Source organism: Luteolibacter sp. Y139, from assembly GCF_038066715.1.
Classification (GTDB): Bacteria; Verrucomicrobiota; Verrucomicrobiia; order Verrucomicrobiales; family Akkermansiaceae; genus Haloferula; species Haloferula soli.
The window spans coordinates 1-115343 of sequence record NZ_JBBUKT010000009.1 but is presented as its reverse complement, the minus strand read 5'-3'; the positions used below and the strand labels follow the sequence as shown (position 1 = coordinate 115343).

At 63.0% G+C, this 115343-nt stretch carries 68 protein-coding genes and 2 tRNA genes (1 of these 70 running past the window's edge); 32 read left to right on the top strand and 38 right to left on the bottom strand.

Annotated elements, in window-relative coordinates:
* Window positions 1-1652 carry the 5' portion of a LamG-like jellyroll fold domain-containing protein gene (locus tag WKV53_RS20495; RefSeq protein WP_341406665.1) on the bottom strand. It extends 1573 nt beyond the left edge of the window, so only the first 1652 of its 3225 coding nucleotides appear in the window; the start codon lies at window positions 1650-1652; the stop codon falls past the left edge of the window.
* Window positions 1653-2131: 479 nt separating this feature from the next.
* Here WKV53_RS20495 and WKV53_RS20490 point away from each other — a divergent pair, with 479 nt between their 5' ends.
* The 4 genes from WKV53_RS20490 (at window position 2132) to WKV53_RS20475 (ending at window position 5194) form a co-directional block, all read left to right on the top strand.
* Window positions 2132-2899, top strand: a complete 768-nt coding sequence (locus tag WKV53_RS20490) for an ABC transporter ATP-binding protein (RefSeq protein ID WP_341406664.1) — start codon at window positions 2132-2134, stop codon at window positions 2897-2899.
* A 27-nt stretch (window positions 2900-2926) separates the two neighbouring features.
* Complete coding sequence (locus tag WKV53_RS20485) at window positions 2927-3931, top strand: MlaD family protein (protein ID WP_341406663.1); 1005 nt, start codon at window positions 2927-2929, stop codon at window positions 3929-3931.
* 299 nt (window positions 3932-4230) lie between these two features.
* Window positions 4231-4623, top strand: a complete 393-nt coding sequence (locus tag WKV53_RS20480) for a hypothetical protein (RefSeq protein ID WP_341406662.1) — start codon at window positions 4231-4233, stop codon at window positions 4621-4623.
* Window positions 4624-4654: 31 nt separating this feature from the next.
* Window positions 4655-5194 carry a hypothetical protein gene (locus WKV53_RS20475; protein ID WP_341406661.1) on the top strand — a complete coding sequence of 180 codons (540 nt, stop codon included), beginning with the start codon at window positions 4655-4657 and terminating at the stop codon, window positions 5192-5194.
* A 59-nt stretch (window positions 5195-5253) separates the two neighbouring features.
* Here WKV53_RS20475 and WKV53_RS20470 read toward each other — a convergent pair whose 3' ends face one another.
* The 6 genes from WKV53_RS20470 to WKV53_RS20445 form a co-directional block, all read right to left on the bottom strand.
* The gene (locus WKV53_RS20470; RefSeq protein WP_341406660.1) at window positions 5254-6522 is read right to left on the bottom strand and encodes a hypothetical protein; all 1269 of its coding nucleotides are present in this window, start codon (window positions 6520-6522) and stop codon (window positions 5254-5256) included.
* Between the two features lie 28 nt (window positions 6523-6550).
* Complete coding sequence (locus tag WKV53_RS20465) at window positions 6551-8356, bottom strand: hypothetical protein (RefSeq protein ID WP_341406659.1); 1806 nt, start codon at window positions 8354-8356, stop codon at window positions 6551-6553.
* A gap of 28 nt (window positions 8357-8384) precedes the next feature.
* Window positions 8385-10076 carry a right-handed parallel beta-helix repeat-containing protein gene (locus WKV53_RS20460; RefSeq protein WP_341406658.1) on the bottom strand — a complete coding sequence of 564 codons (1692 nt, stop codon included), beginning with the start codon at window positions 10074-10076 and terminating at the stop codon, window positions 8385-8387.
* A gap of 21 nt (window positions 10077-10097) precedes the next feature.
* Window positions 10098-11309 (bottom strand): WD40 repeat domain-containing protein, encoded by a 1212-nt coding sequence (locus tag WKV53_RS20455; protein ID WP_341406657.1) that lies wholly within the window; start codon window positions 11307-11309, stop codon window positions 10098-10100.
* Window positions 11306-12874: a LamG-like jellyroll fold domain-containing protein gene (locus WKV53_RS20450; RefSeq protein WP_341406656.1), complete on the bottom strand. Its 1569-nt coding sequence runs from the start codon at window positions 12872-12874 to the stop codon at window positions 11306-11308. Before WKV53_RS20450 ends, WKV53_RS20455 begins: the two co-directional genes overlap by 4 nt.
* A gap of 228 nt (window positions 12875-13102) precedes the next feature.
* Window positions 13103-13792, bottom strand: coding sequence for a 3-keto-alpha-glucoside-1,2-lyase-like domain-containing protein (locus WKV53_RS20445; RefSeq protein ID WP_341406655.1), 690 nt, complete (start codon window positions 13790-13792; stop codon window positions 13103-13105).
* A gap of 89 nt (window positions 13793-13881) precedes the next feature.
* On the opposite strand from WKV53_RS20445, the gene WKV53_RS20440 reads away from it, so the two are divergent.
* From WKV53_RS20440 to pbpC, 6 genes are all read left to right on the top strand, one after another.
* A complete protein-coding gene (locus tag WKV53_RS20440) occupies window positions 13882-15501 on the top strand; it encodes a SpoIIE family protein phosphatase (protein ID WP_341406654.1) in 1620 nt (539 codons plus the stop codon).
* 152 nt (window positions 15502-15653) lie between these two features.
* Complete coding sequence (locus WKV53_RS20435; RefSeq protein WP_341406653.1) at window positions 15654-17021, top strand: MBL fold metallo-hydrolase; 1368 nt, start codon at window positions 15654-15656, stop codon at window positions 17019-17021.
* A gap of 15 nt (window positions 17022-17036) precedes the next feature.
* On the top strand, window positions 17037-17642 hold the full coding sequence (locus tag WKV53_RS20430) for a DUF6940 family protein (RefSeq protein WP_341406652.1): 606 nt from the start codon (window positions 17037-17039) through the stop codon (window positions 17640-17642).
* Between the two features lie 64 nt (window positions 17643-17706).
* Window positions 17707-19638: a right-handed parallel beta-helix repeat-containing protein gene (locus WKV53_RS20425; protein ID WP_341406651.1), complete on the top strand. Its 1932-nt coding sequence runs from the start codon at window positions 17707-17709 to the stop codon at window positions 19636-19638.
* A 216-nt stretch (window positions 19639-19854) separates the two neighbouring features.
* The gene (locus tag WKV53_RS20420) at window positions 19855-25638 is read left to right on the top strand and encodes an alpha-2-macroglobulin family protein (RefSeq protein WP_341406650.1); all 5784 of its coding nucleotides are present in this window, start codon (window positions 19855-19857) and stop codon (window positions 25636-25638) included.
* A 19-nt stretch (window positions 25639-25657) separates the two neighbouring features.
* On the top strand, window positions 25658-27907 hold the full coding sequence (gene pbpC, locus WKV53_RS20415) for a penicillin-binding protein 1C (protein ID WP_341406649.1): 2250 nt from the start codon (window positions 25658-25660) through the stop codon (window positions 27905-27907).
* Between the two features lie 105 nt (window positions 27908-28012).
* On the opposite strand, the gene WKV53_RS20410 is transcribed toward pbpC, so the two are convergent.
* The 4 genes from WKV53_RS20410 to WKV53_RS20395 form a co-directional block, all read right to left on the bottom strand.
* Window positions 28013-30106: a TonB-dependent receptor plug domain-containing protein gene (locus WKV53_RS20410; protein WP_341406648.1), complete on the bottom strand. Its 2094-nt coding sequence runs from the start codon at window positions 30104-30106 to the stop codon at window positions 28013-28015.
* Between the two features lie 83 nt (window positions 30107-30189).
* Window positions 30190-30585, bottom strand: a complete 396-nt coding sequence (locus WKV53_RS20405) for a hypothetical protein (RefSeq protein WP_341406647.1) — start codon at window positions 30583-30585, stop codon at window positions 30190-30192.
* Window positions 30586-30606: 21 nt separating this feature from the next.
* Window positions 30607-31371, bottom strand: coding sequence for a S1 family peptidase (locus tag WKV53_RS20400; protein ID WP_341406646.1), 765 nt, complete (start codon window positions 31369-31371; stop codon window positions 30607-30609).
* A gap of 33 nt (window positions 31372-31404) precedes the next feature.
* The gene (locus WKV53_RS20395; protein ID WP_341406644.1) at window positions 31405-32448 is read right to left on the bottom strand and encodes an A/G-specific adenine glycosylase; all 1044 of its coding nucleotides are present in this window, start codon (window positions 32446-32448) and stop codon (window positions 31405-31407) included.
* Window positions 32449-32672: 224 nt separating this feature from the next.
* Between WKV53_RS20395 and WKV53_RS20390 the strand changes: the two genes are divergently transcribed.
* From WKV53_RS20390 to WKV53_RS20355, 8 genes are all read left to right on the top strand, one after another.
* Window positions 32673-36281: a TonB-dependent receptor domain-containing protein gene (locus tag WKV53_RS20390; RefSeq protein WP_341406643.1), complete on the top strand. Its 3609-nt coding sequence runs from the start codon at window positions 32673-32675 to the stop codon at window positions 36279-36281.
* Window positions 36282-36291: 10 nt separating this feature from the next.
* Window positions 36292-38385, top strand: a complete 2094-nt coding sequence (locus WKV53_RS20385; protein WP_341406642.1) for a CHASE2 domain-containing protein — start codon at window positions 36292-36294, stop codon at window positions 38383-38385.
* A gap of 278 nt (window positions 38386-38663) precedes the next feature.
* Window positions 38664-39791, top strand: coding sequence for a hypothetical protein (locus WKV53_RS20380; RefSeq protein ID WP_341406641.1), 1128 nt, complete (start codon window positions 38664-38666; stop codon window positions 39789-39791).
* 4 nt (window positions 39792-39795) lie between these two features.
* Entirely contained in the window at window positions 39796-47865 is an 8070-nt protein-coding gene (locus WKV53_RS20375) for a cadherin-like beta sandwich domain-containing protein (RefSeq protein ID WP_341406640.1), read from the top strand.
* 85 nt (window positions 47866-47950) lie between these two features.
* Window positions 47951-49765 carry a glutaminase A gene (glsA, locus tag WKV53_RS20370; protein ID WP_341406639.1) on the top strand — a complete coding sequence of 605 codons (1815 nt, stop codon included), beginning with the start codon at window positions 47951-47953 and terminating at the stop codon, window positions 49763-49765.
* A gap of 54 nt (window positions 49766-49819) precedes the next feature.
* Window positions 49820-50308 (top strand): Crp/Fnr family transcriptional regulator, encoded by a 489-nt coding sequence (locus tag WKV53_RS20365; protein ID WP_341406638.1) that lies wholly within the window; start codon window positions 49820-49822, stop codon window positions 50306-50308.
* The gene (locus WKV53_RS20360; RefSeq protein WP_341406637.1) at window positions 50305-50661 is read left to right on the top strand and encodes a DUF3307 domain-containing protein; all 357 of its coding nucleotides are present in this window, start codon (window positions 50305-50307) and stop codon (window positions 50659-50661) included. Before WKV53_RS20365 ends, WKV53_RS20360 begins: the two co-directional genes overlap by 4 nt.
* Window positions 50662-50703: 42 nt before the next feature.
* On the top strand, window positions 50704-51159 hold the full coding sequence (locus WKV53_RS20355) for a Crp/Fnr family transcriptional regulator (RefSeq protein ID WP_341406636.1): 456 nt from the start codon (window positions 50704-50706) through the stop codon (window positions 51157-51159).
* Window positions 51160-51193: 34 nt separating this feature from the next.
* Here the strand turns inward: WKV53_RS20355 and WKV53_RS20350 are convergent, their stop codons facing one another.
* From WKV53_RS20350 to WKV53_RS20335, 4 genes are all read right to left on the bottom strand, one after another.
* The gene (locus WKV53_RS20350) at window positions 51194-51913 is read right to left on the bottom strand and encodes a metallophosphoesterase family protein (RefSeq protein WP_341406635.1); all 720 of its coding nucleotides are present in this window, start codon (window positions 51911-51913) and stop codon (window positions 51194-51196) included.
* A 17-nt stretch (window positions 51914-51930) separates the two neighbouring features.
* Entirely contained in the window at window positions 51931-53643 is a 1713-nt protein-coding gene (locus tag WKV53_RS20345; RefSeq protein ID WP_341406634.1) for a cation:proton antiporter, read from the bottom strand.
* Window positions 53644-53699: 56 nt separating this feature from the next.
* Window positions 53700-55262, bottom strand: a complete 1563-nt coding sequence (locus tag WKV53_RS20340) for a PDZ domain-containing protein (protein ID WP_341406633.1) — start codon at window positions 55260-55262, stop codon at window positions 53700-53702.
* A 147-nt stretch (window positions 55263-55409) separates the two neighbouring features.
* A tRNA-Pro gene (locus WKV53_RS20335) sits at window positions 55410-55483 on the bottom strand.
* Window positions 55484-55569: 86 nt separating this feature from the next.
* Between WKV53_RS20335 and argC the strand changes: the two genes are divergently transcribed.
* Both argC and argJ read left to right on the top strand, forming a co-directional pair.
* Entirely contained in the window at window positions 55570-56613 is a 1044-nt protein-coding gene (gene argC, locus WKV53_RS20330; RefSeq protein ID WP_341406632.1) for an N-acetyl-gamma-glutamyl-phosphate reductase, read from the top strand.
* 43 nt (window positions 56614-56656) lie between these two features.
* Window positions 56657-57910, top strand: a complete 1254-nt coding sequence (argJ, locus tag WKV53_RS20325) for a bifunctional glutamate N-acetyltransferase/amino-acid acetyltransferase ArgJ (RefSeq protein ID WP_341406631.1) — start codon at window positions 56657-56659, stop codon at window positions 57908-57910.
* A gap of 130 nt (window positions 57911-58040) precedes the next feature.
* On the opposite strand, the gene WKV53_RS20320 is transcribed toward argJ, so the two are convergent.
* From WKV53_RS20320 to WKV53_RS20295, 6 genes are read right to left on the bottom strand one after another with little or no spacing between them, the layout of a single operon-like run.
* Window positions 58041-70643 (bottom strand): Ig-like domain-containing protein, encoded by a 12603-nt coding sequence (locus WKV53_RS20320; RefSeq protein ID WP_341406630.1) that lies wholly within the window; start codon window positions 70641-70643, stop codon window positions 58041-58043.
* Between the two features lie 38 nt (window positions 70644-70681).
* Complete coding sequence (locus WKV53_RS20315) at window positions 70682-71665, bottom strand: peptidylprolyl isomerase (protein ID WP_341406629.1); 984 nt, start codon at window positions 71663-71665, stop codon at window positions 70682-70684.
* Window positions 71666-71683: 18 nt separating this feature from the next.
* Window positions 71684-74305, bottom strand: a complete 2622-nt coding sequence (locus WKV53_RS20310) for a Calx-beta domain-containing protein (protein WP_341406628.1) — start codon at window positions 74303-74305, stop codon at window positions 71684-71686.
* Between the two features lie 44 nt (window positions 74306-74349).
* Window positions 74350-83097 (bottom strand): hypothetical protein, encoded by an 8748-nt coding sequence (locus WKV53_RS20305; RefSeq protein WP_341406627.1) that lies wholly within the window; start codon window positions 83095-83097, stop codon window positions 74350-74352.
* A gap of 40 nt (window positions 83098-83137) precedes the next feature.
* Window positions 83138-85708 carry a hypothetical protein gene (locus WKV53_RS20300; protein ID WP_341406626.1) on the bottom strand — a complete coding sequence of 857 codons (2571 nt, stop codon included), beginning with the start codon at window positions 85706-85708 and terminating at the stop codon, window positions 83138-83140.
* Window positions 85709-85731: 23 nt separating this feature from the next.
* Window positions 85732-86775 (bottom strand): hypothetical protein, encoded by a 1044-nt coding sequence (locus WKV53_RS20295; RefSeq protein ID WP_341406625.1) that lies wholly within the window; start codon window positions 86773-86775, stop codon window positions 85732-85734.
* Window positions 86776-87035: 260 nt separating this feature from the next.
* On the opposite strand from WKV53_RS20295, the gene WKV53_RS20290 reads away from it, so the two are divergent.
* The 10 genes from WKV53_RS20290 (at window position 87036) to urtA (ending at window position 93638) form a co-directional block, all read left to right on the top strand.
* Window positions 87036-87392, top strand: coding sequence for a hypothetical protein (locus tag WKV53_RS20290; RefSeq protein WP_341406624.1), 357 nt, complete (start codon window positions 87036-87038; stop codon window positions 87390-87392).
* Between the two features lie 110 nt (window positions 87393-87502).
* A complete protein-coding gene (locus tag WKV53_RS20285) occupies window positions 87503-87658 on the top strand; it encodes a hypothetical protein (RefSeq protein WP_341406623.1) in 156 nt (51 codons plus the stop codon).
* Window positions 87655-88059, top strand: a complete 405-nt coding sequence (locus tag WKV53_RS20280; protein ID WP_341406622.1) for a hypothetical protein — start codon at window positions 87655-87657, stop codon at window positions 88057-88059. The genes WKV53_RS20285 and WKV53_RS20280 overlap by 4 nt, the downstream gene beginning before the upstream one ends.
* Before the next feature lie 33 nt (window positions 88060-88092).
* Entirely contained in the window at window positions 88093-88518 is a 426-nt protein-coding gene (locus WKV53_RS20275; RefSeq protein ID WP_341406621.1) for a VOC family protein, read from the top strand.
* A gap of 57 nt (window positions 88519-88575) precedes the next feature.
* Window positions 88576-88989, top strand: a complete 414-nt coding sequence (locus WKV53_RS20270; protein WP_341406620.1) for an urease accessory protein UreE — start codon at window positions 88576-88578, stop codon at window positions 88987-88989.
* A complete protein-coding gene (locus WKV53_RS20265) occupies window positions 88979-89770 on the top strand; it encodes an urease accessory protein UreF (protein WP_341406619.1) in 792 nt (263 codons plus the stop codon). The genes WKV53_RS20270 and WKV53_RS20265 overlap by 11 nt, the downstream gene beginning before the upstream one ends.
* Window positions 89748-90389, top strand: coding sequence for an urease accessory protein UreG (gene ureG / locus WKV53_RS20260; protein ID WP_341406618.1), 642 nt, complete (start codon window positions 89748-89750; stop codon window positions 90387-90389). The genes WKV53_RS20265 and ureG overlap by 23 nt, the downstream gene beginning before the upstream one ends.
* On the top strand, window positions 90370-91224 hold the full coding sequence (locus tag WKV53_RS20255) for an urease accessory protein UreD (RefSeq protein ID WP_341406617.1): 855 nt from the start codon (window positions 90370-90372) through the stop codon (window positions 91222-91224). Before ureG ends, WKV53_RS20255 begins: the two co-directional genes overlap by 20 nt.
* 193 nt (window positions 91225-91417) lie before the next feature.
* Entirely contained in the window at window positions 91418-92260 is an 843-nt protein-coding gene (locus tag WKV53_RS20250; RefSeq protein WP_341406616.1) for a hypothetical protein, read from the top strand.
* Between the two features lie 118 nt (window positions 92261-92378).
* Window positions 92379-93638 carry an urea ABC transporter substrate-binding protein gene (urtA, locus tag WKV53_RS20245; protein WP_341406615.1) on the top strand — a complete coding sequence of 420 codons (1260 nt, stop codon included), beginning with the start codon at window positions 92379-92381 and terminating at the stop codon, window positions 93636-93638.
* Between the two features lie 386 nt (window positions 93639-94024).
* Here urtA and WKV53_RS20240 read toward each other — a convergent pair whose 3' ends face one another.
* Window positions 94025-95605 (bottom strand): hypothetical protein, encoded by a 1581-nt coding sequence (locus WKV53_RS20240; RefSeq protein WP_341406614.1) that lies wholly within the window; start codon window positions 95603-95605, stop codon window positions 94025-94027.
* Between the two features lie 290 nt (window positions 95606-95895).
* Window positions 95896-97905, bottom strand: a complete 2010-nt coding sequence (locus WKV53_RS20235; protein WP_341406613.1) for a tetratricopeptide repeat protein — start codon at window positions 97903-97905, stop codon at window positions 95896-95898.
* A 253-nt stretch (window positions 97906-98158) separates the two neighbouring features.
* Here WKV53_RS20235 and WKV53_RS20230 point away from each other — a divergent pair.
* Window positions 98159-98233 (top strand) — tRNA-Glu (locus WKV53_RS20230).
* A 277-nt stretch (window positions 98234-98510) separates the two neighbouring features.
* Here WKV53_RS20230 and WKV53_RS20225 read toward each other — a convergent pair.
* The 13 genes from WKV53_RS20225 to WKV53_RS20165 form a co-directional block, all read right to left on the bottom strand.
* Window positions 98511-98660: a hypothetical protein gene (locus WKV53_RS20225; protein ID WP_341406612.1), complete on the bottom strand. Its 150-nt coding sequence runs from the start codon at window positions 98658-98660 to the stop codon at window positions 98511-98513.
* Window positions 98661-98739: 79 nt separating this feature from the next.
* Window positions 98740-99057 (bottom strand): YHS domain-containing protein, encoded by a 318-nt coding sequence (locus WKV53_RS20220; protein WP_341406611.1) that lies wholly within the window; start codon window positions 99055-99057, stop codon window positions 98740-98742.
* On the bottom strand, window positions 99054-99308 hold the full coding sequence (locus WKV53_RS20215) for a hypothetical protein (protein WP_341406610.1): 255 nt from the start codon (window positions 99306-99308) through the stop codon (window positions 99054-99056). The genes WKV53_RS20220 and WKV53_RS20215 overlap by 4 nt, the downstream gene beginning before the upstream one ends.
* 32 nt (window positions 99309-99340) lie before the next feature.
* A complete protein-coding gene (locus WKV53_RS20210; protein ID WP_341406609.1) occupies window positions 99341-101473 on the bottom strand; it encodes a multicopper oxidase domain-containing protein in 2133 nt (710 codons plus the stop codon).
* A 97-nt stretch (window positions 101474-101570) separates the two neighbouring features.
* Window positions 101571-101933 carry a hypothetical protein gene (locus WKV53_RS20205; protein ID WP_341406608.1) on the bottom strand — a complete coding sequence of 121 codons (363 nt, stop codon included), beginning with the start codon at window positions 101931-101933 and terminating at the stop codon, window positions 101571-101573.
* A gap of 40 nt (window positions 101934-101973) precedes the next feature.
* Window positions 101974-105369 carry an efflux RND transporter permease subunit gene (locus WKV53_RS20200; protein WP_341406607.1) on the bottom strand — a complete coding sequence of 1132 codons (3396 nt, stop codon included), beginning with the start codon at window positions 105367-105369 and terminating at the stop codon, window positions 101974-101976.
* 6 nt (window positions 105370-105375) lie between these two features.
* A complete protein-coding gene (locus tag WKV53_RS20195; protein ID WP_341406606.1) occupies window positions 105376-107052 on the bottom strand; it encodes an efflux RND transporter periplasmic adaptor subunit in 1677 nt (558 codons plus the stop codon).
* On the bottom strand, window positions 107049-108296 hold the full coding sequence (locus WKV53_RS20190) for a TolC family protein (protein ID WP_341406605.1): 1248 nt from the start codon (window positions 108294-108296) through the stop codon (window positions 107049-107051). Before WKV53_RS20190 ends, WKV53_RS20195 begins: the two co-directional genes overlap by 4 nt.
* Window positions 108297-108303: 7 nt before the next feature.
* Window positions 108304-108606, bottom strand: coding sequence for a hypothetical protein (locus WKV53_RS20185; RefSeq protein WP_341406604.1), 303 nt, complete (start codon window positions 108604-108606; stop codon window positions 108304-108306).
* Window positions 108607-108745: 139 nt separating this feature from the next.
* Window positions 108746-109120 (bottom strand): hypothetical protein, encoded by a 375-nt coding sequence (locus WKV53_RS20180; RefSeq protein WP_341406603.1) that lies wholly within the window; start codon window positions 109118-109120, stop codon window positions 108746-108748.
* A gap of 77 nt (window positions 109121-109197) precedes the next feature.
* On the bottom strand, window positions 109198-110391 hold the full coding sequence (locus WKV53_RS20175; protein WP_341406602.1) for a permease: 1194 nt from the start codon (window positions 110389-110391) through the stop codon (window positions 109198-109200).
* A gap of 5 nt (window positions 110392-110396) precedes the next feature.
* Entirely contained in the window at window positions 110397-110672 is a 276-nt protein-coding gene (locus tag WKV53_RS20170) for a metal-sensitive transcriptional regulator (protein ID WP_341406601.1), read from the bottom strand.
* 23 nt (window positions 110673-110695) lie between these two features.
* Window positions 110696-112354, bottom strand: a complete 1659-nt coding sequence (locus WKV53_RS20165) for a hypothetical protein (protein ID WP_341406600.1) — start codon at window positions 112352-112354, stop codon at window positions 110696-110698.
* A 129-nt stretch (window positions 112355-112483) separates the two neighbouring features.
* On the opposite strand from WKV53_RS20165, the gene prfB reads away from it, so the two are divergent.
* Window positions 112484-113624, top strand: a protein-coding gene (gene prfB / locus WKV53_RS20160; protein ID WP_341406599.1) for a peptide chain release factor 2 whose coding sequence is annotated in 2 segments (ribosomal slippage) — window positions 112484-112561 and window positions 112563-113624 — 1140 coding nt in all. Because the reading frame shifts where the segments join, the coding sequence is not laid out codon by codon here.
* 46 nt (window positions 113625-113670) lie between these two features.
* Here the strand turns inward: prfB and WKV53_RS20155 are convergent.
* Together WKV53_RS20155 and WKV53_RS20150 are read right to left on the bottom strand one after the other, a co-directional pair.
* Window positions 113671-114336 (bottom strand): GDSL-type esterase/lipase family protein, encoded by a 666-nt coding sequence (locus tag WKV53_RS20155; RefSeq protein WP_341406598.1) that lies wholly within the window; start codon window positions 114334-114336, stop codon window positions 113671-113673.
* A gap of 240 nt (window positions 114337-114576) precedes the next feature.
* Complete coding sequence (locus WKV53_RS20150; protein WP_341406597.1) at window positions 114577-115125, bottom strand: PEP-CTERM sorting domain-containing protein; 549 nt, start codon at window positions 115123-115125, stop codon at window positions 114577-114579.
* Window positions 115126-115343 lie beyond the last annotated feature (218 nt).

The window sequence follows — 115343 nt, the reverse complement described above, 5'->3', positions numbered from 1 at the left end:
AGCGGTCCCGGAGGATTGATCGCCCACCGTTCGCGGAAGGGCGGGATGGATGGGTCCGTGTCGTTTCCGATCAGGCGCCACAGGTTCGTGTCTCGATCGTCGAAATAGGTGCCGGGTGCCCAGGCGACTTCATAGTAGCCGCCGCCGCCCCCGTCCCAACCGAGGTAGGTGATGTCGTAGGTGCCGGCCGCATCGAAGCGGAAGGTGCCCCGCGAGTTCGAGTCGCCGGTGCCACCATCACGGTAGAGTGACTGGAAATCGCCGTCATCGATCTGGGCGTCGCCGCCGACATGGACGAAGCGACCGCCGCCCGGTCCGGTCACGCGCATGATGAAGCCATCATCGCTGTGAATCGAGAAGGTGCGAAGCTCGCCGGGAGTGGTGATGGTGACCTTCGTCTTGCCCACCACGACGAAGTTCTGCTCTCCGGCGGCATTCGTCAGGATGTTGAAGTCGTTGTTGAAGTTGCCTACGCCGCCTTGGTCGTTGGTGTCCGGGTCCGCGTGGTTGAAGACGGGGGCGGATCCTTCCACGGTGGCGGGATTGTTCAGCACGGAAGACACGGCAGCCACGATGTTGCCGACATTCGGGGGCAGCGGGGTGTCTCCGGTGGAGATCTCGCGAATGCCCCAGGTGCCGACGCTGCCGGCGAGGCCGGGAAGCGCCACCGGCAAGCGATGCGAAGTGAAACCGGAAAAGTAATTCGCCGAACCTCCGCCGACCTTCGGCACGGTCAGGTCATAGGCGTAGGAAGTCGCGGCGTCGATGGTGGCGGCGAAAGTGACAGTCGTGCGGGCGCCCGATTTCGATACCGTCACGGGGGTCGGATTTCCGTCCAGCAGGAAGGTGAAGGTGCCCGCTGCATTGATCTGGCCGGCGGTGGTGTCCACCAGCACGAAGCGACCGCCCGCCGGGTTGAGCGCAGCGCTCTCCAGCATCACGTCGGTGGCGTAGGTATTCCTCAGGTCGCTGGCGATGGTCGCGGCATTGGCGGACTCGTCCGAATTGTACATCCGCAGCTCGGCGATCTGGCCGTTGAAGGGATTGCTCCCCCCGCTGGTGCTGGCTCCGAGGGCAAAGGAAGAGGAGATGCGCGGAGCCATGACCCCGGTGTTCTGGCTGCTAACGAGCACGCCATTCACGTAGATCTGCTGCACGCCGGTATTGCTCCAGGTGAACATCGCCACCTTCAGCTCACTGTCGCTCACGGGATCGGAAAAGATCGTCCGCTCCATGACGCCGTTTCCCGGAGCTGCGCCGCTCACGCGGCTGCCGTTCCAAGTGAATCCCCAGTCTTCCGTGACTCCTCCGACCTCGTTTCCGATCAGGCCGCTGCCGTTGTAGAAGCCGCCCCCGCTGGAACCGAGCCCGTTGGGCTTGAAAATCGCCACCAGCGACATCGCGGTCGCCCCGTTGATCGGGTTGTTGGCTTGCGAAACGACGAAGTACGGCGACCCCGGCATGTCGACGGCCTTGGTTCCCGGAGCATATCCGGAAGTCACTGCAACGGGCGTGCCGGAGCCGCTGAGAGTCGCGACTTTGCTTCCCGTGGCGGGGGTGGAGGTCCAATTCTGGCCGTCCACGTAATCCGTTCCCCGCCATTGACCGACGAGAGCGGCTTCGACAACGGGGAGGCTCAAGGCGGTCGACATGAGGGCCAATGCGACGCCGCGATGATACGTAATAGTTATATTGTTCACTGGGTTCTTGGGTTGCGATCCAACGCCTCTTGGGTGGCGTGGCGGAGAGGGGCCTCCGCGAGAATCGACCTCACTAGTCGCATACTTTTGCGGCAGGCTTGCATCTTTTTTCGTTCACCCAAAAAGGCCAAAATCGGGGAAAAGAGCCAAAAATGACTAATTCGGCTCCATTTTTTGGATGAAACATAGCTTATCGCGCCGTCCTGTCCCACAATCAAGGGACAGGGGTGCTGACACAATTTCGGTAGGGACGACGGCTTTGAAAATAATTCTGAGCCCCTTTACTAAACCGTTTTATTAGCGGAGACGTCTATCCTCTATTTTTTCACAGGGTAGTTGTTCCATTAGTAAAACAGAGATGCATTTCGCATCCCCTGACGCGTCCCGCACCCAGGCTTGCCAGCAGCAGCCACGCTGCCGACTCTCCTCCCGTGGCCGAGCCCTTCATCCGCGTCCGCGCGCTCGAACAAAAGTTCGGCTCCCAGCATGTGCTGCGCGGCGTGGATCTCGACATCTTCCGCGGCGAGACGCTGGTGATCCTCGGCGGCTCGGGCGGCGGCAAGTCGGTGCTGCTCAAGCACCTGCCCGGCCTGCTGTGCCCTTGGAAAGGCACCGTGGAGATCGATGGCGAGGATATTTCCAACCTCAATGAGCGCCAACTCGCCCCCTACCGCCGGAAGGTCGGCATCATGTTCCAGGGCGGCGCCCTCTTCGACTCGATGACCGTCGGGGAAAACGTCGCCTTTTCCCTGCAGGAAGCTCACGCGAAGAAGAGCGAGATCCGCGAACGGGTATCGGAGGCGCTGGAAATCGTCCGCCTCCCGGGGCAGGAGAAGAAAATGCCTTCCGAGCTCTCCGGAGGCATGCGCAAGCGGGTCGCCCTCGCCCGCGCCGTGGTCGGCAGGCCCGCCTGCGTGCTCTACGATGAGCCCCACGCCGGACTCGACCCGATCACCGCGGACTCGATCGATCACCTGATCAAGGACCTCCAGACCTGCCACGGAATGACCAATGTGGTCGTCACCCACGAGATGCGCAGCGTCTTCCACATCGCCGACCGGGTCATGTTTCTCCAGGAGGGCCGCGTTCATTGGGTGGGCAGCCCCGAGGAGCTGAAGGCCACCGAGGACCCGATCCTGCGGCCATTCATCGATGGCGATTCCGGCGAGCCGTGGTCAGGATCGCCCTTGCGCGCCTAGGCCCGCCCGTGGAAGCTTCCGCCACGCATGGGAGAATCTTCCAAGAAGACGGAGCTCTGGGTGGGGCTGTTCGTGTTCATCGGTCTCGCCCTGCTCGGGGCATTGATCGTCCAGTTCGGGCGATTCGGCGACAAGCTCCACGGGAAATACCAGATCCTGGTCGTCTTTGACGATGCGTCCGGTCTGATCAAGGGCTCCGAGATCCGCATGGGCGGTGCCCGCATCGGCAAGGTGGACGATCATCCCGAGCTGAATTCGGAAGTGAAGGTGCAGGTGGTCATGAGCATCAACGAGCCGATCCACATCCCGGAGAACTCGATGATCCAGATCGCCTCCGCCACCCTGCTCGGTGACAAGATGATCGTCATCACCCCGCCGCCGAAGTCGGAGTCCACCGGCCGCTTTCTCGAGCCCGGTGCGGTCGTTCGCGGCGGTGGAGCGTCGGGACTGGACGCCATTCAGAACAATGCCGAATCGATCAGCCGCGACGCGCGCAAGCTGATGGAAGATGCCGGCGCGACCTTCAAGAAGGTGGACGCCGCGGTCGATGACATCCGCTCGGTGGCCCACCGGCTGACCACGACCATGGACAAGGTCAATGGCTCCCTCTTGTCCGAAGAGAATCTCAAGAGTCTCAGCAGCACCCTGACGAACTTCGAGAAAGCCTCTGCCGAGCTGACGCCGACCGTCGCTGAAGCTCGCGACGCAATCGCCGCCTTCGAAAAGGCGTCTAACAGCGCCCAGGGAACCTTCGCCAATGCCGACAAGCGCATCGAGGAGCTGAAGCCCGCGCTGGAGGAAGTGCCGAAGGCCGTGGCCTCGATCTCCCGCGCCGCCGACAAGGCTGGCAACGCGATCGACCGCGCCGAGCAGGGCAACGGCCTGTTAGGCACGCTCGCCTACGACCATGACGTCTCGGACGATGCCAAGGTCTTCATCCGCAACCTGCGCCAGCAAGGCATCCTCCGCTACCGCGACAAGGAAACGCCGGAGGACGATCCGCGGAACCGGTTCCGGGGGAGACGGCGGTGAGTGCGGAGGAAAATCCCTACGCGGCACCGCAGGCGCCCGGCTTGGCGAAGGCGGAGCCCCGGGAAGGAGCGCTGTGGTATGTCTCGGAAGGGGTTCTTCAAGTCCGCGACGGGGCGAGCCTGCCGGATGTCTGTCTCTCGGGCATGCCACCTGGCGAACCCGGGGAACGGGACTCCTTGGAGATTTCTTGGTGTCCCGCTTGGATACGACATCTGCCATCCGTCGCATTAATCGGCTTTCTCATCTGGGCCTTCATGTCATTGGAGGGATCTTCCGATCCACCCGAGCCTTCCACATTCGTGGCCATCGCGGCCGTAACCGTCGCGCTGATCTGGCTTGTCCGGGGCGTGAGCAAGCGCGGGCGCTTTCACATGTTCCGGTCCGACCAAGCCAAACGAGACGAGAACCGGCGGGATTGGGTTGAGAGGCTGACGGTTCTGGCGTTGGTATTAGGCGGCGGTATTGTCTTAAACAGGATCTCTCCCGGTCGCTTCCCGGGAGGAGGCGCTGGTTTGATCGGGGGTATTTCCATTTACCTTTCCGGAAGTCTCGGAAGGTTACGGCAAATAAGGCCCAACGGATTCGATTCCGGCTGGTTCGAGCTGGCCAACGTCCACCCCTCTGCGATTGCCCGGCTTGAAGAAATCCAGAGCCGCCTCGACGAGCTTCCGCTTTCCCGAAAGCCCTCGTGACACCGCGTTTTCGACTGCTAGCCTCTCGCCCATGAAAGCCCTCGCCGCGCTCGCCGCTTTTGTTTTCGCCTCCTGCACCACCACCTCCTGTTGGAAAGGCGGGATCCCGATGCGCGAGACCGAGATGCACGCCCAGTGGGGTGCCGAGGTGGACATCAACCAGTCCGCCAACAACGTCAAAATCTACCGCGGCCTCAACCACCCTATCGCGGACAAGGCGCGCTATGACAGCCAGGTGAAGAAGGGCGGCTGGGTCGAGTTCGAGGGCTTCAAGTTCAAGGCCGAGCCCCTCTCCCTGCCCGCCGGCACCGCGGAAAAGGTCCTGGACATCTACAAGCGCTCCGCTTCCCACGAGGCACTGGCGACCAAGACCACCTGCGCCGGCTTCCATCCAGACTATGCGCTGGTGTGGAGCAAGGGCGGCAAGCGCCGCGTGCTCCAGATCTGCTACGGCTGCCACGAGTGGAAGTACTTCGGCCCCGGCGGCACCGTCCACACCGACATCGAGGACAAGACCTACTTCGGCGAGCTGACGACCAAGCTGCTGCCCAAGCCGAGGCCGCATCCGTGAACCGCCACCCATCCTTCAATCCGGCGGCGAGGACTTTGCCTGTCCCTTGACTGGAATCGTCAGGGCGCGGGCTTGAAGACGCCTTTGCGGGCGAACTTCAGATCCTCATTGGTCTGATCGTAGTAGGAGATCACCGGCTGGCCATCGAAGCCGAAGGAAAGGGCGCAGAACGAGCCGACATTGCCCGGAGTATCAACCGTGCCGCCCGTCCATGAGCTGCCATTGTAGCGGGTGAAGCGGAGGTCCTGAGTGCCCTGATCGTGATGGGAGATGGCCGGCTGGCCGTCGGGGCCAAAGGCGAGCGAGGCGGAGCGGCCCACTGCACCCGCACTTTCAACCGTCGCCGGGGTCCAGGTGGTGCCGTTGTAGCGGGCGATCTTGAGATCGAGATTACCAAGATCCAAATACGCAATGGCGGGCTGGCCATCAGGGCCGAATTTCAACGAAGGATCGACGCCGACCGAGCCGGTGCTGTCCACCGTGGTCAGCGTCCAGGTGCTGCCATTGTAGCGAGCGAACTTGAGATCTTGATTGGTCGCGTCGTAGTAGGCGATGGCAGGCTGGCCATCGGGACCGAAGACAAGGGAGTTGTCCACACCCCCCACGTCCGCAGCGCTATTGTCAACGGTGACGATTGTCCAGGTGACGCCGTTGTAACGGGCGAATTTCAGGTTGCCGTTGGGCTGATCGTAGTAGGCGATGGCGGGTTGGCCATCGGGTCCGAAGGCAAGTGAGGTGTTTCGTCCGATGTTATTGCCGACGTCAACTTCCACCGTGGTCCATACTCCTGCGTCGCGAGTGGAGTACTGCACCGCACTGGTGGCGCCGAGGATGACGTTCCAGCTTGAGATGGCAGGTTCTCCATTGGGACCGAAGGCGATGGACGTGTCCACGCCGCCAAACCCGCTCGCGGTTTCGATGTGCCAGGAGCTGCCATCGTAGATGGCGTATTTCAAATCCGTGCCGGTGAGCTTGTAGTAGGCAACGGCAGGCTGCCCCTCCGGGCTGAGGGTCATGGAGTGGAAAGTGCCGACAGAATTCGCGCTCTCCACAATTCCGATGTTCCAAGGCAGGCTCAGGCTTGCCGCCGAGGTCGAGAGCAGGCCCGTTAGAAGCTGCTGGTCGGCCTGAACCCGGCCCAAGGCGGCGCGGGTTTTCACGAGATCGGATTGAGCCGTGGAAAGCTGCGTGCCGAGCTGCGCGATCTGATCCGAAAGTTCCTGCAGCGTCTTCATGCTCGCTGCCGGTGGCCCGGCGGGTGGCTCGAGCGGGCCTTGGGCGAGCAGGGGAAAAGGAACGAGAGCAATGGCGAAAGCGAGGAGTTTCATGAGAGGGCAGGTAGCAATGACCGGGCGATCAATCGGAGAAATTCGCGAATGGATTGGTGCTCGCGATGATTCCGGTGGCAGTGACGATCGGGCCGACCGCCGAGTTGGCACTCATGCTGTAGCGGGTCGTGCAGGTGCTGACGCTGTTGCCGCGGACGACGACCCGGCCGGAACCCGCGAGGGTCTGGATGCCGGTGGGGCATCCAGTGACCGTATTGTCGTCCAGGACGCCGCCCGAGCCGCCGAATTGGATGCCGAGGACGCCGGCATTAGCCACGGAACAGCCGCTGATGCGGGTGGTAGTGGTGGTGCCCCCGATGCCGATGCCATCGAGATTGCTGACGGAGCAATTCACGATGCTGGTGCCGTTGATGCCGTTCGCTGTTCCGCCGTCGTTTGAGACCAGGTCGACGCGGGTGTCGGTCACATTCTCGGCGAAGATCGCGTAGATGGCGATGGAGGTGTTCGCCACCAGATTGGAGACGGTGCAGTTCGAGACGCTCTGGGCCGCAATGGCTTGGTTGCCGGTGAATCCGCTGCCATTCTGCACGAATCCCGTGACGTTGGCATGGTCCACGATTCCGGAGCGAATGCCCACCACGGTACCGGCGCCCTTGAATGTCTGGAGCGTCACCTTGGTGACAGTGCCGGTGTTCGTGACGGAATTATAAATGCCGTTCACCGAGGAGGTGACGCCGGCGTGGCCGATCGTCTGGAGCGAGCAGTCGCTCACCAGAGAGCCAAAGTTGATTCCGGTGACTACTCCGGTGGAGCTTTCGTAGCCAATGCGGGAGATCTGGCTGGCGGTCACCGAGTCAGCATCGATGCCCGTGACCGTGCCACTCCCGGTGGTCTTGAGGCTGGCCACCGAGCAGCCGTTCACGATGCCTTGGGGTGCGTTGCGCTGGGCTATGCCGCGGACATTTCCGCCGGCGGAAATAAGGTTCTGCACGCGGGTGGCAGTGACGAGATCCCCTGTCACGCCATCGACCGGCCCTGCTGCCGTGAGGGTGAGATCGGAAACCACGCAATCGTTCACCTCTTCGCCGTAGATCCCGACGAGGCCGACTGTGCCGCTGACGGATGCAACGCGGCAGTGGGAAATCCGGCTGCCGCTGATGACGACCAGGCCGGAGTTGGTCACCTGGCCGACTTGGCAACGTTCCACCACATCGCCGACGATGGCCTCGCCGGTGATGCCGCTCACCATGCTGTCCTCGATCTGATCCAAGCTGTTTCCACCGGCGCACTGAATGCCGCCCGACCCTCCGCGAACGAGAACCCGGCGCACGATGGTGGAGCCCGCCACATCCGACCGGAGGCCGGTGCCGACGCAGGCGATGGTGAGGTCCTCCATGGTCAGCCCGTGGATGGCACCGGTGCCGACGGTGTAGATGCCGCGCTGGCCGAAGCCGGTGATGAATCCATTCCGAATGGTGAGGCCGGTAAGTGCCGCTCCGCTGCGTGAAATGCCGATGCCATTCAACGAACTCCCCAATCCTTTGAGCGAGTAGCCATTGAGATCGAGGGTGACATTGCTTGCCTCGATGAGGATACCATCCTTCGACGCGACACCCTGCACATCACCCGTCAGATAGTAGGAGCCGGGGGTGGAAATGACGTGGACCGCATTCGCATTGCCGGGTGCCGTGGTGGCGTTGATTGGGATACGCGCCTCGATCTGATCGAGGGTCTTCATGCTCGGCACCGGCGGGCCCGCGGGCGGAGCGAGCGGGCCTTGGGCGAAGGCAGCTGAAGAAAATACCAGAGCGGTGATACCCAGCAGGAGGGCCGTAGAGTGGGACCGTCTCGACGGCATCGTTTGTGGGATCATGGGCTATTGGATTCGCGATGTATCCGCCTCAGGGCGTCTTGTTTCCGGTAAGCGTGCTGCCGGTGGTGAGGCCCGTACCGTATTTGGAGAGAGCGACCACGGCGTCGGTGGCGTTGAGATCGTAGTAGGTTCCGGTGGAGGTGTGGTTGTATAAAGCGGTGCTGGAGGTGACGCTTCCCGAAGAGGCAAGGATGCCGTCCTGGCCATTGAACATGGCTACCGAACTGGTGATGGTATTGCCGAACATTCCTCTGCCTCCATTGTGCTGGGCGCTGGAGCCGGTGACGGTTGCCCCGGATATCCCGGAACTCCCGTTGTATTTGGCGATGCAATTGGTGACGGTGCCTTCCGAGACGATGAGTCCCTCGCTGCCATTCGACGCGACCGACGAGTTGGTGACGGTCGCGTAGTAGGCGACAATTCCCCAGGTTCGACAGCCGCTGACCTGGAGGTTTTCCACGGTCATGTTCCGGAAGGCGCCATACGGATAGCCAGAGCTGGCGTCGGCATACAGTCCGGTCTCGAACCCGCCAGGGGTCGCTGTCCAGGTCTGACTGGGAGGGGCACCGGAGACGGAGACGGTGGTGGTCCCGGTGATGTTGCCATTCTTGATCGTGATGTTGGTGAGACCACCGTTCACAACGATACCCCTGGCGGTCACTGCAGCGGTGGAACTCAGGGTGAAGCCGCCGAGGTCGAGCGTGACGTTGTTAGAGGTGATGGTGATGGCATGCCCTCCACCGGTGGACTCGAGGTTCTTGGTGAAGTAGTAGCTTCCGGGAGTGCTGATGGTAACGGGCAGCGAGTCGATCGCCGTGCGCCGCTCGCCATCGATGGAACTGCCGGTCACATTGCCTGTCCCGTACTTCGTGGAGGCGATCACGGCGTCGGTGGCATTGAGATCGTAATAGGTCCCCGTCGAGGCGTGGTTGTATAGAGCTGTGCAAGCAGTGACGCTTCCCGAGGAAGCAAGGATCCCGTCCTGGGCATTGAACATGGATGCCGAACTGGTGACGGTAGTGCCGAAGATCCCTCTGCCTCCATTGTGCTGGGCGCTGGAGCCATAGACGGTGGCCCCGGATATTCCAGAGCTGCCGTTGTATTTGGCGATGCAATTGTTGACGGTGCCTTCCGAGACGATGAGTCCCTCGCTGCCATTTGACGCGACCGACGAGTTGGTGACTGTCGCATAGTAGGCGACAATTCCCCAGGTGCGGCAGCCGCTTACCTGGAGGTTTTCCACCGTCATGTTCCGGAAGGCGCCAAACGGGATACCGGAGGCGGCATCGGCATACAGCCCGGTCTCAAACCCACCGGGGGTCGCTGTCCACGTCTGACTGGGAGGGGCGCCGGAGATGGAGACCGTGGTGGTCCCGGTGATGTTGCCGTTCCTGATCGTGATGTTGTTGAGACCGCCGTTGACGACAATGCCCCTGCCGCTGACAGCAGCGGTGGAGCTCAAGGTGAAGCCACCGAGATCAAGCGTGACGTTGTTAGAGGTGATCGTGATGGCATGGCCTGCTCCAGTATGCTGGAGGTTCTTCGTGAAGTAGTAGCTCCCTGGAGCACTGATGGTAATGGGCAACGATTCGATCGGCGTACGCGCTTCGATTTGATCGAGCGTCTTCATCGAAGGCACAGGCGGACCCACCGGCGGGATCAGCGGACCTTGGGCGAAGGCCGGAACAGCGGCCAGCAACAGGAGGATCAGTCGTTTCATGGGAGAGGAGATGAAGCGGGTTTACGGTGCGGGCTGGAAGACGCCCTTGCGAACGAAGATCAGGGAGGAGTTGTTAGAGTAGGAGATGGCTGGCTGGCCGTCAGGACCGAACGCGAGCGAGGGGTTCGTGCCGCCTTGGCTCGGGCTGTTCACGCTTGAGATCTTCCAAGTGCTTCCGTCGTAGCGGGCGAAATCTAGATGAATCAAAGGTGTCACCGAATACGCGACCGCCGGCTGGCCATCGGGGCCGAAGGCAAGGGAGGTGCTGCCGCTGGTGTTTCCGGTGCTGCCAATCCCTGTGACCGTCCAAGTGCTGCCATTGTAGCGTGCCATCCGGATGGCCTCCGCCGCCACATAGTAGTGGGCGATGGCGGGCTGGCCGTCGGGGCCGAAGGCGAGCGAGGTGGATTGGCCGGTCGCGTTGCTGGCGTCAATCGCCTCAATACTCCAGGATGCTCCGTTGAATCGTGCGAACTTGAGGTCGTAGTTCGTTCCATCGAAATACGAGATCGCGGGTTGGCCATCGGGACCGAAAGCGAGCGAACTATAAGAGCCGACGTCGGCCGCGTTGTTGTCTACCGTCGTCGCCACCCAGCCGGAAGTGAAACGGGCAATCTTGAGATTGGAATTACTAAGATCGTAGTATGAAATCGCAGGCTGCCCATCCGGACCGAAGGCCAGCGAAGGATACCGGCCGACGTCCCCGGCACTATTCTCGACGGTGACGGATTGCCAGGTGGAGCCGTTGAACTTCGAATACTTGAGATTGGTATTGGTGAAGTCGTAGTAGGCGATGGCCGGCTGGCCATCCGGTGCAAAGGCGAGCGAGCAGTAGCTACCGACCGAGCCCGCCACATCGACCGGGGTGGTCGTCCATGTGCTGCCATTATAGCGAGCAAAGCGGAGATCGAAATTGGTGGCGTCGTTGTAGGCGATGGCGGGTTCGCCATCCTTCCCGAACCTGAGCGAGGTCGCGCCCACGTTCACCGAACTGTCGACGGCAGTGACGATCCACGCGAAATTGACGGACGAGGATGACAGCAAGCCGGAAAGCACCCGGTTCTGCGCCTTTAGCTGGGTGAGCTGGGATTCCACCGTGCCGATCCGGTCCCAGAGCTCCTGCAGGGACTTCATCGTCGGAGCAGGCGCACCAGCTGGAGGGGCCAAGGGTCCTTGCGCGAAGACGACGACCGGCATCAAGCACGCGCCAAGAGTGAGAAGCCGGGAGGTCATGGTTGAAGAGGTTTGGCGACCGACACCCGGAGGAAATTCCTGGGCGATGGCTGGGCGGAAATCCCGTGGCTGGTCGAGGTGCCGGAAGACCCCGGAAACAGTCCGCTGGCGTCCTGCCACGGAGTAGCCCCGAGGTCCGTGGAAGTCTCGATGCGGTAGAGCCGGCGTGGCGAACTGGTGAAGGAAACGTCCCAACTATTGTAGCCTTCGTTAGGGAAGAACTGGACGAGGTGATCAATGATCCGCAGGCGGCTGTTAGGGTCGTTCGGATCGCTGTCGGCGAGGTATTCGTCCTTGTCGGAAACGCCATCGTGATCCGTATCGGTCGATGCGGTTGCCGTGGTGAGATTGGCGAAGTTCTCGCGCTCCCATAGATCGGCGATTCCGTCGCCATCGTCATCCACGCTGTAGATGGAAGCGGCTTGCAGCGTGCTCAGGTTGATCCAGCCGACATTGGCCCCATGGGCGTATCCACTGAACTGGCCGGTGATGAGGTCGAAGCGCGGGCGATCCGGGTCTGAAAGCGGGCGAGGCGCTCCGTTCGATCCCGTGCCGAAGTTGATCCAGCCGATATTGGCTCCCCACGCGAGGCCGGAGAGATTGCCCGCGCCATCGTGATTCACGCCGCTGTCGCTGCCATCGGTGTTCGCATAGCGGAAGCCATTGGTGGGCGTCCCGTCGCCGAAGTTGATCCACCCGCAATTCGCGCTGTGGGCGTAGCCGGAGCAGGCATACTCGCCGATCACCACGCCGTTGGTAGCAGGCTTGGCGTGGATCCAGCCGATGTTCGCCCCATGGGCATAGGGCGATCCCGCTGCGATCGTGCTCGGCAGCGGCGGGGATGGAAGTCCGCCGGCCTGCGGGCCGCCGAGGCTGGCGATATCGGCGGCGCTGAGTTCCTCGCCCCACAGGCCGAAGGAGCTGAGCTTGGCCGGCTTCAGATCGCCGCCATTCCCATCGTCCGAGAAGAGATGGAAGGTGGACTGGAGCGAAAGCCCGCCATCGAAGGTGCTCGTCCGCGGCGTGCCATTCGGGACGCCATTGAGGTAGAACTTCATGGCGGTGGGGCCACCTGTGCCATTGTTGCCGCAGGTAATCGCGAGGCGGTACCAGGTATTCACCGCGATGGCTCCGGTGGAGCTCAGGCCCGCGTTGAGGGTGGCAGTGAGATTGTTCGCGGAGAACAGGTAGATCGAGACGTCGGTGTTATTGGCCGGATTGAACTGGAGGATGCCGGCGTAGGGCTGGAAGGCATCGAACTTCACGTCCATCACCACGGTCCACTGGTTGGTGCGGGTCGCGCCCGGACCGCCATTCGGACCGGTGGGATTGGTAACCGTGAGACGCTTTGCCGGCGAGTTGAACGCCTGGGTCTGCAGGAACTGGTAGGTGCCGTCGGTGGCGAAACTGTAGTCCGCCGGGTAAGTCAGCGAGGAGGCATCCAGCGCCGTGTAGGAGGGAAGCGTGCCGCCAAGTCCGACATCGAGCTGCCAGACGCCTTTCGGATCGGAAAGACCGGCGTGGGCGGATGTAATGAGGGCGAGGAGGAAAAGAGAGGCTTTCATCGGAGGGGAAACAAACCTTCGCCTCCGTCCCATTTGGACGGACGGCACAGGAGATGATCAATGCACGTCCGGGACCGCCTCAGATACGCCACGAAGGCGGAAAAGGTGATCGGGCGGGGAGGGCGAGATATCTAAGGACCTCCGAAATTAAAGCTCAAGGAAATACGGAAGAGTGCATAATGAGCGGCTCAGCCCTCCCTGCCCCGGTTGGACCGAACCGTGGCCCAATCACCGGGAAGTACCCTTCACCTTCACATGGCGGAACTCCCCGAGGTCATCGAAGGAGCCGAGCCCGATCTTTCCCCAGTCGAGGGTCTTGTCCTTCGCGGTTAGGACCGGCTTCTCCATGTCATCGAACCACACGCCGATATCGCCGGTGGCGGTGTTGCGGACGATCTTCACCTGGTGCCAGGTGCCTTCCTTCCACGGTGTGCCAGCGGTGCGGAAGGTCGTGATCGGCTTGCGGTCGGCCTCGTCCACGATGTGGATCTGGTGGTGCGGTTCATCCGCCTTTTCGCCGAGGTGGGCGTAGTAGAAGCGGTTCTCGGCGGCGCGGCCGAAAGCGATACACAGGTCATTGTTCCCCTCGTCGAACTTCGTCAGCCGCAGCTCCGCGGTCAGGGTGAAGTCCTTCCACTCCTTCCCCTCGAACCACGCCAGATTGAAGGGGCTGCGGTACTTGGGCTTCACCGTGCTTTGCGAGATGAGCTGGAGCACGCGGTCCTTCCCCTCCCCGCTCCATTTCCACGCCTTGGCATCGCCGAAGGTCCACTTGGCGGGATCGGTGAAAAGGTCATTTTCCATCGCTGCGGTGCGGCTGTTTGACGCGCAACACGGCGGAACCTCCACCTCGGGTGCTTTTTCGGCGGCGACCAGCGGGGCGGCAGCAAGCAGGGAAAACAAGGCGGCAGCTTTCATGCCCCGACCATGAAAGAGGCGGCGTGGAAAGCAAGCGGGCGGGAAAACAGGTTGCCGCCGCCGGAGAGGGATGCTTGTCTTGAAGGTCAATGACCTCGCCGGAAAGCAGCGGATTCACCCCCGAGGATACTGAGCGCCTGAGCCTCGCCCTGAAGGCCTCCAATGAAGGAATCTGGGACTGGTGGGTCGGCAAGCCGGACGTCCACTACTCGCGCCGCATCCTGGAATTCCTCGAGTGCAGCGAAATCGCCGCGCCGAATATCTTCCTGCCGCCCCACGGGGAAATCCATCCGGACGACCGCGACCGCTTCACCCGCGCGCTGGCGAATGTCCTCAACCCCGCCGGCCCGGAGCTTTTCGCCATCGATTGCCGGCTCCAGACCGGCGGCGGCCACTGGCGCTGGCTGCGCATCCGCGGCACCGTGGTCCGCGGCCGCAACGGCGAGGCCGTGCGGATCGCCGGCTCGATGATCGATATTTCCCTGCGCAAGCAGGCGGAAGGGCAGATCGAGGACGAGCGCCACATCCTGCGCTCGCTGATTGATCGCGTGCCACTGCAGATCTATTTCAAGGACCTCGATTCCCGCTTCGTGCTGGTGAATGGCCAAATGGCCGAGTGGAACGGCCAGCCGAGCCCCGAGTCGGTGATCGGAAAGCACGACCGGGATTTCTTCGCTTCGGCCCACTGGCAGGAGGCGGAGGCGGATGAAAAGCAGATCATGACGAGCGGCCAAGCGGTCACCGAAAAGGTCGAGCGCGAGGAGCGCGAGGACGGGAAGGTGACCTGGGTGCTGACCTCGAAGTTCCCGTGGTTCGATCGTAGCGGCCATGTGAAGGGCACTTTCGGCGTCTCCAGCGACGTCACCGAACTCGTCACCGCCAAGCAGGCCGCCACCGACCTGGCCGCTGAACTCCAGATCCGCAACCAAGCCTACGAGGAGGAACTCCAGCTCGCCCGGGAGATCCAGCACGCCCTTGCCGGCTCGTCCTTTCCAGAAGTCTCGACCGAGCGCGCGGCACTTCGTTTCGGCGCGCGCTACCTGCCGATCTCCGGCCTGGCGGGTGATTTCTTCGAGGTGCTGCGCATTTCCGACGACTCGGTCGGCATGCTGATCTGTGACGTGATGGGCCACGGCGTCCGCTCCGCGCTGATCGTCGCGATGCTACGCGGTCTTTTGGAAAAGCAGCGCCGCAGTGCCAGCGACCCGTCCGCCTTCCTCCGCGGCCTGAACAATGGCCTGCACGCCATTCTCGACCGTGCGGGAGCGACCATGTTCGCCACCGCTTTCTATGCGGTCATCGATCTCGGCGAGGGCACGCTGCGCTACGCCAGTGCCGGGCATCCCGGCGGCATCGCCACCGGCCCCGCCGGAGTCCAGCAACTCGCCTCCGGGAAAAAGCAAAAGGGCCCCGGCCTCGGTCTCATTGCCAAGGCCGACTACCCCTCGGGCGAAATCCCGCTCGAGGGCGTGAGGCGCCTGCTGCTCTTCACCGATGGCATCCTCGAAGCCGAAAATCCGGACGGCGAACCCTTCCTCGAAAAGCGCCTGATGGAAACCGCCGCCAGCTCCAATGGCGAGACGCTGGAGCAGATGCTCGATCTGGTCCTCAACCGCGTCCTCCAGTATTCCGATAGCCACCATTTCGACGACGACGTCTGCCTGCTCGGTGTGGAGGTTTTGCCTGTGGCTGCCGCGGCAGGAGTCTGAGTGCTCTGCGAGGATGACAAAAACCGGCGGGATTCCCCTACAGATTGTCTCTTCGCGCTCGTTGCGGTCCAATTCCTGCCGCATCCCGCTGAAAATCAGCCATCGACTTTTCCCGGACGCCCCCCATGGTTCCGGGGCTTCCGTTTTCCTTCATGCTTTTTCGCAGCCTTTGCCGCAACGCCGAAATCGGCGCGAATTCCTATCTGCTCGACACCGGAAAGGCTCGTGTGGTCCTCGATGCCGGACTCCATCCCAAGCACGACGGCCTTGAAGGAGTGCCACGCTACGATCTGCTCGAAGACGGCTCGATCGACTCCGTGGTGGTGACTCACGCCCACCTCGATCACATCGGCTCGCTGCCGGTGCTGCTCAATCGCCAGCCGCAGGCCAAGGCGTTCTTTTCCCAAGCCGCCGCCGAGCTTTCGACCGCGATGCTGCATAACTCGGTGAACGTGATGCAGGCGAAGCGCACCGAGCTCGGCATCGTCGAGTATCCGCTCTTCACCCACCGCGGCATCGATGAACTCGAGCGCGTCTTCGAAACCCGCCCCTTGGAGCGGCCCTTCGAACTCGATCCCGATGGCAGCCTGATCGGCACCTTTCATGACGCCGGCCACGTGCTCGGCTCCACCGGCATCACCCTGCAGGCGAATGGCCATCGCGTGATGTACACCGGCGACGTGAATTTCGAGGACTCCACCCTGATCAAGGGCGCACGTTTTCCCGAAGATCATGTCGATGCCCTGATCATCGAGACCACCCGCGGCGACAGTGTGCGACCGGCGGACTACACCCGGGAGAACGAGGAGCTGCGCTTCGCCGATGCGATCGCCCGCACCCTCCACCGCCGTGGTAGCGTGCTGATCCCGGTTTTCGCCATGGGCAAGACCCAGGAGGTGCTGACCATGCTCCATCGCTTCAAGAAGGCCGGCCTGATTCCGAAGAAGACACCCATCTTCATCGGCGGCCTCAGCACCAAGATGACGGTGATCTACGACAAGTATGCCAAGGGCCGTACTCGCCGCAGCGACGACAGCTTCCGCATCCTGGAGGACATGGATCTCCAAGCCGGGAACCGCAAGAAAGCAGGCCCGATCCCGCTGAATCCCGGCGCCATCTATTGCCTCTCCAGCGGCATGATGAGCGAAAACACGGTCTCGAACCAATTCGCCCGCGCCGGCTTCTTGGAGAACCCGAAGAACGGCCTTCATTTCGTCGGCTACGCCGATCCCGATTCCCCCGCAGGGCATCTCCGCGCCGGGCAGACCGGAGACAAGGTGGTGCTTGATTCGCGCTACGGGCCGGTCGCCCGCAAGTGCGAGATGGAAATCTTCGACTTCAGCGGCCACGCCACGCGCGAGTCGCTGCTTGAGTTCATTCTCAAGGTCCGTCCGAAGAAGGCTTTCCTCGTCCACGGCGATCCCAAGGCGAGCAATTGGTTCGTCGATCAGCTCCGCGAAAAGCTGCCGAAGACCGAGACGATCATCCCGCAGCCGGGAACGGATTACCGGATCGATTGACGCCCTCTACGTGCCATGCCTGATGGATATCCTTGGAAAAGCGAGGCCCGGCAGTTGGACCATCGGACGATCAAGGTCCAGTTGATGGCGGAAGCTCCGCTGACGTTCGGCGAGGTGATCGGCTTGTTAGAGAGTGATGTGGACTTCCGAGGGTTCTTCACGCGCTCGCTTCAAGAAGCAGGCTACAATTCCTATTTCTGGGAGGTGCCGCCGGTCACCTCTTCCACAATAGGCCAGCCTTTCGAGTTTGTGGTGGTCGAAGGCGCTTCGTTGGAATTCCTCCGGCCCGATCCCGAGCCATTCGCCGGGCACTTCGCGGCCCGAACCGGTGCCAGCGTGATCGATTTCCCGAATCTCGGTGGAGACGCCATGCTGGTGGTTCCAGCGCCTGTTGCCGCCGACGTGGGCTGCTACACTCACTTGGGAAGGTTCCTGCGAGAGGCCCCGTCTGCCCAAGTCGATGCCTTTTGGCACACCGTGGGGAGGAGCATGAAGCAGCGCATCTCAAGTTCACCGCTCTGGCTGAGCACAGCCGGCATGGGTGTCTCTTGGCTGCATCTCCGCCTCGACTCCCGGCCGAAATATTATCGGCACAAGGCATACGCCACTTGGAATTCCTGACACAAAATTTGGAGTTCGGGAAAAGAGGATCGCTTCCCCGCGATTGGTGTACAGTGATCGGAGCATGATGTTCCGGGTCTCGCCGATGATCTTCCTATCCGCCCTTCCTCTTGCGGCGGCGGACTACCACCTGAGCCCCACCGGAAGCGACGCAGGGCCGGGCAGCTTTGCACAGCCATGGAAAACCTTTTCGCACGCGGCGCCGCTGCTCGCTGCCGGCGACACTCTGTATCTGCATGCCGGAGTCTATCCCGAGCGGCTGATGCTTTCCGACAAGAGCGGCACGGCGGCGGCACCCATCGTCATTCAAGCGTATCAAAGCGAAGTCGCTATAATTGATGGTGCCACACTCAGCGTCCCTGCCGGCGACAGGGCAGGCTTGGTGGCGGTGGTGAATTGCAATCACGTCCACCTGCGCGGGCTGGAGGTGCGGAACTTCAAGACCACGGTTGCAGCGCAGTTGCCAGCGGGCATCCAGATCGAGGGCAGCGGGAGCGGCTTGAAAGTGCTGGACTGCAAGGTCCACGACATCTGGCAGAGCAATACCACCAAGAACGGGAACGGCTTCGGGATCTGCGTCTACGGCACATCCACCACGCCCATCGATGGCCTGGTGCTGGACAACAACGAGGTCCATGACCTCCGCACCGGCCAAAGCGAATCCGTGGTGCTAAATGGCAATGTGACGAATTTCGTGGTAAGCCGGAATCACGTCTACAACTGCAACAACATCGGCATCGACCTGATCGGCTACGAGGGCTCCGCTCCCACCACGGCCACGGACCGCGCGCGCGGTGGCGTGGTGCGAGAGAATCTGGTCCACGGGATCGATAGCGCCTACAACCCCGGCTACGGCGGCAATTTCACCACCGGCGGAGGAGAGCGCTCGGCGGCGGGCATCTACATCGACGGCGGCGCCAACATCGCCGTGGAGCGCAACCACGTGTATGGCTCCAATTTCGGCATCGAGCTCGCCAGCGAGAACGCCGCCGGTTTCACCGAAGGCATCCTGCTGAGAAACAACCTCCTGCACCACAATCACGCCGCCGGGATCATCATGGGTGGCTACGACTCGAACCGCGGCAAGACCCGGGCCTGCGAGGTGCAGAACAATACCCTCTTCCGCAACGACACCGAGGAAACGGGAGGTGGACAGATCACGCTGCAGTTCTACCTGGAGAAGAACCTATTCAGGAACAACATCATCTGGGCAAACGCGACAACGAAGCAGATGATCATCCACTACGTCGAAGGTGGCACGGCGGCGCAGCGTGCCTTTGGGCCGAGCAATGTCTTCGATTGGAACATCTACTTCTGCGAGGGCAACGAGGCGGACATCGAGTTCGGCCTGAACCCGACCGGCAGTGGCAGCAATCAGGGAAACAAGTCCTACAATGGCCTTGCCGCGTGGCGCACGGCGATCGGTAGCGACGCGAACTCAACCTTTCACGATCCGGGTTTCGTAGTGGCGGTGCCAAGTGCGACCCCCGCCGCGGCCGACTTCAAGATCACCGAGACTTCGTTTGCCCGCGACCGCACCTCTCCCCAGTTCATTCCTCACACCGGGGAGAAGGATTTCTTCGGAGCCTCGCGCCAGGCGAATGGCCGGGTGGATGCCGGGGCGCATGAATTCATGACGAACCTGCAATCATGGCGCGATGTGCACTTCAGCTTGCCTGACGGCGGCCCTCCCGCAGGAAATGACGATGATCCTGACGCGGACGGCGTGCGCAACCTGGTGGAGTATTCGCAGGGGATGAATCCCGCGTTGCCAGATGCCAACCTGGCCCCGACGGGCGGAAAGACGGGCAATGTCTTCCGCTTCCGCTATCGCAAGCAGGCCCCCGAACTCGCCTACGAGGTGCAGTCGTCCGTGAATCTCGGTGCTTGGCCCGCAGCGATCCCATCCGAGCAAAGCGATGGCAGCGGCAGCTACTGGCGGGACTTCCCGCTGACGGACGGCAAGCGCTTCGTCCGGCTGTCAGTCTCCCAGTGAGGCAAGGTGGTCCGCACACGCCGTGTGCGGCCGAAACAGCTCTGACGCATTCGAAACCTCGGGATTTCTCCCATGGCCACCCCGGGAAATCCCGACTGCATTCGCGCGTTTCTCGAAATCTTCACACAGCCTTTCATTGCAAAATTTTCCCGCCGGGCATGACATGTCTCCCGGCCCTGATTTCGTATCATGGGCTGGAACCTCATCCACACGTCCATGCGCCCCATTGCCGTCTTGTTGGCGGGCCTTGTTACCAGTGCCACCGCCGCACCCCGTCTCCACGTCTCGACGGAGTCCCTGACTCCCGAGAGCACGATCGAATTGGTCCTCGACCGAGCCGTCGCCGGCCCCGACCGGATCGGCAAGGAAGTCCTGTCGCCCTGGCTGGACATCCAGCCGGCGTGGACTGGCACCCTCTTCTGGAAAGAGGCCAACGTGCTCGAATTCCGCCCGACCGGTCCGCCCGCGCTCGGCACCACGTATGTCTTCAAGCTGACCGGCAAGCACGCCCACCTCGACGGCTCGGAAATCCCGACCGGCGAGTTGGCGAAGGTCGCGAGCCAAGCCTTTCAAGTCGACTACGCCGCGCTGCTCGATCGCTATGTGGATGACTGGTCGCCGCGCACCGCCGCGTTCTTCCTGCGCTTCAATGGCGAAGTGGCCCCTGACAAGGCCGCGCCATTCCTCTTCTACGAGGCGGACGGTGGAAAGCGCGTCGCCGCGAAAACCGAGCGCGCTACCTTCGGCAAGCTGAAGCAGCCGGGCTATCTCGGTGCGTCGTGGAGCGAGCGCTTTGCACGCCGCGGTCAGGATTCTCCCAAGGAGCCGGAGTTGAAGCCGGAACTGGAACTGCCCAATGGCTTGATCGTCACACCGCTCCAGCCGCTGCCGGTGGGAGACAACTGGCGGCTCTCGATGCTCGCCGGCCTGCCGGATGCCAGCGGGAAGGCGAAGTTTCCGGCCGATGCCACGCGCCAGATCGGCGATATCGAGCCCTTGAAAGTCGAGGAGCTCGTCGCACGCGTGATTGCAGATGAGCCGCGCAAGATCGTGGCGGACTTCAACGCGAAGCTGCCAATCGATCTGCCGCCATCGCTGGTGAAGGTGGAGCCGGAACCGAAGGACATGCGCGTGGAGGTGCGCAATGACGAGCTCCACGTGCTCGGCGATTTCTCCGGTGACGAGGAGTGGACGGTCACACTGGATCCCGCCATCGCCTCCCAGGACGGCCGTGCGCTGGGAGGACAGGTCTTTTCCAAGAAAGTGACCTTCGCCCCGCTCAAGCCCGAACTCTCCTTGCCCAGCCAGGACGAAAGCCAGCTCGCATCCGGGAATCGCAAGTATCGCGTCCAGACGGTGAACCTCGCTTCGGTAAAGGTCCGGGTGAAGCGGTTGAGCGGCACCGAGCTGATCCGCGCCCAGCAGGGCTACCGCCACTACACCGGCGTCGGACACGATGGGAAAGAGGTCAAGCCGACCCACTTGCTCCCCTATGAAATGCTCGGCGGCGAGACGGTCGCGGACTTTGATATCCCCTTCGACACCGCGCTCGATACCACCCAGCCGCTGGTGCTGGATTGGGACAAGGTGCTGGCTGGCGATGCCAAGCCCTACACGCTCGGCTTCCCGAAGGAGGATGAGCCCGTCTCACCGGCGATGAAGACGCCCGCGGCCTTCTTCATCGAGATCGCCGGCACGCCGAAGGAAGGCATCCCGCTCGCGAAGGAAGACCGCGGCGAGGAAGACTCGGATGAGGAGATGGCGAAGTCGCCCGTAGCGCAGGCGCTCGTGCAACTGACCGACATCGGCCTCGCGTGGAAGATCATCGATGGCGAAGCGCGCGTACTCGCCTTCTCCTGCCTGACCGGCAAGCCGCTTCCAAATGTCGAACTTGCCACCTTCGGCGAAGACGCCAAGGGCCTGCAGCAGGCGAAGACCGGTGCCGATGGCATGGCGGTGATCCCGCGGGAGAAAGCCGCCCGCCACCTGGAAGCAAAGCTCGGCGAAGACCGCTTCAGCGTGGCCTATGATAGCACCTTGCCCACCGTCGGCCTCTGGCGCTTTCCGGTCCGCTACTCGTGGGAAGAGACGCCGCTGGAAAAGCGCCGCGTGTTCCTCTTCACCGACCGCTCGCTCTATCGCCCGGGTGAAACCGTTCACCTGAAGGGCATCGTCCGCCACCAGAATGGCAATGCCATCGTCGCCGATGCCGCCAAGCCGGCGCAGCTCGTGGTGAATGATCCGAAGAACAAGGAGATCCTCCGCCGCGATGTGAAGGTTTCGCCGACCGGCGGGTTCGACGTGAGCTTCGAACTTCCAGCCGAGACCACCGGCTACCACCGCATCGCCTTCGAGTATCCCGACGAACTCGCGAAACTCGAAAACATGGAGGACTGGTCGGAGCGTTCCCAGCTTCAGGAAAACGCCAGCTTTGCCCTCGGCATCCGCGTCGAGGAATTCCGCCGGAATGCGTTTGAGGTCACCCACACGCTTGAGAAGCCGGCCATCGGCGCGAAGGAAGTCGCCCTGCAAGTGAAGGCCGGCTACTACCAAGGCCAGCCCGTGGCGAAGGGTGGCGTGGAAACCTTCACCACCATCAGCGAGACGAACTTCTATCCGGAGAAGTTCCGCGACTTCCTGTTCGGCGATCACCGCACGCAGGACTTCGGCTACTGGTATCACTACTTCGGCTACCGCTGGGATGATGACAATGGATCGCGCCATTCCGACAGCAAGTCGGACAAGGCCGAACTCGCCGCCGATGGCACCGCTCGCATCGTCGCCAAGCTTCCCGATGGCGAATTCCCGATGGCGCGCGAGGTTTCCATCGCCACGGAAGTGACCGATGCAAATCGCCAGACGCTGAATGAACGTACGGAGACCGTCGTGCATCCGGCCGCCGTCTATGTCGGCATCTCGCGACTCGACCGGCTGGTGCGTGCGGGTGATCGCATTCCACTCGGCATTGTCGCGGTCACCACGCAAGGCGAGACCTTCGATGGTGACCTCAAACTGACGGCGAAGCTTTCGCGCGAGGTCAATGACCAGGTGCGGCTCGCCGACGAACAGGGAGGAACAGCCGTCCGCAACGAAAGCCGCCGTGAGGATCTCTCCACCACCGATCTGACGCTTTCCGGCGGCAAGGGCACCGAGTTCCTCTTCGCCCCACAGCAGGCTGGTCTCCACCAGATCGAGCTGCGCGGCACCGATGACGAGGGGCACCCGTTTGCCACCGTGACTTCGATCCACGTCTACGGCGGCGACGAGTATCCCTGGGCCTACGAGGACGGCGTGCGGATCAAGCTGGTATCCGAGAAGAAAGTCTATCAGCCCGGCGATACCGCCCGCGTGCTGGTGCTTTCCCCCATCGATGGCACCGCATTGGTCACCGTCGAGCGCGAGAAGGTGCTGCGCTCGTTCATGATCGAGCTGAAGGCGGATAAGCCGGTGATCGAGATCCCGCTCAGCGACGATGACGCGCCGAATGCCTACGTGTCGGTGCTGGTCATCAAGGGTGCACAGGACAGTGGACGACAGTACAAGGAGCCGCAGCTTCGCCTCGGCTACTGCGATCTGACGGTGGAAAATCGCCGCGACAAGCTGGCCGTGAATCTCGCCATGCCGAAGGATAGCGTGCTACCCGGCGAAGACGTCGCACTTACGGGAAGCGTCGTACTTGCCGACGGCAAGCCCGCCGCGAATGCTGAGGTCACGCTCTATGCCGAAGACGAGGGAACGCTCGCCGTGATGGGCTACGAAACGCCGGACCCGATGGCGCACTTCTACGATCCCCGCAGCCTGCGGGTCGACTGCGGCACCACGCTGGACCACTTCGTCGCTGAATCCCCCGAGGAACAGAGCTTCTACAACAAGGGCTTCTTCATCGGCGGCGGTGACGGCGAGCTCGGCGGCATGCCCCCCTCCATGCGCCGTGACTTCAATCCCTGTGCCGGTTGGCAGCCGACATTGGTCACGGATGCCGCGGGCAAATTCACCGCGACCTTCAAGATGCCCGACACGCTGACCCGCTACCGCGTCATCGCGATCGCCCAGCATGGCGAAAGCCGCTTCGGCCACTCGCAGGCCGACCTGGTGGTGAACAAGCCGCTGATGGTGGAACCGCAGGCGCCGCGCTTCGCGAATGAAGGCGACACGCTCGACATCCGCGCGCTGGTCCAGAACGCCTCGGAGTTCAACGGTACCTGGAAGATCACCTTCACGCCGAACCCGCCGGCCTCCGAACCGGTCGCTGTGCTCGCTGGCGGCGAGGCCGCGAAAACCATCACCCTCACCGCCGGTGGATCCGCCACGGTGATCTTCCCAGTCACCTTCAAGAACACCGGCGAAGCGGTCTTCTCATGGAAGGCCGAGCCCGTCTCGCTGGATGGCGCGCAACTTACTCCCGTTCTCGCGAACAAGCTGGCCGACCGCGTCGAATCCCGCTTCCAAGTCGAGTATCCCGTTCCGCTGCTGCGCCAAGCGAAGCTGGTGAAGCTCGATAACAAGAATGCGAACCTGCTCGATGGACTCGATCCAGCGCTGCTGGAGGGCCGTGGCAATCTGGAGCTCGAGCTTTCCCGCTCGCGCTTGATGGAAGCAGGCGGCTCGGTCGATTACCTGCTCCACTATCCCTATGGATGCGTTGAGCAAACCACCTCTTCGATGATGCCATGGCTGGCCGTCGATCAGCTCCGTGACGTGGTGCCGGCGTTTGCCAAGCACTCGCCTCAGGAGGTGAAGAAGGCGCTGCAAAAAGGCGTGAACCGCCTCCTCACCATGCAGACCCAGGACGGCGGCTTCGGCTACTGGCCGGGCGATCGTGAAGCGGTGCCATGGGCATCGTCCTATGCCGGCCTCGGCCTGATCCTCGCGAAAGGAGCGGGTGCGGAAGTTCCGGACGCCGCGATTGCCTCGCTCTGCAATCACCTCGAAGCCGGGCTGCGCGGGATCGGCAAGTCGAACTCCAGTTTCGAACTGGAAAACGCCTGCCGCGCGACCTGGATTCTCGCGATGACCGAGAAGAAGCCCGCTGCCTACGTCAACGCCTTGAAGGATCGCATGGCGGACCTCACGCCGCGTGCCCGTTGCTTGCTTGCCTTGGCGGCAAAGGCTTCTGGCACCAGCGACCCGAAAGCCATCCTGCGTGACAAGACCAAGCTGCGCTTGAAAGACGACAGCTGGATGTATTGGGAAAACGACGACGCGCTCTCGCTGCTCGCGTGGTCTACGGTCGACCCCAACGGCGGCGAAGCCGATCAAGCGCTGGAGAAGCTGATCCAGGAACGCAACCCTTACGGTCACTGGCGCACGACGTGGGTCAATGCATGGTCGCTGCTTGGTTTGGCGACCTACGCGGAACACCATGACGAGAAGACACCCGCCACCGTCACGCTGACCAGCGCCGATGGCCCGCAAAAGGTCACGCTGGAAGCCGGCAAGCCTGCCGTATCCTTCGACTTCCCGCTCGGCGGCCAGCTCGCGCTTTCCGCCATCTCGGACAAGACGGCCTATGTCCGCGTGAAGCTCGCCTCGAAGCCAGCGATCGCTCCGCAGAAGCCGGTGGCGAAGAACGGCCTGGAGATCACCCGCTTCTACGAACGCGTGAAATCCGATGGCACCTCCGAGCCACTGGAAGCGGCCAAGCTCGGCGATCTGGTTCGCGTGACCTTGGAGGTCAATCTGCCGCAGGACGACTCGCGCTACCTGGTGGTCGAGGATCATTTGCCCGCCATCTTGGAAGCGGTGAACAATGACTTCGCCAGCCAATCGGCCAACCCGAATGCCGGTGGCACCAGCGAGAACGACTGGACCATCTCTCACAGCGAGCTGCGCTCCGACCGTGCGGTATTCTTCTACGACCGCATTTGGAAGGCGGGTCAGACGAAGATCACCTACCTCGCCCGCTGCACCATGGAAGGCAAGGCCGTAGCTCCGCCAGCCAAGGTGGAGTCGATGTACAATCCGGACAACACCGCGCTCTCGGCCTCGCGGGAGTTCTAACTCCATCTAGCGGTCTGCCGTGAAAGCCCGCCGTCTCCTTCGTCGCAAGCGCCTCGCGATTCCCGCGGCGCTGGTGGCGGCAGGGCTTTTCGTGTGGTTCGTGCTACCATGGTGCATCCCCCTGCCTGCCGGTCTAACAGAAGCCCCCGCTTCGCCAGTCCTGCTCGATCGGAATGGCAAGCCGCTCCACCACCTCGTGCTGCCGGACTTCACCCGCAGTGAGCCGGTATCATTGGCGGAGGTGCCGGATGACCTGATCGCCTGCACCATTGCCGTGGAAGACCGGCGCTTTCGTGATCACGGTGGGGTCGATCTGCTTGCGACGATGCGAGCGACAAAGGACGCCATCCTTCATCGCCGTACCGTCTCCGGTGCCTCCACGATCACCCAGCAACTGATCAAACTCTCCTCCCCGCCGGCAAAGCGCAACCTGAGCACCAAGCTCCGCGAAGCCCTGCTCGCCCGACATCTGGAGATGACGTGGAGCAAGGACCAGATCCTCGTCGCCTACCTCAATCGGCTTCCCTACGGCAACCATCGTACAGGCCCCGCCGAGGCAGCCCGCTTCTATTTTCAGAAGCCGCTCGCCGATCTCTCGCTCGCGGAGAGCGCCCTGCTCGCCGGTCTGCCGCAGGCACCGAGCCGGCTCAATCCTGTCAAGCATCCCGCCCGGGCGCTCGCCCGTCGCGAAGTGGTCCTCGCGCGCCTCGCAAAGAACTACGATGCCTCCCGTATTTCATCCGCGCGCGGCGAATCGCTCGCACTTCGCCCCTTGCCGGAGGCGGAGGTCGCACCGTGGCTATCATCCTTCGCCAATGATCTTCCGATCACCCAGATGCTCACCACGATCGATGCCGACATCCAGGGCGATCTCGAAAGCATCGTCAGCGAAGAGCTCGCCAAGCTGGCGGACTCACACATCAAGCACGCGGCGGTGGTGGTTCTCGACAACCGCACCCGGGAGATTCTCGCGCTCGTCTCCTCCGGGAATTGGCGCGATCCGAATGGCGGCCAGATCAATGGAGCCCTCACTCCGCGCTCACCGGGCTCCGCGCTGAAGCCCTTCACGTGGCTGCTCGCCTTCGACAAGGGCGGGCTGCATCCCGCGTCCATCGTCGCCGACATCCCGACACGCTTCCGCACCAAGGAAGGGCTCGATGTGCCGGAGAACTACGATCGCACCTTCCGCGGCCCCGTCAGCGTCCGCGAGGCACTGGCTTGTTCGCTGAATGTTCCCGCGATGCGGGCCCTCAATGACATCGGCGGGCCACGGCCGCTGTATGACCTCCTGTCAGAACTGGGAATCGGCACGTTGGGTCCTGACCCGGCTCCCTACGGCCTAGGCCTCACGCTCGGCAATGCGCCGGTGCGCTTGTTGGATCTAACCAATGCCTACGCCACGCTGGCGGAAAGCGGTCGATATCATCAAACGAGACTTTGGAAAGATGATGGCACGGAAGATTCCCCCGCCATTTCCCATCCACCCTCTGCAGCTTCCTGCTTTCTCATCGCCGACATTCTTTCAGATCCGATTGCCCGCGCACCTTCCTTCGGTCGAGGCGGGCCGCTGGAGCTTCCTTTCCGTTGTGCGGCGAAGACGGGAACCTCTTCCGACTTCCGCGACAACTGGTGCCTCGGCTTCACTCGCGACTTCACCGTCGGCGTGTGGGCGGGGAACTTTGACAACTCGCCGATGAAGGGCGTCTCCGGCGTCGCCGGTGCCGGGCCGATCTTCCACCGCGCGATGCTGCGCCTGCATCGCGATCATTCGCCGCGGTGGCTGGAGCGGCCGGAAGGCTTGATCGAATTCGGGATCGATCCACTCACGGGAAAACGCACGGCAGAGCAAAAGCAGACGGCGCTGGTTCCCGCGGATCGCCCGCCGCTATTCGCCTCGCCGGCGGATCGGGATTCCTCAGGACACGTGCTACTGGATTCATCGTACTCGGAATGGTTCGCCTCGCCCTACAACCGGCGGCGCGATGTCTTCGCCCTTGCGTCCGGCATTCCGGCGGAATCGCCACTGCGCATCCTCGCCCCGCGCGATGGCACCACCTACGTGCTCGATCCTGAATTACCGAATGGCGGCACCCTTCACCTCGCCACCAATTTGCCCGGACAAGCGGATTGGTCGTGCGACACGCTGGAGGTTTCCTCCGGCGGCGCGGAAGCGATCGTCAAATTGAAGCCGGGCAACCACATCCTCATCGCCACGGACAAACGCAATGGCGGGAAGCATGACGTGACGATCAAGGTGGAGCAGCGATAAGGAACGTCGACACCCCTCAATGAAAAGGGCCGCGGGATGCCTCCCGCGGCCCTTCATTTACCGATCAACCTCTGCGCTTTTGGGGGAGAAAATCGAATGGATGGACTACCACATCACCTTGGCGCCCAGGATGGCGTTGAAGCCCGGCTCGTTCTGGCCGGAGCCGTGATTGCGATAGTCTTTGTTGGTGATGTTTTCGAGACCACCGGTGAACTCAAGGTGGTCCGTCGCCTGCCATCCGGCGTGCAACATGTAGCTGACGTAACCCGGCGTGCCGAGCGACGGGATGCGCTGGTTGTCCGCGCGATCCGAAGCCGTCAGGCGATCTTCTTCACCAGCGGCCAGCACACGGCCTTCCACCCAGAACTTCTCGGACGAGTGGGTCCAGCGCAGCGCCAGCGAGCCGGTGAGCGGCAGCAAGCGTGAGCCGGGCTCATCCACGAGCGGACCGCCGAGGAAGGCACTCGTTTCGGTGCGGCCATCTTGCCAAGCGGCGAAGCCGGACACCGTCCACTGCGGATGGAAGCGCCACGCGCCTTCGAGTTCCACGCCATAGACGTAGCCGTCACGGCCATTGGTCGCCACGGTGGTGGCACTACCAGAGCTAACCGGGACACCGACGATCAGGTCATCCACGTCGGTGTAGAAGAACGCGAGATTCAGCGAAGTATCATCCGTGGTATACCGGGTGCCGATTTCGTAGGTGATGTACTCCTCAGGATCCACATCGACCGAACCATTGGACGCTACACCGGAGCGCGAGGTCAGGTTGCCCGAAAGGTCATCCAGGTTCGGCGCGCGGAAGGCCTGCGAGGCACCACCATAGATGCTCCAGCAGGGATTCAGGTGATAGAGCGCACGGATCGAACCGACGACATGGTCCCAATCGCGCTCCGCACCATACACATCGGCGGCGGCCACGGTATCGTAGTAGCGACCAAGCTCGGCTTTGGCGTAGGTGTAACGCGCACCGGCGGTGAGTTCGAACGCATCCACCGGCCGCCACACGTATTGGGCGAAGGCACCGAACAGATCATAGGTGGAATCGTCCGCGATTGGCCGGTTGGTGATATCGTAGAGCAGCGGGTTCGCGCCGCGCTTGCGATAGCCTTCCGATTCGACCGTGTCCTGATAGTAGTCGAGGCCGTACACCAGCTCGCCGTCGCCGATCGGGGACTCGAAGGAAATGTCGAAGCCGGCGGTATCGACTTCCGAAATCTGATAGCGGCGGTCGGTGGCCGTGCGATACTGCGCCTCCGAGTCACGCGTGGTCTGATAGGACACGGTGGCGTTCCAGCGCTTGATGAAGGAAGTGTCGTCGTTTTCCTGCTCGATGCGGGCATAGGTCAGCGAGCGCTCCTGATCATAGGTGCGGGCGATCCAGGTGCCAGGCTGGATGACGTGGCCGGAGTGCTGCCAGCCGGGGTTGAAGACAGTCGAGTGCCAGCGCGAGATCGCGTCCTGGTTCACATACTGATGGACCAGGGTCAGCGTGGTCTGATCGTTCAGCGCGTAGTCGAGACGGAAATCGAGATCCTGTTCGGGGTAGCCGGTATTGCGCATCAGCCCGACTGCGGAATCGCGCACGTCGCCGAAGTCTTTCGCCGTCAGGCCGAACATCACCCCATACTTGCCACCGACGCCGAAGGAGCTTTCGATCCGGCCGATGTGCGAGTCGTCGCCATTGCTACGGTATTCGTAGTAGGCAGCGCCATGGGTGAAGAAGGTTCCATCGGTCTGGTCCTGGAAGTTGGAGGACTTGGTGAAAACATTGGCCGTGCCGCCGATCGCATCCGAGCCGAAGAGCACCGAACCCTGGCTCTTCACCAACTCCACGTGATCGATCGAGTAGGGATCGATGGTATTCCAGTACTGGACCGGGCCGCTGCGCCATGCCGAGTTGTTCACGCGGACGCCGTCGATCATCAGCAGGTTCTGACGACCCGTGAAGCCACGGACATAGGGCGAGCCGTGACCATTCGCCGTCTTCTGCACCAGCACGCCGGGTGTGAACTGGAGCGCTTCCGGAAGGGTGCGGCGCGTGTTTTGCTCGATGTACTTCTCCGTGATCTCGTTGACCGTATAGGGAGTATCGCTCTCCTGAGTTTCGATACGGGAGGCAGTGGTGATGAGAGGATCAAGGAGATCCTGGGCGTGAACCGCCACAGGAACCAGAGGCAAGAGCAGGATTTTTCGCATGAATCCCCTCAAACGGACGAGCAGGGGAATTATTAGAAAGAATTTTGCTCAAAGGCGCAATCCACTGATTCTTCGTACAGTTATCAAGTTCCGCTTTCCTTCTGCAGGTCTCGCAGCACCTTGGTCTCCCGGTCAGTCATGTGATAGGGACCGGCGAAATCGATGGTGCTACCGGTCGTGCGATGCGTCCGGCAGGCGAAAGCTCGCTTCGAATCGAGATAGTAGAGAATCAGGTACTGCCGGTCCTCACTGGAAGTCTCAGCGATGAAATCCGGCAGGCCACGGGATTTCAGAAAGGTGCCGAGGTCCGGATGCGCCGCGGATTGATAAATCAAGCGACGGTGCCCGAGGGTCTCCGGTGTGTTCCGCACCAGCATGATCCGGTCCTGGGCGGCACGCTCGGTCCAGCCGGCATTCCAGCCCTGCGTCACCGGGACACAGGAGGAAAGCGAAAGGGCGGCGAGGGCGGCGAGCTTCATGGAGAGGGATACGTCGACAGATCAGTTCGGATTGCTCCGGCGATCTGCTTCGATCATCCGTTGCAACGCCCGCACGTTCGGACGGTTTGCTTCGGATTCAATGAAAAATGCGGTCTCAAGCGGCACCAGGAATTCCACCGCCGAATTCACGCCGACAAGCTGGCCGCGGGCATCGATCACCGCGCCGCCGCTGTCACCTGGTTCGAGCGGGATATCGTGCTTGAACCGCGCTGCATTGTGGGAGCCCGGAGGAATGGTGGTCACGAGTTTGCCGGGCTCGCTGCGGAAGCCGGTGGCAATTCCGGAATGAATCAACGGTGTGCCCGCCGGCAGCCACTGGTCCTGCGGGGTCCACGTGTAGTAGTTCGGCGTGGCGACCGGGATGTGCATCACCGCGAGGTCGGTGGACGAAGATCTCCACACGATGCGGGCCTTCGCCGCCTTCAAGCCGCCCTCTTGGCCATGGATGATGAACACATTCCGCCCTGCCGAACGGCTCAAGACGTGGTCAGCGGTAATAAAGTATCCATCCGGCGCGATCGGCACCGCCGAGCCGCCATCGGCATCCTCGGGCCCTTGGCCCTGCGTGAAGCGGCTTTCCACCCATGGGGAGAGCTCAGCCTTCGAGGAAATGACCACCGCGGTCAGGCGGGAGGCGGCGAGGCGGCGGATCGCGCGGGTAGGGGCGGTGGTGTCCGGCGGGGGGGCTTGCGACAGGTCCGGGCCACACGCCGGAAAAAGCATTGCTGCGAGGGCAATCGAGAACAGGCGGGCAAGCGAAGGCATCCGGACTCAATGAAGCAAAAGACCTGCCGCCGCTCACGCGATTTCTTTTATCTCTCCAAGAACAGCCTCCAAGGCCGCCCGGTCGGCGGGTGGGATCACCAATTCCGTCCAGCGGTCGAGCGAGATCCACTCGTCGCCCTCTGTTTCCGCTGCCGCAGGATGCCCGGCCGGGCAGTCGTGAACGTGCAGGCTGACCCGGTAGCGAGTGATGCCATACTTCCGCCGGTGCAGCAGCGGCAGCGGTGAAAGATCGGCCTTTTCGCGAACCGGCAAGCGCCACATTCCCTCGCGCCGGCCGCGGCCTTGGCGAGAGAGCAGGATCATCCCGTCCCTCCGGACGAGAGCGGTGTGCTCGTCGATTTCTTCGATCGCCTGCTTCTTCGCCTTCACCGGCAGCGTTGCGGGATCCTTTGTAACGCAGAAACTGGCCACCGGGCAGGACAGGCAATCCGGCACCCCCGGCCGGCAATGCGTCTGGCCGAGTTCCATCAGCGCGGAGTTAAAGGTGCGGGGGTGCTCGCGATCGAGCAGCACGTCCGCGGTTTCCCACAGCCACTTCTGCATCGGCGTGGCATCGATCGGATCGGCCCGGTCGAAGAGCCGGGCCAGCACGCGGGCGACATTGCCATCGACGATCGGCGCGGGCCGGTCGAAGGCAAACGACATCACCGCACCGGCGGTGTAGCGGCCGATGCCCGGCAGGCCGAGCAGTCCCACCAAGTCCGCGGGGAAGACGCCGTCGTGGCGCTCCAGCACGGCCTTCGCCGATTCCCGCAGCATCCGTGCACGGCGGTAGTAGCCGAGGCCTTCCCAGGTTTTCAGCAGGATGTCGTCCTCGGCCGCGGCCAGCGTGGCGACATCGGGAAAGCGCTCCAGGAAGCGGCTATAAAAGCCCCGCCCGAGCACCGTGGCGATCTGGGTCTGCTGGAGCATCACCTCCGACACCAGCACCTCATAGGGATCGCTTGTTCTGCGCCACGGGTAGTCCTTCCCATTCCGGCTGAACCAGTCGCGCAGGGCCGAGCGAAACGCCGCGGGATCGTCGGTCGGGGACTGGCGGGCGAGTGGCTTCAGCACACGCCGAAGATGAACGGAAATCCAGCGTCCGCCACTCTCCAAAGCCGCTTTGTGACAACTTTGGGCACTTAGTTTCAGCTTGTTTGTTCGTCCCCGTCCGAATAGTTGGCCATCAACGTGCTCCAACTTCGTGGCGGATCCGCTATCCCCGCGAAACCCGGGATATTTCGCTTTCCCAGAGCATCCCCAGTCGCCCCCTCATCTCCCGATCCCCTCCCCGAATCATGAATGGCCGCGCCGTCTTTCTGTGGGCATGCCTTGCCGCCGCTGCGGCCGGACAAGATGCGAAGGTTCTCGAAATCGAGAACATCGTGCAGTCGTCCAAGGGAGCTCAGGGAAACTGGGGAGCGGCCGCAAAGGATCAGGCCCTGTCCATCGGCGACCGGATCCGCACCCGCCAGAAGAGCCGCGCCACGCTGCGGCTGACCGAGCTCTACACGATGCGGCTGGAGCAGTTCTCCACCGTCGAAATCGCGCCGAGCCTCTTTGATGATAGCAAGCCGCGGCTCGATGTCGGTGCGGGCGCAGCCTTCATCTTCAGTCGTGAGAAAAGCGGCGAGATCGACATCAAGACGCCCTCCGCCAACGGCGCGATGCGCGGCACTCAGCTGTATGTTTCGGTCTCCGCCGACGGCACCTCGCACTTTCAGGTGCTGGAAGGTCAGGTCGAATTGCAGAACCCGCACGGGAAGCTGCTCTTGAGCGCCGGTGAAGCGGGCGAAACCGCTCATGGTCGCGCGCCGAAACGCACGGCGGTCATCGAGGCGACGAATCTTCTCCAGTGGGCGCTCTACTATCCCGCGGTGCTGGATGCCGATGAACTCGGGGTGAAGGGCGAGGCGAAGTCAGTCGCGGCGTATCGCCAGGGTGATTTGTTAGAAGCTCTCGAAAGCCACTCCGGCAGCGGACAGGGCACGAGCGGCAAGCTGTATCGCGCCTCCGTCTTGCTGGCAGTCGGTCGTCTGGACGAAGCCGAGCGCGACCTGAAAGGCGTGCCCGCAGACAGCGCCGGACGTCGTTCGCTGGAGCGGATGATCGACGCGGTGAAGTTCCGCGAACGTGAGGCATGGCCGAATGAAAGCCTCAATACCGCGGGCGAAGCGATCGCGGAGAGCTACTACCGCCAGTCCCGTTCCGATTTGAAGGGTGCTCGCGAAGCCGCGAAAATCGCCACCGAACGAGCGCCGAACAATGGCTACGCATGGACCCGGCTGGCGGAGCTGGAGTTTTCCTTCGGTAATACCAAGGGCGCCAGCGAGGCCTTGGCCAAGGGCCTTGAGCTGACGCCGCGAAATGCCCGTGCGCATGCGTTGCAGGGCTTCGTCCTCGCCGCCGACAACAAGATTGATGAGGCCCGGCAGTCGTTCGAGCAATCGGTGCAACTCGACGGCTCCTTCGGCAATGGCTGGCTGGGCCTCGGCCTGACGAAAACCAAGAAAGGCGATCTTGCTGGAGGCCGGGCGGACATCCAGACCGCCACGACCGTGGAGCCGACACAATCGCTCTTCCACAGCTATCTCGGCAAAGCACTGAGCATGGAGCACAAGCCGGTCGAAGCGCGCAAGGACCTGGACCTGGCCAAGCAGCTCGACCCGAACGACCCGACGCCGTGGCTCTACTCGGCGATCGAACTCCAGCAGCAGAACCGGCCGAACGAGGCGATCGCCGATTTGGAGCGATCGATCGATCTCAATGACAACCGCCGCGTCTATCGCTCGCAGCTCTTGCTCGATCAGGACAAGGCGGTGCGCAGCTCGAACCTCGCGAAGATCTATCAGAACGCCGGCATGCAGGACGTGGCCGTGCGAGAGGCGACCCGCGCGGTGGAAAGCGACTACACCAATCCCTCCGCGCACCTGTTCCTCGCGAACTCCTTCGATGCGCTGCGCGATCCCAAGCGCGTCCAGCTCCGCTACGAGACGCCGTGGTTCAATGAACTGCTGCTGTCGAACCTGCTCTCGCCGGTCGGCGGCGGACCGCTTTCACAATTCGTCTCGCAGCAGGAATACTCGAAGCTGCTGGAGTCGGACGGCATCGGCGGGAGCCTGATCAGCGAGATCCGCAGTGACGGCGAATCCCGCACCGCGGCATCGGTCTTCGGGCAGTCCGGCAATTTCAGCTACGGCATCGACGCCTACTACCGCGACAACAACGGCGGTGACCGCTTCAACAACGGCGGCGAACTTTCGGAGCTCTACGGCCAGTTCAAGTGGCAGGTCACGCCGGACGACATCTTCTATTTCCTGGGCAAGTGGCAGGACGCGCAGACCGGCGACAACTTCGATACCTACGATAACAAGCCGCTCGAGCCCTACGTCGACTTCAGCGAAACCCAATCGCCGGGCTTGCTGCTCGCCGGCTGGAACCACCGCTGGGCACCGGGTTCGAACACGCTGTTCCTCGGAGGCCACTTGAGCGCGGAGCAGGTCTTCCGCAACCCGCAGGCAACCCAGCTGCTCGTCCAGCGCGATGCCGATGGCTTGCGGCCGGGCTTCATCGAGAATGTCAATGGCACGGATCAGTTCACCGATCCCTCGCTGAATGGCTCGGTCACGATCGGCCCCGATGGCGAGTCGCTCGTTTACTCCAGCGATCTGCTGAAGGCGATCCGGCCCTACCTCGGCCGCGGCGCCGTTCTAGGCGTGAGCGGCGCTCCCTTTTCCCTCGAGACGCGGCGGAACTTCGACATCGATACCGCCGAGCTGCAGCACATCTGGCAGACGGAAACGAACCTGCTCATCGCCGGCGGCCGCTGGCAATCGGGCGAATTCGATACCGACACGCGGATGTTCGCCGGGCGCCCGAATTTCGACGGCGGCTTCGAGACGCCCGCGGTGAATCAGCACACCTCGGTCGATTTCGACCGGCTGAGCCTCTACGCCTACGACTACTGGAAGGTCACGCCCTGCCTGACCCTGATCGGCGGCGCGACGTGGGACAGCCTCGAGTATCCCGACAACTTCCGGAACCCGCCGACGAACAACCTCCAGCGCGATGACGACAAGTTTTCCGGCAAGGTCGGCTTCACCTACGCCCCGGCGCGCTGGGTGACGCTACGCGGGATGTACAGCGAGGGCCTCGGCGGCGTGACCTTCGATGAAAGCGTGCGCCTGGAGCCGGTCCAGCTCGCCGGCTTCAACCAAGCCTACCGGACCGTGATTTCCGAATCGATCGCCGGCTCGGTGGAAGCCCCGGAGTATGAAATCTGGGGACTCAGCGCCGAAGGGAACTTCGCCACGCGGACGTGGTGGGGTGCCTCGTTCAATATGATCGAGGAAGGCGTGGATCGCACCCGCGGCATCTTCACCGGCTACGACGCGGGCGTGTTCCCCTCGACGCCGGCTTACTTCGCCGACAGCACCTCGGAGCGGCTTGACTACGAGGAGCAGTCGGTGGCCTTCACGCTGAACCAGCTGATCGGAAGCCAGTTCTCGGTCGGTGCCGGCCTGCGCGTCACGCACTCGGAGCTGGAGACCACCTTGCCGGAACTCGTCGGCTCGACGCCATTCGCGAATCTCGACGACGAGGCCACGCTGACCGAGGTGATGTTGAGCGCGAACTGGAATTCGCCGACCGGCCTCTTCGCACGAATTGAGGCGAACTACTACTCGCAGGATCTGGAAGAAGACCTGTCGCGCACACCCTATCATCCGGGCGACTCGTTCTGGCAATTCAATGCGCTGGCCGGCTACCGCTTTTACAACAACCAATGCGAGATCAGCGCCGGCATCCTCAACATCGGCGACACCGACTATCAATTGAGCTCGCTCAATCCCTACTCGGAAATCGTGCGCGACCGCACCGCGGTGATCCGCTGCCGCTTCACGTTCTAACAAAATCGCGATGCTAGACGGAGTCACGTCGACCGCAGTCGCGAACAAGACCGAGCGGCTGCTTCGCCTCGCCACGGGGTTCGTTGGCGTCGTTCTTGCGGTCCTTGCTGGCTATCTGGCCCTGTTCCGGCTCGGCGGAGATGTCCGGACGTTGAGCTATGACATTCCGTTCACACTGCGCTCTGACATCCCGTTCACCGCGGGCCACCGAAGCGCGAGCTTTGACGACGTGCGCATCGTCTACATCGATGAGCTCGACGGCTCCTTCGTGAACCGCAGCGCGCAATCGAAGCTGCTGGATCTCCTGAACGAGGCGGGTGCACGCGCCGTGGTCTATGATTTGATCTTCGATCGCCCCTCGGATGATCCGGCAATCGATCGTGAATTCGCCGCGGCGATGCTGCGGTTCCGAGGAGTGGACGAAAATCTAACGCCGGTTCCGGGCAAGATTCAGCGGCCCGTCTTGCTCGCCTGTGGACGGAAGTTGCTGAACCAAACCGGCGACAACACCCAAAAGTTCGACGTTATCGGCGAACAATTGATCCCGCCCAACGACGAGTTGCTGGCCGCGGCCGATGACTTCGGCCTCGTGGCACTTTCCCACGATAAGAAATTCACGGTGCGCGAACTCAGCACCGGCACCCCCGACGAACCATCCCTGACATGGAAGGCCGCAGTCGCCTTGGGAGCACCTCTGACCGAGCCGATCCGCCAAAGACCGCGCTGGGTGAACTACGCGGGGCCACCGAACTCCATTCCCTCTTACAATGCCTCCGACTTGGTGCGTGGCGGTGTTCCATCCTTCCTCCGTGACAAGGTCGTCGTCGTGGGGGCGAAGCCAGGGATGGTGGGAGCTGCCGCGGGGATCGACCTTTTCTCAACTCCCTTTCACCGCCTCGACGTGGGCGGAAACCTTGCCCTGATGAGCGGCGTGGAAGTGCAGGCGACGCTGCTGGCAAACCTGCTCCGGAACAACTGGCTGGTCAGCTCCTCGGAGGGAAGCGACCTGTGGCTGATCAAGATCGCCGGCCTACTCGCCGGCGCCCTTTTCGCCTGGCTGCGTCCGGCACGCGGGTTTCTCACCGCGGCACTGCTCATCGTGGCCTTGATCGCCGCCGGAACCCTCTGTGTGCACTTCCACCGCTTCTGGTTCCCTTGGAGCGTCCTCGCCTTCCTCCAAATCCCGGTGGCGCTCGTCTGGGGCACGGCGTCGCATTTCTACATCGAGCGCTTCTTCCGCGCGAAGCTGACCGAGGAACAGCGCCAGCTCCGCGAGGCCTTCGCGAAATATCTCTCGCCGCAGATGCTCGACCGCCTCACCGCGGAGGGTTTCCGCATGAAGGTCGGCGGCGAGAAGGTCGAGGCAGCGATCCTCTTCACCGACATCGAGGACTTCACGAACATGTCCGAGCGCGTCGGCGATCCGGAGAAGATCGTGAGCACGCTCAACGAGTACTTCGAGCGCACCACCAGCCACGTGTTCGACGACGATGGCGTGGTCATCAAGTTCATCGGCGACGCGATTTTCGCCGCATGGGGCGCGCCTCTTCCAGAGCCACAGTCAGCACCCAAGGCCGCCCGCGCCGCTTGGAAGCTCTCCCAGAGCAGCAAGGACATCATCAATGGCGAGCGCCTCAATACCCGCATCGGACTGCATTTCGGCGAAGTCGTGGCGGGGAACATCGGCAGCATGCGGCGCGTCGACTACACCATGATCGGCGATGCGGTGAACTTGGCCGCACGTCTGGAGTCGCTGAACAAGATGCTCGGCACCTCGATCCTCATGAGCGATGAGGTCCAGCGCCGTCTCGGTGACGAATTCGTCACCCGCAAGGTCGGCCACTTCCGGGTGAAGGGTCGTCGGGAGATTACGATCATCCACGAACTGCTCGGTCCGGCGGTCCATGGAACCCCGGAATGGATCGGCATTTATCACCAGGCGCTCGCGGCACTCGCAGAGGATCAACCCCATCAGGCATGCGAGCTGTTCATGAAGACCTCCGCCAGCAAGGGCGAGAAGGATGGACCCAGCTCATTCTTCATGAAGCGGCTTGATGCCGGAGAGGCTATCCCCGGCGGTATCGTCGAGATGACTGAGAAATGAGCCCCACTTAAGCATCTAGGGATGCGGGTTTTGAACTTGTAAGATCATGCAAGTTTCTGAAACTTCCCGTTGCTGACCGTTGGTATTCAAAAGCCCCGGCAATTCACCCCCCGGCTCCCCCAGGCCGATGAATCACCCCGACTCCTTCTTCGCGATGCACCGCATCGCTCCGACTCTGCTTGAGGCATGTGCCGCAACCGGCGAGATGCGCCGCTGGTTTGCAGACACATTGCTGTCGCTCGTTGCTGGTTAGAAATCCCCTTTCCCCTCCCCGATCCATGCGCCGCATCCCCATCACGCTGGCCGCGCTGACCCTGCTTGCCACGGGTCTGCTCGCGGTATGGGCGTGGAAAGCCAAAACCCGGAATCCGTCTCCGACGGTCGCCGCGTCTTCTTCACCGCCGGCCAAGACCGAATCTTCCAAGCTGTCCGCCGATCCGATTTCCCCAGTGATGGATTTCCTGGGCGGTGCGCCTGACGCCACTGAAGTCCAGAACAAGTTCCAAGAGCTGAAGCGATCGCTGGCTGCGATGCCAAAGGATGAAGCAGTTGCGTTCATTCGTCAGTTTTTCGCCTCAGGCAATGATCGAGCCACCGGACTTTCCTTCGAAATCAATGGGGACGGATTAATGAAGGAGTGGCCGACGTTCCGGACCTTCCTGCTTGATGCACTGCTCTCCATCGACCCCGCGGCGGCGGCAGCCCTTTCTCGCGAGATCCTCACCACGCCGACCACCGCGGACGAGTGGGCACTGGCCCTGCGAAATATCGGGCGGGCCGAGAACGATCCCACCTTCCTCCGCTCGAAGGCCGAGGAACTCATCACCAACCCCGCGTGGCAGGCGGACCCATCGATCGGCTATCTGAATGCCTTCGATGTTCTCGTCCACGTCGACGCCACCGGGAGCACGCCGCTGCTGTCGTCACTGATCCAGCGCAAGGACCGGCGCGATCTCGCTCACGCCGGTTTCCTCACGCTCGACCGCCTCGTGCAGCGTCAGCCGGTGGATGAGCTCACGCGACTCGCCACCGACACGGCGCTGCAACAAAGCCGCCCTGAAATGGTCGCCCAGCAATTCGCCCGCGCTGATCTCCGTGATCCCGCGCAGCAAACGCTTGTGAAAGCGTGGTTGCTCGATCCCGCCCGCAAGCCCACCGAGCTGCGCGCCTTTGCCGGCGTGTATCCGAACAACAACCAGTTCGTCTCGAATAACCTCCTCACCCGCCAGGCCGCGCAGACCGGCGACGATCTCGCCGCGCATGATCGCGAGGCCCTGACGGTGCTCACCTCCTGGCAAAACGACCCCGCGTTTTCCGCCGTAAAGGAACACCTCACGGCGATGGTCTCCCGCCTCAATGGCTTTGTCGGCACCCGCACTTCCCCCACTCCTCCCCCAGCAGAATAGCGCCATGCTCCAATTCCCCCACATCCCGCGTGCCTTCCGCACCGCCATCGGATGCGCGGCATTGCTCGCCTCCGCAGCATCGGCTGCCGAGCCAGTGCCATTCGCTTGGACCGACGCCGTCGATGGCGCTTGGAGCGACGCCACGAAATGGACCAGCGCCGACAGCAGCGCCCCCGCCGCCGCCGGTCTCGCTACCTATGAGATCGAGTTTTCTCCCGTCGGCACCTACACCGCGAATCAGGACCAGAATGCGGGCTTCCTTCTCAATCGCCTGACCTTCGGCGGCTCCACGGTGACCGTCTCGGGAAATGCGCTGCAGTTCACCACCAATGGTGCATCGCTTCCGGAGATCCGTCAGAACGGTGATGCGGAAGCGATCGTCGATGTGCCACTCGGCCTCGGTGCCGATCTGAGTTTCGGCGGCACTGGCACCGCAACGGTGACCCTGAATGGCGCTCTCACCGGCAATGGTGCCCTCACCAAGAATGGCGCCGCCCTACTTTCCCTCACCGGTGCCAATAGCTACCGCGGCAACACCACCATCACCGAGGGCACGCTGCGGCTCGCCCAACCGAATACCGGCAATGACAAATCCGTGGTCTCGATCGCGGCAGGAGCAACGCTCGATCTGAACTTCATCGGCAGCGACACGGTGGCGACACTGGTTCTCGGCGGGGTGCCGCAACTGGACGGCCTCTACAATGCCGCGAACACGGGCGGCGCGATCACCGGCACCGGCTCCTTGCTAGTCGTGACTCCACCGACATGGGCGGATGCAAAGCTCTCTTCCTTCATCATCGGCAGCTCCGTTTTGTCACCGGCCTTCAGTCCGCTGACGGGCACGTATTCCACCACGGTCGCCAACACGGTGACCACCATCACGGTGAAGCCCACCGCTTCCGGCGAGGACGCGACCATCACCGTGAACGGCAACAACGTCGCTTCCGGTGCCACCAGCAATCCCATCGGCCTCGCCGTGGGACCGAACCTCATCACCACACTGGTCCGCGCCAAGGACGGCGTCACCACGCGGACCTACACGGTCAACGTCAACCGCGGCTCGGCGGCGACGGTGGCCACCACCCCTGCGGTGGTCATTGATGCGACGCGCGCCACGCTGAACGGCACTACCAATCCCTTCGGTGCCGCCACGGTCTATTTCGAATATGGCCCGACCGCCGCTTTCGGCAGCCGCACGCCGGACCGCGATCTTTCCGGAAACACGCTGCGGACCTTTGCCGCCAGCGTGAACGGCCTGAGCGGCGCGACGACGTATCAGTTCCGCTCCGTGCTGGTGAACCCCGCGGGTACTATCTACGGCGACACGCGCCAATTCACCACCGCACCGAATCCGCCGGTGGCCGCGACCGGCTCGCCGGCGAACATCACGACTTCCACCGCCACGCTGGTGGGTGCGGTGAATCCGAATGGCGTGCAAGCATCGGCCTATTTCGAATACGGCCTCACCACCGCCTACGGCCAATCCACGCCGGTGCAGAAGATCACGGCGGGCTTCAATACGGTGGCCGTGCAGGCACCGAACCTCTCGCTGATCGCCGGTGCCTCGTATCACTACCGCCTCGTCGCCAGCAACACCGCCGGGACCGCCTTCGGCAATGATGTGATCTTCACGGTCACCACCGGCGGCGGCAGTGGCACCGCCAGCGCGGTTCCGACCGTCACGACCGGTGCTGCGGGTGGAGTCGCCACCGAGTCCGCGATCCTTCAGAGCAGTGTGAATGCGAATGGCGGCACCACGCTGGTGAAGTTCGAATACGGTCTCACCGCGTCGCTCGGCACCTCTACCTCGCAACAGGGCATTGGCAACGGCACCGATCCGGTAGACGTGGCGCGTTCCATCACTGGCCTGCTCCCAGGCACTCTCTACTACTATCGCGTCTCCGCCTCAAACGGGCTCGGAGCGAGCAATGGCGACACGCTAACCTTCACCACCGCTTCGCCCGCACCCACCGCGGTGACCGGCGAATCCACGGTGCTGACCACCACGACCGTCCGCATCGATGGCTCTGCCCGTGCCCGTGGTGCCGATGCCGAGGTGTGGATCGATTACGGCACGGACGGCATCATTTTCGATAGCGTGCGCGCCACTCCCGGCACGGTGAGCGGCGATGGCGTGATCCCGATCAGCGCGGAACTGGATGAACTCGCGCAAGGCGTGACCTATCACTACCGCGTGCGCGCGGTGGGGCCGGGCGGCACCGGTAACGGCGAAACCAAGACCTTCGATGTCGAATCACTCTCCGGCCTGATCCAACAATTCCCACCCGGCGTGCCGCTCGCGGATCGCCGCGGCTCGGTGGACGTGACGTTGAGCCCGGCCGACATCGGCGGCGGTTGGCGTTTCGCCGGTGAGCAATTCTGGCGTGCCTCCGGTGTTCCCGCGACGGGGCTGACGACGGGCGACCGAGTGATCGAATACCGTCCTGTCGCAGGCTACGTCCAACCGGCCACTGAAGCAGTCGCCGTGGCCAGCGTGGTCACGCCGCTTGCTCTAGCCCGCACCTACACTCCCTCCGGCACGCCCGGCAGCGGCAGCGTGACGGTGACTCTCAAGCCACAGAACCTGACCGAAGATGAAGCTCCCGCGCGCTGGAAATTCTACGGAGAAGATGACACCGCCTGGAGAGAGAGTGGCGTCACCGTTGCCGACCTCGTCCCTGGAGAATACGTGATCCTTTGCAAGCCGATCACCGGTCGAGCCACGCCGGCACCGGTCACCGCGACGGTGGACGATGGCCAGAACACTGCGGTTACCATCACTTACTACATCGCCGAAGAAGCGATCGGAACGGCGCCCACGATGGTTCCCTTTGAGGCGGTGTCGACCGACGCCTCGGTGCCGAATGGCTTTGTCGGGCAGATCCGCAGCGACGCAGGATCGGGCACTGGCTTCGTGGTTCGTCCAAAGGTGGTCGTCACGGTCGGCCACGCGGTGTTCGACGACGGCACGCTTTCGATCGCCACCGGTTTGCAGTGGCTGTTCCAACATGATCGTGGCGTGCACTCTCCGGTGCCGAAGATTCCGCGCGGTCACTACCTGATGACCGGCTACGCGGCACAGCGAGCGCTCGACAACTCGCCCGGCGTTTCTTCCCCGCAGTCGCAGAATCTCGACGTGGCGACGATGTTCTTCCTCGAAGACGTGGGCCGCGGTGGCTTCAGCGGTTTCCTCGCCAGTGACAACCTGACGAACGAGTTCCTGCTCTCCGATTCGCTCAAGACGCTCACCGGTTATCCCATCGACGGCACTTCCGAAGCCGACCTCGACCGGATGCACGCGACGCCACCGGCGGCCGTGACCTTTGCGAAGGGCTTCGAGCGTACTTACACGACTTCGGACATCCGTGCGAGCGGTGGTGCTTCGGGCGGACCGCTGTGCGTTCTCTCGAATGGTGCCTATTATCCGGCCGCAGTTTATCTCGGCGGCACCGGCCAGACGGTCGTGCGATCCTTCGATAGCGACGTGGTGGAAATGATCGGCTTCGCCAGCGATAGCTCGGGCGATGGCGTCGGAGCTAGCGGCGGTGGAGGCACCAGCACCTTGGTGGAGGACTATGATGAGCCCACGCTCGGCGGACTGAAAGTCGTGATCGAGCCCGCCGCAGCCCGCAATGCCGGTGCCGGATGGCGCATCAATCCGGCGGCGGCCTATCAACCCTCCGGCTCGCAGCTCGATGACCTTTCGCCCGCTGAATACGAGGTGAGCTTCCCGACGATCGCCGGCTTCGTGCCGCCGGTGACCGAGTCCGTGACTCTGGAGGAAGGCAAGCTCACCACACTGACCTTCACCTACGAATCGGTGGTAGTTGCTCCGGTGATCACCTCGGCGGCGACCGTTTCCGGCAATCGCGGCGAGGCGCTTTCCTACCAGATCACGGCGGATCATTCGGCGGTGCTCTTCACACTCCGCGGCGTGCTGCCGCAGGGCCTCAGCTTTGATGGCTCGAACGGCCTGATCTCGGGTATCCCAACCGAAGCGGGCGTTTTCCCGGTGGTGATCGGCGCCAGCAACTCGGGCGGTGCGGATAGCCGCCCGCTCGTCATCACCACGCTGCCGCTGATCGCCAATCAGGCGGTCGCCGTGAACTACCTGGTGCCAATGAGCTATCAGGTGCTTTCGAGTGAAAGCGCAGGTGCCCAATGGTCGGCCACTGGCTTGCCACCCGGCACCAGTATTCATCCTGCGACCGGCATTATCAGCGGCACTCCGACGACACCGGCAGTGTATCCCGCGGTGGTGACGGTCACGACCCGCGGTGCTTCCGCCCATGCCACGGTGACGATCACCGTCAAAGGCATCGCTCCGCACATCACCCAGAACCCGGTGGCCTCGCGCAGTCTCCAGTATGGCACCACCACCACGCTGACGGTCGCGGCCACCGGTCTGCCGGAGCCGACCTTCCAATGGTATGAAGGCCCGTCCGGAAACACTGACGCACCAGTGCTGGGAGCCACCTCGCCGCTCTTCATGACGCCGCCGGTGACGGTCAACACCCGCTTCTGGGCACGCGCCTCCAGCATCAGCGGATCTGCCGACAGCTCGGCGACGGTGATCACCGTGCTGCCTTCCTCAAATGCCAACTTGATCGGCCTCTACACGAGCGAGGGTGACGTCAGCCCGATCTTCAACTTCGGCATCACCGCTTATTTCATCACGGTGCCGAATGATGTGCCTTCGATCCAGATCACGCCGATCGCCGAAGTACTGCAGTCCACGGTGAAAGTGGCCAATCAACTCGTGCCGGCAGATGCCGCCAGCGATCCGGTCACGCTGAGTCCGACCAGCACCGTCATTCCGATCGACGTGACGTCCGGCAACGGAAGCACCACCAAGCGCTACACGCTGACCGTGACGCGCTCGGCGCCGCCTTCCGTCGTCACCGGCACGGTGGCGGACGGCGGTGACAAGACAGCGACCCTGACCGGCACAGCGACGCCGAACGGCCCGGCGACCGTGTTCTTCCAATATGGCACCACGCCAACCTTCGGCAACGCAACCGCCGGGCAGGTGATCTCCGGCAATTCAGCGCTTGGCATCCAAGGCGGACTCTTTGGCCTCTTGCCGGAGGTGACCTACTACTATCGCATCGGTCTCACCACTTCGGCGGGAACCATCTTCGGCACCACGAAGAACTTCACGACCAAGCAATCGCCGCCGCTGGTCGCCACCGGCCAAGCGGTCGATGTGGCGGAAGGCAGCGTGAAGCTCGTGGGTGCGGTCGATCCGAATGGCACGGCCACTTCGGTGTATTTCGAGTGCGGGGAATTCGTCGGGCCATCCTGGTACCCCCAAAACACGCCGACGCAACAAGTCCCCGGCGGCAGCTCGGTGGTGGACATCGAGGCCACATTGACCGGGTTGCACGTGGGTGGGTCCTACGCCTACCGGCTGATCGGCATCAGCAGCTTCGGGCAGACCTCCGGCGAGTTCGTTTACTTCGTGGTCGGCCAAAGCGGATCCGGCACCGGGATCCCGACCACACTGCCAGTCGCCACCACGGAGGAGGCCCTGGATGTCACCGATACGAGCGCGCTGCTGCAGGGCACGGTGAATCCCCAGGGCGGCACGACCTTCACCCGCTTCGAATACGGCCTGACGACCGGCTACGGAAGCTCGACACCGGCCAGCGGAATCGGCAGCGGGACCGAAGACGCCACCGTGGTGCGGACCGCTTCGGGCCTGCTTCCCGGATCGACCTATCACTATCGTGTCGTCGCCTTCAACAGTCTCGGTATCACCTACGGTGAAGATCGCACTTTCGCCACCGGCCTGCAAACACCCATTGCAACAACCCTCGCGGCCTCGCCGCTTGAAGCGGGAGGCATTCGCGTCACCGGCACCGCCCGCGCACGCGGTGGTCCGGCGGAAGTTTACTTCGAATATGGCACCGATGGCGTTTCTTTCCCGAACCGCGTTCGAGCGACGGAACTCACGGTAAACGGTGATGACGACAAGCCGATCTCAGCCCCGCTCGATGGACTGCTGCCGCAGCAGACATACTATTATCGCTCACTCGCGATCCGGGCCGGTAACAACAACTCGTTCGGCATCGGCGAAACGAAGTCGTTCCGCAGCGATGCACTGGCGGGCTTGTTCCAGAAGTTCCCGCGCGAGCTTGACGAGACCGCTCACTCGGGCGAGCTGCAGGTGTTCCTCACACCGACCGGTCTCGGCAAGTGGCGCTTCGTCGGGGACATCGAATGGAAAGCCTCCGGTGCAGTGGCGAAGGGCCTCACGACAGGTGACCGCGAAATCGAATTCTTTCCCGAGCCCGGTCGGCTTCAGCCCGGACGTGAACTGATTGGCATCATCAGCGGAACGCCGCGCGTGGTAATCACCCGCGACTATCTCCAGTCCACCGTTCCCCGCAGTGGTGCGCTTCAAGTGTTCATGGAGCCGAAGAGCCGTACCCTTCCTTCGGTCCCGCTGGGGCAGCGGCCACAGTGGCGGCTCTCCGGCTTCAATGGCGGACCGTGGACCGAGTCGGGCGGCACGCTCACCGGCATCGCCCCGGGCAATCATCTGGTGGAATTCAAAGCGGCGCTGGATCTGGACGCACCCGCTCCGGTGAAGGTGCTGGTGGCCGATGGCGAAACCCGCACCTACACGTTCGCCTACGACCCCGACCTCGATGCCACCAAGGCAAGTTCGCTCCGCGAGCTGACCTTCGACACGATCTCGACGCGCCGGAATCTCCCCTATGCCTATGTCGGCCATTTGCGCACGGACTCGGGGTCCTTCAGCGGCTTCGTGGTGAAACCACGGGTCGTCGCCACGGTGGCGCAGGCCATGTTCGATGAGGTGACGCTTTCGCAGGTTCCCGGCGCGCAGTGGCTCTTCCAGCGCTCGCGCGAGGTGCATGAGCCGGTGCCGATGGTGCCTCGTGGCTTCTACGTCTTCGATGGCTATGCGGCCCAGCGTGCATCGGAGAATACTCCCGGCCAGCCCGGGATCGCCTCACAACGCTACAATGCCGCCGCCATTTACTTCGCCGGGGAGGCAGGCCGAGGCGGCTACTCCGGCTTCCTTTCCACCGATGGCGCGATACAGCCACTGGTGACAGCCACGACTCTCAAGACCGTGGTCGGTTATCCTTTCCGCGGCAGCGGATCGGCTGACGGCCGGGCCAAGATGAATGCGTTCCGCGCCACCGCGGCAGGCTATGTACCGGTCACCGAAGGTGTCTTCGGAACGGACAAGATTCACGCCCTCTCCGGCATGCTCGGCGGACCCGTCTGTGCCCAGCTCGACGGCGGAAGCTACTTCCCCGCTGGCATCTATGTCGGCGGAAACAATGCGCAGAATCTGGTCCGCTCGATCGACACCAGCGTGATCGATCTCTTCAACCGTGCGGAGATCACCGCGCAGACCGGCAACAACAACACCTCGGGCGGGATTTCGCTGACCAGCTACACGGCGATCTCGACCACGCTTAGCAAGGGTGCCCTGACGGTCATTCTGGAGCCAGCCGAGGCACGGGCCGCAGGTGCACTTTGGAAGCTGAACAATGAGGTCAGCTTCCTTGCCTCCGGCACTCGCAAGAACAACCTCACGGTCGCCCCCTACAACATCCAGCTCAAGGATGCACCCGGCTTCGTCACCCCGACGATGCAGACGGTCAACGTGCTGGGGAGCAGCCTGCTGACGGTGACGATCACCTACGCGCCGCAGGTTTCGGCAATCTCCTCGTGGCGCTCGGATCACTTCGGCACCACCGCGAATGCAGGAAACGCATCCGACAGCGAGGACCCTGACCACGACGGTAGCATCAACATCGACGAATACACCGCCGGTACCGATCCGAACAATCCGAACGACGTCTTCCGGGTCGGCTCCGTCACGCGCACGGGCAACTCCGTTTCCGTCGTGGTGCCGGCCAAGACCGGCCGGATCTACACCCTGCAGCGTCGCACGGATTTGACACCCGGAGCTTGGCAAGACGTCGTCACCGTGGGTCCGCCGGTGGCGAATGGAAATCTTACCCTCACCGATCCCGCGGCCATTGGAGACCGATGGTTCTATCAGGTGACGGTGGAGTCGGCGTCGCCATGACAGGATTACTCAACTCCGTTCGCCGATTTTCGGCCCGGAAAACGGAGATAGGTATTCGTCCTGCTCACGGGCGAAGACCTCCCGCATGAAATCCCCTGTAACCCAAGTTCTCAGAACCCTCCACCAGCGCTACGCCCCGGTCAGCGAGGGGAAGGTGGCCGACTATATCCCGGAACTCGCCAAGGCCGACCCGAACCTCTTCGGCATCTGCATCGCGACGCGTGACGGACACCTCTACGAGGTCGGCGACACGCGGCACAAGTTCACCATCCAATCGATCTCGAAGGCGCTGTCCTACGGCCTGGCCCTTGAAGACCGCGGTGAAGAACATGTGATTTCGCGGATCGGCGTGGAGCCCTCGGGCGATGCCTTCAATGCCATCAGCCTGAAACCCGGCAACGGCGCGCCCTTCAACCCGATGATCAATGCCGGGGCGATCGCGACCTGCGGGCAGGTCCTTAAGAAAGACGGCCTGTCTCGCATCGACCGCATCCGCGAGTACTTGTCTCGCTGCGCGATCGGCCAGCTCGACATTGACCAGCAGATCTATCAGTCCGAAAGCCAGACCGGCCACCGCAACCGGGCGATCGGCTGGATGCTGCGGAATTTCGACATTATCGACGAAGAACCCCGCGACATCCTGGAAACCTATTTTCAACAATGCTCGCTGCGCGTGACCTGCGCCGACCTCGCGGTGATGGGTGCCACGCTCGCCAACCAGGGTTGCAATCCCGTTACCGGCGAGCGGGCCATCGCCCATGAGTATGTGGACAATGTTCTCGGCGTGATGGCGAGCTGCGGGATGTACGATTGGTCCGGCGAGTGGATCTACCGGGTCGGCCTACCGGCCAAGAGCGGCGTCGGCGGCGGCATCCTCGCGGTGCTGCCCGGCCAGCTCGGCATCGGCGTCTTTTCCCCGCCGCTCGATGAGCAGGGCAACAGCGTCCGCGGCATCAAGGTCTGCATGGACCTCGCCCGCGAGCTCTCGCTGCACATGTTCAATCCCAGCGCGGTGCCGCAGCCAGCCCTGCGGCGCAGCTACAATGCCTCGCAGGTGAATTCGCGGCGGCGCTTGCCTGCTCCCGTTTTCAAGGCCCTGCGCAGCTACGGCGACCGCATCCGCGTCATGGAGCTCCAGGGGCCGCTGCTGTTCTCGACCTTCGAGCCCGTGATCCGGGAGCTGGTGAAGCAGGCCGCCTATTGCCAGCACATCATCCTGAACTTCGCCAATGTCTTCTCCGTGGACGGTGTTTCGCTGCGCATGCTCCGTGATGTGCGCGCGCAGCTCGAAGACGTCGGCGTGCGACTGCTCTGCTGCCATGCCGGTCGCCACGGCAAGGTACTGGAGGTCGCCGGGCTCGGCAATGACGCGCTTTTCCCGAGCGAAGACGCCGCGCTCGAGTTCTGCGAGGACGCCGTGCTGGAGAGGGTGATGCCGAACCACGTGCCCGACGCACCACCGGTGCCTCTATCCAAGTGCTCGCTGTTTTCGACCTGCGATGAAAAGGAGCTGCAGCTTCTGGAAAAGCGCATGGAGCATCGCGAATTCAAGGCGGACGAAACGATCATCCACACCGGCGGCACGGCCGATGAGCTTTTCGTGCTGACCGATGGCACCGTGGAAGTCCGGTTGCTGTTAGGAAACAACCGCTACCAGCGTCTCGATGTCTTCTCCGCCGGCATGAGCTTCGGCGAACTCGCCTTCCTCGATGGCTCACCGCGCTCGGCCGATGTCGTGACCACGGCACCGGTCACCTGCCGCGTCATCCAGCGCGCGCTCTTCGATGAGATGGGCCACGAGTATCCAGCCTTGAAAGCCAAGATCCTGAAACAATTCGCCCTGCTGCTCTGCGAACGGCTGCGGCAGGCCAATATCGAGATCTCCGCCTTACGAGGTTGACCGAATTTCCTGCTAGTCGAGGGCCGTCCGACACGCCAACGTCGGTCGATTCCCATGAGTTCGTCTCCCCTTTCGGAACTGCCCGCCATCGGCTTCCTCGCCGAGATGGATGCCTCCCACCGCGAGTTTCTCGCGTCCTTCGGTAAATTCGTCCGCCCGCATGATGGCGAGTCGCTGATCGAAGAAGGCAAGCCACAGCACAATCTCTACCTCATCCTGTCCGGCATGCTGCACGTGGTGTCGCATGCGGGCGGCCGGAATATCCTCGTCGCCACGCTCGGATCGGGCGATTCGCTGGGCGAGGTCAATGTCTTCGATCCCGGCACCGCCAGCGCTTCGGTCATCGCGCGCAGTGAGTGCCTGATCTGGCAGATTTCGGAAACCGAGTTGGCATCCTTGTTCGAGGCTGACCCGGTGGTCGGCATCGAGTTCATGAAGGGCCTGCTCCGCCTCGAAGGAAAGCGGATCCGCGCCATGAATGCCAAACTCGCCGACTCGGAAGAGAAGTCGGCGCTGCATAGCTTCTGGAGACCGACTGCGTGAGCATCCTCCTCCAGAGCGGACCGCTCGCCCTGTTTTTCGCGTTCGCCATTTCGCACGCGCTGGCGGACTTCCCGCTCCAAGGCGACTACCTGGCCCGCACCAAGCAGCGCAAGCAGGCGGGCACGCTTGCCGAGTGGCTGATCTCCCTTACGGCCCACTCGCTCATCCACGCAGGCGGCGTCTGGCTCGTCTCCGGCAGCGTGATCCTCGGCGCGACGGAGCTGGCGCTCCACTGGCTCATCGATCTCGGCAAGGGCGAGGGATGGTATGGCTACGTTACCGATCAAGTCCTCCACATCAGCTGCAAGGCCATCTACGTAGTCCTCCTGGCGAAAGGACTGATCGCCGTCTGAGCGAACGTCCGGCTTGGCCCCCGATTTGCTGCATTTCCGCCGATGAACCCGTTCCTCGACATCATCGCCGGCCACCCGGTCCGCGAACTCGCGGCGGGCGAGTTCGTGCTGAAGCAGGATGAACCCTGCCCTTCCCTCTACGTCTTGCTTGAGGGCGAGGTGGAAGTGCTGCGTGACGACGTCCGCGTCGCGAAGATCTCCGAAGTCGGTGCCGTCTTCGGGGAAATGTCGCTGCTCCTCGGTGGTCCCTGTACCGCCAGCGTGAGGACCTTGACCGCAGCACGGATCACCACCGTCGACGAACCCCGAGCCTTCCTCGCCAGCTCACCGGCCGCCTGCCTGCACATCGCGGAGCTGCTGGCCCATCGCATTGATGCGCTCAATCACTACCTCGTGGACGTGAAACATCAGTACGAAGGCAACGATCATATCGGCATGGTGGACGATGTGCTCAGCACCCTGATGCACCGCCATCCAAAGCGTAAGACGAAGAACTGATCCCAGCGAATTGCTTGCGCGATACGCTTCCTTCCTACCCCACCAAGCTCCGCTCCTCCACACCCTCGACCGAGTGCCAGCTCACCTCCTGCCGGTCCAAGTCAAAGCGTAGCGCCGTCGGGCTCGCCCCGATTTGCTTTCCAGGATTGAAGGCCCACGTCTCGCCGATCCGATCGATCCACGAGCCCTGCGCATAAAAGGGCGCATTATGGATATGCCCCGATAGGACAATGCTTGGTGAAAAGCGCGCGATCCACTCGGTCAGTGTCGCGTCGCCTATGAACTGCTTGCCCGTCCAGCTCAACGGACCTTCCGGCGCCGCGTGATAGACCCACACCCACGGCGTCCCCGGTGGCGGCACGGCGGCGATCAATTGCTGCTCCACCTCCGCCCGGCTCACCGGACCATCCCACCACGGGCAAACGGTGATGCGCATGCCCGCCACATCCAGCGAGTCGCCATCAACGTGCAGCCGGTCGCCTCTCATCTCGCCGATCCAGTGCGCACGCGACTCGCCGTTGGCATCGTGGTGGTCTCCATCGTGATTGCCCGAGCTGACAATGAGGCGGGTGAGCTTGCTGAGCTTATGGAGATACTTTTCCACCACCACCACCTGGAGATCCGTATCCAGTGCCCCGGCGAGGTCGAGCAAATCGCCGCCGATGATCAGCGCGTCACACTCGGCGGCATTCGCGGCCAGCCAATCGAACTGCTTGAGCGCATAGTGCAGGTCGGCGACGAACAGGAGCTTCATGGGGAGTGAAGGAAGGGTCAGGGGATCACTTCACTCCGATTCTCCAGGCGTGCAAGCTGTTCGCATGTCTTCTCGGCGATGAGGTGGTTGTCCACCGCATCCAAGACCTCGAGCAGTTCGCGCGCCTCCAGCAGCCGCGGAGAGACCACATAGCTGGCTCCGGCAGCGTAAAGCGTGGACGCGTCGTCGAGCCGCTCGGCATGCACGATGATCTCGGCGCGTTCATTCAACGAGCGCACCTGCCGCAGCAGTCGGAGATTGGTCGAGCCACGCAGCACGCTGTCGGAGAGCGAACAGACGATCACCTCCGCATCGCCGATGCCGGCGTGCTCCAGGACATCGCGCTGGCTGACATCGCCATAGATCACCGTGATCCCGCGCGCGCGCAGTTTCGCCACCGTCTCGGGATTGAAATCGATCACCCGCAGCCGCGGCAGCAGCGTCGGCCGCTCGCGCTCGATCTCCTCCACCATGGAACTCGCGGTCCACAGGAACCCGAGCACGAAAATGGTGCCTCCCGAATGGTCGTGGCCCGCTTCAGCGCTGCCTTCCGGCAAGTCCGGCACCCCGAGTTTCGCGAGCCATGGAGAGACGCGCCGCACGATGCCATCGTTTCTCAAGATCCCATAGGTCGAGCCCACCGCGAGGAAGGCGAAGGCGAAGGCGGTGATGCTGATGGTCCGCTCGGAGACATCGCCGCTCCCTTTGCCGATCGCGAGCAGCACCAGCGCCAGCTCGCTGAGCTGGCTGAGATTGATGGCCGGCACCAGGCTCATGCGATGCCCCAGGCCCAGTTTCAGCAGCACTGGAATCACGCTCACCACTCGGGTAATGATGAGCACCGCGCTGAAGACCAGCATCCACAACAGGTAGTCCCATGTCGGCATCGGAATGATCATCCCGAGCGCGACGAAGAACAGCGTGACGAAGAAATCACGGATGCTGGTGACCTTCGCCACCACATCAAGCGTGTAAGGGAAGGTGGACAGCAAGACCCCGGCAAGCAGCGCACCCATCTCCCGCGACAAGCCGAGGTAGCTCGCGAAGCCGGCCATCGCAAAGCACCACGCCAATGCACCCACCAGCACCAACTCCGGCTGCCGGGCCACCAGCTTGAACACCGGCGGCAGCACGAAGCGGCTGACCGTGTAGGCCACGCCCACCAGCAGCGCCACCTTGCCGAATGCGACGGCCAACGGCGTGAACGCGGGATCCTTCAGGTTCGGCTGGACCGCGAGAAACAGGATCACGAACACGTCCTGCAGCACCAGGATGCCGACCGTGATACGCCCGGCGAGGGTCTCCAGCTCGCGCTTGTCGTGCAGCAGCTTCACGATGATGACCGTGCTGCTCATCGCCGCCGCCACCGCCAGGTAGAGCGCTTCCAGCTTGCTCGCCCCGGGGCCCAACCAGCTGAAAAGCAGCCATCCCAAGCCCACGCCGCCGAAGATCTGCACCAGCGCCGTGACCGTGATCGCCTTCCCGGACCCGAGCATCTTCTTCAGGTCCATCTCCAGCCCGATCATGAACAGCAGCAGCGCCAGCCCGATCTCCGAGATCGTCTGCACCGACTCCCGGTCCGTGATGAATCGCAGCCCATGCGGCCCGATCACAAACCCCGCGACCAAATACGCGATCAGCAACGGCTGCCGGACCACCCGACACACCACCCCCACCACCCAGGCGGCGATAATGCACGTCGCGATGTCAGTGACGATTCCGTGGTCCACTGGGCCGTGACCCTAGCGACCGGAGCGGAGGCGTCGATGCAGGAGTAGGTCTCTCTTTATTTCAGCTCTTCAAACTTCATTCCGTCGATCGCCACCGCCATGCCTGCACTGTGCACGACGCAGCCCAGCTCTCCAACGGAAGGATCCACTGGCAGGCGCAGGTAGGGCACTCCGTTCACCACCACTTCCGCTTCTTTCCCCAAGCGGATCAATTGGATGACGAACCCCCGCTTCCGATCGGCGATCGGCGCGGCCTTCCCTTCCTTGATCTGTTTCACCAACTCGCCCGTCTGCACTTCATTGAGAAGCGGCAGCGATCTCTGGGTGGGAATCTCGATCGGATTGATGCCCGCACTGAGGTAGAGGGTGCGGCCGTCCTTCACATCATTCCTCAGGCGCAGGCCTGCGACCGTCCATAGCGGAATCGAATACCGCCCGTCTTCCGCCGCCGCCTTTCTCTTCTTCAAATCGACCAGATAGAACGCGATCTCATTGAAGGTCCCCGGTGCCTGGATATCACCATAGCCACCGCGGATTTCCCAGACCACGTCCTTCACCGGCTTCTCCGGGGCAAAGCAATAGTCGTCGTAGTCCGGCAGTGGCTTTTGCGCGAAGTGGGTGCCATCCTTGAATCCCGCAGGGTCATCAATGCGATAGAAGCGCTCCCAACCATCCTTTACGGTGACGATGCTTGGCAGAAGGTCTGCCTTCTCCTTCGTCTTGATGCGTGAAACCAGTGACTCCTTGGGTGCCGACTTGGCCCATTCCTCCCAAGGCCCGATCATCTCCGCCTGCAGTTCCTCGCGAAAGCCATCCAGCTCCGCGATGCCCTTCCGAAGCAGCGCGTAGTCGCCCATGCCGAGCGCAAGCGTCCTGATACCGGATCGGTAGAAGCGCGGGATCTCTCCGTCCTTGGCCACCTCGGCAAGCACCTGATCCAACAAACTCTTGGCTCCCGCCTGATCCCCACGGTCGAGGGAGAGGATCGCACCATAGTAGCGGGAAAATGAATTCGCTGGCATTCCCTTCTTCACCGCCTGGGCGAGCGCGGTCTCCAGCAATTCACGATCGCCGGAATGCCATGCCTGCACCGCCACAAGCATGTCGCGATCCCACGCCCCTCTAGGGGCCTGCCGCAATAGATACTGTTCCGGGCGATGGGCATTGCTCGAATTGAAGCCCAACAGCCCGGCCTCGAATTGAAACGTCTTTCGCTCGCCGTCAGGAGAAACCGCCTCCACTTCGCGGCGTGGCTTGGCACCCGGCGGTGTTGGAAAACGCTGGCGATGATTCCATTGATCCTCGCCGTTGTACTTGTCGATGATCCAGCCCGCTTTCAGACCCGCCTTGTCCGCTTGGCTTCCCGCTGTCACGTCGTTCACAATCACCCCGAAGTCCGGAAGCTTTGAAGCCGCGACCTTCGCCGGGTCGAGCCTGCTCTGATCGAGGCGAGCCACGCGCCGGTCATACTCGGCTTGGAAAAGAACCTCCTTGAAGGATTCCTTTTGCCCGGCTGCTTCCACAGCCGACGGTTTTTCAGCCCGGACCGCCGGGATGAGGCTCCAAAGTGAAGAAGCCAGCACCACAGCGGAAAGATTCAGGCGAGTGATCCCAATCATCTTGCGGAGTTATCATACAGGCTCCGGCGTCGCTAGGGAAAGGTCCGGCATGGATTCGGGAGAATCAGGACCGACGAACCGGCGAAGAAGCACCGGTCAAAAAATCCAAAGGCCCGCATCCAAAATCTTGGATGCGGGCCTTTGGAATCGGGCTGGCGGGATTCGAACCCACGACCCCTTGCCCCCCAGGCAAGTGCGCTACCAGACTGCGCTACAGCCCGTTTACCTCGTCGGCGACGGGGCGGGCAGCCAATCAGGGCAAATCCCGGTTGGCAAGCGTTGAAAATCATGCATTTTCCCGCGCGCGATGGAACGGATCAAAACTGCGATTGTCGGAGCCAGTGGCTACACGGGGCAGGAACTCCTGCGCCTGTTGCTCGTGCATCCGCAGGTCGAATTGGTGGCGGCGACCTCCCGCCAGGAGGCAGGCAAGCCGCTGTCTTCCGTTTTCCCGCGCTACCGCAAGCTGCCGGGAGCCGAGCTTCCGTTCATGGAGCCGGACCCGGACGCCATCGCCGCGACCGGCGCGCAGGCGGCTTTTCTTGCTCTGCCCCACGGGGTGGCGGCCGAGATCGCTACCGCCCTGCTGGAGCGCGGGCTGAAGGTCATCGACCTCAGTGCCGACTTCCGGCTGAGCGATGTCGCCGTGTACGAGGAATTCTACGGCCACCCACATCCCGCACCAGCGCTGCTGGATGAGGCGGTCTATGGCCTGCCGGAAATCCACGGGGACGCGATCCGGGATGCGCGGCTGATCGCCTCACCTGGCTGCTACCCGACCAGCATCATTCTACCGCTAGTCCCGCTGCTAGAGGCCGGGCTGATCGATCCCGCCACCATCGTGGCGAACTCGATGAGCGGCGTGAGCGGCGCGGGCAAGAAGGCCGATGTCACGCTGCTCTTCTGCGAGTGCAATGAGAGCGTGCGCGCCTATGGCATCCCGAAGCACCGCCACCTGTCCGAGATCGAGCAGGAGCTCTCGATCGCGGCCGGCGAGAGCGTGGTGATCACTTTCATCCCGCACCTGATCCCGGTGAACTCCGGCATCGCCACGACCACCACGGCGAAGCTGAAGGAAGGCATCGATCCCTCCGCAATCGGGGAGACTCTGGAAAAAATGTATCGGGATGCCGCTTTCGTGCGTCTGCTAGGTAAGGGCGGCTGTGCCGACACCAAGAACGTGACCCGTACCAACTTCATCGACATCGGCTGGTCCTACGACGCGCGGACCGGGCGTGTGATTTTGACCAGTGCCGAGGACAACCTTGGTAAGGGTGCGGGATCGCAGGCGGTGCAGTCATTCAACCTCATCTTCGGCCTACCCGAGACAGCCGGGTTGCAAACGGCGTGAGATTTGTTCAGCGTCTCCGCCCCACACCCTTGCAAACCCACCCATGGACTTTCCCGTCACCCGGATCAAAGGCGGCGTCGGCGCGCCGCGCGGTTACCAGTGCTCTGCCATTTCCTGTGGCATCAAGAACCCTGCCGCCGAGCGACTCGACCTCGCGCTGATCTATTCGGAGAGCCCGTGCACCTCTGCGGGGACCTTCACGATCAACCGCGTCAAGGCCGCGCCGGTGAAGCTTTCGCAGGCACACCTGCGCAAGGGCGACCTCCGCGCGATCATCGCCAATAGCGGCAATGCCAACGCCTGCACCGGCGTGCAGGGGATCAACGACGCCAAGGCCATGTGCAAGGGCGTGGCGATCCCGCTCGGCCTGAACCGCAGTGAGATCGGCGTGTGTTCCACGGGTGTGATCGGCTTGCCGATGCCGATGGCGCGTGTCGAAAAGCGTTTCGATGAACTCGTCGAGGGCCTCGGCAGCGGTCGCGGCACCGAAGTGGCCCGCGCCATCATCACCAGCGATACCCACCACAAGGAGATCGCGATTTCCTTCGACCTCGGCGGCCACCGCGTCCGCATCGGCGGCTGCGTCAAAGGTGCCGGCATGATTTCCCCGAGCATGGCGACCATGCTGTGCTTCATCACCACCGATGCGAATGTCCCGCGCGACACACTGCGCAAGGGCGTGCTGGAGTGCGTGGATGAAAGCTTCAACCGCATCACCATCGACGGCGACATGAGCACGAACGATACCGTGCTGGTGCTCGCCAACGGCCGCTCTGGCATGCCGCCGATCCGCCGCGGCAGTTCGCTCTGCAAGCAGTTCCGCCAGGCGCTGCGCCATGTAATGCTGGAGCTCGCACAGGCCGTCGTCCGCGACGGCGAACGCGTGACCAAGTTCGTCACCGTGGAGGTGAAGGGAGCCCGCACCTATCTGGATGCCAAGCTCGTGGCCGAAGCGGTCTGCAAGTCGGCGCTGGTGAAGTCGTCATGGAACGGTGGCGACCCGAACTGGGGCCGCGTGCTGCATGCCGTGGGCTACTCACGCGCGCGCATCCGCGAGGAACTCGTGGACATTTTCTACGATGGCAAGCCCGCCTGCCTCGGCGGCCTGCAAGCGACCACGCCGATGGACGAGCTGCGGGAGATCGCGGCGAAGCCGGAGTTCACGATCGAGATCCACCTGAATCAAGGAGACGCCGACTACTGCATGTATAGTAGTGACCTCTCGCCTGAATACATCGATTTCAACCGCTCCGAATACGCGTACTGGAAGCAGGCGCGGAAGGATGGGTTGGTGTAGTTCCCGACTCGCGGCCGGGTAAGCTCTTCAGGCCTCCGAGACGGAATGCAAGAAACCCAGCCGTTGGCTGGGTTTCGCGCCATCGCTGCTTGAGGCTGCGGCAGAACACCGCAGCCCCCAAAGGCAGACTTCAATTTCCGGTCACAATCCGGGCGAGGACCCGTTGCTGTGGTGTCGGCGAGGTGATCGACGCGGTGACCCGGATGATGCCATTCACCGGCACGCCGGGAGTGATCACCACGCCGCTGCGAGTCCAGGTCGAGCCATTGGTCGACCACTCGATCGCCACTTCGCCCGGCGGGAACAGCTCGCTCTGTGGATAGCTCAAGGTGGTCTTGGTCGAATTGATCCGAGTGATGACGATCTGCGCGGTATCCTGCTGGGTGGCGCTCAGGCCGTAGAGCATCTCCAGCACGTTCGGACGGCCGTCATGATCCGGGTCAGCGTTCTGGCCCCAGACCGTCGCCTCGAGGGCGGGGTTGGACAAGGTGGACGGCGAGAACTTGCCCGAAGCCCAGCCGGCGTAGGCGGCGGCCAGGGTGCTCGTGCTGCGGTTCTGATAGACCCGGAACACGTTCGACAGGACCTGCGAACCCAGCGGATTCGTCGCGACGAGCTGCAAGCTGTAGTCGCGGCCTTCCGCAGCCGACGGCGTGCCGGTGAAGACACCCGTGGCGGCATTGAACGAGAGCCAGCCGCCGACCGGCAGCGGGCTGCCATCCGTCATCTGGACCGCAATCGTGAGCTGGCCCGGATAGATCGGATCACCGAAGGTGGCCGCGTTCACCGTGAAGTTGAAGGGCGTGCCCTCCACCGCAAGCTGATCCGGCACCGGCACCGCGAGGCGCGGACCCAAGTCATACTGAAGCTGCAGCACGCGAGCGTCTCCGGCACCGGCCGCATTGGTCAGATTCACGCTGTCGCCGCTGGCACCGGCCACGCCGGTGAAACCATCGAGCGCCACTGAGCTGCCGTAGCGGTCCGTGGAGTTCGTCGCACCCTGGGTGATGCGGTCGATGGCAAGCCAATCGGCGGTATTCGCACTGCGGCGGAAGATCTCCACCGAGCCACGGGTTTCCGTAGCGCTCTCATTACCTGCAGGAGCACCCACCAACAGCAGGTTTCCGGCAAGGGCGACGGACGCACCGAAGTGACGGGAGGTTACGCCGTCCGCCGGGAAGGCATCGCGGACGAGACCCCACTGGTTCGCACCGCCGGAGTCGCGCTCATAGATGCGGACGTGGCCGGGCTTGAGACCGCCGAAGGGCGGAGTCGGGGAATAGATGCCAACCGCGATCCGGTCTCCCGAGACGTCGACCGAGTAACCGAAGCCACTGTAAGCCTTCGCTTCCGTGCCATCGAACTGATCGAGGCGCTTCAGCTCGGTGAAGGTCCCGGCCGCCGATGGGCGGGTGCAGATGTAGGCGGCACCGAAGTTCCACTGGGTGCTGTTGCCGGAGAAGTTCGCACCGGGCGAACCGATGATGACAACGTTTCCATCGATGGCGATGGCACCACCGTAAAGTTCGGAGTCATTCGGCAGGCCGCTGGCGCGGTTATCAGTGGCGACGAGGGTCTGCGTGGAACTCCAGGAGCCGGGCGTGCCACCACGCTTGAAGACAAACACGCGACCAGAACGCGCAGCACCGGTGATGTTCGAAGTCGGAGCACCTACTAGCAGCGTATCCCCTTGCAGTGCGACCGCGCTACCGAAGCCGTCACCGCCGGAGCCGTTGATGATCGGCGGCGTGAGCTTCGCCACCTGGAGCCAGGCATTGCGGTTCACCGGATTGCGCTGGAAGACATAAGCCGCGCCCGAATTGGGAGCACCGGACTGATCGGCACCGGGAGCGCCGACCACCATGTAGTCGCCGTCGATGGTCACCGCCTGGCCGAAGTTGTCGCCCGCGATCGTGTCGCTGGCGCTGAATTCCGTCACTTCACCCCACGGTGCGCCGAAGCCCGCGCTGCGTTCGTAGACATTGACGCGACCGGCATCGACCGCCGGCGTATCGCGCAGCGGAGCACCGACGACCAGAGTATCCTTGCTGATTGCGGAGCTGCTACCGAAGCCGGCAGCCGCCTGGCTGACATCGGCTCCGGTCGTGGCATTGAGGGCTAGCAGCTGATCGACCTCCGCGTGGAGGATGTCGACGGTGGTAGTATTGTCGACCACCGCTGGGGCGAAGCCGTCCTGAATCGTAATGGTGAAGCGAGCGGTTTCCGGAGTGTTCGGTGTGACGCGAGTTCCCGGCGTCGGCGTGAAGACCAGAGCGCGGATTGCCGTGGAGACTGCCAGAGGCGTGCCGGTCATGCGATAGGTGCCGCTGCCTTCCGACAGCAGGGCGAAGCCACCGAGATTCGAGAGCGCTCCCTTGACCGCATTGTCGATCTGAATGGTCACGGTCTGCGGCTGGAGGCCGAGGTCATCGATATCGGTGATATTCACGCCGACAAACGGACGCAGCGAGGCACGCATGTAGAGCTTCTGACCAGCGACTGTGCCCGTGATGATCGGCACATCATTGACCGGCGTCACCGTGACGACCGCGGTATCGACGAGGACCGGTGGCACCACCACGCCATCATCCAGCGTGACGGTGAAGCGGGTCTGCTCCGTGGTGCCGACGATGATGCGATCCAGGAACGGCGTGAAGACCAGCCCGCGGATGGCGATGGTGGCATTCGCCGCGGTGCCGTAGAACTCGAGCACGCCCGGTGAGATCAGCGTGAAGCCAGGGCCGGACATGATGCCGCGGTCGGCAGGGAAGCTGACGCGCACGCGCACCAGCTGGCCGCCGAGGTTATCCACTTCGATCACCGTCGAGGAGGCGAAGGGATTGATCGCCGTCTTGTCATTGGTGGCTCCCGGGATGGCACCGAGCAATTGCGGCGCATCGTTGACCGGAGTCACCTTGATCACCGTCTTGTTGTCGGTGACCAGCGACGGCGTGAAGCCATCATCGATATCCACGACGAAATGCGTGTCCTCCGTGGTGCCGATGAAGATGCGGTTGATGATTGGCGTGTAAGTCAGGCCGCGCAGTGCCGTGGTGGCATCGGCGCCAGTGCCATGGAAGACGACCGCGTTCGGTCCGGACTGTGCAAAGCCAGCACCAGCGAGGGTGCCGTGGTCACCTTCAAAGGTCACGGTCACGGTCAGCGGCTGGATCGTCAGGTCATCCACTTCCGTGAGCGTCACGTTCGGGAAGGGCTTCACTGGCGTCTTGTCATTGGTCGCTCCGGGAGCAGTGCCAGCCAGGACCGGCGCATCGTTGACCGGAGTCACCGTCATGACGGCGGTATCCACGATGACTGGCACCGTGGTGAAGTGGTCGTTGATGCTGACCGTGAATTTCGTGTTCTCGGTGGTGCCTACCGTGATGCGGTTCTCCACCGGCGTGTAGATCAGGCCGCGGATCGCCGTCGTGGCCTGGGCTGCGGTGCCGATGAACTTGATCACACCGGTCGAGACCGGAGTGAAGGCTCCGGCCAGCGTGCCGCGGTCGCCCGGATAGCTGATGATGACTTCCAGCTGCTGAAGCGTGAGGTCATCGATCTCGACGAAGGTCGAGTTCGGGAAGGGCTTGATCGGAGTCTTGTCATTCGTGGCGCTCGGCACCGCATTCAGCAGCGAGGGAGCGTCATTGATCGGCGTGACCGTGGTGACGGTCGAGTCCTCGATCACCGGCGTGACGACGTGGCCGTCATTCATGCTGACGGTGAAGCGGGTGCCCTCCGTGGTACCCACCACGATGCGGTCGGTCGTCGGCGTGAAGACTAGGGCGCGCATCGCGATCGTCGCTTGAGCCGCGGTGCCGGTGAACTGAAGCAGGCCCGGCGAAACCAGGGAGAAACCACCACCGGAAAGGATGCCGCGCTCAGCCGCGAAGGAAACGCGGATGGTCACCGGCTCCAGGCGCTGGCTGTCGTACTCGATCACCGTGACGTTCGGGAACGGATGCAGGTTGCTCTTGTCCGTCACGCCATTGGTTTCGGCATTCACCATCTTCGGCGGATCGTTCACGCCGGTGACGGTGATGGAGACGGTCGCCGTATCGCGGTCTTCACCCGCGGCACGCTGGTCGATGTGGGCGATGCCTGGATACTCATTGCCGCTGTCATCCTGGACCCAGTAGGTCAGGACGGCGCGACCATTGAAGGAGGCGGCCGGCGTGTAGTTGACCTTGCCCGCGGCGACGACTGCCGTTCCCGCGCTAACCGGATCCAGCGTGACTGGACGTGCGGTGGTGAGCGTGAAGTCAGCCTGCGAAGGAAGCGGGGTCGCGGGATAGGAAGTGCGGAGGATGCCGTCATTCGCGGTGACATCCAGCGGCACCACACCGGCACCGGCGATCAAGGTGAAGTGGTCATCGCTCACGCTGATGTCGCCGACCTTGACCGTGACATCCGCTTGACCGGTGCCGCCGAAGCCATCGGAGACCTTGTAGGTGAAGACCTCGGTGCCCACGAAGCCCGGCTGTGGTGCGTAGAGCAGATTGCTACCGGAGATTTGCACCGCACCATTCGTGGGAGTGGTGACTTCGGTGATGATCCACTCGCTCGCGCTGGCGGGCAGCACGCTGTCGTTGGCCAGCACTGGCAGCAAGGTGCCGGTGGAGTCGCTGCGGACGGAGAAGCGGTCGTGATTCGTTTCGAGATCCACGGCACCGGCGCGGTTCAGCACCTGGATGGTGATCGTCGCATCGCGGCGATCCGTGCCGCCGGCCGAGATTTCATAGGTGAAGGTCTCGATGAAGTTGCCCGCCGGGTTCAGATCGCTCGGTGTGTAGCGCAGGGCCGCGCCGTCCTCGATGATCTCGAGCGTGCCGCGGTGGGCCGGGTTCGAGGCATTCGATGGATCATCGCCCACGGCGGTGATGAAGAGCTGCTGGCCGCCATCCGGAATCACGCGGTCATTCGCGAGCACTGGCAGGCGGTTCTCCGTGCTGCCACGGAAGACGAGGAAGGCATCGTCACCGGCGATCATCTCGCCATCTGTCGAGCGGACGGACACACGCGCGGTGTCAGACGAGTCACCATCGGTCACGGTGTAGGTGAAGGACTCCACGCCGCGGAATCCGGTGGCCGGCGTGTAAACCAGCTTCTTGAAGTCGGAGCTGATTTCCACGGTGCCGCCATGGTCCGGCGCATCGAGGCCGGTGCCGATGGACGCCACCGAGAGCGAACCCGGCAGGTCGGAAATGCGGAGGTCGTTCGACAACACCGTCAGTTCGGTCGCCTGGCTGTCAGCCTGCACGGTGAAGTAGTCGCTGCTGGCGCGGATACCACCGGCGACGACCACCACGGTCACGGTGCCGGTGGAGGTGCGGCCACCGATGTCGCTCACGGTGTAGGTGAAGTTCTGCTGGCCGACTGCCCCTGCGGCGGGATCGAAGGTCAGGGTGGCACCGCCCGGCGTCACGTTGATCGTACCGATCGCGGCACTGGCGGGAGTGATGTTCGTGATGGTGAGTTGGCCATTGCCGCCTTGGAGCACGCTGTCGTTTGCCAGCACATCGAGAACGGTGGTGCCGTCGTCGGTCGTCTTGGCCGGATTGTCGTAGGCGACGCTGAAGATGTCGCTGTTGATCGTGAGGAAGCCGACCTTCACCGTCACCTGTGCGGTGCCGGTGCCACCGAGGCCATCCGCGACCGAGTAGGAGAAGGTATCGGTGCCGAGGAAGCCTGTCGTCGGCGTGTAGGAAAGCGCGACGCCGTTCGTCACGACCACCGTGCCGTGCGCGGCGGGAGTGACCGAGATGATGTCGAGATCCTCGCCGTTACCAGGCAGGATGTTGTCGTTCTCCAGCACGTTGAGCGTGTTCGAGACGCTGCCGGCCGGCACGCTGAAGGCATCCGCGCGGACGTTCAGCGTGTTCGCACGATTGACCACCAGCATCGACACCGTTGCGGTCGCGGAGGTCGTGCCGCCACCGTTCATGGTGTATTCGAAGGTTTCCGTGTAGGGGAAGGCGGTGATCAACGGGTTCGGCGTGTAGCGGACCTTGCCGTTCTCGATCGTGGCTTGGCCGCCTTGATCCGGCGCGGAGGAAATCGATTCCAACGTCAGCGGATCGCCGGTCGCGGGGATCATGCTGTCGTTCGCCAGCACATCGACGAGCGGTGCCTGTCCGGCAGCCACGGTGAAGTGGTCTTCATTGGCCCGGAGGTTACCATTCAGGCGATCGATCGTCACGCGGGCGGTCACCATCGCACTGTCGCGGTTTCCGAGGTTGTCCTCGATGGTGTAGCTGAAGACTTCATCGCCCACGAAGCCGGTCTGCGGCGTGTAGATCAGCGACTGGTCGCCATTGAGCACAACCGTGCCGCCGGCGCTGAGCGGACCCACTTCCACAATGCGGCGGCCGGTGGCCAGGCCGTCGAGGCTCACGTCGTTCGACAGCACCTTGAGTTCGATGTTCGAGCGATCCGCCTCGATTCGGTAGATGTCGTCGTTCGCGAACAGGAAGCTGCCGTCCTGGAGAGTGTAATTGTAGGTGTCGACGAAAGTCTCACCCACCGCGAGGCCTTGGAGGGTGAAGGTCGGACCTCCGGGAAGATCGGAGAAGACCGAGTCGCGCGGGTCATACTGGAAGATGCTGGCGAGCACGGTCCAGGAACCGCCACCGAGCGAGGCAAAGGCAGCATTGTAGGCGACGGGAATGCTAAAGGTATTGTCGTCGATCTTCGTCACCACGAACTGGCCGGTGAGCGAGCCGCTGCCGAGCAGCACCACTTCTTCGCCGGACACGAGGCCGTGGCCGGTGGAAACGACCGCGGTCGCGCCCGGAGTGCCAGCCACCGCGGCGAAGCTATCGATGGAACCATTGCGGCGATTGAGCAGCACGTTGACCTTGCCCGCGAAGACATTGGTCGGGAACGCGTCGGTTGGCTTGAGGAACTTGCGGTTATCGGGAAGCAGCGTGTTCTGGTCGATGTCCGCACCGCTGAGCAGCAAGCCCGGCGTCGGCACATTCAACAGCGTCTTTTCGTCGATGGTGAGCGCCACGTTGTTGGCGTTCGGCGAATCGTTGCGGCCTTCCACCATCACCGCGATCATCGTGTTCACGCGGGCGATGCCATCGAACACGGTGACTTCGAAGGTATCGATCACACGTTCCTTGAACGCCAGCTTCTGCAAGGTGGTCGACAAGGTCGGATCGTAGGTCAGCGTCGCGCCATCGGGGCTGAGGCGGATCGCGGCACCTTCACGGCTGAGATTCTGGCCGGTGCGGATTTCCAGTCTCAGCACGTCGGTGCGGTCGACATCGGAGTCATTAGAAAGGATGTCGGCGCTGGAGAGATCAAGTGCGGTGTCCTCGTCGGTCTGGTCGAGGCCATTGATCACCACGATGTCGCCGAAGGCTCCGCCGGGCGGGCGGATCGAGACATTCACGCGGCCCTGCGAGCCGGCGGCCGGCAACAGGTGGAGGATCGTGGAGTTATCAAGCAGCTGCGGTGCGGTGGTGCCACCGGTGAGATACGGGCCAAGCACCGAGATGCCCGGCGGATTGTCGCTCGGGATCGGGGTGTTGTTCACGCCGGCCACGACGACCGAAAGCTTGGCCAGCGAAACTGCGCCGTGGTTGTCCTCGACGGCGTAGTAGAAGGTGTCCGTGCTGCTTTCGTTATTGGCGAGGCCATCGAGGAAGGCGGACGGACGTGGGTTATAGACCAGGTTCGTCTGGTTGCGGTTCGCGCGGATCTCAAGCGTGACCGCGGCACCGTCCTTGCTGGTGGTGGACAGGCGGTTCTCGTTGGTGAGAACGGTCCACAGGCCCTTGGTCGCGGCGTCATCGACGAAGGCGATCGGGATCGTGAAGGTGTCCGCACCGGTGACGGTCACCACCTGGTATCCGTTGTAGGAGGGATGACCACCGTAGCCGGAGATGAGAACCGTGGTGCCGGTCTGCAAGCCGTGGCCTGGTGCGGTGACGGTCACCGGGGAAACTCCCGGCGTGCCGCTGAAGCCACCGATCGCCTTGGCCTGGCACACACCGATCAGCTTGAGCTGCGTGAAGGGATTGCCATCGTCATCGGGGTCGGTGTCGTTGGCGAGGATGCCGGTGCCATTGAAGATCCGCGGTGCGGGATAGAGTCCATCGGTATCGAGCGCGATGTTCGAAGCGCGTGGATCGGCGAAGACGCGGAGGATCGTGTCTTCATCCGTGGTGACGGAATCGGCAACCGGAGTCGGCGCATCATTGCGGCCGAGCACCGAGACCTGGACCAGTGCCTGCGAGCGGGCGCTCGGCGTGCGGAGCGCGGAGTCCTGCCAGCGGCCACGCAGCAGCGGCGCCGGATCTCCGGCGAATGCCACCGGGATGCTGAAGTGATCCGCATCTAGCGCAGTGATCGTGTGGGTTGCGTTGTAAGCCGCGAATCCCGCATCGCGGATGGTCACTGAGGCACCACTCGCGAGGCGGTGGGCCGGTGCCGTCACGATGGTTGCCGAGGCTCCCGATTGGGCATAGCCACCCACGGCGCCACCACCGACATCAACGATCGAGTAGGCAAAGGTATCGGTGTAGCGGGCACCTTCGGACAGGTGGTTGAAGGCGACGCGCGGGTCGAAATTCACCGCGGTGCCGCGCAGCGGCGAGGCGATCGGTGTGATGGCTACCGTAGCACCGGCAGTCGTGGTGATGCTGCTGTTGCTCGTCGCCGGCGGACTCGCGGGCAGGGTCGCATTCAAGTCCACGATGAACAGCTCATCGGAACCGTCGGCATCCAGGTCGTTCGCACGGACGGAAAGCGTCTGCGGCACGTCTTCGGTGAGCTCGAAGCTATCGAGCGCGGCAATCGGATAGCCATTGGCCTGGCCAAACGGCGTGTTCGCGGTGTCGGCTCCCGGAGAGGTGGCGCTACCGGGCGGCTTGCTCTTGTCAAAGCCACCATTCGGCGGAGCCTGCACGTAGCGGTGCGGGGCGAAGGCTGCACCCTGATACTGCGGTGCGAGCGTGATCGAGTCGGCCGAGTAGTCATCGGTCACCGACGGCGTCGTGGCATTGGCGAAGGCAGCGACGTAAGAAACCGCTTCAACGACGGCATTGCCCGCAGCGAGCGGCTTGCGCAGCTCGATGCGACCGCGCTGTGAAAGCTCGAGGTCTTCATCCGAAACGATGACCGGCGTCGTTCCCGCGGCGGTGATCAGGGTCTCCGCAAGCACCAGGCCATTGCCCGGGGCAACCACCCGTGAGGTGAAAGTGTGGCGCTTCTCTCCATCGATCCACACTTCATAGCCGGTGATGTCGAGACTCGCCTGGTCCCGCGGCATGTAGAACTCGATGAACTGGTTGTTCGGGTTCGTGGCCGGAAAGATTTCGTGAATGATCAGTTTGCCGAGCGCATTGGCATCGATCGCGCCCATGTCGCAGGACGCATCGCGGATCACGCCGCGCTGGTCGACGGCAGAGACACCGGCGATGCCCGTTCCGATGGCCGGGCTGTCGGGAAGCAAGCGATAGCCGCGGGTATTGCCCTCCACGGCGGCGAGCGGCGCGAGCTTCGGATCGATGTTCCGCTTGTCAGTGATGTGGTTCAGCAGCACCGCCTGCTGGGGCACGCCCCCTTGGATGAACTCCGTGGTGGTATTGTCGCGCGAAAGGTTGCCGCCATTCGAAACCATGTCGGCACCGCCCGCGACCTTCAGGTTGCGATTCGAGGTATCGGCGAAGATGTTGTTCGTGAGCAGCACCCGCGAGTTCGACACGTTGTTGAATACCGAGCTGGCGCCATAGGCCGCATTGCCGCCGCCGATCGCCGCGTCGATGTTACCCGCGAAGGTGCAATGGCTGACGGTCGTCTGGACGAACTGCGTCGGCGTATCGTTCTCCACATAGAGCGCACCGCCACCGAAGCCGGTGGGCGCGGACTGCGAGTTACCGGAGAACGTGGTATTGGTGAAGGAGCAAGCTTGGTTCGTGTAGAGCGAGATCGCACCACCACCGAGACCGGCGGAGGCATTGAGCGAGTTGCCTTCAAAGGCGCAGCGCGAGACCTGCACCGAGCCATCGAAGACATCGAGCGCGCCACCCCACTGGCTGGCGAGGCAGTTCGCGATCACGCAATCCTCGATCACGAGCGAACCCGGCAGGGCCCCGGGCTGGAGACGTCCGACAAACGCGGCGCCGCCGGTATCGCCGAAGCCGCGTGCGAGGCGCAGACCCTGCATCCGCACGGTGGCGAAGATGCGGAAGAGCTGCACGTCACCCGCGTCGGTGGTGGCGTTTGCATTCGAGTCGCCGGTGATCGTCAGCTTGTCGGAGCCCGGGCCACGGAAGGAAAGGTGCTTGGTGAGGACCAGCGGACCCTTCGCCTTGCTCAGGCGGATCGTTGCCGGATAGGTCGGCAGCGCGAAGACGATTACATCGTTGTTTGCCGCATTGTTGACGGCGTGGCGCAGGGTGCCGGGCACCGTCTCATCATCAAGAAGGTTGGTGACGAGGAAGCTGCGCGCGTCGCTCTTCAACAGGATGGGCAGGGTGCGCGAAGTGAAGTTCAGCGCGGAGTCGGTCGCTGTGATGGTGAAATCCGTGCGGCCCGATTGGTTCGGCGGGAAGATGTAGCTCGGATTGATGTCGTAGTTGATCGCGCGGATCGCGGTCTGTGCCGCGGAAGCGAGGCCGGTGAAGCGATAGCTACGGGAACCAGCTGGCGTTTCAATGAAGCCGCCGAGATTGCTCAGCGCGCCCTTCGCCACGGTATCGAGCTTCACGGTCACCTCGATCTGGCCGCTGTCGGCAATGCCGAGCAGGGCGAATGGCTTGGGTCCGGTGGAGGGATCAATCAGCGCCGGGCTGGAAGCCAGCGGGAAGACCGGGCTGCTGCTCCACGTGAGGCGCGGCGCGCCATCCACCGCGGTCACCTCGACCTGCGTCTGGTTGTTAGAGACGGAGACGGTGCCGTCGTTCAGCGTGATGGTAATGGTGACGGTCTCGCTGGAGTTCACCGGGACGCGACCCCCTGCCGGCTCGAAGCGAACCTGGCGGAGCTTGGTGGTGAGCTCGGAAACCGTGCCGGTGATAACGTTCGGCGTCGTGAAGGTAATGCCGCTGAAGCTGCCCTGCGCCGGGTCGCCGAGCGACAGCGTGACGGTCAAGGTCTGTAGCGGGTCGCCATCGATGACCGAAATCGACGAGAACGGAAAGACCGCGGGTGCGGACGGATCATCAGTGGTGCGGATCAGAGAGGTGGTCACGCCGGTGAGTTCCGGCGGGTCATTCACGAACTGGATGGGCAGCGAATAGGTGCGCCTCACCGCGGTGCCAGTGGTGTTGTCCGGATGGACGTCGGTCACGTCGATGTCGAAGGCGGCCGTGACATTCGCCGACTGCTGCGTCGGCGTGAATACGATCGCCTGGACCGCTGCCGCAACCTGTGCCGCGGTGCCGGTGGCGGTGGTAGCGGAGAGAGTGCCGCGGAGAGGTGCCGTCGGAGTGATCAGGATGGAAAACTTCTCGTTGATGTCGTAGTCGCTCACCGAGAGGCGGAAGGGCGAAACCGGGCCGGCGTCGGAGATCGAGGCGACGGAGAGGGTCGCGAGCGGGATCGGGGCGTCGTTGACCGAGCGGACGTAGAGGGAGTTGGCGGGGGTGGAGGCGGTGCGGGCGGTGCTATCGCGAACCGTCACTCCGATGCTGAAGTTGTAGAGGCCGACCGGATTTGCGTTCGGGATCGGCTTGAAGGTCGCGGCCAGGAGTGCGGTGGACGCGCTTGAAGGCGACTGCGCAGGGAGCGTGTAGGTCCGGTTGCCGCTGGCGGTCGCGGTGGACGCGCCGGGAAGCGTGAAGGTGCCATAGGCATCCGCGCTGACCGGAATGGTCACGATCACGACTTGGTTGTCATTGCTCGGCTTGCCGTGGTCGGGATCCGCGATCGTGACCGCCGAGAAGACACTCTGGGCCACGCCCTCTTCCCCGCCAGGAGAGGAAGGAGAGTCGAGCAAGGGCGAGGCGGACGTGCCATTGAAGGTCGCCGTGATCGTCGGATTGTCCTCCACCGGGGTGACGGTGATGGTGTAGGTCTGGATCGCCGACTGGTTCACCCCGCCACTGGTGGTGCCGCCATTGTCGTGAATGCGGACGCTCACCGTGGAGCTGCCGTTCTCATTCGGTGCGGGCGTGAACGTCAGCGTGCCAGTGTCGGTCAGCGCAGGTGCCACCGAGAAGAGGCCCGGATTGGTCGAGCTGATGGTGAAGTTGGTCGTTTGCCCGCTTTCGTCGGAAGGTCCCGGGCTGATGTTGGTCGCCCATCCGGTCTGCGAATAGGCACCCGAATCCTCGGCGACGGTGACATTGGTCGCGGCGAACGACGGCGCGTCGTTGACCGCGGCCAAGGCGATGCGGACCGTAACGGGAGTGGCGGACTCGTCGCCGCCGGCATAGGCGACCACGGTGAAAGCATTGACCGCGGAGCCGTTCACATCATCGGGGGGCGTCCACGTCCATGTTTCGCCGGAGCCGAGAGCGCTGTTGACGTTCACGGTCGCGCCCCCCTGCTTCAAGGAGCCGGCAACGATCGACTTGAGACGGAACTGGATGCCGGAGCTGTCGACATCCGCTTCGTCTGCCGCTGCGGCAAGCGTGGCGTAGGGGATCGAGAAATTCTGATCCTCGGTTCCTCCCGTAAGGATGTTGATGGTCGTGAGCGTCGGATCGACGGCGGAAGCAACGCCGGTCAGCGATACGAAGCACGCGAGGAGAGGAAGCAGGCGCGAACGGAGGTCCATGGGAGTGAAAGGCGGATGGGAGAGGGAGAAGGAGGAAATCAGGGAGGCGAAAGTACGGGAGCGGCAGGCGCAGGCGCGGGAGTGACAGGAAGGGTCACCTTGGCCGCGGCATCGGCATTGATGGATGCCTTGGAAGATTGCATCGCGTCGGCGAGGAATTGCTCCTCAAGCGCGCGGCGCTTATCGCGCAGGATTTGTTGGCGGAGATTATCGGCAACCTCCTCCATTGGGCGTGCACCACCGGCACGCGCGTCGGTTTTCATGATCACGTAGAAGCCATCAGCGGCTTCGATGACCCCGCTGCGCTTGCCCTTTTCCAGGGCGCGGCCCGCTTCGAGCACGTTGACGGGCAAGCGGGTTTCCTTGGCGTCGCCCTCGATCCAACCGAGGTCGCCACCGCGATAGCGCGTGACCTGATCTTCCGAATGCTGTGCGGCCACTTGACCAAAGCCTCCGGCGGCCGGTCCCCTGCCCCCGGGCGCGGGAGCGGCATCGGCCAGGGCGATGGCATCTTCCAGTCCCTTCTTCGCCTCGGCCTTGCGGGCGTCGGAAGCCTTTGCATCGGCAGCTTGAAAGAGAATGGCGAAACGATCGAGAGGCTTGCGGGCGAACTCGGCGCTTCGCGAATCGTAGGCAGCCTTGAGCTCGTCATCGCTCACGGTCACCTTCGCGACTTCGGCATCGATCTGCTTCTCACGAAGCCGCGCAATGATGATGCTCTGGATGCTGCGCTGCGTTTCGGGATCGTCGGCGATGCCCGATTGCTTCGCCTTCTCGACCAGGGCGAGACGGTTGGCCATCTCCTTCAGCAGCTCCGGCGCGGCAGGCACCGCCTGATGGTTCGCCTTCCGCCACTCGGCCTCCTGGATGAGATCCTTTTCGGTGATGGCCTGCGCGCCCACCGTGGCGAGCGCGTCCTTGGGAATTGCCGGGGCTCCCGTCGTCGCCGGTTTCTCGCACTGACTGACAAGGCAGGCAGTGGCGCAGAGGGCGATGGCGCGGGGCAGGAATCGAAGCAGCATGAGCAGGCGAGACAGGGATCAGTCGTTGTTTTCGAGCAGCAGGTTCACACGCATGGAAGCGACCTTTGCGGCGGACATCGGAGTCTTGGAGCGGAAGACCGCGGCACCCGGATCATTCGGGGCCACTTGCGAGGTGATGTCCTCGACCACGTCGGAGCCGCTCTGCCACTGGGTGAGATTGCTGCTATACTGCACTTGGTAGTTCATGTCGCTCACACCCGGCTTCTTGCGGAAGCGCAGCGTGAGGTAGCCATCCTCCACCGTGGCCTTCGGCATGCGGGCGAACATCGAGTTGTCGCTAGGAGCTGTGCCTTGGCTGAATCCGTAGCGGAGCAATTCTTGATCGGAGGCATTCACACCACGCGCTGCCAGCCACTCGTCGTAGCTCAGGCGCTGAGGCACCAGCGTCAGGTCGGCAGCCGGCACCATACTGGCAAAGGCAGTATCGGCCTTCACCGTCATGCGGATCGTCTTGGCTTCCGCACCGGCGAAATTGGCATTCGGCTTCGGCACGAACTCGATGACCTTTGCCGTCTGCCCCGAGGTGAAGGTGACGTAGGGAGTGACCGTATTGTAATCGGTGCCGCTCTTGGCCGTGCCCGAAAGCGTGAACTGGACGAAGACTTCCGGCGAAAGCAGACCACCGCGGCGAATGACGACCGACGCCGGCGAGCTGCCGGTAACACCGGCCAGCTTCTCAATCACCTCCAGCGAGATCTGCGGCTTGAGATCCTCGATCACGAGCTGTGCGCTCGCCGCAGTGCCGGTGAGATAGCCAGTCGAGTCGGCGATCTGGATGAAGACCGTCTCATTGAACTCCGCCGTGGCATCCACATACGGCAGGATGGAAATCACCGCACCCGCTTGACCGGAGGGAATCGTGATCGACGAGGGGATGTTCTGGTAGTCGACCCCATTGGTCGCGTTGCCACTGATCGTCAGGTTTACGGTGAGCGGCAGGTCAAAGTCACCCTCGCGGGTGACCGTGAACTGACCGGCCACGGGACCGTTCTCGCTGGCTCCGGTATTGGTCGCGGTGATGCTCACGCGCGATGGCAACCCGACCGCACCGGTTTCCAGATTACCCGAGTAGTAGAGGTTCAGCACGTCGGCTGGCTGCAGCGTGGAGTTCTGCAAGCGGATCACCCGGTCGGTGAAGCCCGAGTTCGTCCCGCCCGCGCAGATTTCCAACATCGCATCCGTGCCACTGCGGCGAATGCGAACGTAGTCGGTAAGCCTCGTGGAAAGGCCATCGAGCACGCCGGACAGATCGATGAGATCGCCCTGCGTCGGCGTGAAGTCGGTGATCGTGTCGACGGACGGCGAGGTGCCAGTGAAGATGAACGAGTCCCCGCCGGTGCCACCGGTCATCGTGTTCGCGCCATCGCTGCCGTAGAAGAAGTCCGCTGCCGCGCCGCCGGTGAAGGTGTCGTCCGCGGGACCGCCGAGGAACACGTGCGGCGTTTCCGCGCCGTAATTCGTCACATGCGTTTGATAGGCGGAGGCCGAAAGGCCGGCCGTGGGAGCCGAGAGGCGATGCTTGCCAGCGGCCGAACTGAGATCAGCCACGAGGTGACCGTGACTCACGGCCAGACGGCGCGCTTCAAGGCGCACGCTTTCTTCAGGGGTGGCCGCGACGAGATTGTCCGCGGGATCGAAGAGCAGCACCTGCACCGGGCCGCGCGACTCGGGATTGGCAGGAACTTCATCGCGAACGCCGACCTCGAAGGAACCCGGCGTCTCACCTTCCGTGTGCTCGAAGACCAGGCGACCAGCGGAGACGTCCGCCTGGGTGAACGTGGCGCCTGCGGCGAGCGGCACCGAGGTGGTCGCCGGCAAGTGGACCGCATTTCGCAGCACCAGACGGCCACCGGTCGGGGGAGTGTAAAGCGTGTAGGTAAGTTGCGCCGGAGTGCTATTGCTATCGGCGGTCTCGAGCAGCACCAACGACTCCGACTTCGAATAGGCGATCACCTCATGGGTCAGCAGCAGCGGTTGCGTGCTATTGTGATTCGGATCGGTGCCGGCAAGGTACTCGGCGAGATTGTTGCGGCCGTTGCCATTCGCGTCGGTGAGGGCGTCCGTGGAGTCCTGCTTGTCGAGGCCGTACTTGTCTTCCCACCAGTCCGGGATGCCATCGCCGTCTCCATCGGGATTCGCCGCATTGATCTCCAGATCCACCCGCAGCGCGGAAGCGCGAAGCGTTTGGTCGAGGTCGAAGACGGACGTGGAGGGCGAGAGGATGGTCGCCGGCGCACCATTGAACGAAATCGACGCGTGCGATGCCGTCGTGGTCGTGGTGCCGAGCGGCAGCACCAGCGGCGAGGGTTGCTGGCCCAGCATCATCGCCTGGTGCGGGATGCGGACGAGATACGAGTAGTGGCCGTTATCAAGCGCATCGACTTCACCCGAAAGCACCACTGTGGAGCCGTCAGGCTTCTGAATGGTCCAGTAGAGCGTGCCCGCTGTGACGAGCTGCTCCAGGTTCGGATTCTTGCGGTTGAGGATGCGGCCGTAAACGAGCGTCTCCGGCTCGCTGATGATCGCGGCGGCGTGCGCGGCAGTCGATCCGAGCAGTAGCATCGACAGCCAGGTCGCGGCGGTGCGCGCCGGACGGGTGGAGCAGTTCCTGGGAATCATGGAAAATCGGGGTGGGAGTTAGGTTCGGTCGATGTTCCGTTGTTTCAGCCGCCGCTCTGGCCGTAGGTGTCGAAGATCAGCTTGATGTCGGAGACCTGATCGACGAAGCGATCGAGGCCGGTGTTCGGGTCCGCATTGAGCGTCGCGCCCGGGATGATGAGCAGCCACTGGGTATTCCAGATCGAGCGGCCCAGCAGGCGCATGTCGCTCGTCGGCGAGCCATTGCTATCCGGATAGGCGCGGAAGTCGGAGAAGCGGCGGGTGTCACCGAGGCGACCGTTCACTCCATCCAGCAGCGGGATGTAGCCGCTCTTGTTGATCTGCGAGCTGGTCGCCGGGAAGGGCACCGGCACCGCTTGCTCGACCACGTGCCACGAGCGCTTCTCATCCGGATCATCCGTCCGCGAGACGCGCATGATGTCCATGCCCGCCGGGATGAAGTAGACGCGCGGCGCCGCAGCCAGGTCGTTCGACACGCTGTCCGTGCGATAGCCGTCGAAGATCACTCCGACGCTGCCGATCTTGGTCGCGTAGTTGCTGGTGCTGTAGGCGTGGTCGCCACCGCTGAGCGGCTGGCCGAAGAAGTTCTTGCCCGTGCTGATGTCGGACGAGAAGCGGAGCACGATGCCCGGCTGCGGGACCTGCTTGCCCGTCGCATCGACTGCCGAGGCAAATGGACGGCAGTGCTGGCGGAACTCCGGCACCTGCCAGAGGTCAGGCACGCGGGCCTTCTGAAGCTCCTGCTTCCACACGGTATCGGAATCCTCGCCGGGAGCCGGGAACTCATTGGCCGGGCTGCCGGGCTGGACTTCGCCACCCGCGAGGATGCGCTTGGCTTCGCGGCGGATCGAGATGTCGCCGGTCTCGCGCTGGATATTGTTCAGGCCAAGCAAGCTCCGCTGCGAGTCGTGGTTCGCCTTGAGCTGCGTGAGCACTTGCGAGAGCGCGCCGATGCTGCGCGCCTTGATGATCTCGCCGTAGGCATCCACGGGTGAAGCCGGATCGGCGAGCGAGTAGTTCGTCTCGTAGTCGTAGGCCGACGCGGCAAGGAAGGCATAGCGCGAGGCGAGATCGAAGGAGCTGCGGTAGGTCTGCAGCGCGTGGTTGCGAGCCACCCGGAAGGTCATGTCTTGGTAGCGATTGCGCTGGGTCTGGGCGGCGACGCGCTTGTTGAAGGCAGCGCGCTCATCGATCAGGCGGCCACCTTCATCCAGCAGGCTGCGGTACTGGTCGGACAAGGCGCGCAAGGCCTGGATCTCCTTGAAGATCGCCACGCGCAGGATCGCTTCGTCGCCGATCGCGTCCTCGGCTTCCTTCAGCCACTCGCGGATGCTCTGGGTGCGCTCTTCATCTGCCTTGGTGAGTTCGAGTTCGTTCTCGGCCACATCCAGCGAGATCTCGGCGATGAGTTTGCCGATGGTCAGCGCGCTGTCCGCGGTGAACAGACCCGCGCGGGTGCCCGTCGCGGTGAACTCGATGCCGGAGCGGGCGAGCGAAAGCGCGTCACCCGGAGAGATTGCCAGACCGCCGGTCGGCAGGTTCACCGGAACGCCTTCGACGATCGCTTCCTTCAATTCCCACGTGAGTTGCTCGGCGGCATCGACGACCTGCTTGGCGGTCTCGATCACCTTGATCGTGTTGTTCACCGCATACTTCACGCGGGTGAAGATCTCGGTGCGGCCCTGGTTGCGACCGCTGGAGGTGAGCTTGGCATTGACCATGCGCAACACGCTGACCGCCTCGCCGGCCTTGCCGTCATAGGCGTTGATCGCTTCGGCGATGGCAGCTTCCTGCTGGATCATCTGGTTGATGATGTCCTGAAGCTGGCCGGTGGCCGGGCGACTGCCCCACGAAGACGGAGCCTGGAAGGTGTAGCCCGCGGCAGTCACCGGCATCAGGTTGGTGAAGTTGGTCAGGTCCACCTTCGGATTGGTCAGGTCGGTGAAGTTCACCGAGAAGACACCGCTGGTCGTGTCGGACGCGTAGCTGAGGTCGTTCGATGCACTCGCGAAGGTCGGCGCGAACATGTTGCGCAGGCCGACGCTCACATCCTTCAGTGCGGTCTCCTTGTTCAGGATGCTGCTGCCGCTGCCGTCGGGCTTGGCCGCGAGGAAGGCATTGTAGAGGTCACCGCCATTGAGCGCGCCCTTGTCATCGAAGGTCGCGAAACTCGCGGCCGGACCAGGCACGGTGTCCTTGTTGATCTGGCGCACCGGCACATACATGTAGAGCGCGAGGTCGGGACCACTGTAGCCGGCCGGGTAGAGCTTGCCCGGTCCGACGGTGCCTTCGTACGGCTTGCCGAAGATCGAGATCAGCTGGTTGCGGTAGGAGAGGTCTTCCTGGAAGGTCGAGTTGCGGAACTCCTCTTCGCTGTTGCCGACCTGGCGCAGCATGTTGCTGGCCGAGTTGGCATTGTCCCAGACCGTGGTCGCATTATCGATCATGCCAGCGGCGCGCTCTTCGATCTGGTCGAAGTGCGAGGAACCCGCGCCATCGAGAAGTGCCGGATCGAGGTCGAAGACCTGTGCGCCATTGGCGAGGCCGAGCGGATTGTAGCCGTTGTCCGCCTGATCCATCGTGCGCTGGATCGCATTGAGGTTGGCGGAGATGACCGGAATGTCAGCGTTGGACTGGCGGTCCACCTTGCGGATGCCTTCCAGCGTGGTGTTCGGATGCTGCGATGGCAGCAGCGCGTTCGCGGTGACCCAGTCGAAGTAGGCACCCTGGCCTGCACGGCGGGACCATTCGTCCACACCCCAGGCACGGTCGGCATTGCTATCCGTGTAGCCCTGCCACTGTGCCTTCGGATCGGCGACGTAGCGGTCGCGATAGGTCATGTTCACGACCTCCGCGCCAGCCTTCGCCTTCGCGGCGGCAGTGGCGGCGAACTTCCGTTCATCAAGGAAGTCCACGCTGATCACGATGTCCTGCAGGTTGTAGGACTCGGAGCGGGAGACCCAGTTGAAGGCCGGATGGCGCAGCAGCTCGTAGGTCGAGGTCAGCGCCGTGAGGTAGTGGCCCCACGCGTCGCCGTGACCTTGCGGGAACATCAGCATCGCATCGTCCTCGTCGATGAAGCCGTCGGCATTGATGTCGCTGATGTTGTAGCTCGTCGCGTAGGCCGCTTCCCCTTCGCCCTTGGTGAAGTTCCAGAACAGGCGGTTGTAAACGGGCCGCGCGAAGTAGTCATCGACGCCACGGAGCAGCGCGAGCTCTTCCTCGATCGGTGAGGACAACTGGTTCTCGAAGGTGAAAACGGAAGTCGCGAGGCTGCCGTAGTCCACGCTGTTGCTGCCGTAGCCGATGGTCGGGTCTTCCGCGTCCACATACGCCTCGTTGCCGAGCAGCGTGTAGAAATCGGAGATGCGGGTGGCCGCGAGTTGCAGCGCGTTGGAGATCGCCGGTGTCGAGACCGGCGTGGAGAGATCGATGCTCAGGTTCCGGCCGCGATTGAGGATAGTCTGATAGAGTTCGATCAGGCCGACATTCTCGATGACGTTCTTCGAGGGATTGAGCGCGACCGGTCCCTCATAGCGAGCGCCGAACTGCGCGACCATGGAGGCCAGCGTGGACGGAGCGTCGCCTTCGAAGTCGCGGATGCGGGCTTCGTATGGGTTCACCGCATCGAGCACGCGCTTGATCCAGCCCTGGGCGAGCTGCGCGCGGTAGTCCGGGAAGCCGTCGAGGTCGGCATCCACGAACGGCTGCGAGTTGCCGGCGCCGGCCCACATGAAGTTCACACCCTGACGGCCGTTCGGCTGGGTCAGCTTCCAGTTGGTGCCGCTGACGGTGTCGTTCTTGTGGCGATAGCGGGCGAACCAAAAGGTATCGGCGAGCAATGCCTCAGGCGCATTCGGATTGCCCTTCAGCGTGATCTGGTAGCGGGCCTTGCCAGCTTGGCCGGTCGGATCGGGGAAGAGCTTCCACGGATTGGTCTGGCCAGCCGGGATCATGTCCGGCGGCGGGACATTGAGGCTGCCATCGTCCGGGCGATACCACCACTCGAAGACGAGATCGTCGGCATTCGCACCGAAGTCACCGGTGGAGCGCAGGTTGATGTTCTCGTCGAAGACGTTGTCGGAAAGGACCGTCTGGACGGAGCCGCGATAGCGCTGCTTGCGGTCCACCTTGATGATGTGCGGCGTGATCGGCGAGCCGCCGAGCGTGGAGTCGTTGTTCTCCACCACGGTCACCCAGCTTTCATCCGGGAATGCGGTGCCATCGGCCAGGGTGCCGGTCGGATTGAGGAAATCACCATTCGGCACGAGCGCGAGGCCGGGACCGTAAGCGCGCATTGGCGTCGGGGTGATCGTTGTCGGGTAGCGCACGTTGCCGAGCTCGTCCTTGAGGATCTTGCCGTCGGGACCGTAGAGCGGCATCTTCATCAGACCCGTCAGGTAGTCGCCGTCCGTGCCGGGAACGCCTTCAGGATTCCGCGTGGTATTGTAGAGCGCGGTGACGGCATTCACCCACGCGGTGCGCGCGGACGAACCCACATCGACCAGCGCGAGGATCGAATCGCGTTCCGAAGTGGTGAGGATGTTCGGCTCCAGCGAGTAAACGGCTGGCGGCGAAGCGGTCAGCGTGGCGTCGCCGATGTTCTTGTCATTGAGCAGGCCGCTGAACTCGAGCACACCGGGAACCTGGCTCGTCACGCCACCCACGGTGACCGGACGGGTCGCGAGCGGGTCGTAGCGCAGGCGCTTCTGCAGCGAGGCGGGCAGTTCATTGAAGACATACTTGCCCTGCTTCACCGTCGTGCGGCCGCTGGCCGGCTGGAGTTCGGACGGGAAGCTGCCGACGGAGAGCGGAGCAGTCCGCTTGTCGAGCGCCTGGATCACGCGAGCGGTCCAGCGGCTCTTCAACTGGTTCGGCAGTGCGTCCGGATTGAGCGAGTCGAAGACGACTTCGGCCGAAGCGAAGGCGGTGAGCTGCGGCAGACCGGGCGTTTGCACGGTGGTCGAGACCCCATTGTTCACCAGCACCTTGGTCGGATTGTCGGAGCGATATTCGCCACCGGAGAAAGTCAGCGTTTCACCCGCCTTCAGCACCGCCGGGTTATCCGGCCACTCGGACTTGTAGATGACCTTCGTGGGAAGGTGCTGCTGGAGATTGCTTTCAATCGCGTTGGTCTTCACCGACGACGGCAGGAAGGCCACGGCATCACCGACGCCCGGCACCTTCGGAGTACGAGAAGCATCGTAGGCGGCGGTATAGGTCGCGCCATTCTTGTTCACCTTCACCGGCGGCACCTGGACCGTCGGCGGCCACCAGAAGTCAGGGGCGAGCGGGTAGTAGAAGGAGACATTGAACCAGGCCTTGTCGCCACCGGAGATCGACCAGTACGAGCCACGCCAATCTTCCCAGTAAGCTTCCTGGGTGAAGAAGTTGTTGCCGAAGGTCTCCGCCGCCGGGGCCGCGCCGATCGCGACGCCGAGCGGGTAGAATGGAATCACCGGCTCGCCCGCCTTCATCGAGACGAAGGGCTGGGTCTTCAGGTTCGTCGTGCTGGCCGTGAAATTGTTGGCGAAGCGATAGGCCGGATTGTCGCCGTTGGCGCTCTCCTTCTTGATCGCATACACCTTCATCTTCACCTCGTTCGCCGCCACGTCGAAGAACTGCGTGAGCACGTACGGATGCGAGGTATAGCGGGCGACGCCGCTGGTGATGGTGTTGTTCGAGTAGTTCAGGTCACCGGCGCGGAGCGCGTAGATCGCCGGCGGGCGCGGCGAGACATCGAGGTAGCGCAGCGACGGTGCGACCAGCGCGTGCTCTTCGTTCGGATTGTAGCCGGGCGAGTTGAAGTCCGGCTGATTGTAAATCTGCACCGCCTGGATGCGCGATGGATCGTAGGTGGTGGCGACGGGCGCGGTGCCGATCGCGGGCGCGACCATCTGATCCTGGCCGGAAGCACTCTTGCCATCACTGCCGAGCTGGCTGGCGATGACGATCTGCGGCAGCGTGCCCGCCGACGGCCAGGTCGGCTTGTAGATGCGGGAAGCCCACGGCCACAGCAGGGTGTCGTTTCTACGAGGATCATCGTACCAAACGACGATCGGCAACTCGCGGTCCGGCACACCGGGATGTTCGTTGACCGTGATGACAGGACCGGGCAGCGCCCCCTTGTTCAGAACCTTGAGCGCCGAGGTGTCGGCGCGCAGGAGCTCCATGTCATAGACGTCCTTGGCGGCGATGCCATCCATCTTGGCGCCATTGTAGACGAAGGGATTGTAGCGGGCCTTGCCGGTCAGGTCCAAGATGTAGCCGGTGCCGAGGTTCGCAAGGTCCACCGAGGGATCGAGGATCTTCTCGCCCACGGTGACCGGCGTCGGCACGGCGGGCAGATTGGTGTCCCACGCACGGGTATCAACCACGCGCACTTGGAGGAACTCGCGCGGCTGGCCACGGCCACCGCTCTGGATCTGCGAGAACAGCAGCACCGAAAGGCCGGGGCGCTCGGTGGTGAACTTCTTGTTCGAGTCCACGGAAGCACCGGCGGTGGTGTACTTGATCGACTTGAAGCTGAAGCTATCGGTGGGGTCCGGATCGAGGGCGACCGCAGGAGCACCCTGGATGTGCGGGTAGTGGCCGCGGATCTGCCGCTGTGCATCGAAGGGCAGCGTGGCGATCACACGGACTTCAACGGTATTGGCCGTCGGGCTGGTTCCCGGCTTCCACGGCACCGTGAAGCGACCCGGAATGGTCGGGAAAAGACGGGCGCTGACTGGATCCCACTCCGCCATCAATTCCGCACCGGGGGCGGCACCACCGGGAGCGATGGCGACCGGATCCGGGACCGCATTGATGATCGGATTCGGTGCCTGGGTGAACATCGCCGCATACTGCGGATAGTCCTCGAAGCAATGCTTGCCGATCGTGACGTTCACCACGATCGCGCCGGCACCGTAGCGCCACATCGTGCGGACCGGGCGCTGGAGATTGGAGATCTCATAGCCGAGGGAAGCATTCGGGCCGCTGCTGGTCCAAGTGGCGACCGGGCTGCCATTGACCACTGCCGGGCTGCCGCTGGTCGGCAAGCCGGTGGCCGGATCGATCTCACCCATTGCGGCGAAGTAGTAGCCATCACCATTCACCCAACCGGTGGCAGAGAGTCCATTCGCAATCGGCTCCTTCTTGGCGGAAACCACTTTCACGCGAGTGCCCGGATCGAACCACGACACGCCATCCTGCACGGTCTTGTCGACATCGCCACCTGCGGTAACTTCGTAGACCTTGGTCAAGGAGAGGCGAGACGGATCATCCGCATTCAGACGCACGCCGTACTGGATCTGCCAGACGTAGGTGATGCCGGCCGGTCCATACATCAGGAAGTTCGGCTTCACCTGCTGGCGAGGCTCCACGGTGGAGAAATTGAAGAACTTCACATAGGTGACATTGCGCCACAGGCCCTTCGCGATCGGCGAGGTGCTGAAAGGCACATTCAAGGTGAAGGTGTTCCCGAGAACCGAGAGCACTTGGAAGGTACCATTGTAGGCATTGTCGCCGCTTCCGGTGATTTCGATCCAGTCCCCCCCCCTCACGGTGTGGGCCTGCGAGTTCGTCACCGTGGTGCCACCGGTGCCGGCGGCATAGTTCGTGATGGTGCCCACGCTCTGGTCGCGGATGTCCACCCGCGCGCCTTTCGGCGACGGGAAGCGCGCGTCATTCTGCGTGGTGCTCACCAGATTGTTCGGCGGACCATAGGCGCGGTAGCCCTTCACCACGTGGCGGATGTCCAGGCCGGGGTGGCTGAAATTGTCGAGCACGTAGCCATCGATCTGCACGACCGGCTGGCTTCCCTTGAGCACCCACTGGCGGCTGGCCGGCGGACTGGGGCTACCCGAGGCATCCGAGGCAAGGGGTCCCGCCCATGGAGTGCCCGCGATGATCTCCTGGCTCTGCGTCTTGCTGAAGTCATGGCGGATGGTCAGCGCGTAGTAGTGCTGCCACTTCACCTGCACATCCGTATCGCGGGTGATCTCGAAATCGTAGTTCGTTGGGTCCGCGGTCTGCGGTGTGTTGTTCACCGACATGCCGATCGCCACGAAGCGCTCCTCGGCCTGGTTCTTCACCGTCTCAGGGTCGGTGATGTACTCGGCGTGGATGTTCTTGTACACTTCCGGCTGGGCGATGATCTGGATGCGATCGCCATGAGCCACCTGGATGTTGTCGTACTCCGTCTCGTCATCGGCGATGACCTCGCCATCGCGCTTCACGACGACGCCGCGCACCGGCAGGCCGCCGTCTTCCTCGGCGCTGATGACCTTCAGGGTGCGGGAGGGGCCGCGGAAAACGAAGGTCGAGGAATTGTCATCGAGCGTGCGCGAGGCGCTGGCAGGTCCCGACCAAACGGTGGCAACGGAGTTCGCCGCGTTGCCGTTGTTGAAGAAGACGTTGTGGTAGTTCTCGTAGCTATTGAAGCCGTCGGAGTCGACGTCGACATTGAAGGTGAAGGACTCGCCAGGTCCAAAGCCGGTGATGTCGAAGGCAACCTTGTCATTGCGCTGGCCCGGCATCGGCGTGGTACGCGTGGCCGTGCCGCCCGGAGGGTTGGTCACGGTCTGCTCGTCGCCGTCGAAGTTCTTTCCGAGGTCACCGATCGTGAACTCGAAGTGGGTGATGTCCAGGTTCGGCGAGTTGTTCGTGACCGTGATGGTCGGCACGTTCACGTCGCCATCGATCTTCACGGTGAAGAGAAGATCGGAAACGTCCGCCCGCGCGGAGGACGCGGTGGCAAGGCCTAGCAACAGGCCGGCAAACAGCGTGCGGAATTTCGGAAGCGGGATCATGGGAAGGGTAGAAAGCGGGTGGGGAAAAACTCAGCTCAGCTTAGCGGCCGTTGAGGGTGTCGATCAGGCTGATGCGGTGGAGCTGGAAGGTGCCGGCGACCTTGAGGCCGACGTTCTTCGAGGGGCCGAGCGGCTTGTGCAGGCCGAAGATCTCCTCGGCGTAGGTGCCGGAAATACGATCCACACCGTAGCCGGTGCGCGAGAGCAGCTGGCCATCGACGGGCTGGAAGCTGAGGTTCACCAGACGGCGGATGTCGAAGCCGGTGGTGTGGTCCGGGTGGCGGCGGTGGCGGAAGGGATTCGTGGGATGGTTCGCCGGCAGCACGATCTCGGTGGCGAGCGTGTTGCCGAAATCGCCGGTCATCGGCAGTTCGGTGAGCAGCGAACGCGACGCGGCGGCATACACGGAGGAGAGCGCATTGATCGCTGCCTCGCGGCCCTTGTCCTTCATCGAGGCCGGGGTAGCGAGCAGGTCGGCCTTCTCTTTCAGCACGGCGGTGGCCACGGCTTCAGCAGCAGTGGCTACGGCACCGGAGAAGGTGGTGGAGCGAACGAAAGTGGTGTAGTCCGTGGACGGCACCGCGGTCGGGCGCGAGTAACGGACCACCGAATCCGAGAGCGCATCGCGGCCGGCCTTTTCAGCGAGCGAGGCAATCTCGGACGCGAGCGGCGAGTCGGACATGGCAGCCTCGGTGACGATGCTCGAAAGCAACAGCTCCATCGCATCCGGGGCGCGCGTGTCGGAGTAGGAGGTGAGCTTCACATTGAGCGCCTTGGTGCGCGCTTCGGAGACCTTCGCAACCTGATCGAGTGCGGCGCGGATCGCGGCGGTCTTCCGCCACTGGCCACCGGCTCCGGGAGCCCAGGTGCCCTTCGTGGCAGGATCACCAGTCGCGGCATCCCATGGGATCGGGATCGAGAAGGTGTTCGCATCGATGACCGTGACGACCTGCTCGCCATTGTACTCAGGCTTGCCGGAGCCGGAGATCAGGATGCGGTCGCCCGTGGAGAGGCGGTGATTCGTGAAGGAGATACGGGTCGGCACGGAGGCCGGAGGGGCGAAAGCGGTGATCTCTTCCGGAATGTCCCAGCTTCCCTTGATCGCCGGGTCCCCACCGAAGGCGACCGGGATGGTGAACGAGTTCGCGTCGATGCGCGTGATCGTCTTGAGACCGTTATAGGAAGCCTGGCCCGCGCCTTGGATCTCGATGACCTGGCCATTGTCGAGGCCGTGGTTCGGGCTGGTGATCTTCACGCCGGAGACACCGCCGGGCGCGCTTTCGAAACCCATGATATCGCCGGACTTCACTGACCAGAAACCGCGGTCGAGCGGATCGGAGGCGAAGGCGACCGGGATGGTGAAGGTGTTCGCGTCCACCACCGTCACGAGGTGGCTGCCATTGTAGGCGGCCAGCGAGCCGCGCACCGTGATACGCGCGCCATCGCTCAGGCCGTGACCCGGCGAGGTCACCCGCAGCGGGGCGATGTTGTTGGAAGGAGCGAAGCCAGCGATGCTGCCGCCTGCCACGAAGGGCGTGGCGATCTTGAAGGTGTTGTTGTCGAGGCGGGTGATCTTGCGCAGGCCGTTGTAGGCCGAGATCGCGGCGCCTTGGACGGCGATTTCGTCGCCGGTGATCAAGGCATGCGCGGTCGAAACGGCGGCCACCGCAGCTCCGGAGTCGGCGGTCTGGAAAGCGGTGATCGGCTTGAAGGCGATGCCTTCCGCAGTGCTCGCGGCTTTCTCGGCAGCGGCGGCGATCGCATCGCCCACCAGCTCGCTGGCGAGGAAGCGATCGTAGCCCTGATCGGTCTCGGCAAAGGCGGCAGCGGTATTGAGCGCCGCCTGCTCGCGCTGCTGCTGGGTCGCCGAGGCAGGCAATGCCGCAAGCGAGGCCTCGATCGCATCGATCATCTCGATGCCGCGGGTGTCCTGATAGAATGACCCGTTCTTGAGAGCATTCGCCGCGGTGCGGGCAGCGGACGTGGAGCCGCCATTCGCAATCGCGCGGACTTTCGTCGCGTCAAGGTTGGCCTGCAGGAACGAAGAAAATCTCTCGGTCGCATCGGCTTGGGCGATCACCGCCTGAGCCGAACTCTGGGCCGCGGCTTTCACCGTTGCCTTGGTGGCACCAGGCGACGCTGCGGCGGTCACCGCCGCAGCGGCAGCACGCTCGACGATCTGATCCACGGCGGCTGTCGCCTTCGCATCACCGAAGTCAAAGACCACGCTGGAGATGCGGCTGGCGGCTTGCGCGGGAAAGGAGCCGTAGAGGCGCTCGTCCGTCACCAGCGCCATGTCACTCTCCGTCTTCTGCAGGTCGGCCTTGCGGGCGAGGATGGCCACTTGCTTCAGCAGGCTGGCACGACCCATCGCATCGACATGGACGATCACGCGGAAATTCGCGGCGTCGAAGGTCGGCGTCGGCGTGTTCGGGTCCGGGGCGCGCGGGACGTTCTGCGCGTCCAGCGGCACGGTCACCTCATTGACCTTGCCGAGTGCCACGTCGCCGACCCACAGGCCGCGATACGGAGATTCGGCGGAGGAGTTCGCCGTCGCAGCGGTCCACAGGGCACACGCCAGCAACGAGGAGAGAGAAAAGGAGGACTTCATGTCGAAGGAGGAGAGGAAAGAGATCACTGACCGAGGTCGTCACGACGGCCTGACACCGGCACCCAGGTCTCCGTCCCGAGGTCGGTGGTGATTTTCAACAGCGAGCCTTGCAGCGGGCGGAGGAGTTCGCCGCTGCGGCACTCAAAGGGAATCGAGATCGCGCCAGCGATCTCCAGCGCGGGCAAGGGCTGCTGCCAGGCGGCTGCCGGCATGTTCGCGGACACCGTTTTCACCGGGGCAGCCGGGTCGCCGTAGGTCTTGACCAGGATCGAAAGCGGCAGCGGCGAGGCATCGCCGGCCACATGCTGGATCGTCGGCGTCAGCGGATGCGGCGCTTCATTGCGAAGCGTCAGGTCAGCCGGGCCCGTGCCCAGCGCGAGCTTGCCACCGGTCACCTCAGCGCGAAGCGGGCCTTGATAATCGGAGGAACCCTTGCAGTAGATCCAGAAGGCCTCGCCGGAACGGATCGTCTCGGCGGTCGGCTGGAGCACTTGCTTCCAGCGGCCATTGACCAGGCGGTAGATCGTCTGGTTCTTATGGGCCTTCGAGCCTGCGAAGAACTGGGCGAAGGTCGGTCCGCCGACTGCGGCCACCGAGGCACCCGTGAAATTGAACGCATCCGGCTGCCACTTCACCGGCTCACCCGTGACCCGTCCCGTCGGCCGCCATTGGCAATCCGACTTCGCGTGGATCAGGTAGCCGCGATTGCCATCGATGGCATCGAGCGACTTCAGGAACGCCTCCGGCAGCTCCGGTGCATACCACACACCCCAGCCCTGCGCCTTGCTCAGGTCGATGGTGGGATCACTGACAAATTGCTGGTTGTCCGGATTTTTAAAAAGCGTCGCCACCTTGTCGACCGGCAGCCCCGAAAACACCGTGGCCGGCGCATCATTGGCGGGATCCACCTCCAGATAAACGGCGTTCCAGCCCTTGTGCAGCGCGATTTCCTGGGTCCTTTGGTGACCGGGAAATTCGTCCTCAGCATGCAGTGAAATGCTCCCCGCGATGAGAATCGACGGCAGGACGAAGGAACGGGCATACGCCCGAAGCACGGCTCGGATCATGGAGGAGGAGGCGGGTGGAGAGGTAGCGATTCGGCGTGGAGAATTGGGTGCCGCCGAGCGCTACCGGGTCTGCTACCGGAAATTTACGGATATTCAAGAATTGTTAAGCAAATGGCTGATTTTCCCCCTTCGCGTCTGATTTCTTTCTCAAGGATGGGCAAATTGCCCCGCTCTGGCGCCGACTCACGGACAATGGGAAGCCTTCAAACACTTCCCACTTGGCGCTTCTCAGTTGGAACTCCCCTCCGTTAGACTGAGCCATGCGCAATCTTTTTGGCACCTTGGCTCTCGCCGCGATCCTCACCGGCTGCGGCGGCACCGGCATTCCCGCCGACGGAAACATCCAGTCCCAGGATCCGGCCGAAGGTGGCATCTCCGAGGTGCCGAACCCCACGCCAGCCATGGCCGCGAAGAGCAAGACCCCGCTCGAGAAGCTCCAGCGCGGCCACGTAACCTACATGCTGAAGTGCGGCGAGTGCCACAACTACAAGATCCCCAAGGATGTTGATGTGGACGACTGGGAGAAGGCGATGCCCAAGATGATCCGCCACGCCGGCCTCGCTCCGGAGGATGAGAAGGCGGTGCTTTCCTACGTCCTCGCGGTGAAGGCCCAGTGAGCCTACCCGAGAGATGAGAAATGCGAGGGTTCCCCTCCGGAAGTTTTTCTGCTGAATCTGTCCTGTTCAGGCGTTGCGAAACGTCGGGAACGAAACCGTCTGCTCCGGCCATGATCTACCCCGCCCCACCCGTCATTCTCCCCCGCCTGGCGTGGAAGATGGCATTTGAATCCGGCGGGGGCGGTGAAAAGTTCCCGGGCTTCATTCTCGGGGCGAACGAGGAAAACTTCGGCCGACTCGAAACCCACCTGAAATCCACACCATGAAATACCTGCCTTGTATCGCTGGCGGCCTGCTCGGGGCCATCTTCCTGATGGCCTCCCTGACGTACTTCTTCCACATGATGCCACCCCAGCCTGCGCCGCCGGAGGGAACCCCCATCGCACACTGGATGGCCGCCTTCGAGCCCACCGGCTACACGGCCTTCGTGAAAGCCTTCGAGCTGATCGGCGGGATCCTGGTGATCATCCCGAAGACGCGGAACTTCGGGCTGCTGGTTCTCGGTCCCATTCTCGTCAACATCCTCGCCTTCCACGTCTTCATCCTGAAGGGCGCCATGCTGTTCGCGGCACCCTACCTGACTCCCGTCGCCTGCGTCGCCGCCCTCTACCTGCTGTGGGTCGGCCGCAAGCAATTCGCCGGGCTCTGTGGCTCCTGCCGCTCCTGAACCGTTCTCGTTTTCCCTACCCCAATCCATCCCATGATCGTCCAACCCTACCTTTTCTTCGATGGCCGCTGCGAGGAGGCCATCTCCTATTATCAAGAGCACCTCGGCGCCCAAGTGGTGATGTCGATGCGCTTCAAGGATAGCCCCCAGGAAGCCAACTGCGGTCCTGACGGAAACAAGCCGGACCCGGAAAAGATCATGCACACGGCCTTCAAGCTCGGCGAAAGCCTGATCATGGCTTCCGACGGCAACTGCGAGGGCAAGACCAAGTTCGATGGCTTCTCGCTGTCCATTTCCGTGAAGGAAAAGGCCGAGGCCGAGCGGATCTTCGGCGTGCTCAGCGATGGCGGCCAAGTGTGCGCTCCGCTGGTGCAGACCTTCTTCTCGCCCGCCTTCGGCATGGTCGTCGATCGCTTCGGCGTCTCGTGGATGGTGATGGTGGAACCACAGCATCCCTGATTTCGGCATGAGGGCTGCTCATGGGCGCTGCCGTCCATGATGCAGCTCGTCACCCGCATGCTTGAACCTGCCTCCTCCCGCCCGCTGGAGGAGCAGGTGGTGCTGGCCGCGGAGCGCCGGCAGTTCTTGAAACGCCGCTGGCGTGGCGTGGCGGAGGACGGCACCGAGTTCGGCTTCGATCTGGAAACCCGGCTCGCCGATGGCGGCGTGATTTTCCAAGACGGTGGCAAGGACTACATCGTCCGCCAGCTTCCGGAGGCCGTTTACGAAGTCCCTTTCGAAAGTCCGGCCCATGCCGCGCTGGTGGCGTGGAAGACCGGCAACCTCCATCTGCCGGCGCAGATTTTCGACGATCGCCTTCGTGTGCTGCACGATGAAGCGATGGCGCAGCTGTTAGACCGGGAAGGCTGGGCCTTCACCGAGCCGGTGGTGCTGTTTCAACCCCTCAAGGCCATGGCCCATGCCGTCTGATGCGTCACGTAGCGGAACGGCTGCGCCGTTCCGGCAGGGCGAGGACCCCGCGAACATCGCCGCCCACGAATCCACCTCGCCTCCGCCCCCAGCCGGAACGACGCAGTCGTTCCGCTACGACGGCGATGCGCTCCTGTGGCTGATGCAGGCGAATGACTCCCAGTATCCCTCGGGAGCGTACGCGCATTCATACGGGCTGGAGGAATTGGTCGAATCCGGATCGGTAAAGGATGCCGCGGGACTGGAGCGATTTTTGGAAACGCAGATCGTCCCGGCGCTGCTCACTTTCGAGCTGCCTTATTTCGTCCGGGCCCATGAGGCGGCGCTGAAGGAGGATGCTGCCGGTTTGTTAGGACTGGATGCCGATCTGGATGCCTGGCGCTTGCCCGCCGAGACGCGCGACGCCTCGCGGCGCATCGGCTCGCGGCGGCTGGAGCTGCTGCGACAGCTTTCGCCATCGCCGCTGGTGGAAGGCCACCACGCGGCCTGTCCCTTCAGCCATCACCTCGTCGTGACGGCCATCGAACTCTCCTCCCTGCCCGTCGCCTTCGCGGCGCGGGCATTTGCATTCCAGACCATCACCGGGTTCGCCACCGCATCCATGAAGCTGCTGCGCATCGGCCAGACCGCTTGCCAAGGAATTGTCCGCCGCACGCTCGAACGACTCGGCAGCCATCTCGAAACCTCCCTCACCCGCCAGCCCGACGGCTGGTTCAATCCCTTGTTAGAAATTGCATCCCTCCGACATGCCCGCGCCGATGCCCGACTCTTCATTTCCTGAATCTGAATCCGAATCCAAGCGGCCCTTCCGTCTCGGTGTCGGCGGTCCTGTCGGCTCCGGCAAGACGATGTGCGTGCTGCGCCTTTCCCAGTGGCTGAAGGACGAGCTCTCGCTCGCGGTGATCACCAATGACATCTACACCCGCGAGGATGCCGAGTTCCTCCTGCGCGCCGGCGTGCTACCCGCCGATCGCGTGCGCGGCGTGGAAACCGGCGGCTGCCCGCACACCGCGATTCGCGATGACATCAGCATGAACATGGCCGCCGTGGTGGACCTCGAGCGCGCGCATCCGGACCTGAAGCTGATCCTCATCGAAAGCGGCGGCGACAATCTCTCGGCCACCTTTTCGCCGGAACTCGTGGACGCCTACATCTACGTCATCGACGTGGCCGAGGGCGACAAGATCCCCCGCAAGGGCGGCCCCGCCATCCGCACCAGCGACCTGCTGCTCATCAACAAGACCGAGCTGGCTCCCTACGTCGGCGCGGACCTCGACGTGATGGCCCACGATGCCGCGAAGCAGCGCGGCTCGCGGCCTTTCCTCTTCGCGGACCTCAAATCGGAAAAGGGCAAGGACGACCTGCTCGACTGGCTGAAGCATGAGTATCTCTTTGTCTAACAGGGAAGGCATCACCGGCCGCAGCATCCGCGGCCACCTCGACCTCCGCAGCGATGTGCGGGGCGATGGCACGCCATTTCTCTCCCGCCAGTCCTTCCGCGCACCCATCCATCTCAGCAAGGCCCATGTTGAGTCGGGTTCGCTGCTCGTTCACTTGGTCAATCCCACTGCCGGCTTCTTCGATGGCGACCGGCTCGACCTCAATGTCACGGCCGGCAAGGACAGCCGGCTGGTGCTGAGCACACCGGGTTCCTCGCGCGTCTATCGCGCTCGTGGCGAGACCCCAGCGGTTTGTGAGCAGCGGCTCTCCGTGGAAAGCGGTGCCTTCATGGAGTGGATTCCCGAGCCCTTCATTCCGCAGGCCGGTGCACGCTACTTCCAACGCACGGAGATCCATCTCGAGGAAAATGCCGGCCTTCTCTTCTTCGAGTGGATCGCGCCGGGTCGCGTCGCACGCGGCGAAGCTTTCGCTTATGAAAGCCTTCGTTGGGAACTCGACCTCCTTGCCCAAGGCAAGCTCGTCGCTCGCGAGCGCTTCGAGCTGAGGCCGGCCGATCACAGTCTCACTGCCTTGCGGGAGAAGTTCCCCGCGGCTCACTACGTGACCGTTTACACGGCTGGCATTGCCGACGAAGCGTGGCCCGCCGCCGAGCTGGATGCGCTCAACGACGAACGCACCTACCTCGGCCACGGTCCGCTGTTAGAGAATGTCCGCATCGTGCGGGCCTTGTGCGCGGACAGCTTGGCGGCACGCGCCTTGATCGGCGAATTGCGAGACTTGCTCTATCAAGCAGGCGGCCATCCGGTGCCCCGATTGGGCAGGCTGATTGCATGAAATTACGCGTTTCGACGCCATTCCTGTCGATTCGCGCCACAATCTCCCCATGCATGAGGGCATCGCATGGACCTATCCGTTAGGCAGGACTCGGTTTCTTGTCATTTAAGTCCCCGGGTTGGCATGGCGGCCACGGGAATGCTCAAGCGGTTTGGCGGGGAAGTCTCCACCGCACCAACCATACCGAACAACCATGATGAAACCAGTGAAGTCCGTATTCACCAGCGCCTTGATCGCCTCCTTGCTCGGAACGGCAGCGTCAATGGCCGGCGATGCAACCACCACCACGACCACGGCACCTGCTCCAATTGCCCCGGAGGACAATTTCTCCGGCACGTTCACGTTCGACCTGAACTCGCACTTCATCTCCTACGGCTTGGACGTGTGGGGTGATGGCAATGACTTCAAGGGCGGCACCTACAATCCCACGCTCGAGCTGACCTGGGCGCTGCCGAACAACTTCTCCTTCATCCTCGGCACCTGGTGGGACGTCAATGGCAAGGTCCCCTCGGCCATCGGCGGCAAGCTGCAGGAAATCGATATCTGGGCCGGCCTCGGCTACAAGATCGGTGACCTCAGCATCACCGGCCTCTATCAGAACTGGAACTACGCCAGCGGCAACGAGCAGATCGTCGACATCAAGTTCGCCTATGACTGCTTCCTGAGCCCCTCGCTCACGATCCACAACCGCGTCGATCCCGGTGCTTCCGGCGGCCACAACGGCACCATCCTGGTGGCCGGCATCTCCCACTCGTTCGATGTGGGTCCGGTGACGATCGGGATCCCGCTCAACGTCGCCTACTTCCTCGATGATGACTTCCACCCAGCCTCCACGGACAGCGGCTTCGGCTACGGTTCCCTCGGCGTGACCGCCACCTACGCCCTCGGCTTCCTCGGCGAAAGCTACGGCAAGTGGAACGTCCACGGCGGCCTCACCTACTACGTGACCGATGGCGACGTGGTCGCGAACTCCGACTCCGGCCGGCCGGACAATGACTTCCTCACCGGTACCATCGGTATCGGCTGCGCTTTCTAAGCAATCCCCCCTTCCTTGGTATCAAATCGGTTGCAGCGGGAAGGTCCGTTCCCGGGTCCCCCTAGGAACGGGCCTTTTCGCCGCTTGCTCCCTCTTAAAAACACCATCTGTCTAAATCATGACCCGCTCCCTTTTCTCACGCCTGCTCGCCTGTGCAGCGCTGACCACCGCCTTCGCGGCTTCCCCCTCCCGCGCCGAAGACACTGTCAAAGTCGGCGTCCTCCACTCCCTCAGCGGCACCATGGCCATCAGCGAAACCTCGCTGCGTGACGTGCTGCTCTTCACCTTCGACGAGATCAACGCCAACGGTGGCGTGCTCGGCAAGAAGATCGAGCCCGTCGTGGTCGACGGTGCCTCAAACTGGCCGCTCTTCGCTGAGAAGGCCAAGCAGCTCCTGGACGTCGACAAGGTCGCCGTGACCTTCGGCTGCTGGACTTCCGTCAGCCGCAAGTCCGTGCTCCCCGTCTTCGAGGAGAAGAAGGGCCTGCTCTTCTACCCCGTGCAGTATGAAGGCGAGGAAATGTCGAAGAACATCTTCTACACCGCCGAGGCCGTGAACCAACAGGCCACCCCGGCCGTGGACTACATGCTCGCGGAGGGTAAGAAGAAGTTCTACCTGATCGGCTCCGACTACGTCTACCCGCAGACCACCAACCTGGTGCTGCTCGAGTACCTCCTCAGCAAGGGCGTGCCGCTCGAGAACATCGGCGGTGGCTTCCGCAAGGAAGGCGACCAGATCGTCTCCGCCGGCAAGTACACTCCCTTCGGCCACACCGATTACCAGCAGATCATCGCTGAGATCAAACAGTTCGCCGCCGGTGGCAAGGCCTGCGTGATCAATACCCTCAACGGCGACACCAACGTGCCCTTCTTCAAGGAATACGCCGCCGCCGGCCTCACCGCCGAGACCTGCCCGGTCGTCAGCTTCTCGATCTCGGAAGACGAGTTCCGCGGCCTGCCCGCGAAGCAACTCGTCGGCCAGCTCGGCTGCTGGACCTACTTCCAATCCATCAAGTCCCCGGCGAACAAGAAGTTCACCGATGGCTTCCAGGCCTGGCTGAAGAAGACCGATGTTCCCGGCATCGTGAAGGAAGGCCGCGTCACCTGCTCGCCGATGGTGCTCAGCTATGACGGTGTCTACCTCTGGAAGGCCGCCGTCGAGAAGGCCGGCTCCTTCGACGTGGACAAGGTAAATGCCGCGCTTGAGTCCGGCATCTCCTTCGATGGCCCCGGTGGCAAGGTCACCACCCAGAAGAACCGCCACCTCACCAAGAACGTCTACATCGGCGAAACCCGCGCCGACGGCCAGTTCAAGATCCTCAAGGAATACAAGGGCGTCGTCGGCGAGCCCTTCCTCAAGGGCACCTACAAGAAGTAAGCCGCCCTTTCGAAATCGACTCCCCCCCAGAGAAGTCGCCACGACCCCGTCCCGTGCTCGCACGGGACGGGGTTTCGCGTTCAAGGGGTCTCTGAAACTGGGAGCGTGGAATTCATTCCGCCCGGCAAGCAGGCTCGCACCCCAGTGAACTGGAACAAAGGGCCTCCGAAAAATGCAGGGAAGGAACATCTTCCCATTCCGCTTTTCCGGTATGCCTAGGAGAGCGGAAAAGCGGAATTTGTAACTGACTCCCTCACCCTCCCACAGCTGACGAGCGCCTCTTCATCGCAAACCAAATGTCGCAGCCGACAAAATAATCATGCCCCGGAGCCAGCACGCTCCGGGGCATGAAAGAGGACAGTAGTGCAGGTTCAGTTCGACTCAGCTCAACGCTTGATCGAACCGACCACCGTGGCCACCGCGGCGGCGGCGGTCAGTTTCACGGCGTCCTTCGTGGTCACCACCTTCTTGCAGGCGAGGTCCGCGGACAGCAGCGTGGCGCTCACGAGGTAGAGCGTCGGCTTCTTGTAGTCGGACACCTTGCCAAGCTTGGCGTAGCGGTCAGCGATGGAGGTGCCGGTGGCGTCCACCGTGTTCTTCACGGTGCTGTCGATGCCGAGGATCTTCACCGTGGCGGTGAGGATCGAATTTTTCACGGCATCGATGTCATCGGTCACGCCGTCGCCATCGGTATCCACCTTGGGCGGCTCGGGAGCCTCCTCGATCACGCGCCAGACATGGACGAAGCCGGTGCCATTGGTTTCCGGATCCTTCAGCGAGTCCTCACCCGCGGCAAAGCCCACGTGGGGCAAGACGTGCGGCCTCAGGCCAAGCCCGGTGTAGGGCGTGGCGGTGGAGTAGTCCACGAGAGTGGAGCGATCCGCCCCCGAGATCACGCGGATGCCACCGGCCGGGCCGTTTGCAGCGGCGACGAGGCCGGGTGAACCGATCAACCAATCGATGGTGCCGTCCTGATTGTAGTCCAGGCCACCGCCGACATGCACCGGCGTGTAAGCTGGCAGCGTGGTCAGCGTGAGATCCACCAGTGTCGTGAGATCGCGCCCGGAGACGACGACCGCGCCACCACCGGAGTAGGAGCCGATCATGAGATCCGCCACGCCGTCGCCATTCACATCCGGAGCGCTCGCGAGCGACTCCCCGAGACGATGATACACCGCCGTGCCGGTGATCTCCGTGACGAGACCTCCATCCGAACTGCGGAAGAGGGAGACCTTGCCGGCAGAGTTTCCGTTCAGACGGTATCCGGGTGAACCAATCGCCACATCGGCCCGGCCATCGCCATCGATGTCGCCAACGGTGGCCAGCGTGGTTCCGAAGTTCGTAAACGATCCCGCCGGTTCAAAGATTCCCAGCGTCGTTCCATCGGCCACGGAGAGCAGGTGGACCGCACCATAGTAGCCGCCTGCGGTGGGTGCGCTGACGTAGAGGTCGTCAACGCCATCGCCATTCTGGTCGCCAGCGTTCTGGAGCACGCTTCCGAATTGCGATCCATCCGGTCCGGTCACCGTGGAGAGCAAGGCGCCGGTCTTTCCGGAGAAGATCCAGACGGCTCCGGCTCCGTAGCCATTCGGGCCGGATTGCCCGGGTGCGCCGACCGCGAGGTCAGTGACGCCGTCACCATTCGCATCGAGCGCGGCGAGTCCCAGGCCGAAGAACTGGGACGCGGCGAGGTTTCCCTGATAGCCGCGCAGCGTGGTGCCGTCCGCGCCGCTGATCAGGTGGACGACGCCCGCGCCGGAGTTGCCATCGACACGGTAGCCGGGATCGGAGACTGCCAGATCGGCGATCCCGTCACCATTGATGTCGCCGACGGCGACGTAGTTGGCCCCGAGCTGTTGGTGATCCGCAGAGGGAGTCAGGGTGAATGTCGGCTCCTGGGCGTGGAGCGACATTGGGGAGGTCGCGGCCGTGAGTGCCAGGCACAGACCGGTGTAGGGGTGTTTCATTTGGTGTGTGTGTGTTAGGGTGTTGGCGACCTCTCAGCTTGAAGGAAAAAATTCAACTGAAGTCAACAATCAGCCTAACAGTTAGAAATGCTTAAATATTAGGCACTCCTACACACATCGCCCTCACCCGTAGTGGCTCCGAATTTGCCTAACAGAGGCATGGGTAAACTACCGCTAAAGAAATTTTAGCGCCTTTCCGCCCTACCAATCCTCCAGCAGATCGCCCTGCGGAGACCACAAACGGGTCCGCCCCGCGGTCCTGCGGGGTGGAGTTTGGGTGCATCATCGCTTCACGGCGTGCGGTCGAAGCTCAAGCCGGGATCGCCCTCCGGACCACCGGCAAGGATGAAGGACATCTTCTGCGAAGTGCTGAACTTCACTTCGCCGACCATCTGGGCGTTCTCCGAGCTGAGAACCAGCAGGCCGCGGTCATTGATTTCCCAAGTGCCGGTCAGTTCGGTCGGGGAGGCCGCGTCCCTCTTGAAGGTCCAAGTGAAACCGGCGTCGCCCCGCAGGCTCAGGGTGACCACGCCATTCTCGGCGCGGTCGCTCCGCCACGTGCCGACGAGCTGCGTCGCGGAAGGACCTTCCACCTCTGGCCCCGCATCGCCGGGCGCTGGCGGGGTGGACTCCCCGGAGTCAGCGTCATCCGATTTCACCGATGCCCGCGCGAGCTCGCGGAGCTGGCGGCTGATGGTGTCGTCGGATCGCAGGCTGGAGACCTCATCGAATTCCTTCGCGGCGCGATCGAGATCGCCTCCGACCAGATAGTGATAGCCGAGCAGGAAACGTGGTGCGGGCTGGTCCGGCCTGGCGGCCACATACTGCTCCAGCTTGGCCAACTGGGTGAGGTAGCGGTCTTCGCTACGATAGAGGCCGACCATGGTCTCGCGATCCCAACCGGGACCGGAAGCGAGCAGCGGATGAAGCACACCGGCGGCATCCTTGTATTTCCCGAGCGCGAACAGCACCAGTGCACGATACTCGTGCAGCGCGGAATCGCCCGGCTGATACGAGATCGCTTCATCCACGGCGGACAGCGCGGTCAGGAAGTCCTCGTCACGGAAGGAATCGCGCGAGCGCTCCAGCGCGTCCGCCGAGCGGCTGGCAGAGAGATCGGATGCGATTTCGTCGCCCGACGTATACTCGCGGGAGATCACCGACATCGGCTGCTCGTAATCGATCACCGTGCTCTCGTAGTGGTAGGGCTCGGGCCGGTAAGGATTCCGATAGACGTAGTAGCCGGTATCGTAGACCAAGCTGCCAAGGCTCCAGCACGCGAGTCCCCAGGAGATCGGGTAGGAGCGGACGTAGTAGCCCGGGTAGGTGCACGGATACCAATTCGAGTAACAGTGGTTGTACCAGTAGGGGCTCCATCCGTAGTTCCAGTGGCCGCAGTACCAGCTGCGATGGCAGGCGGTGGACGCCCACCACGGATTGGCGCCCCAGCAGTTCGGACGATAGCTCCAGTTCACCGCGCAGCGGTAGTTCCGGTTGATCACGGCGGCATTGACCAGGCCGGACTGGGTTGCGTTGGACCACTTGCCCCAGTTCCCCCATTTCCGCTGGGTCACCGGATCAAGCTGGGCGGGCCTCGTCAGCACCCCGCCCTGGCTGATCGGGCGGGTCAGCGTAGGACGGCCCGGCTTGCCATCGGGACGGGCAAAGCCGACCGGGCGCTTTACAATGGACGGCGAGGTCTGGGTCGGCTGCCGCGGCGAAACCATCGGCCTCGCGGGCGTGCGGTTGAACGCTGTGGAATCGGGCGGGGTGACCTTTTTGGTCACCTCCGGCATCGGACGGATCGATGGCCGCGGCCGCGGCACGGACGGCGCGACGGTGGAGTCCGGACGAATCGCGGGCTTGAAGGTGGGACGGGTGGCCGGGACCGCGTTCGGCCCGCGGGGAGGCGTCGGCTTCGGGGTAACCTGGCTCTGCGGCTTCGGCTTGGGCTGGACCTGTGGCACGGGTTTCACCGTCGGCCTCACCATCGGGCGCGTCTGGGGCGTCACCCGCTGCGGCACGACCTGGCGAGGAGGCGTGGGACGATAGGTCGGCGTCGGCGTAGGGCGATAAGTCGGTGTCGGCGCCGGCCTGTAGGTCGGCATCGGGCGGGCCGTCGGTGCAGGCCGGTAAGAAGGAGCCGGGCTCGGGCGGACCGATGGCGCAGGGCGGTAGGCCGGGGCAGCCGAGGGTGCCTGGGGAGTACTACGCCCCGTCACGCGCTGGGCGGAAGCCACACCGGAGCCGAGGAGGGGAAGGATCAGGAGAGAAACGATCCAGCTGGATGGCGTTTTCATGGGGCGGAGGGGTTGGTTCCGGGCGTTACCGCCCTTGGGATCAATGAGACGGGTGGCTCGGCCGACTTATTCAGGAGATTTTCATGGTGGTGCCGGAGCCCGTGCTTGGCAAGGGTTCCGGGTTCCCGCGGAGGCCTGAGAAATACCCCAGCCGGTCTTTTTCCGGCCACCCCGATTTTTCCGCCCAAAATTGTCTTGCCACGGAACCCCGTCCGACTAGTTTTCCGCCCGCCGCACACGGCACCATTAACAAGACCCGTTCGTCTAACGGTTAGGACTCTAGATTTTCATTCTAGCAATAGGGGTTCGATTCCCCTACGGGTTGCCACTTTCCAAAAGCCATTCTCTCCGGAGGATGGCTTTTTTCGTGACCGGGAGCGCTAGGGTCGATCCAGCCTCCAGAGCTAGGCCTGCTAGTCAGCTTCCCGCGCGAATGGACCCGCGACGGCATCGCCGGGATCAGCTGATCCGGCGAGATAACCGGACTTCAAGGCGGACTCGCCCGGACGCTAGAAGCGGGCGGATTCCGCCGACCGGCATTAGCTGACCTCACCACCGCCCTCGCAGGCGGCGTGACGATCCTATTGCTGTCACCGTGACGCCGATCAACCCTGCGGGTCTTCGTGCGGATGCTTCATTTCATGAAGCTCGTGAAGCCGCTGTTGATGACGCTGGTGTTGCTCCGTCTTCAGCTTCTTTTGCTGGTCGTGCTGCTCCTGGAGCTTCCGTTTTGCTTTTGGATTCTTGTCGCCCATGGCTTTAGGGAATGGGTTCGTTGGGAAAAACTCGCCCATCCCCGCCACTTCGCAAGCGAAGGAATTAAAGGGAGCCAGGTCAGCCCTTGGCCTTCGCTTTCTCCTTTTCCAGCGCCTTCACGTACTTGCCAGGGTTTTTGTTGAATTTCTTCAAGCAAGGCTTGCAGCAGAACTCGAAGGTCTGGCCTTCGTAGACCGTGGAAACACGCTCGTCCATCTCATCGAGGCCATCGCCCGTGACCAGGCAGGTCTTCAGCGGGTAGGGCTTCGGCTTCGCGGCGGTCTTCTTCGTGACCTTGGCGGAAGCGGCGGCCGTTCCAGTGGCGGTGGCTGGCGCGGGACTGGCACAGGAGACCAGGCCAAACGCCAGTATGGTGAGCAGGAGGGTGGGTTTCATCGGAGTTTCGCGAGGTTGGCGTCGAGGTTCTTTTCAAACTTCGCCTCGCATGGTTTGCAGCAGAATTTCACTTCCTTGTCGCCATAGACTTTCGTCACCGGCGTGCCCATCGAGCCGAGTTTGTTGTCCGTCAGGGCGCACATGTTGCTGGTGTAGGGCTTCACTTTGGAAGCCGAGGTTCCGGTGCTGCTATTGGTGCTCGCGCAAGCGGCCAGTAGCATAGTGGTGATCAAGGTCAGGGTCGTTTTCATGTTCGTGTGTCGTTGCTGTTTTTGTCGTTCTGTTAGAAACGGAAGCGGATCCCTCCGCCGAAGCCGTGGTCGGAGTGATATTCCGTGGTCAGGGAGAACTGCTTGTTCAGCAGCCAATCCGCCCCGGCGCTCCACTCCCACTCGCTGCCAGTGTCGTATTGGATCTCGGTGAAGATGCTGAGCCCGTCGGTCACTTGGATCGACTTGCCGAGGCCGAGGCGGACGTCGCCTTCGCTGTCGAGTTGAGCGAAGCTATTAATCAAATAGGGCAGCCGATAGTTCACGCCGGCAAACGCGCGGTTCTCTTCGTCCTCCTTGTCGGTGAAGCGCCATCCAAGGACGCTAGAGAAGTTTGGATTGAAGTATCGGCTCCACGCGACATCCACCTCGTATTCGTTGTCATCGTCGCCGTAGCCGATGAACCAATCGGCATAGAAGTCATTGTGGGAATTCCGCAACGTGAGGCGGCCATCGCTCAGATGGCTCTGCACGCTGCCATCGAGGTAATAGTAAAGCGGATCGTGATCGTGCCCACCGCCATGAGGAACGTGGCCGAGCTGGCGTGGGTCGACCGTGCCGGTTTTCGCCTCGGGATTTCCGGGCAGGCAGCAGATGTCGTTGCAGACGATATTGGTGCCAGGCTTCAGCTTCCCGGGCGGCTGCCACTTCGGATCCTGATAGGAAAAGATCCGCGTCATCCCTGCATGCATGTGGTAGAGCAAGTGGCAGTGGAAGAGCCAGTCGCCGGACTCGCTCGCCTCGAACTCGACGGTGCGGCTCGCCATCGGCGGCAGGTCGATGGTGTGCTTGAGCGGCGAGTATTTCCCCTGCCCCATCAGCACGCGGAAGAAGTGGCCGTGCAGGTGCAGCGGGTGATGCATCATCGTGTCATTGATGAGCTCCAGCCGCAGGACCTCGCCGCGCTTGATCGGGATGATGCCGTCTTCGGCGAAGGTCTTGCCATTGAAGGACCACACGTAGCGCTCCATGTCGCCGGTGGCCCGCATCTTGAGCGTGCGGCGTGGAAGCTTCGCAGGCAGTTCGGTGGAGTGAAGCGCGCGCAACCGGGCATAGGGTGAAAGCGGGCGCTCGGGCTCGTGGTCCAGCGCCTCGGCTTCGCTCATCGGCTTCATGTCCATCTCGTCCATGGCCGCCATGAGATGGTGATCCATGCGGTAGTTGTCCGGCTTCGGGATATCCGCGGCCGGATGCTCCTCCCCTTCACCAATCCACACCGACGAATGGCCGGAGCCATCCTGGGAAGTCGCTCGGATCTCCCACTTCCCGGAAGGCGGCACGGTGACGAGCACGTCATACGTCTCGGCCATGCCGGTGAGCAGTCGCTTCACGCGAATCGGCTCCACCGCGGGGCCATCAGCCGCCACGATCTTCAGGGGACCGGTGGCCGACTGCAGGTAGAAATACGTCGCGGCCGCCGCATTGATGAATCGAAGGCGCAGCGTCTCGCCGGGCTTGCCGGGCAGATCGATCGACTCGCGGCCATTGGCGAGGAAGGCATCGTACGCCACGTCGGAAATGTCCATCGCCGGCATGCGGCTCTTCTCGCGCTCGAAGAATTCCTTCAATGCCCCGGCCTTCGCGGCCCCCGTCAGACTCTGCATGGAGCCTTTCTTGAACGAATACCAATCCCTGCCGCTGGCCAGCGTCCGCATCACCTCGTCCGCGCGCTCGTGCGTCCAGTCGGAAAGCACTACGACATGATCGCGGTCCGCCTTCACCGGCTCGCCGCCCTGCGGCTCGATGACGATGGAGCCATACACGCCCATCTGCTCTTGGAGCGTGGTGTGGCTGTGATACCAGTAGGTACCGGCGTGCTTGATGGGAAACTCGTAGGTCAACGTGGTGCCAGGCCGGATCGAGGGCGTGGTCACACCGGGAACGCCATCCTGCGGATTCGGCAGGATCAAGCCGTGCCAGTGGATGGAGGTGTCCTCGTTCTTGAGCTCGTTGTGAACGCGGATGCGGGCGGTATCGCCGACGTGGAAGCGGATCGTGGGACCGGGAATGCCCCCATTAACCGTGATGGCCCTTGTCTCGCGATGGCCGGGCGGTGCCCAATTCCTTTCGGAGATGTGGAGATCGTATTCGACCACGCGCGCGTGGGCCGCCGTTAGAGTGAGCAGTAGCAGGAAGATGGATTTCATTTCTTGAAGCGATGCAATGCATGGGGTCCGAATGCGGGCACGAGAGTGCCCGGCAAACACACCGGCATAGCGCGGCGATGTGCCGCGCGGCATCGCTTCAAATCAGGAACCTCTGGAGCATCACGAGCCGTAACCGCGGTGGCCCGGTATCGTGGAAGAAATCCGGCTGCGGCAAATCACGCATCGGCACCGGCGGCAGCACGATCGCCGCCATGGACGGCAATACCGGTGGCAACTCTACCGCCGTAAACCCCGGAACCACCGGCGGATCCTGCACCTGCTTCTGGCTCTTCGCCGCACAGGCACAAGCTTCCTTGTCCGAGTGCTTCTCTTTCTTCGTCCCTCCGCAGCAGTTGCTGACCTTCGCCGTCGCATCCGCCCTCGTCACGGAGCAGCAACAGGCCGGATTCGCGATCACGATCGCGAAGAACACGGCGAGGATGCTGCGGAGCAGATTCATGAAACGGACAGGCAAATGTAGGAGACCCTTTACCAATGGACTATTCTCTTACTTGTTCAAGATCGGAAGCGTGCCCCAGCGACGCCTGCAAGGAGCCCCGTCGCCATTCGCGGCCACGCAGCCACAGGAAGATCACCGGTGTGACTATCAGGATGTGAACGAGGCTTGAGATCATCCCTCCGATCACCGGGGTGGCAAGCGGCTTCATCACCTCTGCACCCTGGCGGTGACTCCACATGATCGGCAGCAGGCTCGCCACGATGGTGGCCACGGTCATGACCTTCGGACGAAGCCGCAGCCGGGCGCCATCCTTCACCGCCTGGACCAGATCGGCGTATTCGAAGGACTCGCCCTTCTCCGCGAGCCGGGCTTTCACCGTCTCCTCAAGGTATACGACCATCACGACGCCGGTCTGCACCGCTGTGCCGAAGAGCGCGATGTAGCCGACCCACACGGCACCGTTGAAATTGTAGCCAAGCAGCTTTTGCAACAGGACCCCGCCGCTCAGAGCGAAGGGCACGGCCAGCATGACATGGGCCGCCTCCAGCGCGCTATGATAGACGAAATAGAGCAGCACGAAGATGATCAGCAGCACGATCGGAAACACGAGCTGCATCGTCTTCACGAAGCGGCGCTGGTTCTCATACTCGCCGGTCATCTTCCACGTCATACCTCCCCAATCGAGCTTGCCCAGCTTCTGCTCCACCTCCTGAACGAAGCCGCCAAGGTCACGGTTCTGGACATTGGCCTGGACGTAGGAACGAAGCAGTCCGTTCTCCGAGGCGATCTCGTTCGCGCCCACCTCACGCGTGATCTTCGCAACCATGCCAAGCGGGATGTAGGGAACCGTCGCCTCGGCTTCGCTCGACGGCGCGCCTGCCGCGGAAGCACTCGTTCCGCCCGCCATGCCACCACGGCCAGCCTGAGAGGTGGCAGCACTCATCCCCGGCCGGGCAGCGACGAGGATGCGGCTAAGTTTTTCGATGTCGTCGCGCTCGCTGCGCTGCACACGGATCTGGATCGGGAAACGCTGCCGCCCTTCGATGGTGGTGCTGACATTCTTGCCGCCGATGGCGACTTCCACGGCATCGAGCACATCCTTGGCCGATAGCCCGTAGCGCGCCATCGCCTCGCGATCGACCTGGATATTCAGGTACGGCTTCCCCTGCACTCGCGATGGCGACACGCCGGTGGAACCTTCGATGCCGCGGATGAGAGCCTCGACCTCGAATGCCTTCTTCTGGATCTTGTCGAGGTTGTCGCCGTAGATCTTCACGCCGACTTGGGCGCGGATCCCGGTGTAGAGCATCAGGATGCGATTCTCGATCGGCTGGAGAAAGGCGGGCACGTAACCGGGCACCTGCTTCATGGTTTCAGTGAGCTCGGCTTTCAGCTTCTCGACGGTCATCCCTTCCCGCCACTCGGGATTGCGTTTCACGCCAAAGTGGCCGGAGGGAATGTACTCCGGCTTGAGCATGATGGTCGTCTCCAGCATCTCCGTCGGCGCCGGGTCGGTGGCGGTCTCAAAGCGGCCGAGCTTGCCCGCGACCGATGCGACCTCCGGCACTTTGCTCATCACCTCGTCCTGCCACGACATGACTCGCTGGATCTCGGTCAGTCCGGTCTTCGGGATCATCACCGGCATATAAAGCAGGCTGCCTTCATTGAGCGGCGGCATGAACTCCTTGCCGAAACCGGTCACCAAATTCGCCGTCCGCGGATGGCCGGAGTCGCGAAGCCATTTCACGGTGTCCCGTGGCAAGCCGAAGGCAACCAGCAGCGAGAACGTCAGGATCAGCATCGCCAGCGCCACCACGGTCTTGCGGTGCTTGAGCGCCCAATTGAGCACCGGCTCGTAGAGGTGCAGCAGGAACTTCATCACCACATTGCGGTCCTCGGAATGGAAAGGTCCGCGCACCAGCAGCGAGCACAGCACCGGCACCAGCGTCACCGCGAGCAGGGTCGAGCCGATCATCGCGAAGGTCTTGGTGAAGGCCAAGGGGTGGAAGAGCTTCCCTTCCTGTCCGGTGAGTGCGAACACCGGCACGAAGGCGAGGATGATGATCGCCATCGCGAAGAAGATGGGACGGCCCACCTGCTTGCAAGCGGCCAGGGTCACCGCCCACGTCTCGCGGGCATCCAGCTTGCCACCCTTTTCATCCTCGGCCCGCTCGCAATGGCGGATGACGTTTTCCGTCACCACGATCGCGGCGTCCACCAGCACACCGATGGCGATGGCGATGCCCGTCAGCGACATGATGTTACTGGTGATGCCGAACTCCTTCATCAGCAGGAACGACACGAGGATCGAGATCGGCAAGGGCAAGGTGACGATGAGGATGCTGCGGAAGTGCCACAGGAAAATGACGTGAGCCAAGGTCACGAGGATGATCTCCTCAACCAACGCGTGCTTCAACGTGTCAACCGTGTGGTCGATCAACTCACTGCGATCGTAGAAGGAACGGATCGTCACGCCTTGCGGCAAACTCGGTGCGATCCGTTCGATCTTTTCCTTCACCCGCTCGATCACCGCCTTGGCATTCTCGCCGGTGCGCATGACGACTGTGCCTCCGACAACCTCCTTGCCATTCACGTCGAGCGCACCACGGCGGAAGTCACCGCCGATCTGCACGGTGGCGATATCCTTCAGGTAGACCGGAGTGCCTTCCACCGCTTTCACGGTTACAAGTTCAAGGTCTTCCTTCGACGTCACCAACCCGACACCGCGTAGCACGAACTCCGCGCCATTCTCTTCCACCACCTTGCCGCCGACGTTGAGGTTTGCATTTTGGACGGCGGTCATCACCTCCATCATGGTGACGTTCGCCGAACGCATGCGGGTGGAGGAGAGCTCGATCTGGTACTGCTTCACGAAGCCGCCGATGCTGGCGACCTCGGCCACGCCCTGGACGCTGGCGAGCTGGTAGCGGATGTTCCAATCTTGCAACGAGCGCAGCTCGGCGAGGTCGTAGCCGCCGTCCTTCGCCTTCGCGGGATCAACGTCGAGGTAGTACTGATACACCCAGCCGAGGCCCGAGGCATCCGGCCCGAGCTGCGGTGTCACCCCTGATGGCATCGTGCTCTGGAGGAAGTTCAGCCGCTCCAGCACCCGCGCCCGGGCGAAGTAGGTGTCGACGCCATCCTCGAAGAGGACGGTCACCAGCGAGAAGCCGAACATTGAATTCGCGCGCACCTCCTTCACTCCCGCCACCCCTTGCAGTCCGGTGGAAAGCGGGAAGGTCACCTGGTCCTCGACCTCCTGCGGACTGCGACCCATGTAGTCGGCGTAGACGAGCACCTGGTTCTCGGTGAGATCCGGGATGGCATCCACGGGCGTCAGCCGCACCGCGCGCACGCCCATTGCGACGACGAACAAAGCCGCGCACAGGACGATGAAGCGGTTCTTCAAGCTCCACTCGACGATCTTTTCAATCATGGCAGCTCAGGGTTGGACCTCCTTGCCGCAATTCGGCATGGACTTGCCGAAGTACGGGTTGCCGAGTGGCCGGTCGGCGGTTTGAAGCCAGCGCGCCTTCTTCGACACACCGGGAATCGCTTCATCCGCCATGGTGCACTCCCACACGCGGAAGGCCGGCATGCCTTCACCCTTGCGCAAGGGCTCGAGCACAGCCACCGCCGCCTGCGAGAAGCGGTGGAAGGCCTTGCGGGCGGCGGCGAGATCGTCGGAGCCGTGGAAATGCCGAGCGTTGTCGAGTTCCGCGAGTTTGCCGGAGCGACCCGCCAGGGCATTGGTCATCGCAGCCGTGATTCCCATCGCCGGCTTGCTCGCCTCATTGAAGGTGGCAAGGTCATCGGCTGCCAGGGCATCAGCCATTGCATCGGCGACCTTCAAGAAGGCGGCCACCGACTTCGTTTGGTTGTCATCGAGTTTTTCGACCGGTACCGTGGTTGCCGGAGTGGCACCCGCCATGAACGTGCGATTCATTTCAGCTTGCCCGTCGATGAGCAGGTTGCCGTTGGTCACCACGCGATCGCCTTCCGCGAGTCCGGAGAGAACCTCGATGCGTGCGTCACCGCGACGGCCGATTTTCACCACGCTGCGTTCGTAGGCACCGCCATCGCGATCGACATACACGACGGCTTCGGCTCCCATCTGGATCACCGCGGAACGAGGAACGCCAAGCACCGCCGGAGCCTTCACTTCGACTTCACCATCCGCGTAGAGGCGATGGAGCAACTCGCGACGACCATTCACCAGCGGGTTCGACAGCTCCACGCGGATCTTCGTGGACCGCGTGGCTTCCTCGAAGTTCGGATCGATGAAGGTGACTTTTCCCTCGAAGGATTTTCCCGGCAGCGCGGGCGTGGTGACGATGACCTTTTGCCCCAGTTCGATCCAAGGCATGTCCATCTCGTAGGCGCGGAACATGAACCACATCGTCGAAAAGTCGGCGATCTCGAAGAGCTTCTCGCCCATCGTGACGTACTGGCCTTCATACACGTTTTGCGAAACCACGGTGCCAGTCATCGGCGCGAGGATCTCGCTGGTGAGCGCTTCCGCGGGCTTCGAATCCACGGCGGCGACCTGCTCGCCTGTTAGACCGAGCTGCTTCAGGCGGAGCGCGGCACTTTTCTTCAGCTCGCCGCCGAGTTGCCGGTACTCGCGCTCGGTCTGCAGCAAGGTAGGGCTGTAGAAGTCGGCCAGCGGCTGCCCTTCCTTCACATCGGCCCCGAGGTAGTTCACATGGAGCTTCTCAACGCGGCCATCGACATAGGCGGAGAGCACCCGGTGCCGGGAGGCATCGTCATCCACCGTTCCAGCCACGCGCAGCGTGCGGGTCAACGGCTCGATCGTCGCGGCCGCGGTTTCGACGTGCAGCACCTGGACCTGGCTCTGCGTGAGGGCCACCACGTTTTCGCCACCGGCTTCATCGAAGCCTTTCTCACCCTCATAGACCGGCACCAGCTCCATGCCGCAAATGGTGCAGCGGCCGGGCCTGTCGCTTTTGATCCACGGGTGCATGGCGCTCTGGTAGTAGAGCACCTTGCGGCTTGCGCCGGCCGCCGATGTACCGACCCCGTCGTGGGGACGGACGACGAGCCAGGTCGCGGTGGTGGCGATCGCGGCACCGATCAGGAATGCGAGGAATGTCTTCATGGCTTGGCAGGCGTGCGGGCAGGCACGAGCAGGTTGAGTTCTTCCAAGGCGGCGAGTTGAAGGGCGATCAGGCGCCGCTCCTCAAGGTGCGAGGCGAGCAACATGCGATGCGAATCGAGCAGATCCGTGAGCATGGACTTCGAGTTGATCCAGGCAGCCTGGGCCGCGTCGCTGGTCTGTTGGATCTTCGGATGAATTTCGTCGATGTGGGCGCGAGCCTGGGCAGCAGCCGTGGCCGCCTCGGTGACGGCAGCCTGGACCTTCCCGGCAATTTCGAGCTGCATGCTCGCGACATCCTTCTCCGCCGCCTTCTCGCGGGTCTTCGCGGCATCGATCGCGGCGCGGTAGGACCGGTCATTGAACCACGGCAAGTTCAGCTTCACGCCGACTGTGGTGCTGCGGTAGTCGCCACCCGAGTACATCGCACTCTCGATTCCGACCGCCACGGAGGGCAGCCGCTCACGATCGGCGATGCGTGTCTCGGCATTGGCCGCCGCCGTCATTTCACGCATCGCGCGGACCTGCGGATTCGCGCGGGCGATGCGGGCAATCTCTGCCGAAGCAACCGGCACCGGCGGCGGATGGTCCGGCAAGGCGAGGGGTGGCCACGGTGATTCAAGGGCGCGGCCCAGCACCAGATTCAGCCGTGCGCCCAGGCCCTCGCGGGTGCGCTTGGCCCCCGCGAGCATCTGTCGTTCGCTGGCGAGCTCGCTTTCAAGGCGCAGGGCATCGACGCTGGTGGCAGCCGGATCGAGCGCGCGCTGGCGGGCGTTCTCGGCCATCTCGCCGAGCCACGAAAGCTGCTGTGCCTGGACTTCGATCGCCTCGTCGGCCAGCGCCAGCTCGATCGCAAGACGCGCCGCCTCCGCACCGATCTCGAGAGCGGAGCCATGGAACTTCTCGACCTCGGAGCGTTGCATTGCCTCCGCCTTCGAGCGCTTGGCGGCATAGAGCCCTGGCTTGGGCAGCGGTTGCTCGATGCCGACCAACACGTCGCCATCATCCCTGCGCATTTCGCGCGGGGCCGCCATGAGCGACAGGCCTGCCATGGGATCGTCCCACAGGCGCACGGTGCCGACGTCTTGCCCGGCCGCGGTGGCGCGCAAGCCAGCGGACGCCACCGCCGGATGATGGCGTACCGCTTCCGCGCGCATGCGCGCGAGGAAACCGGCATCCACCACCTGGGGCTCGGCCGCTTGCAAGCACCCCGATACCATCGCCAAGGCGATGAAGGTGCGGTTCATGGCGGATTCAGGGTTTGGGCGCTTCGAGCTTCGCCAAGTACTTCGCCGGGTCCTTCTCGAACTTCGGCTGGCAGTGCTCGCAGCAGAATTTGATCTCCTGTCCGTTGTGGACGATGATCACGGGTTCGCCCATGCCACCGAGCTTCTCGCCGGAAACGAGGCAGACATTGAGCGGATACGGCTTGGCCCCGGCGTGCGCGGCCGTGGGTGCCGGCGCGGGAGTCGTGGATGAGGCCGAGACGGCTTTCTCCTGCTTGTTGCAGGCGCTGAGGAGGAAGGCGAGGGAGCTGAAAATGAAAAGTGGTTTCATGATGATGATGAAATTGGAATCGTGATGGGAACTCAAGTGTCTCCGCCATCGCGGCGGAATACGGCCGGGCGCGGAGGTGCGTCGAATGGACGCGAAGCAAGCCAACGCCGCAGGGGCGCAAGCATTCACGATCCCGGCTTCAATTCAGCCACCGGGAATAACGCGCCAATAGCAGGCGCGGCGGGTCACTGCCGGTATACGGAGACCCGGCCAGCACCGGCAGGTCCACCGGTGACGGCGGCACCAGCCAGGAGAGATCTGGAACGACCGGCACGAAGGGAAGCACCGCCGCCACGGGCAGCGTCGGATTCTTCACCTCATCGCTCGGCTCCTTCGCCTTGCAGGCACAGGGACAGGGCGACTTCTCCTGCTTCCCGGAATCCTGGCTGTGCGCTTTTTCCACGCAGCACGGCCGGGCACCCGGTGCCTCCTTCGCCTCCGCCGAGCAACAGCACCATGGCACTGCGATCAGCAGCGCCATGAGGGTCGCAAGGATGGAGCGAAATGGATTCACCGGTCTTGGGAGACTTGAAGGCTCGGGATATTCCTAGCCGCAAGATGAGCGCGGGACAAGAGAAGCTTTGACGAGGGTCAGCCCCATTGATTGAGGAGCCAGGAAAGAATCAGCACCTGAGGCACGGTGAGCAAGGGAAGCGCGAGCGCGGCCTTCCACGACTTCGTCACTTCACGCAGCACCATGACCTCGGTGTAGTCGGTCGCGGCCCCGGCCATCAGAAAGGCGAAGGAATTGCCAGGGGCGGCAGCACCCTTGAGCAAATCCGCGGCGATCGGGCTGGAGCCTTCCGAGCAAACCTCGATGACAGTGGTGGCGATGAGCGTCAGCGTGAGGCCAAGCATAGTAGGACCGAACAACATCTTGAATTTTTCCGGCGGCACAAACGCCCGGATCGCCGCAGCCAGCACCACCCCGAAGAAAATCCAGCGCAGGATCATCCGCGATTCCTTCAGGCCATCGCGCGTGATCGCTTTCAGGTTCGCGACAGTCGGCTTCACCCGCGAGAACGCCTCACGAAAAGCCGGTCCCAACCTGAAGTCTTCGGGTAGCTCGCGATGATTCGGGTTCGCGGGCAAGACACCACGCTTCACCAAGCGATCGGCCAGCCAGCCAGTGAGAACCCCAATCACCATCGAGAGCGCGATGAAGATCAGCATCCACTTCCAGCCGATCAGCGAGGCAAGGATCAGCGTGAGCGAAAGCGAGTTCCACGGACTCGCCACCAGGAAGGCCAGCGTCTGCCCCAGCGAGGCGCCCTTCCGGTAGAGCTGTGCGCCCACCATGAGAATGCCGTGATTGCAGAGGTCGAGCAGCGTGCCCGCGAGCACCGCGCGAAGGATGCCGGTGAAGCTGCCGCTCTTCCCTAACAACCCGGACACCAGTTCCTGCGGTAGCTGTCCGATCACACCGACCGCAACGATTCCCGCGAGCAGTCCCCACCAGGACTTCGACATGAACTCCCAGCTCCCGTGCGCGAACGTGCTCCAACATTCCGGGCCTGTTCCGATGAAATGCCCGGCGATTCCGAGAGCGACGAGCACCAGCGAGCCCCACAGGATCCAGTCGATCTTGCGGCCGCTGGGAGCACAGCAAGAGGCAGCGCTGTCATCGCCACCACCGCAGCACGAAGGCTTCGTCTCATCCACCGGCGCGCAGCATGAGGGCAGGGAAGCAGCCCGCTCTGCTGGCTTCAGTCCGGGCAGACGCCGGATGGCTGGGGCAGCATCAGGCTCCTTCTCCGGCAAATCGGGATCACAGCAGGACTTCATGGCGATCAGGCGAGGCGGCGTTTGTAGAGGGCGACGAGTTCTTCCAAGCGGCGGTCGAGCTGCTTGGGATCCGAGGCGGCTTCGGTCACGCAATGCGTCACGTGATCCTCCAGCAGCTTCGCCTCCAGTGCCCGCAGCGCTGCATGGACGGCGGAAATGGTGTTCAGGACTTCCGGGCAATCGCGGTTCTCCTCGATCATCCGGCCGATCCCCTGGACTTGCCCGACAATGCGGTTCACCCGCCCCAGCAGGGGCTTCGTCTGGCAGCAGTCGCGTTCCATGAACATACCCCTAGGGGGTATTCTCATAAGCGCAAACCGTTTTTTTTACGCCTACTGATCCACCAGACCGAGTAGCGGTAGGTCACGGTCTTTTCCTCACCCGCTGCCAGCTTGATCGTCCACGCCAGCTCCCGCTGCGGATTCACGCTCGTGACGCCTTCGGTGCGCAGCCGGGTGACCGGCTTGCCCTCCGACTCCAGCATTTCACCGGAAAAGCCCGCCCGGATATCGAGCGTCACCTCCTTGTTGCGGAAATTGTGCAGCTCCAGCGTGCCCTTCACTTTGGTCCGCCGGTAGTCGTTGCCGCCCACCCACACCACTTCGCGCTGTCCCTCTTCTTCCATCTCCGTGGAGCGGGTCTGCAGGCTGAGTGCCTTGGTCACGCGCAGGCAGGTGGATTGGCCGGGGTTGACCCATTGGCTGAGACTCTGGCCACGAAACCGACCGGCCTCGGTGATCACGACCGGCGTGGTGGTCAGCGGGAAGTCAAAGGGATTGGTGAACTTCAGCGCGTCCCAAGGCTCGTTGCCCTCTTTCTCGGAACGCGAGAGATAGTGCCCCCTGCCGTCCCGGGGATCGGTCACCACCCACTCGACCACCCGCTCGCACTTCGTTTCCGCCGCGGGCAACTCGAGCGAAAGCGAGTCACCCGGCTCCAGGCTGCGCTTGCCGACGGACTCGTAGTAAAGGTCATCGCCCGCGCCCTTCTCTTGGAAATCCGGCAACGTCGCCGCAGCAGTTGGAGCCATCGAGTTGTACATCACCAATTGCTGGGATGCCGCACCAACGCCACTGCCCGCGGGCTGGCCGAGCTGCTGGAAGAAAGCCGCGAGCGTTGCCCCTCCCCACAGCGCGGAATCGACGTGCGCGAACTCGATGTTCGGAAAGCCGGAGATGAGCTGCACCTCGGTATCCTGAAGCACGATCAATTCGTTCCTCACCACCGCGCTGCGGCGGATTGCCAGCTTGCCTCCTTCTTTCAGGTCCAGGCGGTACGAGGGAGCCCAGGCGAGACCACGGGCCAGATAGGAGATGCGCACCCGCCCGCCATCCTTCGGCGGCTCCGCCACCTCGAAAACCATCACCGGTTTCTCCACCTTGCGGGTGGCCGGAGTCTCCTCGCCATCCACCGAAAAAGAGGCGATCGAGCCAAGATCCACGAACTGCCGTCCTCGCTCGCCCTCCAGCACCAGGAAATTTCCAGTGCTCACCGGTAGCTCCATCCGCGCGCCCTGTGTCACCGACAGCCACGGATTCGGCGGGCTTGAGAAGGCACTGTCCCATGTCTTCTTCGCCGGCTGCTCGGGCAGCGTCCATACCTTGCCCGATATTACCGGGGATTCGCCACCCTCGCTGCCTTTCTTCAAGCGCACCGTCAGCGTCTGTCCCGCCAAGTCACGCTGGAGTTGGCCCGTGGGCCCGGCAGCCGGCTCGGCAACCATCCGGGTCGTCGCACGGACGCTCACCACGCCGTCACTTTCGACCCAGAAGCTGCCGTGGATGCTGCGCGGAAGATCTTCCCATCGATAGCTGCCGGCTTGCTTCGCCTCGAAGGACGCGCGCACCACGGCCACGCCGTTCTTGAACAAGCCGACCGACTCGATTCGCGGCACCACCGGCAGCTCCTCGGCGGCGTGGAGGGCACATGCAAACAGGAGCGCGATCGAAGGAACGAGTTTCATCAGCCTCGGAATAGCGTGTCGCCCGCCGTCTGTCCGTAAACGCTCGGTAAATGCCCCGCTCCCCCGGAGCGGTCCACCGCGACACGCTCCTTGACTCCCCCCGCCAGCGCCCGCACCGTGCCGCCGCTTATGGCTGAACACCAAACCGCCGACCTCTCGGCGCTGGATACGGACGCTCTGAAGAGCCGTCTGACCCAGCTCGGGAGGTATCTTTGACGTCCCCACCTTGCAGCGCGAAATCGCCTCGCTCGAGGCCGCGATGGGTGATCCGAATTTCTGGAACAATCAGGAAAAGGCCCGCGCCACCAACACGCGGATCGCCAGCCTGAAGAAGAAAATGGGGGCCTTCGACAAGTTGAATGGCCGCTACGACGACCTGCTCGCGGGCATCGAGCTGGCGAGGGAATTCGACGACGACGATGCCAAGGCGGATGCCTTCAACCTGGCTGATGAACTCGACAAGGACATCGCTTCCTTCGAGCTCATCACCCTGCTGGACAAGCCGGGCGACATGGCCTCGTGCTACCTCATCATTCAGGCTGGTGCCGGCGGCACCGAGGCCTGCGACTGGGCCCAGATGCTTTACCGCATGTACCAGCGCTGGGCGGAGCGAAAGGGCTTCGCCTGCGAGACGGTGGACTGGCAGGACGGCGACGGTGCCGGACTGCGCGGCGCGACGATGAAGATCACCGGCGACTACGCTTACGGCTACCTGAAGAACGAGCGCGGCGTGCATCGCCTGGTCCGCATTTCGCCCTTCGATTCCGCGGGTAAACGCCACACGTCCTTCTCCTCCGTCGATGCCACTCCCGAGGTGAACGACGAGATCAAGATCGAGATCAACGACAAGGACATCGAGATCACCACCATGCGCTCCGGCGGCAAAGGCGGCCAGAACGTGAACAAGGTGGAAACCGGCGTGCTCTTGCGTCACTTGCCGACCGGCATTCTGATCCGCTCGACCAATGCGCGCTCGCAGGGAGCCAACAAGGAACTTGCTTACGAGATCCTCAAGGCGAAGCTGTTCCAACTCGAGGAAGACAAGCGCAAGGCCGAGTCCGAGCGCGCCTACGGCGAGAAGGGTGACATCGGCTGGGGCAACCAGATCCGTTCCTACGTTTTCCAGCCGTACCAGAAGGTGCTCGACCTGCGCACCGGCTACGAGTCCGGCAACATCCAGAACATCATGGATGGCGACATCGATGGCTACATCGAGGCCAAGCTGCGCGGCAAGGTCCGCGTGAAGGGTGGCAACAACGACGACGAATGATCGTGGAGGCGGCACGGCCTTCGTGCCGCCAGCTTCCCTTCCTCAATCAATACTTCGGCAGGAGCGGCGTCAGCAGCTCCTTCCAGATCGCGTAGCCGGCGTCGCTCATGTGCAGGCCGTCGCCGACGAAGAGTTCGGGAATGGCGGTGCCGTTCTTGTCCACGAAGCGGTCGCAGGAGCCGGCCACGTAGGTGATGCGCTTGTCGGTCTCGGCGGCTTTCTTGAAGCGGGCATTCAGGTCAGCCTCCTTGTCGCGGATCGAGACACGCTGCGGGCTCGGCCGCACGGCCATCACGATCAGCTTCGCCTGCGGGCACTTCTCGAACAGCCGGCGCTGGAACTCGGCGAAGTCCTCCTCCACCTGCTCCGGCGACTTCTTGTCCCAGAGGTCGTTTCCCCCGCAGTAGAAGATCACCAGCGACGGCTCGTAGCGCAGCAGGCAGCGGTCGAGGTAGTGGTTCACGTCCGAGATGTGGCTGCCGCCGAAGCCGCGGTTCAGCGCCTTCAGGCCGGGGAATACCTTCTTCAGGTCCAGCAGCCGGATGCTGGAGCTGCCGGTGAAAACGATTCCGCCCTTCTCCGGCGGAGTCTTCGCGTCCGCGGCATCGAAGGCCACGATCTCCTTGTCGAAGCGGGCCGGATCAGGGTCCGGGCCGGCGAAGGCAAGGACGGGAAGGAACAGGGAAAGGAGGAGGAATAGCAGGCGCTTCATCGCCTCCCGTTACCGCCGCTCCGGCTGCTTTCCATCACCGGATCCGGTCATAGCGCGTCCGCGCCACCCGTACACGAAAAGGGGCCGCACACTCATGCGGCCCCAATGAATTTCGTCATGAAATTTTCATACCCTGAAGGCCGGAGCCCCTTCGGATGTGAAGACTCTGCCCGAAAATGCGGGATCTGTCATGTCCCCAAGATTTGGGACACACGCGAGAAAGGCACCCGTGAGCCGGGATCAGCGGCGGCGGCGGAGCAGGCCGAGAGCACCCAGGGCACCAAGAAGAGCGATCGAAGGCTCAGGAACGAGCTGGAAGCCGGAATTGAAGCTACCGTTATTCTGTAGGAGCGAAGTTCCCTTGAGATCTTCGATCATGGTGGTCGCGTTCATTGTGATGGCACCGAGAGCAGGAACGGAAGGTCCTTGGTAGATGCCAATGCCGTCGGCACCCTCAAAAAAGAGATAGGTTTTATTGCCGACGGCGCCCATTTCTGTGGCTCCGGAGCTCACAAGAGTTCCGTTCGTAAAGGCAACGGCACCCCGGACTAGACCGGGATCGGCGGTAAGCAACGCCTCAAAGGCGGCGCGGGTCGTGACGCTGGCGACCTGGGCGGCATTGAGATCGACCGAAGACGAATAGAAATAAGCCGAACCACTCGCTAGAGTGGTCGTTCCATAGGTGATAAAGCCCGTCGGAGTATTGGCGACTCCAACGAGGGTCACGGTAACGGCATTTACGACGCTGAGGGAGGCCGCGACGATGGCGAGGGGAGCAATGATTTTCATATGAGGTATCGAGCCCACTATCAGTCAGGACAGTTCCGTCAAGATCATGGCTGAACTCACCCGGAGTCGCCGCCCCCCCTTGTGGCCCCATGATTCAAGAGACCTGCCGGAGCTACCAAAGCGCGATCCGGGCAACGAAAAGGGGCCGCACACTCATGCGGCCCCAATGAATTTCGTCATGAAATTTTCATACCCTGAGGGCCGGAGCCCCTTCGGAT

What these genes read in the sequence shown, in the direction of transcription:
- WKV53_RS20165 (WP_341406600.1), bottom strand. Translation starts at nt 112,354, where the DNA reads ATGAAACTCGTTCCTTCGATCGCGCTCCTGTTTGCATGTGCCCTCCAC.
- WKV53_RS20485 (WP_341406663.1), top strand. Translation starts at nt 2,927, where the DNA reads ATGGGAGAATCTTCCAAGAAGACGGAGCTCTGGGTGGGGCTGTTCGTG.
- WKV53_RS20205 (WP_341406608.1), bottom strand. Translation starts at nt 101,933, where the DNA reads ATGAATCTGCTCCGCAGCATCCTCGCCGTGTTCTTCGCGATCGTGATC.
- WKV53_RS20470 (WP_341406660.1), bottom strand. Translation starts at nt 6,522, where the DNA reads ATGAAACTCCTCGCTTTCGCCATTGCTCTCGTTCCTTTTCCCCTGCTC.
- urtA (WP_341406615.1), top strand. Translation starts at nt 92,379, where the DNA reads ATGACCCGCTCCCTTTTCTCACGCCTGCTCGCCTGTGCAGCGCTGACC.
- WKV53_RS20460 (WP_341406658.1), bottom strand. Translation starts at nt 10,076, where the DNA reads ATGAAACGACTGATCCTCCTGTTGCTGGCCGCTGTTCCGGCCTTCGCC.
- WKV53_RS20300 (WP_341406626.1), bottom strand. Translation starts at nt 85,708, where the DNA reads ATGAAGTCCTCCTTTTCTCTCTCCTCGTTGCTGGCGTGTGCCCTGTGG.
- WKV53_RS20355 (WP_341406636.1), top strand. Translation starts at nt 50,704, where the DNA reads ATGAACCCGTTCCTCGACATCATCGCCGGCCACCCGGTCCGCGAACTC.
- WKV53_RS20365 (WP_341406638.1), top strand. Translation starts at nt 49,820, where the DNA reads ATGAGTTCGTCTCCCCTTTCGGAACTGCCCGCCATCGGCTTCCTCGCC.
- argC (WP_341406632.1), top strand. Translation starts at nt 55,570, where the DNA reads ATGGAACGGATCAAAACTGCGATTGTCGGAGCCAGTGGCTACACGGGG.
- WKV53_RS20380 (WP_341406641.1), top strand. Translation starts at nt 38,664, where the DNA reads ATGCGCCGCATCCCCATCACGCTGGCCGCGCTGACCCTGCTTGCCACG.
- WKV53_RS20320 (WP_341406630.1), bottom strand. Translation starts at nt 70,643, where the DNA reads ATGGACCTCCGTTCGCGCCTGCTTCCTCTCCTCGCGTGCTTCGTATCG.
- WKV53_RS20175 (WP_341406602.1), bottom strand. Translation starts at nt 110,391, where the DNA reads ATGAAGTCCTGCTGTGATCCCGATTTGCCGGAGAAGGAGCCTGATGCT.
- WKV53_RS20185 (WP_341406604.1), bottom strand. Translation starts at nt 108,606, where the DNA reads ATGAAACCACTTTTCATTTTCAGCTCCCTCGCCTTCCTCCTCAGCGCC.
- WKV53_RS20240 (WP_341406614.1), bottom strand. Translation starts at nt 95,605, where the DNA reads ATGAAACACCCCTACACCGGTCTGTGCCTGGCACTCACGGCCGCGACC.
- WKV53_RS20220 (WP_341406611.1), bottom strand. Translation starts at nt 99,057, where the DNA reads ATGAAACCCACCCTCCTGCTCACCATACTGGCGTTTGGCCTGGTCTCC.
- WKV53_RS20430 (WP_341406652.1), top strand. Translation starts at nt 17,037, where the DNA reads ATGCCTGATGGATATCCTTGGAAAAGCGAGGCCCGGCAGTTGGACCAT.
- WKV53_RS20280 (WP_341406622.1), top strand. Translation starts at nt 87,655, where the DNA reads ATGAAATACCTGCCTTGTATCGCTGGCGGCCTGCTCGGGGCCATCTTC.
- WKV53_RS20190 (WP_341406605.1), bottom strand. Translation starts at nt 108,296, where the DNA reads ATGAACCGCACCTTCATCGCCTTGGCGATGGTATCGGGGTGCTTGCAA.
- WKV53_RS20200 (WP_341406607.1), bottom strand. Translation starts at nt 105,369, where the DNA reads ATGATTGAAAAGATCGTCGAGTGGAGCTTGAAGAACCGCTTCATCGTC.
- WKV53_RS20400 (WP_341406646.1), bottom strand. Translation starts at nt 31,371, where the DNA reads ATGCCTTCGCTTGCCCGCCTGTTCTCGATTGCCCTCGCAGCAATGCTT.
- WKV53_RS20150 (WP_341406597.1), bottom strand. Translation starts at nt 115,125, where the DNA reads ATGAAAATCATTGCTCCCCTCGCCATCGTCGCGGCCTCCCTCAGCGTC.
- WKV53_RS20435 (WP_341406653.1), top strand. Translation starts at nt 15,654, where the DNA reads ATGCTTTTTCGCAGCCTTTGCCGCAACGCCGAAATCGGCGCGAATTCC.
- WKV53_RS20295 (WP_341406625.1), bottom strand. Translation starts at nt 86,775, where the DNA reads ATGATCCGAGCCGTGCTTCGGGCGTATGCCCGTTCCTTCGTCCTGCCG.
- WKV53_RS20340 (WP_341406633.1), bottom strand. Translation starts at nt 55,262, where the DNA reads ATGATTGGGATCACTCGCCTGAATCTTTCCGCTGTGGTGCTGGCTTCT.
- WKV53_RS20445 (WP_341406655.1), bottom strand. Translation starts at nt 13,792, where the DNA reads ATGAAAGCTGCCGCCTTGTTTTCCCTGCTTGCTGCCGCCCCGCTGGTC.
- ureG (WP_341406618.1), top strand. Translation starts at nt 89,748, where the DNA reads ATGCCCGACTCTTCATTTCCTGAATCTGAATCCGAATCCAAGCGGCCC.
- WKV53_RS20420 (WP_341406650.1), top strand. Translation starts at nt 19,855, where the DNA reads ATGCGCCCCATTGCCGTCTTGTTGGCGGGCCTTGTTACCAGTGCCACC.
- WKV53_RS20305 (WP_341406627.1), bottom strand. Translation starts at nt 83,097, where the DNA reads ATGATCCCGCTTCCGAAATTCCGCACGCTGTTTGCCGGCCTGTTGCTA.
- WKV53_RS20255 (WP_341406617.1), top strand. Translation starts at nt 90,370, where the DNA reads ATGAGTATCTCTTTGTCTAACAGGGAAGGCATCACCGGCCGCAGCATC.
- WKV53_RS20310 (WP_341406628.1), bottom strand. Translation starts at nt 74,305, where the DNA reads ATGATTCCCAGGAACTGCTCCACCCGTCCGGCGCGCACCGCCGCGACC.
- WKV53_RS20270 (WP_341406620.1), top strand. Translation starts at nt 88,576, where the DNA reads ATGCTTGAACCTGCCTCCTCCCGCCCGCTGGAGGAGCAGGTGGTGCTG.
- WKV53_RS20170 (WP_341406601.1), bottom strand. Translation starts at nt 110,672, where the DNA reads ATGGAACGCGACTGCTGCCAGACGAAGCCCCTGCTGGGGCGGGTGAAC.
- WKV53_RS20390 (WP_341406643.1), top strand. Translation starts at nt 32,673, where the DNA reads ATGAATGGCCGCGCCGTCTTTCTGTGGGCATGCCTTGCCGCCGCTGCG.
- WKV53_RS20210 (WP_341406609.1), bottom strand. Translation starts at nt 101,473, where the DNA reads ATGAAATCCATCTTCCTGCTACTGCTCACTCTAACGGCGGCCCACGCG.
- argJ (WP_341406631.1), top strand. Translation starts at nt 56,657, where the DNA reads ATGGACTTTCCCGTCACCCGGATCAAAGGCGGCGTCGGCGCGCCGCGC.
- WKV53_RS20195 (WP_341406606.1), bottom strand. Translation starts at nt 107,052, where the DNA reads ATGAAGACATTCCTCGCATTCCTGATCGGTGCCGCGATCGCCACCACC.
- WKV53_RS20425 (WP_341406651.1), top strand. Translation starts at nt 17,707, where the DNA reads ATGATGTTCCGGGTCTCGCCGATGATCTTCCTATCCGCCCTTCCTCTT.
- WKV53_RS20215 (WP_341406610.1), bottom strand. Translation starts at nt 99,308, where the DNA reads ATGAAAACGACCCTGACCTTGATCACCACTATGCTACTGGCCGCTTGC.
- WKV53_RS20455 (WP_341406657.1), bottom strand. Translation starts at nt 11,309, where the DNA reads ATGACCTCCCGGCTTCTCACTCTTGGCGCGTGCTTGATGCCGGTCGTC.
- WKV53_RS20465 (WP_341406659.1), bottom strand. Translation starts at nt 8,356, where the DNA reads ATGATCCCACAAACGATGCCGTCGAGACGGTCCCACTCTACGGCCCTC.
- WKV53_RS20225 (WP_341406612.1), bottom strand. Translation starts at nt 98,660, where the DNA reads ATGGGCGACAAGAATCCAAAAGCAAAACGGAAGCTCCAGGAGCAGCAC.
- WKV53_RS20475 (WP_341406661.1), top strand. Translation starts at nt 4,655, where the DNA reads ATGAAAGCCCTCGCCGCGCTCGCCGCTTTTGTTTTCGCCTCCTGCACC.
- WKV53_RS20275 (WP_341406621.1), top strand. Translation starts at nt 88,093, where the DNA reads ATGATCGTCCAACCCTACCTTTTCTTCGATGGCCGCTGCGAGGAGGCC.
- glsA (WP_341406639.1), top strand. Translation starts at nt 47,951, where the DNA reads ATGAAATCCCCTGTAACCCAAGTTCTCAGAACCCTCCACCAGCGCTAC.
- WKV53_RS20385 (WP_341406642.1), top strand. Translation starts at nt 36,292, where the DNA reads ATGCTAGACGGAGTCACGTCGACCGCAGTCGCGAACAAGACCGAGCGG.
- WKV53_RS20265 (WP_341406619.1), top strand. Translation starts at nt 88,979, where the DNA reads ATGCCGTCTGATGCGTCACGTAGCGGAACGGCTGCGCCGTTCCGGCAG.
- WKV53_RS20235 (WP_341406613.1), bottom strand. Translation starts at nt 97,905, where the DNA reads ATGAAAACGCCATCCAGCTGGATCGTTTCTCTCCTGATCCTTCCCCTC.
- WKV53_RS20440 (WP_341406654.1), top strand. Translation starts at nt 13,882, where the DNA reads ATGACCTCGCCGGAAAGCAGCGGATTCACCCCCGAGGATACTGAGCGC.
- WKV53_RS20375 (WP_341406640.1), top strand. Translation starts at nt 39,796, where the DNA reads ATGCTCCAATTCCCCCACATCCCGCGTGCCTTCCGCACCGCCATCGGA.
- WKV53_RS20285 (WP_341406623.1), top strand. Translation starts at nt 87,503, where the DNA reads ATGATCTACCCCGCCCCACCCGTCATTCTCCCCCGCCTGGCGTGGAAG.
- WKV53_RS20290 (WP_341406624.1), top strand. Translation starts at nt 87,036, where the DNA reads ATGCGCAATCTTTTTGGCACCTTGGCTCTCGCCGCGATCCTCACCGGC.
- WKV53_RS20410 (WP_341406648.1), bottom strand. Translation starts at nt 30,106, where the DNA reads ATGCGAAAAATCCTGCTCTTGCCTCTGGTTCCTGTGGCGGTTCACGCC.
- WKV53_RS20405 (WP_341406647.1), bottom strand. Translation starts at nt 30,585, where the DNA reads ATGAAGCTCGCCGCCCTCGCCGCCCTTTCGCTTTCCTCCTGTGTCCCG.
- WKV53_RS20315 (WP_341406629.1), bottom strand. Translation starts at nt 71,665, where the DNA reads ATGCTGCTTCGATTCCTGCCCCGCGCCATCGCCCTCTGCGCCACTGCC.
- WKV53_RS20155 (WP_341406598.1), bottom strand. Translation starts at nt 114,336, where the DNA reads ATGAAGCGCCTGCTATTCCTCCTCCTTTCCCTGTTCCTTCCCGTCCTT.
- WKV53_RS20350 (WP_341406635.1), bottom strand. Translation starts at nt 51,913, where the DNA reads ATGAAGCTCCTGTTCGTCGCCGACCTGCACTATGCGCTCAAGCAGTTC.
- WKV53_RS20250 (WP_341406616.1), top strand. Translation starts at nt 91,418, where the DNA reads ATGATGAAACCAGTGAAGTCCGTATTCACCAGCGCCTTGATCGCCTCC.
- WKV53_RS20450 (WP_341406656.1), bottom strand. Translation starts at nt 12,874, where the DNA reads ATGAAAGCCTCTCTTTTCCTCCTCGCCCTCATTACATCCGCCCACGCC.